This is a genomic window from Pseudomonas sp. B2021 (assembly GCF_018135665.1).
GTDB classification, from domain to species: Bacteria; Pseudomonadota; Gammaproteobacteria; order Pseudomonadales; family Pseudomonadaceae; genus Aquipseudomonas; species Aquipseudomonas lactis.
This window is the reverse complement of record NZ_SMOF01000001.1, coordinates 3102840-3198182: the sequence shown is the minus strand read 5'-3', so window position 1 is coordinate 3198182 and position 95343 is coordinate 3102840. Positions and strand designations below refer to the sequence as shown.

The window sequence follows — 95343 nt, the reverse complement described above, 5'->3', positions numbered from 1 at the left end:
CAGGGATGCCGGTTTAGCCGCCCCGCGCCATGGATGGCGCGTGGCGGCGGCCCCCCAAATCACTGACGAATTACGGGCACACCGAGCCTAAGCGAGGTGCCGAGTGGTGGGGCAAGAGCGTTTTGCTTACTTTGCCGCTTTTGCAAAGTGAGCCGCCGTCAGGGCGGAACCCTAAGTGGCCGTTACCGCAGCAATGGATATGTACACAATCCAACTGCGTTGACTGCTAGGCCGCCTTCGCGAGCAAGCCCGCTCCCACAAGTTTGACCGCAGGGGATCAGGTAGATAGGCGCCGGCTGGGAGGCCGCCATCGCAGGCAAGCCAGCTCCCACAGTTGGATCGTTGGGGTGTCAGGTAGGTGTCGGCTGGCAGGCCACACACCCATCAGGCTTACTTATCCTTGAATTCCGGCGCCCGCTTGGCCACAAACGCGGCCATGCCTTCCTTCTGGTCCTGGGTCGCAAACGCCGCATGAAACACCCGACGCTCAAAACGCACGCCTTCAGACAGGCTGACTTCAAACGCACGGTTCACACTTTCCTTGACCATCATGCTGATCGGCACAGATTTACCGGCGATCAGGGTAGCCACCTTCAGTGCTTCCTCCAGCAGTTCATCGGCGGGCACGATGCGCGCCACAACCCCGCAGCGCTCGGCCTCCACCGCGTCGATAAAACGCCCGGTCAGGCACATCTCCATGGCCTTGGCTTTGCCCACCGCACGGGTCAGGCGCTGGGTGCCGCCCATGCCCGGCAGCACGCCCAAGTTGATTTCCGGCTGGCCAAACTTGGCGGTGTCGCCGGCAAGGATAAAGTCACACATCAAGGCCAGTTCACAGCCGCCGCCCAGGGCGAAACCATTCACGGCGGCAATGATCGGCTTGCGACGGTTGGCCACGCGGTCGCTGTCGCTGAACAGATCGTCCATATAGATCTGCGGGTAGGTCAGCTCGGCCATTTCCTTGATATCGGCACCGGCCGCGAAGGCCTTTTTCGAGCCGGTCAGCACGATGCAGCCAATTTCAGGATTGGCTTCCAGGCTGTCCAGCGCCTGGTTCAGCTCGCTGACCAGTTGTGCATTCAGGGCGTTCAGCGCGTTGGGGCGGTTAAGCGTGATCAGCCCGACACGGCCCTGGACGTCAAGCAGGATGGTTTCGTAACTCATGTATCGGCTCCTTAAAGATTGCGTGAGATGACCATGCGTTGAATATCGCTGGTGCCTTCGTAAATCTGGCAGACCCGCACATCGCGGTAGATCCGCTCCAGGGGGAAGTCGTTCAGGTAACCGTAACCGCCCAGGGTTTGCAAGGCGGCTGAGCAGACTTTCTCGGCCATTTCCGAGGCAAACAGCTTGGCCATGGACGCTTCCACCAGCGCTGGCTTGCCGCTGTCACGCAGGGCGGCGGCGTAATGCACCATCTGCCGGGCGACGGCGATCTGGGTGGCCATGTCGGCCAGGCGAAAGGCGACGGCCTGGTGTTCGATCAACGGCTTGCCAAAGCTTTCACGCTCACGGGCATAGTCGCGGGCCGCTTCGAAGGCGGCGCGGGCCATGCCCACCGACTGGGAGGCAATGCCCACGCGGCCGCCTTCCAGGTTGGCCAGGGCGATTTTGTAGCCTTCGCCCTCCTCGCCCAGGCGGTTGGCCACCGGCACTTTCACGTCTTCAAACAGAATCTGGCAGGTGTCCGAGGCATGCTGCCCCAGCTTGTCTTCCACCCGCGCCACGGTATAACCCGGCGAATCGGTGGGCACGATAAACGCGCTGATCCCACGTTTACCCGCAGCGGGGTCGGTGACCGCAAACACAATCACAATCCCGGCGTTTTGCCCGGAGGTGATGAACTGTTTACAGCCATTGAGCACATAGTGGTCGCCTTCAAGGCGCGCACGGGTTTTCAGGCTGCTGGCATCGGAGCCGGCCTGGGGTTCGGTCAGCGCAAAAGCACCCAGCATGGCGCCGCTGGCCAGGGGCGTGAGGAACTGCTCTTTGTGCTGATCATTGCCAAACTTGAGGATCGGCACGCAACCCACCGAGTTGTGCACGCTCATGATCGTGGAGCAGGCACCGTCGCCCGCGGCGATCTCTTCCAGGGCCATGGCGTAGGCCAGGTAGCCGGTGTCGCAACCGCCCCACTGTTCTGGCACCAGCATGCCGAAAAAGCCCAGTTCGGCCATTTCCGCGATGGCTTCCTTGGGAAAGCGATGCTCGCGGTCCCACTCGGCGGCGAAGGGTTTCAAACGTTCCTGGGCAAATTGCCGGGCGGCGTCGCTGATCTGCAGTTGTTCGTCATTGGGCAACATAGGTCATCCTCAATACAGGCATTCAACGGCCATGGCCGTGGCTTCACCGCCGCCAATGCAAATGGCTGCGACGCCACGCTTGAGCCCCTTCTGGCGCAGGGCCGCGAGCAACGTCACCAGGATACGTGCGCCAGAGGCACCAATGGGGTGGCCCAATGCACAGGCGCCGCCGTGCACGTTGACCTTGTCGTGGGGAATCTCCAGCTTGCTCATCGTCACCAGGCTGACCACGGCGAAGGCCTCGTTGATTTCGAACAGGTCCACCTCGTCCAGGCTCCAGCCGGTCTTGCTCATCAGCTTGCGGATCGCTCCTACCGGCGCCACCGGAAACAGCCCCGGCTCATCGGCAAACGCGGCGTGCCCGTGAATGACTGCCAAGGGCTTGAGGCCACGCTTGAGCGCCTCGGACTCACGCATCAGCAACAACGCCGCGGCGCCATCGGAGATCGAGCTGGAGTTGGCCGCTGTCACCGTACCGCCGTCACGGAACGCCGGTTTCAGGCTGGCAATCTTGTCCAGCTTGGCTTTTGGCGGTTGCTCATCATGGAGGATGGTTTTTTGTTCCTTGCCCACGGTGACCTGCACCGGGACGATTTCACTGGCAAAGCTGCCGTGGGTGATGGCCTCTTGTGCGCGGGTCAGGGAAGCGATGGCAAACGCGTCCTGGGCCTCACGGGTAAAACCATTGTGCTCGGCGCAGTCCTCGGCAAAGGTGCCCATCAGGCGCCCCTTGTCGTAGGCATCTTCGAGGCCGTCGAGGAACATATGGTCCAGCACCTTGCCGTGGCCCATGCGGTAGCCGCTGCGCGCCCGGTCCAGCAGGTACGGGGCGTTGGACATGCTTTCCATGCCGCCGGCGATCACCACATCGACACTGCCAGCGCGCAGCGAATCGTGGGCCAGAATCGTCGCTTCCATGCCGGAGCCGCACATTTTGTTGAGGGTGGTGCAGCGCGTGCCCTTGCCCAACCCGGCGCCCAGGGCAGCCTGGCGGGCAGGTGCCTGCCCAAGCCCGGCGGGCAGCACACAGCCAAACAGCACTTCGTCGACGGCATCGGTGGCGATACCAGCACGCTCGACCGCCGCACGAATGGCGGCAGCGCCCAATTGCGGCGCGGTCAGGCTTTTAAGGTCGCCCTGGAACCCGCCCATGGGCGTACGCACAGCGCTGACAATAACAATAGGATCGTTCATAGCCATTGCTCCTTATTTGGCGGCCATGCGCAAGGCACCGTCGAGACGGATCACCTCGCCATTGAGCATGCTGTTTTCAATGATGTGGCGTACCAGCGCGGCATATTCGGCGGGTTTGCCCAGACGTGGCGGGAACGGCACGCCTGCAGCCAGGGAGTCGCGGACTTCGTCGGTCATGCCGGCCATCATCGGCGTTTCGAAAATGCCCGGTGCGATGGTCATCACCCGGATACCAAAGCGCGCCAGTTCCCGGGCGGCAGGCAAGGTGAGGCTGGCGATCGCGCCCTTGGAGGCGGCGTACGCAGCCTGACCGATCTGCCCATCGAATGCCGCCACCGAGGCGGTATTGATGATCACGCCGCGCTCGCCGTCGGCATTCGCCTCGGTTTCAGCGATCGCCGCAGCGGCCAGGCGCAGCAGGTTGAAGCTGCCGATCAGGTTGACGTTGATTACCTGGGCAAAGCTTGCCAGGCCGTGCGGGCCGTTCTTGCCGAGGATCTTCTCGCCGCGCACCACACCCGCACAGTTGACCAGGCCATGCAAGCCCCCAAAGGCCTCGACCGCTGCCTTCACCGCCGCTTCTGCAGCAGCTTCCTGGCTGATGTCTGCTACGGCACTGCGGGCGTTGTCGCCCAGTTGCTCGGCCTTGGCGGCCACGGCGTCGGCGTTCAAGTCCACCAGCATCACCTTGGCACCTGCGGCGACCAGCATTTCAGCGGTGGCCGCGCCGAGGCCCGACGCGCCGCCGCTGACCAGGAATACCTTGTTTTCAATCTGCATCGTTGTTTCCTTTTAAAGGGATCAAGCCACGGCCGCCTGGGCCTTGGCTATTTCCTGATTGCGCAAAATAAAGCGTTGCAGCTTGCCGCTCGGGGTCTTGGGCAAGTCGCTGACAAATTCGATTTCCCGTGGGTATGCATGGGCGGCCAGGCGCTGGCGCACGTGCAGGCGCAGTTCTTCAGCCAGCTCCGGGGTGGCACGGTATTGCTCGCTGATCACCACAAAGGCTTTGACCAATTCGGTGCGCTCCGGGCAAGGCTTGCCGACCACGGCAGCCTCGACCACCGCCGGGTGTTCGACCAGCGCGCTTTCCACATCAAAAGGGCCCACCCGATAGCCGGATGTAGTGATCACGTCGTCGCTGCGCCCGACAAAGCTGATGCTGCCGTCCGGGTTCAGCTCCACGGTGTCGCCGCTGAGGTAGTACTTGCCGACAAAGGCCTTGGTTTTCACGCCGTCGTACCCGGCAAACCAGCACATAGGCGATTGCTCGCGGTCGATGGCCAGGATGCCGGGCTGGCCGGCCGGCAGCTCCTGATGGTTGTCATCCAGCACCACGATGCGATGCCCCGGCGAGGCAAAACCCGCCGAGCCGACATGCACCGGATGCACCAGGCCGTGGTGGTTGCACAGCACCATGCCCAGCTCGGTCTGGCCGTAATGGTCGTGGATGGTCACGCCCAGGTTGTCGGCGAACCAGCGGATCACCTCCGGGTTCAACGGCTCGCCGGCGCTGCTGACGATGCGCAGCTTGCCCTTGATCGAACGCGCGAACTGTTCGCCACCGGCAATCAGCAGGCGATACGCCGTGGGCGAACCGGTCAGGTTGGTGATTGAGTATTTATTGATCACCCGGCAGGTGCTTTCCAGGGTGAACGGGCCATCGTAGAAGGTGATCGGGTGCCCCATGGACAACGGCCCGGTCACGCCGAAATAGATGCCATAGGCCCAGCCCGGGTCGGCAACGTTCCAGAACGCGTCCTCGGGGCGCAAGTCCACGGCGTCGCGCATGTAGCCCTGGAACGCGACGATGGCCTTGAGCGGTACCGACAGCGCCTTGGACGGGCCGGTGGTGCCGGAGGTGAACATCAGCAGGAACGGCTCCTCTGCGCCCAGCAGCACCGGCTCGCAGTGAGAAGAGTAGCTGGGCAGTTCGGCCCAGAAGCTGTAGTCGCCCCGCACGATACCTTCGCCCTTGGCCCCGGCGACCGTGACGATGGTCGGGCAGTCGGCGACTTCCGCCAGCTTGGGACGGTTCACTGCATCGGTGACCACCAGCGCTGCGCCCGAGCTGTTCAAGCGATGTTCAATTGCCTTGGGTCCGAACGCGGTAAACAGCGGCTGATAGACCGCGCCGATGCGCCACGTCGCCAGCACGACCACCAACAATTCGGCAGTACGGGGCAACAGGCCCGCCACCTTGTCACCGCGCTTGACGCCCTGGGCCAAGAGGAAGTTGGCGAAACGCGCGGCCTGCTCTTGCAGTTCGGTAAAGGTTGACGTGGCGCTGCGTCCGTCCTTGCCCTCCCAGAACAACGCGATGCGCCCCGGCAACGCGTGACGGTCACAGCATTCCACGCAGGCATTGAGCGCTTGCAGATTGCCGGCCAGTGCGGCGTCGACGGTGTGCTGGTAATCAAACTCGGTGGTGGCAGCCAAATACTCACGCATCGCTTCCTATCCTTCTGTGTTTTTATTTTCAGGACGTTTACAACTCGAAAAAAGCGCTGAAATAGTCGCTCCAGAGCGGCGTAGCAGCAATGGTCAAAGCCTTCAACTTGGCTGACTGGTTTGGCCATGGCTATCTGTAGGAGCGAGCTTGCTCGCGAAAAACTCACAGTCGCCGCGTTTAATCAGGATGCGCGCGTTATTGTTGACGTTTTTCGTGAGCAAGATCGCTCCTACAAAGAGTCATTGAGTCGACTGATCAGGCGGTCGATCCAAGTGATTGGACGCTCCGGGTGCCAGCTTCTACCCTGATGATCTGCACCGCCACAGAAGCCCGCCATGATCGTTCGCCCCAAACCCAACGTCCTGGGTATCCTGTTCTCCCTCAAAGGCTCCATTGCCAAGCGCATTGCCTGGCGCAGCCTGCTGGTCACGCTGCTGGCCTCGGTCATCGTGCTGGTGGAAACCCTGCACCCCGCCTATTTTTCCAAGGTCAACGCTACGCCCTTCACCTTGTTGGGCCTGTCACTGTCGATCTTCATGAGTTTTCGCAACAACGCCTGCTACGACCGTTGGTGGGAGGGCCGCAAGCAACTGGGGCAAATGGTCATTGACGTGCGCTCGCTGATTCGCGAGACCCAGGTGCTGGGGGACACCGCCGAGCGTGCTGGCCTGCTGCGCGGCCTGTGCGGTTTTGCCCATGGCTTGGTCGCGCATTTGCGCCATGAAGATCAAGCCCGGGCGATACACCCTTGGATCAGCATGCCAGTGGGCCACCCCAACTTGCCGGACAGCGTGCTGCAAACGGTCGGTGCGCGCTTTTCGGTCCTGGCACAACAGGGCGTGATCAGCGAATGGCGCTACACCCAACTGGAAGCCCGGCTAGTCAGCTTGAGCCAGGTGCAGGCGGCATGCGAGCGTATCAAGACCACGCCACTGCCCTTTCCCTACACCCTGCTGTTGCACCGCACCATTTACCTGTTCTGCATCTTGCTGCCATTCGCCATGGCCGAGCCACTTGGCTGGTTGACGCCAGTGTTCACCGCGATTGTCAGCTACACCTTCTTTGGCCTGGATGCGATTGGCGACGAATTGGAAGACCCCTTCGGCTTCGACGAAAACGACTTGCCGTGTGACGCTATCCTGCGGACATTGGAGCGCGAGATCCTCGCCGCCCTTGGCGAAGTCAACCTGCCGCCTGCGTTGGAGCCTGCGGACTACGTGCTGACCTGACGCGGGTTTGACACTCGCCTCGCACTGACCGAAGCTTGGAACTTTGCTGCCCAAGCTTTCGGACGCCTGCATGTCAAAGTCACGCCGTTACTCCATCATCGGCCTGTGCGCCCTGTTGCTGATCGTACTGATCACCTGGTTTTTCTCTCGCACCCCGGCAGTGGCCGTCCCCCCAGCCATCGCCCATGGCTATTCCAAGGCTTTGAAGCAGGCGCATAACGGCGAGCCCGGCGCCGCACGTGTGTTGTACCAACAGCTGGGCCGGCCGGACCTGTCGCCCGAGCGCCGCGCCGCCTTGCATGCTGAGCTGCCCAATTACCCCAGCCCCCAGGCGCTGAAGCTGGCCGATAAAGACCTCGCCAATGAGTCGGCGCTGGTGCGCGAAGCCGCTATTCACAGCATCGTCGGCCTGGTGCCCACTGGCCAGCGCACCTTACTGCTCGGCCCGGTGCTGGACGATCCGGAACAATCGGTGCGCTTTGCCGCCGCCAACGCCTTGCTGGGCCTGTCGCCCGATACACTGGGTTTGTACTTTGGCCCACTGCAGCAGGTGCTCGATGAATTCGTGACAACGCTCAAGGCCCAGCCCGAAACCGCTGAAGGCTGGATTCAATTGGCGCGTCTGTACATCCACAGCGCCCTGCTGCCGGAGGCGCAAAACGCCCTGGAGCAGGCAATGCGCTTGCAGCCGGACAACCTGCAAGCGGTGGTATCGCAAATCGAACTGCTGGACAAGCAAGGCAAGACCGACGAGTCGCGCCAACTGCTGGCCCGGCAACTGGCGGCGCATCCGGAGTCGGCCTACCTGCAACATGCCTTGGGCATCTGGCTGTTGCACCATGGCGAGCGCCCCTACGCCCTGCTCGGCCTGTCCAAGGCGGTGGAGCTTGCGCCAGACAACCCGGATTATCGCTATGACCTGGCCACCACCCTGCACGCCCAGGACGAAGTAGAGGCGGCCCAGCGCCAGCTGGAAGAAATCGTCCAGCGGCATCCCGCCAATCGCAAAGCCCGCGTGTTGCTGGTCAATTACTGGAAAGAGACCGGGCAGTTGCAGAACGTTCAGGTGCTGCTCGCCCAACTGGAGCAACAGAACCCGGATGATCCGGCGCTACAACAGGGCCTCTGATAGGCGATCAGCTCAGCACCGCAAAAACGTGTAAAGCGACCTCTCTTCGTACAATTCATCCAAAACGTTGAACCGCTAGTGGCCACTACGGTCAAGTGAATATGGCGCGTCCCAGTCGGCGTGCCCCTCTACTTGTACGTGACCTGAGGGCACTTCTTGAGTACATCCAAACAGCTGTTGAGTGAAAAGGCGGCCACCGGCGTCGAAGGTCTTGATGACATTCTTGCCGGGGGGCTATCGCGAAGCCACGTGTTTTTGCTCGAAGGCGAACCCGGCACCGGTAAAACCACCGTGGCCCTGCATTTTCTGCGGGCCGGTGCGCAGAACGGCGAACGTTGCTTATATATCACCCTGTCCGAAACCGAGCACGAACTGCGCCAGGGTGCCAAATCCCACGGCTGGGACTTGGATGAGCATATTCATATCTTCGAGCTGACCCCACCGGAAAGCCTGCTCAACGCCGATCACCAGCAAAGCCTGCTGTACTCCTCCGACCTGGAGCTGGGTGAAGCCACCCGCCAGATCTTTGAAGTGGTAGAGCGGGTCAAGCCGACCCGCGTGGTGGTCGACAGCCTGTCTGAGATCCGCCTTCTGGCGCAAAGCTCGTTGCGCTATCGCCGGCAGATCCTGGCGATCAAGCACTACTTCGTGCGTTATGACGCCACCGTGTTACTGCTGGATGACTTGACCACCGAATCCCTGGATAAGACCGTGCACAGCGTTGCGCACGGGGTGATTCGCCTGGAGGAGCTGACGCCCAACTATGGCGCCGAGCGTCGGCGTATCCGTGTGGTCAAGTACCGGGGCCAGAAATACCGTGGCGGCTTCCACGACTTCACCATCATGGGCGACGGCATTCACGTATTCCCGCGCCTGGTGGCGGCCGAACATCGCGGCGGTTACAACCGTCAAACCTTGAGCAGCGGTATCGAGGAGTTGGATTCTCTGCTCGGCGGGGGGATCGAGACCGGCTCCAGCAGCCTGATTCTCGGCCCGGCCGGTACCGGCAAGTCTTTGATCTCGATGATCTTCGCCGCCGCCGCCGTGGCCCGTGGCGAAAAGGCTGCGCTGTTCATCTTCGATGAAGAGCTGGGCCTGCTGTTCGAGCGCATGAAAAACATGGGCATCGACCTCGCTGCCTTACGGGACACCGGCAACCTGCTGATCGAGCAGGTCGACGCCGCCGAACTCTCCCCCGGCGAATTTTCGCACCGGGTTCGCCGCTGCGTGGATGAGCGCGGCATCAAGACCGTAGTCATCGACAGCATCAACGGCTACCAGGCCGCCATGCCCGAAGAGAACGCGCTGATCCTGCATATGCATGAGCTGCTGTTGTACCTCAACCGCCGTGGTGCGGCCACCTTCATGACGGTGGCCCAGCACGGCCTGGTCGGCGACATGCAGACGCCAGTCGACATCACCTACCTGGCTGACACCGTGATCCTGCTGCGTTATTTCGAGGCTCTGGGCAAAGTTCGCCGGGCCATTTCGATCATCAAGAAAAGAACCGGCTCCCATGAGTCCACCATTCGCGAATACCGCATCGGCAGCCGCGGCATGACGGTGGGTGTGCCTCTGGATAACTTCCAGGGTGTGCTGCGCGGCATTCCGACCTATATGGGCGCCGGTTCCCCCCTGCTCAAGGATGAGGGCTAGTGCCGGCCCTTTCTCCCGTCTCCGAGCGCGCCATCGTGCTGGCGCCCATGGGCCGCGATGGCTCATTGGCGTTGATGATGCTTAATGAAGCCGGCTATAGCGGGATCGTCGCCAATAGCCTGACCGCGCTGTGCGAAGAGCTGACGCAAGGCGCCGGCCTGCTCATCATTGCGGCTGAGGCCCTGCGTGGCGTCGACCTTGAGCCGTTACTTGAGCTGTTGCATCAGCAGCCGGCCTGGTCCGACCTGCCGATCGTGCTGATGACCCAGCATGGCGGCAAAGAGCAGAACGGCTCGACCCGCCTGAGCGGCTTGCTGGGTAACGTCACGTTTCTGGAGCGGCCATTCCATCCCATCACCCTGATCAGCCTGGTCAGCGCCGCCCTGCGCGGTCGGCGGCGCCAATACGAGGCGCGGGACCGGTTGATTGACTTGAGCGAGAGTGAGCTGCGGCTGCAGCGCACCCTGGAAACCCTCGAGCAGCAAGTGGAAGAACGCACCGCCCAATTGCGTCACAACGAAGAAGCCCTGCGCCAGTCGCAAAAAATGGAAGCCGTCGGCCAGTTGACCGGCGGTATCGCCCATGACTTCAACAATATGCTTACCGGCATTATCGGCAGCCTGGAACTGCTGCGCCGACGTGTGGCGCGAGGCAAACTGGATGACCTGGACGGCCTGATCGACCTGGGCGTGACCTCCGCCAACCGCGCGGCCAGCCTCACCCACCGACTGTTGGCGTTCTCCCGTCGACAATCGCTGGACTCCAAACCCGTGCAGATCAACCAGTTGGTCACGGCCATGGGCGAATTGTTGCAACGCAGCATCAACGAAAGCATCAGCTTGGACATGCGCTTGAGCGACGCTTTATGGACGGCCGAAGCCGACCCCAACCAGCTCGAAAGCGCCCTGCTCAACCTGGTGATCAACGCGCGCGATGCCATGCCCACCGGTGGCACGCTCAGAGTGGAAACCACCAACCGCCACCTCGACAGCGTCTTCACCGCCGCCTACGGCACCCTGATACCGGGCGATTACGTAGAGCTGAGTGTCAGTGACAACGGTTGCGGCATTCCCCAACACCTGATGGGCCGCGTATTCGATCCGTTTTTCACCACCAAACCCATCGGGCAGGGCACAGGGCTGGGGCTGTCAATGATCTACGGCTTCGCTCGCCAGTCTCGTGGGCATGTGACGATTCACAGTGAAGTCAACAAAGGCACCACGGTCAGCCTGTTCCTGCCACGTTTTATCGGCGAGCCCCAAACCCAGGCGCCGCTCAACCCCACATTGCTGCCGTTTGCCAATGCAGGAGAAACGGTGTTGATCGTCGAGGATGACCCTGCGGTAAGGGTGCTGGTCAGCGCCGTGCTCAAAGAGCTGGGGTATGGGTTTATCGAGGCTGGGGACGCGAACACGGCGGTGCCAATCATTGAGTCCGAACAGCGTATTGACTTGATGATCAGCGATGTGGGCTTACCGGGTATGAATGGTCGGCAGCTGGCAGAAATAGGCAGGCAGATTCGTCCTGAACTCAAGGTGTTGTTCATTACAGGCTATGCCGAGCACGCAGCGGTGCGCGGTGGTTTTCTCGACCCTGGCATGCAACTGATCACTAAGCCGTTTACTTTCGATTTATTGACCGCCACGGTCCGGGAGATGATCAAGGCATAGGGCGGCCGCGCTACGTAATTCGGCGTTACGGTTGAGCAGGAAATAGATGGAATCGTTGTGGTTGTTTTTCCACATATGTGGGCGAACAACATGTTGCCCACATCGATTAGGAATATTTCTGATGACTGCTATTTCCAACTCACGCGTGTCGGATTTGCATAGCCCTCAACTGGCAAAAGCCGATCCAACACCGTCACCTGCCCACCTCGAGATCGCCACAGAGCTTGCGGGACGGGGAGGAAGCCTCCAGCAAAGGGGGGATCGAAAGTTACTTGAGTTCTACACCCAGGACTTGAAGGAATTGTCGGCCGGCAATCAAGACTATCGACAGGCCACTGTTGAACGTATCCCGCCCCATTCATCCTTCGGGCAGTCGCGTGCGCTGTTGGATAGCATCCTTAAAAGCCCGGCGTTCCAAAACTGGGCCAAAGAGAATGACGTCGATCTCTCAAAAGAGATCACTATTAATCTCGCCAGCGGTACCATCGGCTTCACCACTATGGGTACCAAGCCCCGAAATCCCTTCGACTTTTCGCCGCCCAAGCCCTCCGCCGGATCCGCCGATATTCACAGCTTTATGGGTTGGCCGCTGCTCAAGAGCGCTGCCAACACGTTGGCAGGCTCCGGCAACGTCATAAAGTTTGACCCCGCGACCACCGCAACCAGTGCGAAGGTCGCTGAGATCGCCCAGTTTCATGGTCATACCCTGCCTTTTGACAGCACTCTTTCGCCTGCAGAGCAACAGGCAGCCATCACGCAGTACATCAACAAATGGGAGCATAAAGATGACCTGTTCCCTGAAAATGTCGAAACGCCCTCCCAGAAACATCTGGAGAGTCAAGCCTCGCAACTGGGCGATCTGAATAACCGGAGTTCTGTGATTGCGGCAATAACAAAGGTTGCAGACAGTGTCGTTGAGGGGCTGGAAGACCACGACTCCAAAAGTTCGCTCGCCAATGAAAAAGACCACGCAGAATACAATCTAATTATTAAGCAAAGGATTAACGCTATTCTGGATACGCCCATCCAGATAGATCCCGCGTCATCCTACTTCAAGAACCGCAATCTGAAACCGGGCGTGGCCGTGACGCTGCGCGACTACCTCGTAGGAAGCGGCATTTCACTTCCAGCTAATGAGACTGAGTTAAAGAGCATTGCGCAGTCGTTGGCAAGTCCACCAATTGAAACACCGATGCATGGCAATCTAGGGGGTGCGCTTTCATGGCCAACGCCAATGAGTAATGCTGATCAGCGCGCACTCATCTCCATGACAAATAAGTTTTTGGAAGGCCAACCAGAACGCAACTTGCTCGACTATCTGACACGCGGTCTTGATCTGGGAGATGACGTCTCGAACGATCGTAGCAGTGCCATCGACCGCATCCTCAAGTCACCCAATGCTGAAATCTTCGCCCGGGCGGCCGAACGCGAATTTGGCGAAATTGCATCGCCCGACGTCATCGCCGAATGGGTGTTGACAGCCCTCTACACGTCGATGGATGCCCTTGGCGTCAACACGACTGCGCCAGACTCGAGCCGGACCAAAGTTGCAGGGTTCGACCTGGCCCACGTTAACCTCTCAGGCAAGAACATCGCCGAAATACACAAAGAGCTGGCTCATCACTTACTCGTCAACAAAATCGCTTCAGTGGAAAACCTGGAGCTTGCCATGGAAATCCTGTTATCGCGCAAGGCACCGGAGCTTCTAGTCAAGGAGATACCTGACACATTGGTAAAGGGCACCCACTCCTGGGTCAGTTTTACGACCGCCGTCGCCCGTCTCGAAGCCGAGGCCCCTGGCTCGACCAACAAAATGACGTATGCGCAGGTCATGATGCGAAATGAGCTGGCGCCGATAACGTTGGCAGACAAACTGGTTGAGCAGCAGGCTCAAAGCGACGCATTGAAAGACTGGGGTGTTCAGAACGGCGTGCTGGATTGGAACAGCACAGATAGCTACTCAGAAGAAGATATGGCGAAGGTGCGTGCTGCATTCAAAGACCAGGTGGATCGCTTGAATGAGGCTTCCAATGCGTTTGCGAAGATGCCCCCTAATCTTCATGACATGACCATGGCCTACATAAAAGAGCTGAACCCGCATTTGTCGGAGGAGCAAATCAAACAAAAAGTGCTGACGCCAAAGGAATCCACCTTTTTCTCATTTCCAGGCCCCTACTCACTGCTGGATGTATTCATCCACACCGCGCAACTCCACAAGGAAGTGGATTTGCATACCTATACTTCCAGCGATAAAAATATCGACCTCAGCACCATTACCGCTCCGAAATTCGAAAAAAATTTTGTGAACTCTCATTTTGAAGGCGGGCTGAGAGTATATCTCGATGGCTTTGAACAAGGCACGCAATCGCAAGTCAAGCATTTGATTTCAAAGCTGCCACTTGAAGATCGGAAAATCATTGAACATGGGAAAATCTCGGTTTCTAAGGAAGTTGATGTAACGTACACTCCTTACTCTCAAATCCAAGAACAAAAAGACTCTTCCACCACCAGTGTATTTGTGCAAAGCGAAGTTGTGGATGCACGCGGCAATAAACGCACCCACACGTATGAGATAGACAGCGCCAAGAACACTATTCGAAAACGCCCCGATCTGGATGACACACGTCCAGGCCCCATTCCCGACGATAAAAGGAATGCAAAGCATCTCGTCCCCCTCGTCCCTGATGGCGACTACAAAGAAAATGTCCTCTCGCCCTGGCCTGATAACAGCACCCACGACGCGCCCAACAGTTTCTCCAGCGAAAAGACACAGTACATTGCTGATGCCATGGTGAAAAAAATTAACATCCGCGGTTACGCAGACGAGTTGCGGGGTACTACCACGTTCGATGGTGAAGTACCTTTTTATCAAAAATTAGAAGATTTCGTGTTGGGTCTGATTCCCGGTTACAACGCCATCACTAACTTTATCAAGGGCAACTGGCGAGAAGGCCTCATCGATTTGGCGTTCGATGCGTTCGGTTTTATCCTGGCCGGCGCCGGTGGGGCCGCACGGGCCGCGGGCGCTGGCGTCAGGACGGCCACATCTACGCTGGGGAGCACCGCGAAAAAGCTGTTGCGTGGCGCAATAGGCGCGCTCAACCCCATAGATGCCCAGGGCCTGCTACTGGCCGGGGTGCAGGAAGGTATCAGCTACTTGGCCAATCGCAGCCCCGAGGGAAATAACCAACCCCGGATAAAAATCAACTATGACCCCGTAAAGATATTCAGGAACGTTGAGAATGCCACCGTGGGCAGCGCCACGATGCAGGGCAGCATGACTAAGATTGCGGCCACCCAGAAAAATGGCAAATGGTATGCACTTGATCCTGTCAGCAAACAGCCCTATGGCCTGCCTTTAAAGGATTTCGTGCCTTCGGCATAAAGGCGGCAACAAGCTGAAAAGAAACGCCCTGCATTAAAAGGTTCTTCTCGGCGTTCGAGAAGAACCCTGTTTATTACGCCAATAACCTCTGGATATGCTCCTGCAGCGTATCCAGATCAAACGGCTTGGCCAAAATCGGCGCATTGCGCGTGATCGGGCTGTTGCAGTCAAGAATCTCCTGCGGGTAACCGCTGATAAAGATCACTTTCAGTTCCGGACGCAACTTGATTGCAGGCTCAGCAATCTGCACGCCGGAGATCCCACCCGGCAGGCGATAATCGGTGACCATCAAGTCCAGATGCGGCTTGGTCGCAAGGATTTCGAAGGCCTGCTCTCCGTCGACCGCCTTCAAGACCCGGTAGCCCAGGCCCGCCAGGTACTCACCCAGCACAAACATAATGGATTCGTCGTCCTCGACGATCAGTACGACATCTTGTGCATCTTCACTCATGGGAAGCCTTTGTCCGGTCAATTGCTGCAGTTACGACCATGGGGTCACGCAGAGGTTGCGTCGAAGTGACGATTGAATTCACTCGGCCGCCTCAAGGGGCAGGCACACGCGAAACAAGGCGCCCTCGCCTATCTGGCTCTCGACCTCAATGGTGCCGCCATGGGCCGCCACGATCTGCTCGGAAATAAACAAACCCAGGCCCAGGCCGGCTGCGGAATGATTGGCCGAAACCCGCTCGAACTGCTGGAAAATGCGCTTCTGGTTCTCCTCGCTGATACCAATGCCATGGTCGCGCACCTCTACTCGCGCTTCGCCATGTTCGGCATACACCCGCACCTGCACCGGGCTCTTAGCGCCATAACGCAGTGCGTTAGTCAGCAGGTTGGTGATCACCTGCTCGATGCGAAACTCGTCCCAATTACCCTCCACCGGGCTTTCGGCCTGCAATTGCATGGAGGATTCGGCGGCTGCCACTTGCGGCGCGAAGTTATCCACCAGGTTGCGTACCAGTTGCGCCAAGTCAACGGGTGCCGGACGAATCGACAGCTTGCCGGTACGAATGCGCGACACATCGAGCATGTCCTCGATCAGGCGGATCAGGCTCTGGATCTGGCGCTCATCGCGGTCAACCATGGCGTGCATCTTGTCCAGGGTAAACGCGGCCGCGTTGTCCCGGGCCAGGTGCATCTTGCGCAGTTGGGTCTCCAGGATCAGCCCGTTGAGGGGCGTGCGCACTTCGTGGGCGACGATCGACATGAAGTCGTCACGCATGCGCACCGCCTGCTCCAGCTCAGCCTGGGTGGCTTGCAGGCGCGTAAGCAACAGCTCCTGCTCGCGGCGGCTGCGCTCCAGTTCCTCGACTTGCAGTTTCATCGCCTTGCTTTGGCGGTACAGGTCAACGAACACATTGACCTTGCTCTTGACCGCGTGGATATCCAGGGGCTTGTGCAGGAAATCCACCGCACCGCTTTCATAGCCCTTGAAGGCGTAGTTGAGTTCGCGGCCAGCGGCGCTGACGAACACGATAGGGATGTTCTTGGTCTTTTCGGTGCCGCGCATCAGTTCGGCCAGCTCGAAACCGTTCATGCCGGGCATCTGCACGTCAAGGATCGCCATGGCGAATTCATGTTCCAGCAACAGGGACAACGCCTCGTCGGCACTCAATGCCTTGAAGACCTGGCGATCCTCACGCTTGATCAGCGCCTCGAGGGCCAGCAGGTTTTCTGGCAGATCGTCGACGATCAGCAGTTTGGCCTGGACAGTACTTAACATGGGAAGGGTTCCAGGGAAGCCAGCAATGAGCCGATTCGGCTCAAGGAAAGAATATGGTCAGGTGTGTGCAAGGCCAGGGCCGCCAGGGGCATGACGGCAATACGTGCCTCTTGTGGGTCCTGCACGATGGTAGTGCCACCCGATTGCTTGACGTGGGCCAGGCCGCTTGCGCCGTCCTGGTTGGCACCGGTCAATAAAATGGCGAGCAGGCGGCGCCCATACACATCGGCCGCCGAGGAGAACAGGTAGTCGATGGCGGGCCGGGAATGGTGCACCCGGTCTTCCTGGCTCAGTGACAGGCTGCGGTCCTGCTCGACCGAAAGGTGATAACCAGGCCCGGCAAAGTACAACGTGCCCGCCTCTACGGCTTCTTTGTCCCGGGCCTCCTTGACCGGGATGTTCAGGCGCCGCGCAAAGACTTCCGCCAGTTGGCTGCGGCGCTCATCCGGCAGGTGCAGCACGGCAATGATCGGCAGGCCGAAGGTGCTCGGCAATTGGCCAAAAATACTCAGCAACGCCTCAACGCCGCCGGCGGAAGCGCCGACGACGATGGCTTCGATCCCCGAAATCGGGGTGTCCTGCGCGTCACTCATGATTTTCGGTAGATCCGTTCTTGTTTGACCAAGGGCTCGAATTGCTTGCTGTAGGCAGAAAAATCCAGGGTTTCCTTGCTGCCCAGGACCAAAAAGCCGCGATGACACAGCGACTCATGAAACAAACCAAAAGCTCGATCTTGCAATTTTTTATTGAAATAAATCAATACGTTACGACACGAAATTAATTGAGTTTCTGAGAACACGCTGTCGGTCGCCAAGCTGTGGTCGGCAAAGGTCACGTTCTCGCGCAGTGTCTTGTCGAAGATCGCGTAATCGTAAGCCGCTGTGTAGTAGTCGGCAAATGAACGTTGCCCGCCGGCCTGTTGATAATTGGCGGTATAAGCGCGCACGTTCTCCAGGGAAAAGATGCCCTGCTTGGCTTTTTCCAGCGACGCCGGGTTGATGTCGGTGGCGTAGATGATGGTGCGTTCCAGCAGGCCCTCTTCACGCAGCAAGATGGCCATGGAATACACCTCCTCACCCGTGCTGCAGCCAGCGATCCAGATCTTGATCGACGGGTAGGTCTTGAGCAACGGCACCACTTCCTGGCGAATCGCCAGGAAGTGCGACGGGTCGCGAAACATTTCGCTCACCGGGATGGTCAAGAACTGCAGCAACTGCATGAACGCGGCCGGGTCGTGCAACACGCGCTCTTGCAGTGCGGAGATGGTCGCGCAGTCGAACTGACGCAAGGCATGGGCCACACGGCGTTTGACCGACGCGCCCGAGTAATCACGAAAGTCATAGCTGTACTTGAGGTAAATCGCCTCGATCAACAGGCGCAGCTCAATATCGCTGCTGGTATCCAAGAAACACTGCTCCACTTAAATGCGTTCCATCTTCGGTAGCCATACGCGAATCAGTGAGAACAGGCGGTCCAGGTCAATCGGCTTGGCCAGGTAATCGTTTGAGCCTGCTGCCAGGCAACGTTCCTGATCGTCCTTCATGGCCTTGGCCGTCACGGCAATGATTGGCAGTTTTTTCCAGCGTGGGTCCTGGCGGATCAAAGCGGTGGCTTCGTAACCGTCCATCTCCGGCATCATTACGTCCATCAGCACCAGGTCGATATCGTCCACTTCATTGAGTCTGTCGATGGCTTCCTGGCCGTTACGCCCGATCACCACCACGGCGCCTTTGTGCTCCAGGGCGCTGGTCAGAGCGAAGATATTGCGTACATCGTCGTCCACCAATAGGATTTTGCGCCCTTCAAAGACCTTGTCGCGGCTGCGGGCGGTCTTGAGCATCTTCTGACGGTCATGGGACAACTGCGATTCGACTTTGTGCAGAAATAGCGTGACTTCATCCAGCAGGCGCTCGGGCGAGCGCGCGCCCTTGATGATGATCGAGCGTGAATACTTGCGCAGTTCGGCCTCTTCGTCCCGGGTCAGGTTGCGCCCGGTATAGACGATCACCGGCGGGAACGAGCAGATATCCTCGGTGGCCATGCGCTTGAGCAGCTCGTTGCCGAGCATGTCCGGCAGCTTGAGGTCGATGATCATGCAGTCGTAGATAGTGGTGCGCAGCAGGTCGAGGGCCTCCTGGGCAAAGCCTACGGCGGTGATCTCGATGTCATCGTCGCCGATCAGGCGGGCAATACTGTCGCGCTGCAGGTCATCGTCTTCCACCAGCAGGATGCGCTTGACCTTCTGGGTCAACTTGGCTTCCAGGCGAGCGAACACGTCCTTGAGCTCTTCGCGGGTGGTGGGCTTGACTGCATAACCGATGGCGCCCATGTGCATGGCGGCTTCGACGCGGTCTTCCACGGAAATCACGTGCACCGGGATGTGGCGCGTGTTGGCGTGTTCCTTGAGGCGCTGCAGCACGGTCAGCCCTGAATGGTCGGGCAAGCGCATGTCCAGCAGGATGGCGTCGGGGATGTACTGCTCGGCAAGGCTGTAGCCCTCGTCGGCACCGTGGGCGACCAGGCAGTGGTAACCCAGCTCGTGGGCGAGGTCGAACAGAATGCGCGCAAAATTCGGCTCGTCTTCCACCACCAGGATGCAACGGGTGCTGAACGGCGCCTTTTCGCGGTCGTCGGCAAAGCGTGGGATCAGCTTGGCGTCGGCCACCGGCAGCGGCGACACCTTGACGGGCGCGGGCGCTGGCGCGACCACCACTTGGCGCGGGGCCTCGATGGGCGCCGCGTCCTCGTCGCGTTCAACATATTGTTCCGGCAACACCAGCGTGAAAATACTGCCTTTGCCCGGCTCGCTGGTCACGCTGATATAGCCGCCCAGCAAGGTGGCCAGGTCACGGGAGATCGACAAGCCCAGGCCCGTACCGCCGTAACGGCGATTGGTGGTGCCATCGGCCTGGCGGAAGGCTTCGAAGATGCTTTCTTGTTGATCCGGGGCGATACCAATGCCGGAATCGCGCACCGTAAAGGCAATGCCCTCCCCCGGCGCGCGCGACACCGACAGGCTGACCTCGCCCTGTTCAGTGAACTTGATGGCGTTGGACAACAGGTTCTTGAGAATCTGCTCCAGACGCTGGCGATCGGTAAACAGCAGGGTTGGCGAGCCTTGCTGCACGTCCACCTGGAAGCCCAGTTTGCGGTCCATTGCCAGCGGCTCGAACATGCCGCGCAGGCCATCCACCAGGCGCTCGACACTGGCATTTTCCGGGCGCACTTCCAACTTGCCGGCTTCGACCTTGGAAATATCCAGGATGTCGTTGATCAGGTTGAGCAAGTCATTGCCGGCTGAATAGATCGACTCGGCAAACTTGACTTGCTCGGCACTGAGGTTTTCCTGGGGGTTATCCGCCAGCAGTTTGGCCAGGATCAGCGAGCTGTTCAGCGGTGTGCGCAGCTCGTGGGACATGTTGGCGAGGAATTCGGACTTGTACTTGCTGGAACGCTGCAGCTCATCGGCGCGGTCTTCCAACTCCAGTTGGGCCTGGTTCAGCTCGATGTTCTTGCGGTCCATGGCGTCGCGCTGTTCGGCCAGGGTCTGGGTCTGTTCGGCCAGTTGCTCGTTGGTCTGCTCCAGCTCAGCCTGCTGGGTTTCCAGGTGGGCCTGGGATTCCTTGAGGATGCGCGACTGCTCTTCCAACTCTTCGTTGGCGGTCTTGAGTTCTTCCTGCTGCACTTGCAGTTCTTCGTTGAGCTGCTGGGTCTCGGCCAGCACTTCCTGCAAGCGCTGGCGATAGCGCGCGGCTTCGATGGAGGTGCCGATATTGCCGGCGATCAGTTCCAGCAGTTCAACATCACGCTCATCCAGCGGGCGCAGGAAACCCAGCTCGACCACGCCGTTGACGCGGTCGTCATCGCTGGTGGGTACCACCAATACGCTGCGGGTGGCGCCCTCGCCCAGTCCCGAGCTGACCTTGAAGTAATCCACCGGCACATCGTCCAGGCGAATCAGGCGATCGCGCTGGGCGGCCTGCCCGACAATGCCTTCGTCGCTGTAGATCGACTGTTCCTGTTGTTCCTGCTCGCGGGAGAAGCCATAGGTGGCCACGCGCTTGAGGCCGCCGTGTTCTTCGCGCACGTACAGCGCCGCGACGGCCGAGCCCATGTACTGGGCAAAGAACTGCAGGATATTACGCCCCAGCATGTTCAGGGTCAGTTGGCCCAGCACTTGCTCGGCCAGTTCGGTCTGGCCATTGCGCAGCCAAGCGGTTTGCTCAAGGCGCCTTGCAATCTTCTGCTGTGACGCGAGGTTTGCACTGTAACTCTTTGAAAGTGAAATTAAATTCTTCCTGCCGATGTAGGCCAGAAAACCACTCAACCCCAGTACAAACACCAAGTACAGCGTGACACTGATCACCGTCGTGCGGGTGACCTCTGCGTTACGGGTGATACGGAACTGCTGCTCCATCGCCACCGCGTCTTCGTATTCCTTGCGAATTTCATCAGTGAGCCGCTTGCCCCGGCCCGCCTTGACAGCGCCTCGGTAATCGCCGCTGTTGCGCTGCAGCTCAATCATCGACTGCGCGTAGTTGTTCCATTCGGTTTGCAAGGTTTCCAAGCGCTTGAGTCGGTCGACCTGCTGCGGGTTGTCGGCTACCAGGTCTTGCAGATTGCGCAGGTCTGCAATGATCCGCGGCTTGGCCACTTCGTACGGGTCAAGGAAATGCTCGTCACCGGTGATCAGGAAGCCGCGCATACCTGTTTCCAGGTCAACCGTCAGTTTGGACGTCTCATTGAGGTTGTTAATGACGCGGTCGGTGTGCTCCACCCACTGGATAACCGAAAGCAAATAGGTAATCAGGCAGACGAAAAACACCGCGCTGAGCACGCCCACGCCCAAGGGCAAGGCGACGTTTCGGCTCAGCAGGGTACGGAAGCTTTTTTCATCGACGGACGACGCGGGTGTCATGGGCATGCCTTGGCCAAATGCGGAAAAACCGCAAGTTTGCCCGAATAACCGGGCTAAAAGCTATGTTTGTGCGTTGATTGGCAAGCAAAACCTTCCGACCGCTTGGGCCTGTCGCGCTGACTCTGGACGGAGTTTGGCAGCCCCTCACTATCTTGAAACAGATCTCACCATCGCAAATCGGGGGCGTCGTCGCGTTGTGCGTAGTCAGACGCTCCCCCTTCTAAACACGCGCGTCCAGGCGGCCCTGGGTCGGTTCGCCTGCCTGTCGGGCCCGGGCGTCGAAGGTGAGTCTCATACAGTGTTACGAGTTGGGTTCGGAACCTCGCCAGAACCTCTTCCCACACATCGATACGTGTTTGGACCACGGAGCGGTCGCAGGCACACATAAATTCCTTTGCGAACCAGGTACTTTGTATGACGAAGATATTGCACAGTTTCCAGCCTGATATCCTTGCACATTTACCCAAGCCACCCCCCATCATCAAACTCCCACACACGCCGCTCACGCCCCCACAATCTCCCGAAGTCCCGGGCACTCCCGACGTCAGCAACCTTGATCTCAACGAGCAACTGGGCAACCGTCAGAATTTGAACACGCTCGGCGATGCCTTGGTCGGGATCGCCGAGCGCTTGGGCAAGGACGCGCCCGCCCATGACGTATTGGCAGCGCTCAAAGCACCTCGATGGAGGTTCATCCGGACTCAGCGGCTCGCGCCGTGATGGGGGCTCGCACCACGCTTGAATCTTTTATAAAAAGCCTGGGGCTGCCGCTACCCAACAGTCACTTCGGCATATCTGGCCTCTCGGTGGCGGTGCTCGACCGTGCGCAAATCCATCCGCTGGGCAACCTGGAGGGCGCATTGGGCTGGCCCGTGCCGATGAGTGCCGATGACCAGCAGCGCTTGCACAACCTGGCTCTCAATTACGCCACCGCGCCGGATCAGCCAACCGTCAAGCAAACCCCTGGTTCGTTGCTGGCGTATTTACGCGAGCAAACCACCCTGGCGCCCGACGTCTTGGGCGATCCGGTCAAAACCCTGAACGCACTGGTGAGTTCCCCCGCGGCGCAGCAACTGGGCAAGAGCCTGCAGGAAGGTATGCAGCACGTCGCCACGGATAGCAGCGCCATGGACCACCTCCTGGCTGCCATGACCCTGCAACTGGACCCCGAGTCCATCACTGAGGCCAATCGCAACCTGACAGCCGGCTTCGATCTGGCCCACGAAGATCACTGGAACCAAACCGCTGACAAGGTGGTGCAAGCGTTGGGCAAACATTTGGTAGCCAACGGCAAGACCAGCCCCGATCTGGCCGGCGTCGCCGCTTATTTATTGCTGGCATCCCGCGCACCGGTATTCCTGATCAAGGACATCCCCTCAACCGTGACCTATGGAAGCCCGGCGTGGGTCAACCTGGCCGTTGCCGCAACGACAATTGAAGCCCAGACTCCCGGCCGGGTCGCGAGCATGACCTTCGCAGAAGTCATGCTCGAGGCCGAGAGCGCCGGCCTGGCCGACCGCTCAGTCACTCACGATGCGCAACGTGAAGCCCTGATCGACTGGGGCGTTGTGCAGGGCGTACTAGTCAAAAAAGCCGATCACCTCTACAGCGCTGAAGAACTGGCTGCCCTGCTGAGTGAATTCGAGGCGCGCACGGCGTCGATGACCTCGGCGACTCAAGTTTTTGAAAAAGAACTGCCCTCCCGTGCGCTGAAAGCCGACACCGTACTCAAAGAGCGCTTTCCCGGCCTGGAAGCGCTCTACGATAAAAGATTGATTCACGTGTCGTATCAGAAGCGCAGGCCCTGGGGAGATGTCTTCTATGAACCCGGCCCGGTCGGGCCGCACTCGCTCAGGGACATCGTGATGATGGACTTGAAAGGGCCGGTTCGCTACAGCAGCAGTGATTCGCGTATTCCTTTGGATAAGTTGAATGCCATCTCCACGTTTGGCGTGCTTGAGTCGTTCAACCAGGAATTCAAGGCCGCCATCAATGAAAAGAAAGTCGCGATGAACACTGCCATAAGGCACTTGATCTCCCAACTGCCGCTGGAAGATAGAAAGAATTTCGAATTAGGCAAACTTTCATTTTTTTATAATCAATCCACGACCCTGAGCACAGAACTCATTCCGATCTGGGGTAACACGCTTCACCCCAAAGAAGAACCGTTGTTAGTACGCGTAGAACGCGGTGGCAAGGCGACTGATTATGAAATCAGCTTCAAAGAGGGGTCGATTCGAAGCTTTCTCCCCAATAGAGCAGAGCCCAAGACGACAAGAAATGGCAACGTAAAATGCGAAACCATAGCCTTCAGTCCTTCAAAAGGTGGCAGCTCGCTTCGCAAGGAACAGCCCCCGACGGACAAAGCCGTACCTGACAGCTTCAATGGCGCTCGTAGTCAACTCATCGCAGATGCGTTTGTGGAACATACCAATTTTGATGATGAGGCCATCCTGGAGCAGGCACGGGGCCTCACTTACCACGATAAGAATGAGAAACGGGCCAATGCGATCAGCAACTTCATTTTAGAACTGGTGCCGTTTTATTCGGCTATCAATTGTTTTCGCAAGGGCAAAGTCTTCGAGGGTCTGAGTCACTTGGACATGGACCTGTTCGGGTTCGTGACCGCAGGGATGTCCACTGCCGGGAAAATGATCAAGATTGCCGGCACCACGGCCTCCGCCGTCAGCAAAGGGGCGCGCGCGGCCAAGGTCATCGGCATGGCGACTTTCAGCGCACTTAACCCGTTGGGTGGGTTGGGTGATGCGGCTATCGGGGGGGCGCGGCTGGCTGGTAAGGGCCTTCAGTTTCTTCGAAACAAAGCCACCAAGGCGGCGAATGCAATTCGCGGTGCTACCGGCAGTTACGATGTGCTCAAGGCAGCGGGCAAGGGACACGGGACCGCAGTGATTGGTACTTATCCCTCTGGAAACGTCAGCTTGCAGACGGTCGCCGTATTCAAAAATAATCGGTGGTATCACTATGACCCGATCAAGAAGAACGTATTTGGGGCGCCGATCAAAAATTTTTCGCGCGTGGGCGCGTCGTCAATGATAGTCCGCGCCACAGGCTCTAATAACGCTGCTTTTCGGCATCTTCTGAACCTCTCCCAATCGCCAACGAATGCTGCCGCTTATCAACGAGGTCTAACTCAAGGCTCTCCTTTTGACCTGCCAGGCTTTCATGTCCATATGTCTTCCGAAGATTTAGTCAATATTGCGTTAAATAATCACTTGGCCCCTGAACAAATGGGCACGCTGGTGAGGGAAATCAAAGCGCTGAGAATCGAGGAGGCCAAACTGGTCGTATCGAACCTAAAACATGATGTGAGTGCTCCTAGTGTGATTTTCACCGATGTGTCGCAGATCGATTATCTGGCGCGTACTGACATAACATCTACGGGCCATTGCGCAGGTTTTTCCAACCTCATGGCCTTGGCGATCATGCTCGGTAAAGAAGACGAGCTGATAAAAAATATCAAACGCGCAGCGATGAATCCGGGGGACATACAAGCGGCTGAATTTATCCAGGAGCTGCATAACTTCCAGATGATCGTTGGGGACCGGTCGGCTGTTCACATGGGTAAATCTTTCAAGCAGCAAAATCACTTGGAGATCATCGACGAACTGACCAACTCCCCCACCTCGAAAACCATAAGAATCGTAACTGCGGACCATGCAATGGTAGCTGGGATAAAGGTCGAAGGTAGCAGCACAAGCTGGTTTTTCTACGACCCCGATGGCGCGCTGGTCAAATTCACAACCTTGCAGGCAATGCAGGAGGGCATGGAAAAAGTGCTCAACAGTGGCCGACATGGAAAGAATATGAACCCGTACGTCACGGATAAGGGCGATAAATTCTTTGAAACCAGTGAATTTGCCGCCAGCGATATGGACACGGTGAACGACGTTTACAAAGAGTTGTTGGACGCCGCACTGTAAAGGCATCATAGCGCGCCAATGAATGTTGGCGCGCTTGTGTTTCAGCAAACGCTCATAGGGTTTCGCCCGCGCGTGAGACTTTATCCCGCACAATGATCACAATAGGCACCTTTTGTGGGAACTTGCCAGGAAGCGCAACACTCACTAGTAAGCAGTCAGTCAATCCCATAGCTCCGTACGCTCTCCATTTTTCAGGAATATCCCTTATGCCCGCCGCCTCCACCATCCTTGTAGTCGAAGACGACGCTATCGTGCGCATGCTGATCGTCGATGTCCTCGAAGAGTTGGAGTTCCAGGTGCTCGAAGCCGCTGATGCTGGGGAAGCATTGACGGTGGTGCAAGATACCGCCCAGGTCATCGACCTGATGATGACCGACGTCGGCCTGCCCGATATGGACGGCAAACAACTGGCAACCAAAGTGCGCGAACTGCGCGCTACCCTGCCGATTCTGTTTGCTAGCGGCTATGCCGAAAACATTGACGTGCCTGCCGGCATGCAGGTGATTGCCAAGCCGTTCTCGATTGATCAATTGCGTGACAAAGTCAAATCCATGCTCTAACGCCCCTTCCCTATCGTCCTTTGCAGAGATTAACGTGACGTCCGCCCAATAAAACAGGAAACTCAGCGCCTTCACGCCACGCTCTCAGATAGCACTCAGGAAGGACGCAACAACATGATTGGAAAACCGACGCGCCTGCTGTTGGCGAGCCTCTCGATTTTCATGAGCTCCGGCGCCTGGGCTGACTTCACCGCAAGCCCCAGCGAAGCCCGGGCCATCGCCAAGGAAGCCTACCTGTACGGCTTCCCCGTGGTGCAGATGTACAAGACGCTCTACACCCAGGCCGTTGATAAAGGCGGCGCCCACTTCAAGGCGCCGTTCAACCATATCGACAACAGCGCCCAGGTGCTCACTCACAAGGACAATGCAGTTACTACCCCTAACGTCGACACGCCCTACTCGTTCGTGTGGATGGACCTGCGTAAAGAACCGCTGGTGCTGACGCTGCCCAAGGTCGAAGACAACCGCTACTACTCGGTGCAGTTGATCGACCTCTATACGCAGAATTTCGCCTACCTGGGCACCCGCAGTACTGGCAATAACGGCGGCCACTACATGATTGCCGGGCCAGACTGGAAAGGTCAGCAGCCGGTGGACATCGACCGTGTGATCTACAGCGAAAGCAACATCGCCTACGCTCTGTACCGCACGCAGCTGTTTGATGACAAAGACCTGGGCAAGGTCAAGCAGATCCAGAACGGCTACAAGGTGCAGGCGCTGAGCAGCTATGTGAAACAACCGGCCCCCCCCAACGTGCCGAAGATCCAATGGCCCAAGCCAATGGCAACCATGACCGAAGGCCCGCAGCTGTTTCGCTACCTGAACTTCATGCTGGCCTTCGCCGCGCCACAGGACAGCGAAAGAGACCTGCTGGCGCGCTTTGCCAAGATCGGTATCGCCCCAGGCGCGCCGTTCAAGGTGAACCAGTTGACCGCCGAGCAGCGCAAGGCCCTGGAAGACGGCATCACCGATGGCCGCGCCGAATTCGCCGCGTTCAAGAAGGCCAAGGTCGACACCCACCAAGTGACCAGCGCAGACCTGTACGGCAGCCGCGACCACCTGCAAAACAACTACCTGTACCGCTACGCCGGTGCCGAGCTGGGGATGTTCGGCAACTCCAGTGATGAAGCCGCGCACTTGAGCTACGTCACCGACAGCGAGGGCAAGCCGGCCAATGGTGCACGCCACAGCTACACCGTGCATTTTGCCAAGGACCAGTTGCCGCCGGCTGATGCGTTCTGGTCGCTGACGATGTACGACGCCAAGACCAGACTGCTGGTGCCAAACCACAAGAAGCGCTACCTGATCAACTCGCAGATGTTGCCGAGCCTCAAGCTCGACGCCGACGGTGGCCTGACCCTGGCATTGCAACACCACGAACCGCCCAAGGCTGAGCAGAGCAACTGGTTGCCAGCCCCGCCCGGCCCGTTCTACGCGGTATTGCGCATTTACCTGCCCAAGCCTGAAGTCGCTAGCGGCCAGTGGAAGCTGCCAGCGTTGACGCCGCTTAAATAATTTCGGCGAATAAAAAAAGCGCGGCGGGTGATTACCCGCCGCGCTTTTTTTGACTCAGTGTTTTTTCAGTTTCACGTAAGACTGGTGCAGGTCCGACGCCCAACCGTCAATGACGCTTTTCACATCGTCGGCCTTCATGACCTGAGAATCATTGGCCAGCGGCTTGCCGGTGCCTTTGCGCACCACTTGGGCCAGCACTTTATGAGTGCTGCCATCGAGAAACTGCGCCTCGGTGCCCAGGGTGGTTTCCTGATCGCGAATGCCGGTGCCGGTGCTCACTGCCGCGGCCACCAGGGCGACGGGAATAAATTCATAAGGCTTGAGGCTTTCGGTCTTGCTGCTCACCGCGGTAATCGCCGCTCTTACCACGATCACTCCAGGGCCTGGGGCATTGGCCACGGGCAGTGACTGGGCCAGCTCGCGCTTGAGCGCCTGGTTGTAATAGTCGTTGATGCCGCGCAGCGTACTCTCGGGAATCCGGGAGGTGGCCTGGGGCTTGGGGTAGAACTGGGTGGGCTCGATGTACACCGCCGTGTAGCGGCTCAGGTCCAGCTGTGGATCGACCCAGCGCATCACCTCGGCCCCCGACGGTGACTTGGCTTCCTTGAGTTGGCTGTAGTTGGAAAGAAACCCTGAATACTCATCCGGCTGCACCACCTTGCTGGCGCAACCGGCCATACCGAGCGAGGCGACGCATAGTGTGCCGATCATTAGCCTTAGCTTCATTAGTGAACTCCCTGGCGACCATCATCGTGAGAACGAGTGGTAGGTATAGCCAATGTTAGGACATTGCACCTTATTTAACATGGGGCATCACTCAGATTTGAACTGCTCCGGTGAATTGGCTGGCAACTGCGTATGACTCATCCGCCTTGAATGGGTAAGGTGAAGCCACACTTTTTGTCCGGAGCATCACATGCGCACCATCGGCCTTATCGGCGGCATGAGCTGGGAGTCCAGCGCCGAGTATTACCGTCTCATCAACCAGCGCGTGCGCGATCAGCTCGGCCCGCTGCGGTCGGCGCAAGTGTTGATGTACAGCGTGGATTTCGGCCCGGTGGAACAGGCCCAGCATGCCGCGCGTTGGGACGATGCCGCGCTGATCTTGGAAGATGCCGCGCGACGCTTGCAGGCCGGGGGGGCTGATTGTGTGGTGCTGTGTACCAACACCATGCATTTAGTGGCACCTCGCATTGAGGCGGCGGTGTCGATTCCCTTCCTGCATATTGCTGATGCCACGGCGACGGCGGCTCTGGAGGCTGGGACCTTGACGGTAGGCTTGCTGGGTACCGCGTTCACCATGGAGCAGGATTTCCTTAAATCGCGCCTCGCCGCCCAGGGGCTCACCGTGCTGGTGCCAGACGCGGATGAACGCAAGGCGGTGCACCGAATCATCTATGAAGAGTTGTGCGTGGGCGTCATCAGTGACGCCTCGCGCCAGGTGTATCAGCGGGTGATCCAGACACTCGCGGCACGCGGTGCTCAGGCGATTATTCTCGGCTGCACGGAAATTTGCCTGCTGATCCAGCCCGAACACAGCGCCCTGCCACTGCTGGACACCACCGCGCTGCATGCGCAGGCCGCGGTCGGGTTTGCCTTACAGGGCACAGGTATCGCCACAACTTTTTTAGCCGCTACCTGAACCCAATATCCTGGTTGGCTGTCAGGCCTTCTTCGCGAGCAAGCCCGCTCCCACAGGGGATCTGTGTCGGGCGCCGATTTTGTGGGCAATGCATGACCAGTGTGGGAGCTGGCTTGCCTGCGATAGCGGTGGTTCAGTTGAAGACTCAGTGGCTGACACAACGCCATCGCGGGCAAGCCCGCTCCCACAGGGAATCTGTGCCAAACGCCGATTTTGTGGGCAATGCATGACCAGTGTGGGAGCTGGCTTGCCTGCGAAGGCGGTGGTTCAGGCAAAGACTCAGTAGCTGACACACCGCTTTCATCGAAGTTGTATAGAGCCCTATGCTTACAGGATCAAGCCGATGTGCGCAGGCGCGCCATGCTGAAGGTGTCGACAAACACGCCATCACGCAGGGCATAGTCACGTAATCGCCCTTCCACTTCGAAGCCGAACTTGCGGTACAGGTTGTGCGCAGCTTCGTTGTCGGCGTAGACCGTCAGTTCCACACGGCGCAGGTTCATCCAGTTGTCGGCCACCTCCAGCGCGGCCGCCAACAGCCGCGAACCGACGCCCTTTCCCTGCCACGCGGGCGCCACGCCCATACCCCCTGAATCACGATAGACGGTTCAGGCACGTGCATTGCATTTCATCCTATGAAAGACAGGTGGCCGGCCAGTGTAGAGGCTAAGTCGCCCACCTGACGAGCCGGAGTTTTCCCACCGGCCAACCAGCACCATCCTGCATCTGAACGATAGCGATCCTTGCGCGCAACGCCGATACTCAGCCCAGGCCCTGCCCCGTCAACCCGACGCTTTGGCCTTCACCCTGTGACGAGAACAACAAAAAAAGTCCCACAGAGGAACACCCATGAACCGTCTCGATCCCGCGAGCCTGTTACAGGCTTTCAGCACTCTGACCCTGGACCTGCAACGCCTGGCCCAACACCAGGACATCGAACACTTTCAACACCATGCCCTGGCGCGCCTTAGCCAATTGCTGGCCTTCGACAGCGCCTGGTGGGGGCGCTCGGCGGTTATCAACGGTTTGCCGCACGAGCACAACAGCTACCTCTACCAGTTGCCCCCCGACTATCTGGCGGACTGGCAGTCGATCCGCCATCTGGACGTCACCGTTGCGCGGGTGCATGCGTCGCCCGGCGAGGCGGTGATCATCGATATGCGCGACTCCGCCAACGGCAGCGCCTTGAACTGGCTGGGGCAACGCCACGGCTTGGGTGAACTGCTGTGTGTGATCCATATCGACCCGCAAACCCACCTCAGCCACCACCTGACACTCTACCGCCAACCCGCTGCACCCAAGTTCAACGTGCAGGATTGCCAGATGATTAATAACTTGATGCTGCACCTGGTGGCAGCAGTCTCGGCAAACCAGATCCGCACCTTGGTGGCGATGCGGGAAACCCTGACCAGCCCGCGCAACCTCGCGCTGGCGGTGTGCGACCCACGGGGAGTGTTGCAATGTGCCGAGCGAGGGTTTGTCGACCTGCTGCTCAGCGAATGGCCGCAATGGCGCGGCCCCACCCTGCCGGTGCCTCTGGATGAACGCGGCCATGACGGCAAGCATATCCATATCCAGGCGTCCCCAGTGGGCGACCAGTTGCTGTTGGCCGCACGCATCAACCGCGCCCTGCCCCAGCTCAGCCCACGGGAAAACGATGTTGCCCAAGGCTTTGGCGAGGGCAAGACCTACAAGGAAGTGGCCCGCGACCTTGGCCTCTCGCCCAATACCGTGCGCCACCATATTCGCGCCATCTATACCAAGCTCGGCGTCAAGGACAAGGCACGCATAGCGCACCTGGTGCACGCCCCGCCCGACTGACCCTGCCCGTTTCTCCCAAGGTTTACCACGGTCGTTTTTCAACGGTCACGGGCTGCTGTTGCCCTTTTTTCGGCCTTCTCACACGAGACGCTTCTTCATGACTTCCACATGCTTACGTAACCTGACAGTGCTGTTCGCCACCCTGCTCAGCGTCGACAGCCAGGCGGCCGACCTCAACGCCCGCGACTTTTTCGCCGCCCCACCGGGTACCAGCCTGGGTGTGTTGTACCTGCCCGCCACACGCGCCGGGGATTTCCATGGCCCCGCCGACAGCACCGGCAAGGCCGACCTGCGGGTCAACGCCGTGGCTTACCGCCAGGTGTATTTCACCGACGCCTGCGGCACGTTGTGCACGCCACAATTCATCCTGCCCTTTGCCGACATCAACGCACGCCTGCCCGGCGCCAATCAGCGCAGCCGCGAGCGCGGCCTGGGCGACCCACAGGTGGGCGGCACGCTGTTTTTCGTCAACGACCCGGCCTCGCGCACTTACAGCGGCTTGTTGAGCCTGATCACCGTGCCGGTGGGTGAATATCACAGCCAAAACCCGGACGTGTCCCCCGGCGCCAATCGCTGGGGCGCCACCTTTGTCTACAACTACACCCACGGCATCGGCGAAAAATGGGTACTGGAAGCCAACCTGGAAGCCCAGCTCTATGGCCGCAACAACGATTACTTTGGCAGCGAACTAAAGCAAGCCCCGCTGTATCGCCTGCAGGCCTTCGCCTCCTATGACTTCAGCGCCGCCACTTCCGGCGCACTGCGCCTGATCCACGCCGACGGTGGCGCCCTGCGTCTGAACAACCGCAGCCTCGACGACACCCACAAGCGCTATACCCAAGTCGGCTTCGAATTCGGGCATTGGCTCGACCGGCAGAACCAACTGATGGTCAGCCTTTCGCAAAACGTTGCGGCTTCCAATGGCTACGCCGGCACCGAGGCGTTGTTACGCCTGGTGCATGTGTTCTGACCCCCTTTCCCTGGAGCTTGAAAATGCCCATTTCCACCGCTGCGACAACGGCACGGCTGGCGGCGATCGTGCTGTTTGCCGCCATCACCCCGACCATCCTGATGACCGCTCCGGCCGTGGCCGCGCAGTTAGCCAGCCAGTGGCAACTGAGCCCGGCGCGTATTGGTGACTTGTTTTCCGTGGAGCTTGGCGCGATGAGCCTGGCAACCTTGCCCGCCTGGTGGTGGCTCAAGCGGGTTGACTGGCGCACCGCCGCCCGGGTCGCCGCGCTGTTGTTCATTGCCGCTAACCTGCTGTCAATGCTCGCCGACACCTACGCCGTGCTGCTGGTGTTGCGCGGTGCCAGCGCCCTGGCCGGCGGTTCGTTGATGATCCTCTGCCTGGCCAGTGCCGCCACCACCGCCAATCCCAGCCGAGTCTATGGTTTGTGGGTTATGGGGCAGTTGATCGTCGGTGCCGTCGGCCTGGTGGTGCTGCCTGGTTTGTTCGAACGGTTTGGCTTGAATGCCTGCTACCTGATCCTGGCAGGGTTGATGACCCTGCTGCTGCCATTGGCGCGGGCCTTTCCTGCCGGTAGCCCTGCGTTGCCCGCCAGCCGCACCCCGGTCTTGCCCGGTTCACGCTGGAAAGCCGCCCTGGGGGTTGGCGCGGTCCTCGCCTTTTACATCAGCCTGGGGGGCGTATGGACCTTTATCGGTGCCTTGGGCGCCAGTGCCGGGATTTCTGCGCAGCACAGCGGCGAGATTCTCGCCATCGCCACCGTAATGGGTATTGCTGGCGCTGCGAGCGCCTCACTGATCGGCGCTCGTCTGCCGCGTGGTGCGCTGTTGTTGCTGGGCTACACGTTAATGGCAACAGCGGTGCTCCTGTTGCTCGGCCAGCCCGCCTTGCTGCGATTCGCCCTGGCCGCGCTGCTGTTCAAATTTACCTGGACCTTCATCCTGCCGCTGATCCTGGCCTGCCTGGCCGACCTCGATCACAGCGGCAAGCTGATGAACGCCTCCAACTTGGTCATCGGTGGCGGCCTGGCCATCGGCCCGGCGCTCGCCGGCCGCCTGATCGAAGCCAGCGGCGGGTTCAGCCTGTTGCTGCTCGGTGCAGCCGCTATCACCTTGCTGTCCCTGGTGATGATCGTCGCCAGCCGTCCCCACTCCTCCACTGAATTGGAACTGGTATGAACCTAACCACCGCATTTTTTTTCGACGAAATGAGCCTGTGGCACAGCGCCGGCGCCCATGCGCTGACCCTGCCCGTGGGCGGCTGGGTGCAGCCGCCGGCCGGCAGCGGGCATGCCGAGTCACCGGAGACCAAGCGGCGCTTGAAAAGCCTGTTGGATGTCTCCGGACTCAGCCGCCACCTGCACCTGCATAGCGCGCCGCCCGCCAGTGAAGAGGACCTGCTGCGCGTCCACAGCCGTGCTTACCTGCAACGTTTCAAAGCCTTGAGCGATGCCGGCGGCGGTGAGCTTGGCCCCCAGGCACCCATAGGGCCTGGCAGCTATGAGATCGCGCAACTGTCCGCAGGTTTGACCCTGGCCGCCGTGGACGCGGTGCTCAAGGGCCAGGCGCACAACGCCTATTCGCTGTCGCGGCCACCGGGGCATCACTGCCTGGCAGACAGCGCCATGGGCTTTTGCTTTCTCGCCAATATCGCCATTGCCATCGAGGCCGCCAAGGCGCGCCACGGGCTGGGCAAAGTCGCCGTGATCGACTGGGATGTGCACCACGGCAACGGCACGCAGTCGATCTTCGAAGAACGGGCCGATGTGTTGACGATTTCCCTGCACCAGGACGGCTGCTACCCGCCCGGTTACAGCGGCGAGCAGGATCGCGGCCGGGGCGTCGGCCTGGGCGCCAACATCAATATCCCGTTGCCGCCAGGCAGTGGTCACGCCACCTACCTACAGGCCATGGAGCGCATCGTGCTGCCCGCCCTTGAGCGCTTCGAACCGGAGTTGATCATCGTTGCCTGCGGTTATGACGCTAACGCCGTCGACCCGCTAGCGCGCATGTTGCTGCACAGCGAATCGTTCCGGTTAATGACCCGCGCCCTGCGCCTGGCCGCCGAACGTTTGTGCCAGGGCCGCCTGGTGCTGGTGCACGAGGGTGGCTATAGCGAAGCCTATGTGCCGTTCTGCGGCTTGGCGACCCTGGAGGAATTGAGCGGCGTGCGCACGGCGGTGCAGGACCCGATGCTTGAGCTTGTGCACTTGCAGCAGCCGGGTGCGGCGCTGCAGGGGTTTCAAGAGCAGTGGGTGGAACGATTGGCGCACGGGGTCAGCGAGTAGCTGCCAGGCGCCATACCCGCGCAATGTCCGAGGCCCGCTCGCGTAACAGACGCGGGGCCTCGTGGCAGGCCTGCTCAAGTGACATCGGCCCCGACGGCAAGGCGAACGCTGCGTCCACACCATGAGCGTACATCTGCTCGTAGCCGTCGCCCAAGGTGCCCGCGATCACGATCACCGGCACGCCATGTCGCTGGGCAATGCGCGCCACGCCAAACGGGGTTTTGCCACGTAGGGTCTGGGCGTCGAAACGGCCTTCGCCGGTGATGACCAGATCGGCGCCACGCACCGCTTCATCCAGGCTAACCAATTCAGCGACCACCTCAACCCCCGGACGAAACTGGGCAGCGAGGAACGCCTTGGCGGCAAAGCCCAGACCACCGGCGGCGCCGCTACCGGGTTCGTCGCGCACATCCCGGCGCAGCACCTGGGCGCAATGGTCGGCGAAGTGGCCAAGGGCAGCGTCCAGTTGTGCCACTTGTTCGGGGTTCGCGCCTTTTTGCGGGCCAAAAATCGACGAGGCACCGTGAGGGCCGCACAGGGGATTGTTGACGTCGGCGGCGATTTCAAAACGCACCTGCGCCAGTCGCGGGTCGAGTTGTTCAAGGCTGATATGGGCCAGACGTGCCAACGCCAACCCACCCGCCGGCAGTGGCTGGCGTTCGCTATCCAAGAGCTGCACGCCAAGGGCCTGCATCGCCCCCGCTCCGCCATCGTTGGTAGCACTGCCGCCAATCGCCAGGATGATGCGCAGCGCCCCGGCATCCAGCGCGGCGCGGATCAACTCGCCGGTGCCATAGGTGGTACTGGAGCATGCGTCGCGCTGCCCCGGCGCAACGAGTTGCAAGCCGCTGGCCTCGGCCATCTCGATCATTGCGGTATGGCTGTCGGCCAGCCAGCCCCAACGCGCCTCGACGCTGTCGCCCAGCGGGCCTCGGACCGTTTGCCTGCGCAGCTCACCCTTACACGCCGCGAGCACCGCATCCACCGTTCCTTCCCCGCCATCAGCCATCGGGCATTGAAGCACGTGCGCATCCGGCCAGACCTGGGCCCACCCACCGGCAATCGCCTGGGCGACGCCTGCGGCACTCAGGCTGTCTTTGAACGAGTCGGGGGCGATCACGATTTTCATGGGCTTTCTCCGGTTTTTATAACGCCCATGCTGCCAGTTGGCTGGGGGAATGACGCGGGGCCGATGCACAAGTGTGGATGGGGTTTTGTTGTTCATTCCTACAAAGTGACACGCCGCGATGAATAAACGCCAAACCTACGGGCCGGCTTGTTTGATCTATCTGTCAGCAACGACTTTCAGCAGTGTAGGACGCCTCTTTAATGCGCACGCTCCCTTGAGGCTCGCAATTGCACGCTAATAGAGTGTGGCCCAGAAGATTCCAGACAATATCAATCCGGGGGGCTCCACGCCGAACGGCAGCAGCGCCCTCGATTCAGGGAGAATTTCATGGCCGATACCTCTCAAATGCCACGCATAGCGCCGCTCTCTTATAACGCCCGGGGCAACCCTGTGCATACCTGGACCCTCACGCCCAGCCATATCACCGACCCGGTGCACTGCATATTGCCGCCGGACGGGGTGCTGCCGGTGATTTTTGTGCCGGGGATTATGGGGTCGAATTTGAAGAGCAAACCGGAGAAAGGAAAGGGAAAGAATAAGGCGGCTCCCGTCTGGCGGTTGGATGCGGGGTTCATGGGTAAGAATATGTGGTTGGCCCTGAACTGGATAAACAAAAAGGCGGGTATACGACAGCAACTGTTGCACCCCGCCAGGGTAGAGGTTGATAACAAAGGCGCGGTGCCGGAGCGCTCTGTCGGCACGGTCATAGTGCCGCCAGAACCGGACAGGAAAAAAACCATCCTGGCTCTGACCAAGCGCTACGAAGAGCGCGGATGGGGCGAAGTCAGCGAAACCAGCTACCACGCGTTTCTTCTGTGGCTTGAAGACACCCTTAACAGCGAATTCATGCCGCACAAATGGCCGCAATTCGACATTCGGCCTGAGCATCTGCACACCCGCAGTGTCGAGCCCGGCCCAGTTCAAGTCACCGAGTTGAAACCTGAAATGCCCATCGCCATGCCCGGGTTGGGCGCTAACCTGGCGGCGCAGTTGCCGTCGATTATTTCGGACGAGTTGGCGGCGCGTGGTGGCTACCGTATGCCGGTGCATGCCTGTGGTTACAACTGGCTGGACTCCAACGAGGAGGCCGCTTCAAGGCTGGCTGTGCGTATTGATGAACTCATGCAGCAGTACGGTCGCAACTGCCAACAGGTGATTCTGGTTACCCACTCCATGGGCGGGCTGGTGGCACGTCGATGCGGGCAGCTACCGGGTATGGCCGACAAAATTGCCGGCGTCGTGCACGGCGTGATGCCCGCCATCGGGGCGCCGGTCGCTTACCGTCGATGCAAGGTCGGCATGCGCGACGAAGATCCCATTGCCGGCGCGGTCATTGGCCCCACCGGTCAGGAGGTCACCGCTGTATTCGCGCAGGCACCCGGTGCCTTGCAATTGCTGCCCACCCAGGATTACGCCCCGGGCTGGCTGCGGCTGATTGACGAACGTGGAGCCCCGGCTATGCCGCGTCAACCGGTAAAGGATCCTTACGAAGAGATTTATCTACGCCGTGACCGCTGGTGGGGATTGTTGCGTGAAGAGTGGTTGGCACCGAAGGATGGGGATCCGATCACTTGGGAGACATTTGCGATAAACATAAAGAAAGCGAGCAGCTTCCATCAACGCATTGCAGGGTCATACCACCCTCAAACCTATGTTTACTATGGCAACGACGATAAATATCCCAGCTTCGAAACCATCACCTGGGAGATGCGCCGAGGGTCTCGCCTCAACGGCCCCTATGCATCAAGCCCCGACGCCTTCACGGTGTCCAGCTTGCAAATGCCCGAGGTGCGTGACGACGGGCGAAGCCCCCTGTACGTAGGCGGGCAAGCCGAAAGTGTAATGCCCCCACGCGGTGACCCCAATGCGCCAGTAAAGACCGTACAGACCAGCTATTGGGAACTGCATTGCCGTATGCAGGACGGCGCTGGCGACGGCACCGTACCGGTGAGCTCCGGCCGCGCGCCGATCAGGCAGATCCGCCAGGGTTCTGTCCGCCAGCAAGTGCAAGCCCCAGGGTTCGATCATGAAGCGTCCTACGCCAACCCGCTCACTCAGCAATTCACCCTCTACTCCCTGATCAAGATTGCGGCGAAAGCCAAGAGGCCTCTATGCGCAGGCTGACCGTATTTTTTACATGCCTGCTACTTGGATCGGTTGCAGGGTGCACCACCTTCAAACAACCCAGTGAACAGGAGAAACAAACCGTGCACGAATTGACCAGCAACATGCGCACCTGGGCGCTGGGCCGTGGGCTGATAGATTTGCCCGCCAGCTGGACGGGGGGCGGGGATGTGAAGTTGTACTACGGGCTGGGGGCCGATCATGCATCCGTTGAAGTGCGGGTGTTAGGAGAGGGAGTGACGCGAGAGCGGTTTGATGCGGCTGTGTACGAGCGAGCGAGTCGGATTGCTTCCGTAAAAAACTACAATCATTCCGATGTGTCGATGCTGGTATCGGCGAAAGTCGTAACGGCACAACATAGGTTATTGCAGTACTACGAGAGCGTTGAAATTGCAGACTGGTTCGTGCATGAGTCCCATCTGTTGATTGGTGACGTTTACGTCATGCTCCGCGCTGACTCCTTCAATGGTAATACCGCCCCTGTTGAAGATCGTCTGTTAAAACTTTCAAAAGAGATCTTCAAAGTCACCCCTGAAACCGCAGGCGCAGGCTTTGCACTGGACTCCATTGTCATTCGCAGTCATCACGATCAGGAGATCGCTAGTTTCGACTTTAGCCCACCAGCCTCAGATGTCTCGCTGAGTATCTATATCAACGCTTTGTCGCCTGATGATGAAGAACGCTTGCACGTGCGCACCCCCAAAGACGGGCAAATTTTTCTCGCAGGGGATTACGAAAATTTGCGGGCAAGGAAAATTACGTTGGCCGGCATGCAAGCCGAAGAGTCCCTGATCGGCTTCAGCGATGACACTCACCGTCAAATACTCTTTGTGAGCGAAAACTACCGGGACAATCCTTCGCTGGCTCGGCCTGGCATGAGCATCCGTTTGTCGGCGGGTGGCATGAAAGGAGAGCCAGTTGATCCCAACGAACCGGAAGATCTAGTGCGCTGGACCCTTCCCCAATTCGCCAACAAAGGCTACGAACTGCCTCTCTGGCAACAACCCGCGTCACCAGAACCCGTCAACCCTTCCCTCACCGACTACGAAGCCATGGCCGTGTGGGACGCAATCCTCAAATCCGTACGCATCCGCTACGGCTCGGTCGCGCCCAAGCCGGACCCCTGGGCCAACATTCGCGGGCCCAGTGCCGAAGAAGCTGCCGAAAGCAAGCGCATCCTCGATGAGTTCATTGCCAGCTTGGAAAAACGTAAGCCGTGACAGGGAGAACAGCTAATAACATCGTGCGAATTTTAGCGTTCGCTCTGGGGCAGCAATTGGACGCCCAGGTACAAGGCAAGCATCCCATCGAGCGTCAGCGGGTCCACGCCGCTGAGTTCAGCGATTCGCTCCATGCGGTAGCGCAGGCTGTTGCGGTGAATGCCCAAGGCGTCGGCACACGCCTGGCTTTGCCCGTCGTGTTCACACCAACTGCGCAACGTGGCGAGCAGTTGCCCGTTGCTGTCCTTGGCCAACACTTTGCGCAACGGATTGAGCAGTTCGTCCAGGGCGTCGTCGTTGCGATGACGCCACAGCATCACCGGCAGGCGATAACGGTTGAGGGTCAACAGCCGTGATTGCGGCAGGATATCGCGGCCATAAGCGAGCAGATCACCGACCCGGCGGTAACAGCGGCGCAGCCCCGCCAAACCTTCCGCTTGCCCGCCGATGGCCACGCGCAGGACGTTCCAGCCCAGGCCGTCGAGCTTTTCCAACAAGCGGGGATTATCGACCTGCACCGCGGCGGGTCGGCACCACAGCAAGGAAAACTGCGCAGAACTGACGCACCAACTGTCCGGGTAACGGCTGGCGAGCCAGGCGCTCAAAGCCTCCGCCGTTTGGCCGGGGCCCAGTTCAAACAGGTACGGCGTGCGCGCCAGTTGTGGCTTGAGCCCCAGTTGCTGGGCTTCGTCCACCAAACGTGGGGAGTCGCCGCTGTCGGCCAACAGCAGGGCCAGCAGATCATCGCAGCGCTGGCGCCGCCATTGTTGCTCGGCTTGCTGGTGGCGTTGGCTGACCAGCATTTCAGCGGTCATGCGCACCAGTTCGGCATAGGTGCGCAGCCCATCCGGCTCGCCGGTGATACCCAGCACGCCGATCAGGCGTTGATCATGCAGCAGCGGCAGGTTAATGCCCGGCTGCACGCCCTTGAGATGCTTGGCGGTCTGCCCGTCGATTTCCACCACCCGCCCATTGGCCAATACCAGTTGCGCCCCTTCGTGACGGGTATTGATCCGCTCCGGTTCACCGCTGCCCAGGATCAAGCCCTGGCTGTCCATGACATTGACGTTATACGGCAGGATCGCCATGGTGCGATCGACAATCTCCTGCGCCAGGGCATGATCCAGCTCGAACATGGGGCTAATTTCCTGAAAAAGGTTGTTCACCGGCACAGCGCAAAGATGGCTTGACTGTGCGCCAGCACAAAGACAGTTGCCCATCACGTCATCGAGACTGTTGGGGCGGTCAACGTTACCCTCGCACCGCGTAAAATCATAATAAAGAGAGAATCCCATGTCACAGAGCGCCACTGCCGCACTGGCCAGCGATGACGATAAAAACGCCATCTACAAGCGCGTTACCCTGCGCCTGATCCCCTTCATCTTTATCTGCTACCTGTTCAATTACCTTGACCGGGTAAATGTTGGCTTTGCCAAGTTGCAGATGCTCGATGCATTGAAATTCAGTGAAACCGTGTACGGCCTCGGGGCCGGGATTTTCTTTATCGGCTATGTGCTGTGCGGCGTACCGAGCAACCTGGCGCTGACCCGGTTTGGCCCGCGGCGCTGGATCGCGTTGATGATGATCGTGTGGGGGACGCTCTCCACATGCCTGCTGTTTGTAACCACGCCCACGCATTTCTACACCCTGCGCCTGCTCACCGGTGCCGCTGAAGCCGGCTTCTTCCCCGGTGTGGTGTTGTACCTTTCGCAGTGGTTTCCGACCTTCCGCCGTGGGCGGATCATGGCGCTGTTCATGTCGGCGATCCCGGTTTCAGGTTTGCTCGGCAGCCCGTTTTCCGGCTGGATTCTCAATCACTTCGCTGCCGGCCAAGGTGGCCTGGCAGGCTGGCAGTGGATGTTCTTGCTGCAAGGCATCCCCACCGTAATCCTCGGCGCCCTCGCCTACTTCCTGCTCAGTGACAGCTTCGCCAATGCCAAATGGCTCAAGCCCCATGAGCGCGCGGTGCTGGAAGCCGACCAGGCCACTGACCTGGCGAACAAGCCGAAAACCACCAGCGACTCCCTGGCCGAAGTGTTCAAGAACCCGGCGATCTGGGCATTCGGCCTGATCTACTTCTGCATCCAGAGTGGCGTGTATGCGATCAACTTCTGGCTGCCGTCGATCATCAAGAACATGGGCTTCAGCGACAACCTGGTGATTGGCTGGCTCAGCGCGATCCCGTATCTGTTGGCAGCGGTGTTCATGCTGCTGGTGGGCCGCTCCGCCGATTTGCGCAAGGAGCGCCGCTGGCATTTGGTGGTACCGATGTTGATGGGCGCCATTGGCCTGGTGATCGCCGTTAACTTCGCCACTACGCCCGCTATCGCCATTCTCGGCCTGACCATCGCCACCATGGGCGCCCTGACCGGCCTGCCGATGTTCTGGCCGGTGCCCACCGCGATGCTCAGCGCGGGCGCGGCGGCGGGTGGCTTGGCGCTGATCAACTCCATGGGCCAGATGGCGGGTTTTCTCAGCCCGTATATCGTGGGTTTTGTGAAGGATGCCACCGGGTCCACGGATATGGCGTTGTACCTGCTGGCGGCGGTGATTGTGGGTGGGAGTGTGCTGGCGTTGCGGATGACGCGTACGTTGAAAGCATGAGGACTATTTTGCGGTCATAAGGCTTGCCCTCGCCCGCAATCGGCAAGGCGCTCATCCTGATAACCAAGGATGGGCGCCTAAAGGGTCAAGCGCGCAGGCATAGCCGACTACGAATGATGGACATCGAAGGAGCCAACAGCGGAAAACTTATTGAGTTCATCGTTGAATTCGCACTCGAAGTTCCCCTTGGCATACCCCGTTTCAGGTACATGCTCTAAAACCACCTGACCACTGCGTGCCTCTAACAAGGCACGTTTTACGAACTGCGTGAACAACACTATTACCGCCGGATCGTCACCCCCCAACTGATAGGTGCCTGGCGGCGTTCCCTTGTTAACCACAATAGACAAAAGATCGTCTTGAGTCGGAATGGGGTCATAGTTATGAATGCGCCCTTTTATAGAATCGGCATCCTTGGGCAGCGGAAACAGGTCCAGATGATTTATCTCGACCGTTGTTGCTTCAAATGTCGGATACGGACGCGCTTCACCCCTAAAGTCCGCGTTGATAAAGCCAGTCCCGTTGCTGACCTCAAACGTGCCACTGGAGACCTCGATTTCATGAGAGGTACCGATTGCTTGTGCTTTGAAATTGAACGTTGCCGCCATCCGGTTATCTTTAAGCGATACCGTGATCTCCCCCGTCTGGGCAACGAAATTAAGCTGCTGCGTATAGAGCGAAATGACGGTGTTATGGCTGCCTATCAAGAAGGTTTGAGGTTTTCCGTCGTCACACAAGTTGCTAGGGACGTTGACGGTGAACACAATCAAACTACCGCCGGTTGAGGGGCGCCCGTAACTGATGAGTGTCCACACATCTTGATCCAGACGTAGTTCTTGGGTGGGATCGCCAACATAATCAAGCGCCAAGTAGCCGTTCAATGTGGCGGTGAAAGTGCCTTTCGACAACGGTAAAATAGGGACATGCAGTGACTGTTTCATGTTAACCAGCCTCGCCAATAAATAAGTTGATAAAAGAGTTTGTGGGAATGTTAGTACCCTGCTGGCTCGGGCGACACTGTCAACTTTGACAGGTATAAAAAATGATTCTCTTATAACAGAGTCCTATAGAAGGGTGCACCATCAGTAAGAGAGGTGCTCCTAGCGACTCTAGTAATCAATAAACGTTTTCTAGCCTGTAATTTCTAACAGTATCCAAACCTTATCCGTGCGCCTAGGCTGAGGGCTCAGTCACGCTTGGAGGGCTATCGAAATGAAAGGCAAAACAGCAGCTACTGAAGGTACTTTTAACGTTACGGTGACAGGCCAACATAACGTCGTTTTCATCGGCGACGCCGACAAGATGGAGCTATACCGTGAGACGAGTGGGTTATGGCATTTGGCTGCGACCCAGCGCTTATCGGACGTACCGAGTGATTTTCTAGGTATCGATATTTTGCTTCCTTCCGATTTACCTACGGACGGAAGTAAACACACCTACTCGTTTGCAGAAGGCGCAACCAGGCTTCATTTCTCTACGTATGAAAACCAGGGAAATCCAACCTATGCCGCCACTGCAGGGAAAATAGAGGTGTCATTCGACGGTACGAATCTAAAGGCCTCTTTTGGGGCGAGCGCCGAATTTGGCAGCCAAAAAATAGAGCTGGTTGACGGCACGGCGGAACTGAGAGGCCTTTCAACTGGCCTGACTGCACAATACCCGGCAACGGGCGAACTGAAAGCGGTGTTCCAGGGTGGCCCATTACCGGATCCAAAGTTTGTCGCAACCGAATTCAGAATTGATAGCTCAGATTTCGGCGGCCACCGCCCTGATCACCGAATGTTTATCGGCGACCATTACGATGACGACCTATCGCGAACTCGAAATATTCTATCCATCGTGATCAATAAGGACACGAAAGGACTGACCCATGTTTTGGCCGGCAACAACAATGTCCGGGTTCAGTTTATGCGCCTAGACACGTACGGTGGGGTGACAGCCCATGCGGGTACGCTGAAACTGAACGAAGAAGTCACCGACGATCATGGCTCGGGGGAGTTTTCCTGCTCCTTTCGAAAAAATGACGGACCTGAGTTTACTGTCGAAGAGACGTTTCGACTGACCAGAGTCCGTCACTGAGCCAATCACCTTGCGGGCGGGGCGTTTACAGCAGTCCCCCGCCATCAATGTCGATGATGCTGCCAGTCAAGAAGCCATTTTCCATTGCCAACACATACCCCGCCGCCACCTCCTGAGCCTGCCCCACCCGCCCAACCGGCAATGCGCCGCCCGCCTTGGCAAACATCGCCATACGCTGCTCTTCTCCAAGCCCTGCATAGGCCGGCGTGTCAATTACCCCGGGGCTGATGACATTGACCCGACGCGGTGCCAGTTCCTTGGCCAACTGTTTGCCCAATGCCTCGGTCGCGGCGTTAATGCCCGTCTTGATGAACTGCCCTGCCGCCAACTTGCGCCCCAGTTGGCCCGAGGTCAGGCTGATGCTGCCCTGTTCATGCAAAAAGGGCAGTGCCTGCTGAATGGCACGTAGTGAGCCCCAGAGCTTCACATCGAAGTTGTCCTGAGCTTCATCCAGGTTGGTTTCACTCAAGGGTTTGGCCTGCACCGAAGGGCCCGAGGTGTAGACCAGATGGTCAAAGCGCCCTACGGTCTCGAACAGCCGCTGCAAGGAGGCGCTATCAGTGACGTCCACCGGCTCACTGCGCAGGCCGTTGGCGGAGCTTGACGCCAAGCGGCGCCCGGCCACGACAACGTGCGCGCCGCGTGCCAAGGCTGCCTGGGCCACTGCCGCGCCGATACCGCTGCTGCCGCCGATGACGATGATGGTTTTACCGCTCAGAGAAGAGGTCATGAGAAAACTACCTGGGTCAGAAAGTGAGCGTTCATCTTCCCAGCTTGGTAATCGATGAAAAATCCGGGTAAAACGACAAGATCTTTAAAGGATTTTTATCAATGAGCTCGATTCTCGACCTTGAAGTCTTCGTGCGCAGCGCCGACACCGGCAGCCTCACGGCCGCCGCCCGTGGCCTGGGCCTCACGCCAGCAGCGGCGAGTATTGCGCTCAAGCGCCTTGAGACCCGCCTCGGCATCCGCTTGCTCGCCCGCTCCACCCGCAGCATGCGCCTGACCGAAGAAGGCCGGCGTTACCTGGACAGTGTGCGGGTGGCGCTGGAGGCGCTGTCGGAAGGCGAGCACGCCATCAAGCAACAGGGCCAGAGCCTCAGTGGTTTATTGCAGTTGGCCGCGCCCTCGGACTTTGGCCGCAATGTGCTGCTGGGCTGGCTGGATGAGTTCAAGCTGGAGCACCCTGATATCCGCTTGCAACTGTTGCTCAACGACAGCAATGCCGACTTGTTTCGCGACACCGTCGACATTGCCTTGCGCTTTGGCGTGCCGAGGGACTCCAGCCTCGTGGCCCTGCCGGTGGTACCCGATCACCATCGCATTGCCTGCGCCAGCCCCGACTACCTCGCGCGCCACGGCACCCCGCATACACCCGAAGATTTGTCCCACCACAGCACGCTGCGCTATATGCGCCGGGGCCAGGCCAATAGCACCTGGTATTTCCGCCAGGGGGCGTTGCTTCAAGAGGTTGAGGTGAGCGGTGACTACCTCAGCGATGACGGCGAGATTGTCCGTCGCTGGGCGTTGGCGGGGCATGGCATTGCTTATAAAGCTAACCTGGACGTGGCCCGTGATATTCAGGCCGGACGGCTGGTGCCCCTGCTACCCGACTGGCAAGGCGAACCCACGCCGTTCAACCTGATGTGCCCGAACCGCCTGCAAGTGTCGGAACGCGTGAAAGTGCTGCATCGTTTTTTACAGGCGCGCTGCGTGACTTTGCTACGCACATGAAGAAATGCGCTCAGGGCTTGTTCCAGAGCGCTCGGGTCTGGTATTGCATCACTTACATTTTGCCTGCCATGAGGAGCTTTGCATGATTTACCGCACATTGGGCCACTCCGGGTTGAAGGTCAGCGCTCTGACCCTCGGCACCATGATGTTTGGCGAACAGACCAGCACCGAAGATTCGCTGCGCATCATCGACAAGGCCTGGGACCAGGGCATCAATTTCATCGACACCGCTGACGTGTACACAGGCGGGCGCTCCGAGGAAATCGTCGGTGAGGCGATTGCACGCAACCGCCACGATTGGGTGGTGGCCTCCAAAGTCGGCTTCGGCCCTGCCGATGGCGTGCCCAACCGCAGCGGTTTGAGCCGCAAGCGTATGTTCACTGCGCTGGACGCCAGCCTGGCACGGCTGGACACCGACTACCTGGACATCTACTACCTGCACCGCGAAGACCACGACACGCCGTTGGAGGTCACCGTGTCCGCCATCGGTGACTTGATCCGCGAAGGCAAGGTTCGCTATTGGGGCCTGTCCAATTACCGGGGTTGGCGCATCGCTGAAGTGATTCGCGTGGCTGAACGCCTGGGGGTTGATAAACCCATCATCAGCCAACCGTTGTACAACATCGTCAATCGCCAGGCCGAGGTGGAACAGATCACCGCTGCAGCGGCTTATGGGCTGGGCGTGGTGCCTTACAGCCCGCTGGCCCGAGGGGTGCTCAGCGGCAAGTACGCACCGGACGTCACGCCTGAACCCGGCAGCCGTGCCGCGCGCCAGGACAAGCGCATCCTGGAAACCGAGTGGCGGGTTGAATCACTGCGCATTGCCCAGCAGATCCAGCAATACACCCAAGGGCGTGGCGTAGGGATCGTCGAGTTCGCAATCGCCTGGGTGCTGAACAATGCGGCGGTGAGCTCGGCGATCGTCGGGCCACGGACCGAGGCGCAGTGGGACGCCTACACCGGGGCGCTGGCGGTGCAGATCAGCGCCGAAGACGAGGCGTTCATTGATTCGTTGGTCACGCCGGGGCATTCGTCCTCGCCGGGGTTCAACGATGTCGGGCATTTTGTATCCGGTCGATTGGTACGCCTGTAGACTGCCGACGAAATAATCGGCTTTCGCGAGGACAGCGTGTCTAAAGGTGTGGTGTTATCGGTCTTGGCCTCGGTGTTGTTTGCGGTGATGTATTACTTCACATCGCTGCTTACCCCCCTGAGTGGCCTGGAAATTTTCGGCTGGCGCATGTTGCTCACCGTACCCTGCATGACGGTGTTCATGATTGTCAGCGGTGAGTGGCGCAGGGTGTTGGAACTGCTGCGCAGGCTGGCGGCTAAGCCACGGCTGATTGGCGGCGTGCTGGTGTCTTCTGCCCTGCTCGGCGTGCAGTTGTGGCTGTTCATGTGGGCGCCGCTCAATGGGCGTAGCCTGGACGTGTCGGTGGGGTATTTCCTGCTGCCGTTGACCATGGTGCTCACCGGGCGCCTGGTCTACGGCGAGCGTCTGTCACGGCTGCAACAGATCGCCGTGGTGTTGGCGGCGCTTGGCGTGTTGAACGAGCTGTATCAGGCCGGAGGTTTTTCCTGGGCAACACTGGTGGTGATCATCGGCTACCCGGTGTACTTCGTGGTGCGTAAGTACCTGAGCACCGACCATCTGGGTGGGCTGTGGCTGGATATGGCGTTGATGCTGCCGGTGGCCTGGTGGTTTGTACAAAACGGCGAACAAGGCTTTGCCGTACTGGATGGGCATCCAAAGCTCTATGCATTGATTCCCATGCTGGGCCTTATCAGTGCCTCAGCGCTGGTGAGTTACATCATTGCCAGTCGCTTGTTGGCTTTCAGCCTGTTCGGGCTGCTGAGCTATGTGGAGCCGGTATTGCTGCTCGGAGTGGCGCTGCTGTTGGGCGAAGGGATCGAGGGCGGACAGTGGCTGACCTATATTCCGATCTGGCTGGCGGTAATGGTGCTGGTGTATGAGGGGTTCAAGCATTTGGTGCGCCAGCGTCGCGCTTGAATGGGAAGCTGGGAATGAACGGGTATTGCGAGGGTATCCGTACCCCTCTGTATGACAGCGAAGATTGATTCAGACCTTCACTTCGGGTGTCGCCTCTTCTGGGGTGCCCACCTTCCTTTCGATGACGTCAGCCACTGTGTTCAACCTATCCCGCCACTTGCCGTACTGGGGAATATTACTCTGGGCTTCATTGCCAAATTTCTCCAGCTGGGCATCCATCACTTCCTGGCTGACGCCAAATATCTTACCGAGCCGATTATCGTGGTTCAACTGAAGCAGCGTGCCCTTTACGGGGTTTTTCAGCACCTCTTCGATGGAGGCCGCCACGTCGTCAGGAACTCCGAACTGTTGCAATGCAGTCCCAAGACCGTCGCCCGGGTTTCTGAGCTGCTTGATGAGATAACCCCAAAAGTCGCTCAGATCATTAGGCCCCGTCTTGCTATAGGCTTGGGCTGCAACTTTCTGTTTGGTGAACTCAGCGATTGTGATGGGTTCGCCAAGCGGGTCCTTATTGTTCAGCCCGTTTCTGACGAAGTAATAACCGTCCTGACTGCCACCCCTGAAATTCCCATAAGCGTCGTAATCAAATAGGACGTTTTTTCCATCTTCCCGGGTACCGATATAGGTCGCTTGGCCATTGGACTCCAGCTTGTATAGCTTCACGTTGGATAGGCCATTGACCTCAACTGGCGGGACGGTCACGTCCTTGTTCAAACGCTCGAAAATATCGCCTCGCTCTCGACCAAAACTTCCCACCACCACGCTGGAGTCTTTTTCTGAGCCAAACTCGCTTAGTCGTGTCCTGACCCGTTCCTCCTGCTTGGGTGCTTCAGAATGAGAAAAGTGCCGCGCAAATCGATCCAGCTCGGCAGGGTTTTTGGCTACAGCCTTAACCCATTCAGTTAGCTCTTCAACGGTGTTGAACTCATGAAACGACGTCACTTCATCTTCCGGCATATACACGATGAAGTTAGGGCCTTCGGCCGTCGCGGGCACACGTTTGATTACCATCATGTCTTTGGATTGGACGCCATCGACGGCAAAAGTCGAAACGCTTACGTATGGCGCGCCGGGTTTGTCAGGTTTCACTGCCGCCTTCGTCATCTGATACCCCCCGGCGGTGAGTGTGCCGCCCAAGTATTCGGTTTCACCGTCATCGAGAAACTTTTTACGCGCCTGATCGACCGGGTCTGCATTGCCGGTTGAACGGACATTGCGCACAGGCCCTGCCTGCTCCGTTGATACAGATGGGCCGATCGGGCGTTGAGGGGTAGGAGAATTTACATTCATAAGAGAGCCTCTTCATGGTTCAGACGCAGGCTTTTCCTGCGTCCTGCCCTCTATGTGATATGTGAAGAAACATCTGTTCCTATTTCACCGCCGTTCAATTGCGACAGAACGCAACGCACACGAAAAAGCCCGGTAAAAACCGGGCTTTTTCGTTATCCAGTCAATCAGTCGGCGGTCAAGACACCACGACGCACCTGGTCACGTTCGATCGACTCGAACAGCGCCTTGAAGTTGCCCTCGCCAAACCCATCGTCGCCTTTGCGCTGGATGAATTCGAAGAACACTGGGCCCATCAGGGTTTCCGAGAAGATCTGCAGCAGTAGACGCTTGTCACCGGCAACCGACGAGCCATCCAGCAGAATGCCGCGCGATTGCAACTGGTCCACCGGCTCACCGTGGTTCGGCAGGCGGCCTTCAAGCATTTCGTAGTAAGTGTCGGGCGGCGCGGTCATGAAGCGCATGCCGATCTTCTTCAGCGCGTCCCAGGTCTGGATCAGGTCGTCGGTGAGGAACGCGACGTGCTGGATGCCCTCGCCGTTGAATTGCATCAGGAACTCTTCGATCTGCCCGGCGCCCTTGGACGACTCTTCGTTCAAGGGAATACGGATCTTGCCATCCGGCGCGCTCATGGCCTTGGAGGTCAAGCCGGTGTATTCGCCCTTGATATCGAAGTACCGCGCTTCGCGGAAGTTGAATAGCTTCTCGTAGAAGTTGGCCCAATAAATCATGCGCCCGCGATAGACGTTGTGGGTCAGGTGGTCGATGACCTTGAGGCCCGCGCCTACCGGGTTGCGATCAACGCCTTCGAGGTACACGAAGTCGATGTCGTAGATCGAGTTGCCTTCGCCGAAACGGTCAATCAGGTACAACGGCGAACCGCCAATGCCTTTGATTGCCGGCAGGTTCAATTCCATCGGGCCGGTGTCGATGTGGATCGGCTGGGCCCCCAGCTCCAGGGCACGTTTGTAGGCCTGTTGCGAGTCCTTGACGCGGAACGCCATGCCGCACACCGACGGGCCGTGCTCGGCCGCGAAATAGGAAGCGAGGCTGTCGGGTTCGTTGTTGAGGATCAGGTTGATCTCGCCCTGGCGATACAGGTGCACGTTCTTGGAGCGATGGGTCGCCACTTTGGTGAAGCCCATGATCTCGAAGATCGGCTCCAGGGTGCCTGGGGTGGGCGCGGCAAATTCGATGAATTCAAAGCCCATCAGGCCCATTGGGTTTGCGAGTTGGTCGGTCATGTTCGGTGCCTCATCATTCTTGTAGGTAGCAATTGATTAGTTGCGAGCAAGGATGAGGCTGGAGGGTGGCGCACAAGAGAGGCCTCGCACGCTACGGGCGAGGAAGTCACCAAAGATGAGGGGGGAGCCAAGTAGCTTCATGGTGTCATCAGTCTCTGACGGCCGAGGCTTGCGTGAGCGCAAGTCCATATTCTTGTATGCGTAAACTGATTCTACACAGCGTAACCAGGTTTGTCCGTACTCTTATCAAATCCCCATTGCCCTGCCCGGCGCAAGGGGTTTGTTGCACAGGTAGATACCCAGCAGGATGATTGCGCCGCCCAGTAACATCGGCATGCATATCGGTTCTGTGATGCTGGATCGGCGTCAGTCTTCCCCGGCTGCCCTGGCATTCATCGCGCTGGCACAAGGGCTGTACCCCTCGCCTACTTAGTTACCGGCCTATGCGCTGCGTGCTCTCATGCGTCGCGCCATAGTCATCCAATGTGGTGAAGCGCAGCGTCGGCGTACCTCGCCACGGTACAACCCAACCCGGCATGATCAACTCGGCCGTTGAGCGCGGTGCCAGCATCGGTGGGTTTTCATGGCGGTATTCGACGCCCTCAAGGTTGAGTGCCACGCTGGACAAGGTCACATGAAAGGCACTCGGGTTGCGCACCCGCAGCACCGGGCGGTCGTCTGCCAGTTGCCATTGCAGCGCCGCCACGGCATCTTCCGCCCTGCCAGGCAACGCATTGGGGCGCAGGAACAGTTTGATGCGCGTGCGAAACGCCAGTTGCAGTTGATGGCTTGCCGCGTCAGTAGGCCGTATCCCTAGCACATTCAGCCAATACACCACTTCCTGAGGATCGGTCATGGCTTGTCTGGGTACCGGGTGATAAATCACCCGCAACGCTTGAGCCTTGCCGGGGTCCATTCGCAGAATCGGTGGTGTGACAGTAAAGGGTACGTCACTCAATTCCGGCGCCATCTGGGGGTCGCCTTCATCGATCCATACCTGTACCAGCCGTGGGCTGTCCGCCTCGTTGCGCAGGGTGAGGGTTACCACCCGTGCCGCGGCCGGGTAAATAAGCCGGGTGCGATCAATGACGATTTCCGCTTGCACCATCGCCATAGATGCCGCCAGTGCCAGACCGGACACGCAGTTCAATAAGACTCGGATCATCACGCCGACTACCGATAGGCCAAAGTGAAGGTCGCCAGCCCGTTGGCCGTGCCCGGGCGGACGGTGGCGCCGGTTTGTATGTAGCGCGCGGTCAAGGGAATCTGGAAGGTGCCGTTGCCGGTGCTGCCTGCCAACCATTGATTCGGCGTGCCGATAGCGGCGGCGTCGGGGCCGTAGCTGATCAGGCGGTTGCCAAACAGCAGTTGCAGCGCCACGCCCTTGGCGGTGGAGTTGGCGGTCAATGTCAGTTGGTCACTGCGATTGGCCGGTTGGGTCTGGTCGGTCAAGGTCAACAGCACATCGCTCTCAGCGCCCCCGCCACCAGCGCACTGCAAGGTGATGGTGCGGGTGGCATTGCCGGCCACGCTGCCAATGCCCTTGAACGCCCTGCTCTCCACCGCCCCCAGCGGGATCGCCACGGAGGGCGTCGAGACCGTGCAGGTGGGTTTACTCGGCGGGCCGACTTCGACACTGCCGAAGTTGAACGCGTGGTGCGTGTCGCTGGTGTACAGGTACAAGCCCGCGAAGGTACGCGGCGTAATGGTGCCGCCCTGGATCGGGCCGGTTACCACGAAGAACAAGCGGCCGCGCAAGCCCCACGTAGGCAAACCGGGATGGATCGGTCCGCGCAGCACCGTGACTCCGGTGGTTACGGTTTGCATCGGCCCCACGTCACGGTCCTGCGCCATAAACGCAAACCCGACGCCTTGCACGCCGGTCAGATGAACCGGCATGACGACCCCTGAGTGGAAGAAGTTACGTCCTGTCCAGGGAATCTCCCGTGCAATCCGCGTGGACGACCAATAGCGAACAATAAGGTTGGGCGGATATGTGCACCTCAACCCGTGCGCTACCTCAACGGGGTAGCCACCCGGGTTGCCCAGGGCCTGGCCGACCACAGGGTTGGCGGGCACCGTAATACGCGGCACCGACAGCACCGTCGGCGGCGCGGGCGTACACGTCGCCTTGGCTTGGGCATGGGGCGCGCTGGCGAGGGCGATGCAGGTCACCATTACAAGCCCTGCCAAACGTTGCGTACCGGGGCTGATCATCGGCTGCTGACCTCATTGTTGGCGGTGTTGGCGTGGCACCGGCTGACCAGTTGGTCGGCATTTTCCTGGCGGTGCCCCGGTGGCCGCGGTGGCAGACGGTATGGGATATAGCAGCGGTCACTTGCCGCCTCGGTCCAACGCACGGTCAGCGTGCCCTGGTCGGCCACGCCGCGCACAAACGCCTTGCCGGCTTGCCCAATCACCCCGACTTCCCTGCCCTGCTCGTCGAACACCTGAGCGGCAAAAGGCAGCGGCTGACCGTTGCGATGGGTCGCCTTGATCACCACCGCACGGCCACTGACGGTCTCGAACTTGACCAGCGACACTGCGCCCCCTGTCGGTACCACCGAGTGATTCGATTCCTTGAGCTCCACATCCATGGGCATGCCTTCTGGGTCGATATCCACGTCATTGGGATGGTAGGCCCGCAAGCTCGGCAACACGCCATAGCCGTGTGAGTCGATGCGTACACCCCCACCGATCTGCGCGCCCTGGGCATCCGGTGCATACACCAGTGCCGACGCTTCACCGAGGCTTTGCGAGAGGGTCACGCCACCGCTATGGGCAATCAGCCCGCCGTCGGCGCCCATGGACACTTGTGCGTTGTTGCCACTCTGGCCGTAACCTGCGCGCAGGTTGGCCGTGCTGCTGCGATACCCGGCGTAGGCATTGAAGCTGGAACCGGCCTGGCTCCCCGTGCCCTGGCTGCCGGCCAGGCCGTAGTGCCCCTCTGACGCCTCGCCGAGCAAGCCATTGATGCCCACTTGCTGTTGACTGCCCTTTGATTCGCCGGTGTCGCGCGACAAAGCGCTGCTCAGGGTCGGCGCCGACGTGCCCTGGCCCAGCGGCATCGACAGGGTCAGCGCCAGACGATTATCGACGCGACCGGGTTGCAACGCGCGGCCGAAAAAGATCGCGTCACTGTGGTCACGATCGCTGGGTGGGTCGGCGTCGCTGACCCTTGAGCGCTGCGCCGAAATGTTCCAGTTGAGCTGCTTCCAGCGTGATCCATAGCTGAGGGTGAAGGATGTCTGGCGACCTTGCCGGCTCGCCCAGTAGTCAACAGAACTGCCGTACAGGCTCAAGGTGCCTTCCCCCAGGTGCTGGCTGATCGTCAGGTCGAGACGGCTTTTCTGGCGGGCATAGCCCTCGATGTTCCCATGCTGGCGGGCCAGCTCCTGCACATTCAAAGCATCCGGCAGGCTCAGATAGCCGGCCGTGGAGAAGCGGTAGGCGCCCAGCGCAAAATGGGCTCCGGAAAATGGCAGGTTTTTGTTGTAGGCCAGGCCCCAACTGTGTCCGCCAACCACCCCGTTGCCCTCAACGCGGGTGCGCGAGTGCGTGGTGTCCAGGGCAAACGCGCCGATGGGCGTACTCATCGCCAGCCCGGCTTTGCCCTGCAAGTATCCCCGGGAGACCGCGCTGCCGCCGTACAGGCTCAAGCCATCGGTAAGGCCATGCTGCAAGGTGCCCTGAAACACCATGGGGCTGGTCTTGCTGACCCCGCGTTGCTGCACTTGGCCCAACGTGGTGCTGTAGTGAGTGGCGCCCTGGCGCAATAATTGTGGGGCCACGGAATACGGCACGACAAAGGTGGTGCGGCGCCCGTCCACCTCGGTGACGCTGACATTAAGGTCACCACCGTAGCCCGTGGGATAGAGGTCGTCGATGACAAAAGGCCCCGGGGCAACCTGGGTTTCGTAGATCGTGTAGCCGTTCTGGCGCACCGTTACCGTGGCGTTGCTGTCGGCGATGCCGTGTATCTGCGGTGCATAGCCTTGTTGCGACGGCGCCAGCATGCGGTCATCGGTCGACAGAGTGATGCCCCGCACCCGCACGCCGTCGAGGACCTGGCCGTTACTGAAGCTGTCGCCAAGGGTCAGTTGCGAACGCCAGGCCGACAAGGGCCGTTGCAGGTACGTGGCGGTGTGTTGATAAGGCAACAGACCGCCACGGGAAGTCCAGGCCTGGCCGCCTTGGTGGCGCAGGCGCCAGTCGCCGAGGTTGACGCCGCCGTTGAGGCCCAGGTAACCCCGACCTTCCCCCGCCCCCGAAGTCACCGCTGCGGCGCTGAAGGTGTAATTGAGCAGCGCAACGTCGAGCCCCTTGTCCCAACGGGCCGGGTCAACGTAACCGCGCGCGGCTCGGCTGAGGTAAGCCTGCGGGATATTGACGTCGAGCGTCAGGGTCTCAATGTCGAGCTGGCTGCTGGCCAGGGGGATCCATTGGGTAAATTCACGGCACTGCGTGTCGGCGCTGCGTTCGTCAGGTGGCAGCACGACTCCGAGTTGGGCAAGTTCCAGGGCGCTCACGCAAGGCTGGACGTTGTCCTGGTCATCACGCGAGACAAAGCTGATTTCACGGCGCCCCGCGGATTGCCCATTGAGGAATACATCCACACGATAGACACCAGGCGCCAATGCATTGCCCGTATTGAAACGCGAAATATCCACCGCCGTGGACAAGCCGGTGGTAAACGCCTCGATATCAAACAATAGCGCCGCGGCTTCGGCCGGCAGGCATAAGGTCGTGAACACACCCAGCGACACCATCAGCCGCGAGTTGCACAACAGCCAGGCAAACACGGGATGCCCCGTAAATGGCAGGTAAACAGACATAATCAAAACTTCAGGGGGGCTCGCTGCGGCGCGGAGAATGCGCCGTAATCATTGATGTATTTGAAATGCACCTGGGCGTCCGCGGGGATCGTCGGCAGGGTGCCGCGTACAGGCAGTTCAAGGCTGGCACCTGGCGGCACCATGCCTTCTTGTACCGGTATCAGGTGGGCGTCAGGCCGAGGGCCCAGCGCCAGTGCCACCTCGTTGAAGGTCACGTGAAAGGCCGTAGGGTTGTGTACGCGCAGTACGGCTGCGCGCTCGGTGCGCCTCAGACTCCAGCGCAGTTGCGCGGGGGCCTGGTCTGCACTGCCAGGCAAATGACGGGGGCGAAAAAACACTTTGGTGCGGATACGAAAAGCAAACTGCAGATGATTCCCTTCAGGGGCTTGTTCACCGAGTTCGGCCGCACTGATTTTCGGGGGGACCTCCAAGGCATTAAGCCAGAACAAGGACTCTCGATCTGGCGGCAACGGATCCTGGGTGTAGACCAGCCGCACACCCTGGCTTCTCCCTGGATCCAGGCGAAACACTGGGGGCGAGAGGCTGAACGGCACGTCGCTATGGGAGGGATCTGGAGTGGCATCGCCTTGATCCAGCCACACCTGGACCAGGCGCGGTGCCCGTTTATCGTCGTTGCTCAGGCGCAGGGTGATTTCACGGCGCTGCTGGGGGTAGATGTGCCGTGTGCCATCGATCACCACTCCCGCGTGGGCCGTGGACGGTAAGCCGGCGATGACAGCAAAGGTAAGGCTCGCCAGTAATGTGCGAAAAAGCATGCGTCCTTCCTTCAAGGCAGGGCCTGGCAGGTCGCCAGGCCCACTGGCCTTGATCAGGGGAATGTCACGGAATACAGCACTTGCGTGCTGATCGGGCCGGCGGTCGCTGCCCCCGTGGCGAAGTACTGAGCTGCAAATGGCAGCGTCACCGCGCCGCCGTCAGGCACTGTCGAGGTACTCGAAGTCAGGCCCAGCCGCAGATCCAGGGGCTGGTTGGTGACGCCGTCTACAATCTGTACTTCCACGAACTTTGCCGGTTCGGGTGTGGCTGGCGCCTGATTGACCAGGTTACCGGTCGCCGGGTTGATGGCCGGGCTGCTGCTCTCGAATAACACCGCGACCACCGTATCCTTCGGGCAACTGCCGACTTGGATAAAGAACGGCTTTACCCCCGCCGTCTGCCCGGCAGCCTTGAGTGCGCTGGCCTGGACCTTGTGCAGCGCAATGGCAAAGTCCGGCCCGGCGCCAGGCGCAGCGCCTGCCCCGCCACTGATGCTGCAGGTGGTGCCAGTGATCTCACCGGTCAGGGTGATAGTGCCGTCCGCCGCGAACGCCGGTAGAGCGACAACGCTGTTAGCCATCAACAAGGCAACGGCCAGTGCGATTTTTTTCATTGCTGCAAATTCCTGTGGAGTCGTTAAAAGGCTGCAAGGCGGCTTCCGACATTCGAAAGACACGCGCCGACCGGCCCGCCAAAATTGGGCTAGCACGGCACTGAGAGAGGCTGGAGGGGTACGGTCCTGAGTCTCTTACTTCTTGCAACGATGTTTATGTTGCCTAGATGAAATCCCCGCCACAACTGACCGAACGGCTAGGTCAACCCGCTCAAAACAACTGAGCAGGCCTGCGTATTGCCATCTATCATCGGCTTATCTCACTCTTTTTCTCACGACTGACCGCCCCTATGCCCCTGACCGTCAAAGGCCCACGAAGCCGAGCCGCACGCTATTTCATCAGTGCAACCAGCGGCGTGTTGCCCATCTTGCTGGGGGTTGTGATTCTGTATTGGCAAGCCGAGCGCACCCTTGAACAAAGCACGGCGCAAACCGCTCAAGAAGCGGTGCGCCAGTTCGACCTGATGCTCGACAACACCGCCATCGCTGCCCAGGCTTTGCTGCCGCTGGCCGGTAAACCTTGTGACAGCGCCGCCAAGTTGGCGCTACGTGAACAAGTCACGCGTCGGCCGTTTGTGCGGGCCACCACACTGTCCTGGCAGAAAAACATCTATTGCAGCTCGTTGTTTGGCGGTCGCTACCAATCGCCCGTCAACCCCGACGACTACGTGGATGGGCGCCTGTGGTTGATGAAAGGCAACCCCGTCACACCCGATACCGCCCTGCTGGTGTACCGCCTGGTCCAAGGCGATCAAGGCGCGTTTGCCTCGGTTGACGGTTACCACCTCACCAACGCCTTGCGCTTGATCAGCCGTTACGCGTATTTGGTATTGCACGTCGGCCCGAACTGGCTGGGTGCCGACGGCAAAGTGCATCAAGGCGCGTTGCCGACATTTGCCGTGGCGCCACAGCGCCTGGCTTCCGAGCGCTATCAATACAGTGTCGAGGCCGGAATGCCCGAGGGTGAAGTCTGGCGCTATATGCAGGCGCGGTATCCGGCCCTGTTCAGCCTGGTGGTGTTCTTCGGGATATTGGCGGGGCTGCTCGCTCACTGGCTGCAAAAACGTTCGTCAGCGCCAACCCACGAGTTACAACGCGCCTTGGGGGCCAATGAATTCATCCCCTATTTCCAACCGGTGGTACGCGGTGACACCCGCCAATGGGCCGGGTGTGAGGTGCTGATGCGTTGGAAGCATCCCAAAGAAGGGCTGGTGCGCCCGGACCTGTTTATTCCCCTGGCCGAAGACTCCGGCCTGATCGTGCCGATGACCCGTGCCCTGCTGCGCCAGACTGCCGCGCAACTGGCGCCTCATGCCGCGCGCTTCAGCCCAGGCTTTCATATCGGCGTGAATATCACTGCGCGCCATTGCCAGGACATGGCGCTGGTGCAGGACTGCCGGGAATTCCTCGCCGCGTTCCCACCCGGCCAGGTCACCCTGGTGCTGGAGTTGACCGAGCGGGAGTTGATCGAACCCACCGAGACCACCCGCCGCCTGTTCGAGGCGCTGCATCAAATGGGGGTCATGATTGCCATTGATGATTTTGGCACCGGCCACTCCAGCTTGGGCTATTTGCGCAATTTCAACGTCGACTACTTGAAGATCGATCAAAGCTTTGTCGCCATGATCGGTGCGGATGCGCTGTCGCGGCATATTCTGGACAGCATCATAGAGTTATCAGTCAAGCTGGATCTAGGCATTGTTGCCGAAGGCGTAGAAACAGCCCAACAGTGTGAGTACCTCGTGGCCCAGGGCGTGGATTTCCTACAGGGTTACCTGTTTGGCCGACCATTACCCTGCGATGAATTCATTAAATCGTTGGGCATCGTGGAATAGCCTTGCGCGGCCTATGATGAAAGATTGGTCTTTCTTTAAAAGACATGATTTACTCAGGATGAATTAACTACTACAATTTTTTCTGCCTGTGCAGAACTCGCAGAAGGGTCTTTTTCGTTGACGTGGCTTAACGTTCTTGGCTTATAGCTTTGTCTGCAGTTGATATCAGCAACTACATTATTGGAGTACAGATTTTGTCCAGACTCGCCGAATTTCGCGCAGCAGAAAAAGCCCTTCAAGAGCAGCTTGCACAGCTGGAATCCTTGAAGAACGACGCTGGCCTGAAGAAAGAAATCGAATTCGAAGAAAAGCTCAAGACGCTGATGGGCAAATACGACAAGAGCCTGCGTGATGTGATCGCTATCCTCGATCCCGCGCCACGCAAAGGCGGTGCACCGGCCGCCGCCGCGCCTAAACAGCGCCGCGCACGGGTGATCAAGGTTTACCACAACCCGCACACCGGCGAACTGATCGAGACCAAAGGTGGCAACCACCGCGGCCTCAAAGCCTGGAAAGAAGAGTACGGCGCTGCCACTGTAGACTCCTGGCTTCGCGGCTGAAACATGTACTAAAAAATAGCCCCGCATACGCGGGGCTTTTTTTGCTCTAACGGTTCGGAATCGAACTTAACTCAGCGTTCATATTGTTCAAATTCGCTCAGCTTGAGCGGGTCAAAGTTTCAGACTGTTACGCACCAAACTGACTTCCTCCTTGCTCGCCTCGTACGCTTGCGCCTGGCCGGCGTATGAAAAAACATAGGCTTTGTCGACATCCAGCGCACCGACTAATGTTTGCGACAATACGTGTCGACCGTTCTCGGTAATCACGCAGGTAGTTTCCAGCGCGTCAAGCCGACTCAATGTCGTGGGGTGCATTTTGCTGCACACGCTTTGATAACCGCCACGGGCAAAGTCTTTCTGGATGGACTTGCGCATCTCCAGCAACACGCCAGCAAGATTAACTTTATGGCCGGCCTCAATTGGCGTTCCGGTCAACTCCATGACCATCAACGTGGCGCCATTTTCATCATTCTTGATCGCTCGCTGCCGGGACACTGCTAGGGGTTTGGCAGGCGGCTCGCCGTCAGGCACGACTTCTTCGACCTGCCAACCGCTGGGCCAATGGACCTGCGGCTCGGCGGCCAGCACAAACGGGCTGCCCAACAACACGCACATAGCACTCAACAGCGGCCTACGAAACTCGATCATTGCGAAAAACACCCAAGGTTCCAGCGGCAAAGTGTGCGGCCCGGCGCGCGCTGACCGCAAGGGCCTGGCGCGCTTTTTCATTTGGCGCAGCCGGTGCGCCTTGCGTATCATGGCCCGTCTGCATGGAGGCAGACCGCAAGCCAATGGACCGCTCATCTCACATTTTTTCTGGAGGGCCCATGAGCCTGCACGAATTGAACACCTTCCCGGGCGTCACCGCCCAACCCGACAACGCCACGGCGAACTTCGTGTTCAACCACACCATGTTGCGGGTCAAGGACATCACCAAGTCGCTGGACTTCTACACGCGCATCCTGGGTTTCTCCCTGGTCGAGAAACGTGACTTCCCGGAAGCCGAATTCAGCCTGTACTTCCTGGCCCTAGTGGACAAGGCCCAGATCCCGGCCGACGCCGCCGAGCGTACCCAGTGGATGAAGTCGATTCCGGGCATCCTCGAACTGACCCACAACCACGGCACCGAAAACGATGCCGACTTTGCCTACCACAACGGCAACACCGACCCACGTGGCTTTGGCCATATCTGTATCTCGGTGCCGGACATTGTCGCGGCGTGCGAACGCTTCGAAGCCTTGGGCTGTGATTTCCAGAAGCGCCTGACGGATGGCCGCATGAAGAGCCTCGCGTTCATCAAGGACCCGGATGCTTATTGGGTCGAGATCATTCAGCCGGCGCCGATGTAATAAGCACTGCGTGACGCGGAGCGTCACCGGATGCATTCCCACGCGGAGCGTGGGAACGAGAAAAACCCCATGATCGCTCATGGGGTTTTTCATTTTCAGCTCAGGATGATTTACGCCGGAGCAGAGGTACGGATCAGGTGATCGAACGCGCTCAACGAAGCCTTGGCGCCCTCGCCTACTGCAATCACGATCTGCTTGTACGGCACGGTGGTGACGTCACCGGCGGCGAACACGCCAGGCAGTGAAGTCTCGCCACGGGCATCGACAATGATCTCGCCGCGCGGCGACAGCTCTACGGTGCCTTTGAGCCAGTCAGTGTTGGGCAGCAAGCCAATCTGCACAAAGATGCCTTCCAGGTCGATGGTCTTGAACTCACCAGTGTCGCGGTCCTTGTAGGCAAGGCCGGTGACTTTCTGGCCATCGCCTTTGACTTCACTGGTCAATGCGCTGGTGATCACATCCACGTTCGGCAGGCTGTAGAGCTTGCGTTGCAACACGGCATCGGCGCGCAGCTTGCTGTCGAACTCAAGCAAGGTGACATGGCTGACGATACCGGCCAGGTCAATGGCCGCTTCCACGCCGGAGTTACCGCCGCCGATCACCGCCACACGCTTGCCCTTGAACAACGGGCCATCGCAGTGCGGGCAGAAGCACACGCCACGGGCTTTGTATTCCTGCTCGCCGGGCACTCCCATTTCTCTCCAGCGGGCGCCAGTGGCCAGGATCACGGTCTTGGACTTGAGTGTGGCACCGCTTTCGAAGCGAATTTCGTGCAGCTCACCGGCATTTTTTGCCGGTACCAGGCGGCTGGCGCGTTGCAGGTTCATGATGTCCACGTCGTACTGACGCACATGGGCTTCCAGTGCGCTGGCCAGTTTCGGCCCTTCGGTTTCCTGTACCGAGATAAAGTTCTCAATGGACATGGTGTCCAGCACCTGGCCACCAAAGCGTTCAGCCGCCACACCAGTACGAATACCTTTACGTGCTGCGTAGATGGCAGCCGAAGACCCGGCCGGGCCACCGCCCACCACCAGGACGTCGAAGGCGTCCTTGGCGCTGATTTTCTCTGCGGCTTTCTCGATACCGCTAGTGTCGAGCTTGGCGAGGATCTCTTCGAGGCCCATGCGGCCCTGGCCAAAGTTGACCCCGTTCAAGTAGACGCTCGGCACCGCCATGATCTGGCGCTCATCGACTTCGGCCTGGAACAACGCACCGTCAATCGCGACGTGGCGGATGTTCGGGTTGAGCACGGCCATCAGGTTCAACGCCTGGACTACGTCCGGGCAGTTCTGGCAGGACAGCGAGAAGTAAGTCTCGAAGCTGAACTCGCCTTTGAGGGCACGGATCTGTTCAATCACCTCGACACTGGCCTTCGACGGGTGCCCACCGACTTGCAGCAGGGCCAGCACCAGCGAAGTGAATTCATGGCCCATGGGGATGCCGGCGAAACGCAGGTTGATATCGGCACCCGGGCGGTTGATGGAGAACGATGGCTTGCGCGCATCATTGCCATCGGTGTTCAGGGTAATCAGCGTGGAGAGGCTGGTTACGTCCTGCAAAAGAGCAAGCATTTCCTGGGATTTCGCACCGTCGTCGAGGGAGGCGACGATCTCGATCGGCTGGGTGACCCGTTCCAGGTATGACTTCAACTGAGCTTTAAGATTGGCGTCCAACATACGGGCGATTTCCTGTTCATTCGGTTTATTGCAGACAAAAAAACGCCCGAGCGAATCTCGCCCGGGCGTTTTGAGGGCGGATGCAGCTTACTTAAGTGCGGATACCCGCCCTTGATACGCGTTCACAGACTTAGATCTTGCCGACCAGGTCCAGAGACGGCGCCAGAGTGGCCTCGCCTTCTTTCCATTTGGCTGGGCAGACTTCACCTGGGTGGGCAGCAACGTACTGAGCGGCCTTGATCTTGCGCAGCAGCTCGGAAGCGTCACGGCCTACACCACCGTCGTTCAGCTCAACGATCTTGATTTGACCTTCTGGGTTGATCACGAAGGTGCCGCGGTCTGCCAGGCCAGCTTCTTCGATCAGCACGTCGAAGTTGCGGGAGATGGTCAGGGTTGGGTCGCCGATCATGGTGTACTGGATTTTGCCAATGGCTGGCGAAGTGTTGTGCCAGGCAGCGTGGGCAAAGTGGGTGTCGGTGGAAACGCTGTAGATTTCGACGCCCAGCTTCTGGAATTCGGCGTAGTTGTCAGCCAGGTCTTCCAGTTCGGTTGGGCAAACGAAGGTGAAGTCGGCTGGGTAGAAGAATACAACCGACCACTTGCCTTTCAGGTCAGCGTCGGTCACATCGACGAAGCTGCCGTTTTTGAAAGCGGTAGCTTTAAACGGTTTTACTTGGCTGTTGATGATAGGCATCGTTGACTCTCCGTCAGGGGTTAAGAAGTTGATGAGATGAATCCTACCGGCTCTTTCGGTCGATGGCTCATTGGCAAACCTGATGCTGGCGATTGGTTTTCTCTATCAGGTAACTGTATTAATAGAAGAAATCTCAAATCAGTGGTTGGGTTGCCAGGGTCATGCCTAGAAACGGCGTCGCTTCAACATAGCGCATCGCAGATTTCATGTCGTTCCAACCGACGTAACTCATCAGCGACTTCAAATCCCAGCCACTGCGATGCGCCCAAGTGGCAAAGCCCCGCCGCAGCGAGTGGCTGGTGTATTGCTCGGCGGGGATGCCTGCGCGCTCAAGGGCCTGGCGCAGTAGCGGGATCACACTGTTGGGGTGCAAGCCCTCCTCGCCCAGGTTGCCCCAGCGGTCAATGCCACGGAATACCGGCCCGCGCACCAAAGCCGAGGCGCTGAGCCACTCGCTATAAGCCTGCACCGGGCACAGCCGCAACAGCGCCGGGGTCTGGTAGGTCTTGCCGAGGTTATCGCGGTCACTTTTGCTGCGCGGCAAGTACAGACTGATGCCTGCGCCGGGCACGGCTTGCACATGCTCGATGCTTAACCGGCACAGTTCATCACTGCGAAAGCCGCGCCAGAAGCCCAGCAGAATCAGCGCAGCATCGCGCTTGGCCCGCAGCAAGCGCGGTTGGTCGTGATGCTCGCTGGCCTGTTTGGCTTCAATGTCCAGGGCGGCGATCACCTGTTCCAAATGCTGGAGCTGCAAAGGCTCGGCCTGTCGCTCTCGCGCCGGGTGCACGGCGCGGATGCCCTTGAGCACTTTGCGTACCACTGGCGCCTTCGTCGGGTCGGCAAACCCTTGGCTGGTATGCCATTGCGCAAGTGCCGAGAGCCGCAGCTTCAAGGTATTGACCGCCAACACTCCGGCATGCGCCACCAAGTAACGCGCCACGCTGTCACTGGTGGCCGGCAGGAACCCTCCCCAACTGACTTCGAAATGCTCGATGGCTGCGCGGTAGCTGCGGCGCGTGTTGTCACGGGTGGCGGCGTTGAGATATCGGTCCAGGTCGCTCATAGGCGTCTTTTCGTACTGCTGACAGATGGATGGCGGAGGAAAACACAGATGACACGGGATAATACGCCAATATCCCATCTGTTAAATCATGAATTTAAACGAGTTTTTAATCATGATATGGTATGTATCTACATACCATGTACCACAGTACTAAATCGACGGAGACCCCATGGCTCGTGGCGGCATAAACAAAGCAGTAGTGCAGACGGCACGCCTGGCGATCCTCGCCCGCGGCGAAAACCCCAGCATCGATGCAGTGCGTATCGAAATGGGGAATACCGGCTCGAAAACCACGATTCATCGCTATTTGAAAGAGCTGGACGAAAGCGAATCACGACAAACCATCACTCAGGCGCCAATTGACGATGAGCTTGGCGAACTGGTCGCACGCCTGGCGCAACGCCTGAAAGAGAAGGCCCAAGAGCCGATCGACCTGGCCCTGGCGCAATTCGAGCAACGCAAAGCCGCCCTGCTCGCCCAGGTAGAAACCCTGGAAGAGGCGCACACCCAGCTCAAACAGCAATTTGATATCCAGGCCGCGGCCCTGGCCGAAGAAAGCGCGGCGCTGCAAACCGCCAGCACCAGCTTGCAGACCGAGCAAACCCGTAACGCCGGGCTGAGCCAGGCATGCAGCGACTACGAGCTAAGGCTCAACGACAAGGACGAGCAGATTCGCTCACTGGAAGAAAAACACCTGCACGCCCGTGATGCGCTTGAGCATTACCGCACTGCCATCAAGGAGCAGCGCGAGCAGGAACAGCGTCGCCATGAAGGCCAGTTGCAGCAGGTTCAGGCCGAATTGCGCCAGGCACAGCAAAGCGCGCTGGTGCGCCAGGATGAGATCACCCAGTTGCATCGCGATAACGAGCGTCTGCTGAGTGAGCAGCGAGCGACCGCCAAGGAATTGAATGCGCTGCAGGAGCAAACTCGTCAGGACCAGGCGCTACAGCTGAAACTCAAGGAACAACTCAGCCAGATCGACAGCGAACGCGCCCTGCTCCAGGAACGCCTGCGCGTGGCCGTGCAGGACAGCCAATCACGCCAAGCTGCGCTACTGGAACATCAGCAGCACAACAAAGCGCTTGAGCTGGACCTGATCAAGGCCCAGGCAAGCATCGAAGCGCTGCGCCTGGCGGCCGTCGTTGCAACGGCGCCAGAAGCAGCAGAGCCAACCTGATCAGTCCGCCACGGGCGTGCGCATGGTGACGAATTCTTCCGCCGCCGTAGGATGCACGCCGATGGTTTCGTCGAAATGCTGCTTAGTCGCGCCCGCCTTGAGCGCGATCGCCAGCCCTTGCACGATTTCACCCGCATCCGGGCCGACCATGTGGCAACCCAGCACTTTGTCGGTGTCGGCGTCGACCACCAGCTTCATCAGGGTCTTTTCCTGGCAATCGGTGAGGGTCAGCTTCATCGGCCGGAAACGGCTTTCAAAGATCTGCACGTTGTGGCCGTGCTTGCGTGCATCCTCTTCCGTCAGACCGACTGTGCCGATATTTGGCAGGCTGAACACCGCCGTCGCGATATTGGCGTAATCCACCGGGCGGTATTGCTCGGGCTTGAACAACCGCCGCGCCACGGCCATGCCTTCAGCCAGGGCCACCGGCGTCAGCTGCACACGACCAATCACATCGCCAATCGCCAGGATCGACGGCTCGGCGGTCTGGTAGAGATCATCCACCGCGACGAAACCGCGCTCGTCCAGTTTGACCCCGGTGTTTTCCAGGCCCAGGTTATCCAGCATTGGGCGGCGGCCGGTGGCGTAGAACACACAATCGGCTTCCAGCACGCGACCATCCTTCAACGTGGCCTTGAGGCTGCCGTCGGCTTGCTTATCGATGCGCTCGATGTCGGCATTGAACTGCAAGTCCAGGCCGCGCTTGGTCAGCTCTTCTTGCAGATGCTTGCGCACCGAGCCATCAAAGCCGCGCAAGAACAAGTCGCCGCGATACAGCAATGAAGTTTGTGCACCCAAGCCGTGGAAGATGCCGGCGAACTCGACGGCGATATAGCCACCGCCCACTACCAGCACGCGCTTAGGTAGCTCTTTGAGGAAGAATGCCTCATTGGAACCAATGGCGTGCTCGCGCCCTGGAATCTCAGGGATCTGCGGCCAGCCGCCGGTGGCGATCAGGATGTGCTTGGCAGTGAAGCGCTCACCGTTAATCTCCACCTGGTGGGCATCAACCAGGCGTGCATGCCCTTCATGCAGGGTCACGCCGCTGTTGACCAACAGGTTGCGATAGATGCCATTGAGGCGGTTGATCTCGCGATCCTTGTTGGCGATCAAGGTCGCCCAATCAAAGTTCGCCTCGCCCAGGGACCAGCCAAAGCCACTGGCCTGCTCAAAATCCTCGGCAAAATGCGCGCCATACACCAACAGCTTCTTTGGCACACAGCCGACGTTCACGCAGGTGCCACCCAGGTAGCGGCTCTCCGCCACGGCCACCTTGGCGCCAAAGCCAGCGGCAAAGCGCGCCGCGCGAACACCGCCAGAACCGGCGCCAATTACATACAGGTCAAAATCGTAGGCCATTTCACTCTCCTCGGCAGGACACCAGCATACCGACTTACATGGGGCTGAAAAACGAAAAAGCCACCCGAGGGTGGCTTTCGCTTAAAACGTACCGGCAAGCGTGAATCAGTAAGCCTTGCCCGTCTTGTAGAAATGCTCGTAGCAGAAGTTGGTCGCTTCGATGTAACCCTCAGCACCGCCGCAGTCGAAACGTTGGCCCTTGAACTTGTAGGCAATCACGCAACCGTCTTTGGCTTGCTTGAGCAGAGCGTCGGTGATCTGGATCTCGCCGCCCTTGCCTGGCTCGGTCTCTTCGATCAGCTTGAAGATGTCCGGGGTAAGGATGTAACGACCGATGATCGCCAGGTTCGACGGTGCATCTTCCGGTGCTGGCTTCTCGACCATGTCGCGTACACGGATCAGGCCATCGCCAATATCATCACCGGCGATAACACCGTACTTATTGGTTTCGGTTGGGTTGACTTCCATCACCGCAACGATGGTGCAACGGTATTTCTGGTAGAGCTTGACCATCTGGGTCAGTACACCGTCGCCTTCCAGGTTGACGCACAAGTCATCCGCCAGGACCACGGCGAACGGTTCGTCACCGATCAGCGGGCGGCCGGTAAGGATGGCGTGGCCAAGGCCTTTCATTTGAGTCTGACGGGTGTAGGAGAACGAGCACTCGTCGAGCAATTTACGGATACCGACCAGGTATTTTTCCTTGTCGGTGCCCTTGATCTGGTTTTCCAGCTCATAGCTGATGTCGAAGTGGTCTTCCAGCGCGCGCTTACCACGACCCGTGACGATGGAGATCTCGTTCAAACCGGCATCCAGAGCCTCTTCCACACCGTACTGAATCAGTGGCTTGTTCACCACTGGCAGCATTTCTTTGGGCATGGCTTTGGTCGCTGGCAAGAAGCGAGTGCCGTAACCGGCTGCTGGGAACAAGCATTTCTTGATCATATGAGTCCTTACAAAGGGCTGTGCGTACGGAATTCGGCGCAGTCTAATCAGGCCGCAGTCACCTTACAATGGGTCCTGCTGGCGTTGCGATGTCATCATAGAGAAAAAATGTCGGCGTAAGTTCCGCTGATCCTGCAAAGGGTGTCACCAACGGTCAGTCAGCCCCCGACTTGGCCCCTTGTTTAAAAGGGCTGCAATGGTTTTAGCACGCTTTTGCCCCTCTGGCACTGACCCGCAACAACTTGCGCCCTGCCCCGGCATTTGGCGCTATCATGGGCGCCTTGAACCAAGACCACGAGATTGCCAACAGATGTCAGAACCCAAAGGTGTAAACGGCTACCTGATCACGAAGCGAGCAGATGGCTGGCACTTGATCAATTTTCACGGCGACAGCGTTGCCGGTGTATTCGAAACCGAGAGCATGGCGATTGCCGTCGCTGAAGTGTTTGTGGATGAGGCGGGCCATGCATCGAGCAAGCGGCCGAAAACCAAGTAAGCCTCATGTGTTGCGCAAGAAGCCCCGTGAAAGGGGCTTTTTTGTTTGTCTGTACCTAGATGGCCGTTCGCTATAACCTTCGACAACGCCACGACAGTGTCAGCGCGCCCTTCCAATACCTCGATGACGAACCTCTATGAAAAAGATCCTGGCACTGACCGCAGTACTGGCACTCGCCGGCTGCACTACCGCTTCCGACACCTTGCTGAAAAATGGCGAACAAGGCTTGACCATCGACTGCTCGGGCGAGGCCAATTCATGGGCCAGTTGCTACGAGAAAGCGGACGCATCCTGCGCGGGCACCGGTTACCGCATCGTCGGCACTAACGGAACGCCGGCGCTCAAGGAGAGCGACAAGACCTTGGGCCAGGACGTGGGCAACTTCAAAGGCCGCAGCGTGGTGGTGGTCTGCAAGTAAGCCTGCTACAGGTGCACTTCAGCAAACTTGATCCCCAGGCCACGCAGGGTTTCGATCAGGTCATCCAGGCGCGCAAATGATTCGACCTCATCCTGCTCGTCCACCAGGAAGTAGCTGCGCCCGCCGCTCTTCTTGAAAAAAACGATCCACTCGCCCAAGTCGGCGGGGTTCTGGATGACATGGGTGGCTGAAATCTGGCCTTCAGCATGGCGGGCTTTGACGTGTTCTCGTTTCATAACGGGCTTTCCAGAAAAACAAATGCCGCTCAAACCCAGGGTTTGAGCGGCATCTTTGTAGTGAATGCCCGACAGTTTAACGGATGCAGGCCGTCCCTGCAGGGTGATGGCTTTTTTTATCGGGTTTGAGGGATGAGCCTGTGGCTCAACCGGAAATGCACTCTTCCCCTGCCTTCTTCACGTCGCCCGGGCGGATGGGCACATTGGACATGCTTTCATAAAGCTTGATGCTGCTACCGCTGGAGCGGTCTTCAATTTCAAAGATTGCCGAGGGGTCTGCCGAGAATTTCTGCGGCACGATCACCTGAATACCGTCTTTATGGGGCTCGATCTGCGGCGGCCGACGGGTCGCCTCCAATTTGCGCACCACACACGCCGCATATTCCTGCGGTTTCTTCCCTGAGATGACCACCAATGTTGGCGGGGTCTGCTTGATATCTGCAACCGAAGCACACCCACCTATTGCCAAGGCCAGCACCAACACACTCCACTTCATACAAAAACCTCCGATAAAGACCCTACGACAGCGGGGATGGTAATTTTCTCCCACCAACGTAGGATTTATCTGTGATAACTCGGTAAATAACTGTTTTAAATTGTCGAAGTCGTCGACGACGGCCCGATAATAAACGCGCTGGGGCTGATAAACTCCATCTTAACCTACGTATCGTTCTGATTTTTCAGAAAAAGCCCTTCTGGAGACACCTCATGAAATTCATCCACCAGCGTGAGCACCTCAACGAGGGAGACATTGTCGTCATCGAATGCTCGCAGACCTGCAATATTCGCCTGATGAGTGATGCGAACTTTCGCAGTTTCAAAAACGGCGGCCGCCATACCTACCACGGCGGCGCATTTGATAAATTCCCGGCCAAGATCACCGCACCGAGCACCGGCTTCTGGAACATCACCCTGGATGTGGTGACCCGTCGCGCCATCAGCGTGACCCGCAAGCCTGCGTTGTCCCACAAGATCCGTATCGTTCGTCGTACCAGCAGCAAGCTGAGCTGACCCGAACACCTGACAGGAAAAAAGCTGTGACCACCACAACCAAATACGTCATCAAGTACAAGCTCAACGGCGAACGCCGCTTTGAATTCGCCCAGTTGCATAGCAACAGCGTCGATGAAGCCAAGCAAGCCTTGGCGAAAATTCATGATGCCAGCGACGAAATCACCGACATCAATGTGAGCAAGGCGCTGTAAGCCATGCCGGGCCCTACCGCCGATTTGTTTGCCGATGATGCCTTGCAACAGCCTGCCGGGCGCGAGCAAATTGGCGAAGAATCCTACGTACTGAAGGGCTATGCCCTGCCCTGGATCGAGCGGTTATTGCCTGAACTGCGGCGTGTCCTGGCTCAATCACCGTTTCGGCAGATGGTCACCCCCGGCGGCTTTACCATGTCGGCGGCGCTGAGCAGTTGCGGCGAGCTGGGCTGGACCACCGACGCCCGTGGCTATCGCTACAGCCCACTCGACCCGCGCAGCCAGCAACCCTGGCCCGTCATGCCCGCCACATTGCGCCAGCTGGCGGTGGCAGCGGCTACCGAGGCCGGTTTCAGCGGTTTTCAACCCGATGCCTGCCTGATCAACCGTTACGTACCGGGGGCGAAAATGTCCCTGCACCAGGACAAGAATGAGCGCAGCTACAGCGCGCCCGTGGTCTCGGTGTCCCTGGGGTTGCCGGCGGTTTTCCTGTTCGGTGGCCATTCGCGCAGCGACAAAACCCAAAAGGTTTCGCTGTTTCATGGTGATGTGGTGGTGTGGGGCGGCGTTGATCGCCTGCGCTTTCATGGCGTGATGCCAATCAAGGACGGCGTACATCCGGTCATGGGCCCGCAGCGCATCAACCTGACCTTTCGCACCGCTGGGTAATTTGACCGCAAGCTTCGGAGTGTCGGGCGCGAGCGGCGGGCTTAATCTGCTCCGGAACCGTCAAGAGTGCAGGCCATGAACAACGAACACGATCCGCGCTGGGCTGCGATTATTGCCCGTGATGCCAAGGCTGACGCGCTATTTGTCTACGGCGTGAAAACCACCGGCGTGTATTGCCGCCCCAGCAGCGCCTCGCGCTTACCGCGCCCGGAAAATATCGAGTTCTTCGACACGCCGGCGCAGGCCGAGGCCGCCGGTTATCGCCCGAGTAAACGCGCTGCCGGCGACCAGACCCAGTTGGCCGCTCACCATGGGCAACTGGTGGCCGAGGCCTGCCGGCAAATCGAACAAGCCCAAACCCCGCCTAGCCTGGACATGCTCGCCCAATGCGCCGGGTTGAGTCCGTTTCACTTCCACCGCGTATTCAAAGCCAACACCGGGTTGACCCCAAAGGGTTACGCCAGCGCCCTGCGTTCGCGCAGAGTGCGCGACGGCCTCAAGGGCCAGCATTCGGTGACGGACACCCTGTACAACGCGGGCTTTAATTCCAATAGCCGCTTTTATGAAGCCGCCGACCAAGTGCTCGGCATGAAACCCCGAGACTACAAAGGCGGCGGCGCCAATAACACCATCCGCTTTGCCGTTGGCCAATGCTCGCTGGGGGCGATTCTGGTGGCGCAAAGCCAACGTGGCGTGTGTGCGATTTTACTGGGCGATGATCCGGACAAACTGGTGCGCGACCTGCAAGACCAGTTTCCCAAGGCTGAGTTGATCGGCGCGGATCAGGGTTTCGAACAACTGGTGGCCCACGTCGTCGGCTTTGTCGAAGCCCCTGCCGTGGGCCTGGATTTGCCCTTGGACCTGCGCGGCACGGCCTTTCAGGAGCGGGTGTGGCAGGCGTTGCGCGAAATCCCTGCGGGCAGCACCGCCAGCTATGCGCAGATTGCCGAGCGTATCGGTGCACCCTCCTCCTTTCGCGCCGTGGCCCAGGCTTGCGGTGCCAACCACCTGGCGGTGGCGATTCCCTGTCATCGCGTGGTGCGCAGCAATGGCGAGCTGTCGGGCTACCGCTGGGGCGTAGAGCGCAAGCGCCAGTTACTCGAGCGTGAAACCCAGCCCCACAAAACGCCGCTTCCGTCCAGTGAATAAAACAGACTGGCCGGGTGCTGATTGCCCTGCTAAAACAGCGAAAAGCCCTACTAACGCTGGAGAAGCACCCCATGAGCACCTGGCCAGACACCCGCATCCTTGACCTGTTGGGCATTGAGGTGCCGATTATCCAGGCGCCGATGGCTGGCGCGACGACCACCGCCATGGTCATCGCCGCCCAGCAAGCCGGTGCCCTGGGCTCCATGCCTGCGGCGGCGCTGAGCCAGGAGCAACTGCGCGAGGCCTTGGCCCTCATTCGCCAGGCCAGTCATGCGCCGCTAAACGTCAACTTCTTCTGCCATCAACCGCCCGATGTCGATGACGCGCGGGACCAGGCTTGGAAGGCCTTGCTGCAACCTTACTACCATGAACTGGGCGCCGACTTCGATGCGCCAACGCCGGTATCCAACCGCGCGCCGTTCAACGACGCAGCCTGCCAAGTGGTAGAAGAGTTTCGGCCAGAAGTAGTGAGTTTTCACTTTGGCTTGCCAGAGAAGTCCTTACTCGACCGGGTAAAAGCCACCGGTGCCAAGGTGCTGTCATCGGCCACCACCGTCGAGGAAGCCGTGTGGCTGGAACAGCACGGCTGCGACGCGATTATTGCCATGGGTATTGAAGCCGGAGGGCATCGTGGCCTGTTCCTCAGCGATGACCTCAACAGCCAGATCGGCTTGATGGCGCTGCTACCGCAGATTGTCGACGCGGTCAGCGTGCCGGTGATTGCTGCGGGCGGAATCGGCGATGCGCGTGGCATCGTTGCGGCCTTTGCCCTCGGCGCTTCGGCCGTGCAGATCGGCACGGCCTACCTGTTCACGCCCGAAGCCACTGTAAGCGCCTCCCATCACCATGCGCTGCGCCATGCCCAGGCCAGCGAAACCGCGCTGACCAACCTGTTTACCGGCCGCCCGGCGCGGGGCATCGTCAACCGGGTGATGCGTGAACTCGGCGCCATCAACCCGGCGGCCCCGGCGTTCCCCAAAGCCGGAGGCGCATTGATGCCGCTCAAGGCCAAGGATGAGGCCGGTTTCAGCAACCTGTGGGCAGGCCAGGCCCTGGGGCTGGGCAAAGACCTGTCCACCTACGACCTGACCCGCCAATTAGCCGAGCACAGCTTGAGCAAACTCACCCGCGGCTGATTTGAGCAGCAACTTGGCACTGTACCGGCAATGGCCAACCGCTATATATTCCCATACATAGCGGTAAGCCCTCTTTCCTACACCCTGCCGTACACCTTCAAGGAGTTGCCTCATGATGACCCGCGTTTCGCGCCTGGCCCCCCTGCTTGCCGCCTTTGCCTTGGGTACGGCCCATGCCGATGAAGTTCAGGTGGCCGTGGCCGCCAACTTCACCGCCCCGATCCAGGCGATTGCCGCCGACTTCGAGAAAGACACCGGCCATAAACTGGTCGCGGCTTACGGTGCCACGGGGCAGTTCTACACCCAGATCAAAAATGGCGCGCCTTTTGAAGTGTTCCTCAGCGCCGATGACACCACCGCGCAAAAACTCGAAAGCGAAGGCGCTACCGTCAAGGGCTCACGCTTTACCTACGCGGTCGGTACCCTGGCGCTGTGGTCGGCCAAAGAAGGCTATGTGGATGCCAAGGGCGAGGTGCTGAAGAAAAATGAGTTCAAGCATTTGTCCATCGCCAATCCCAAGGCTGCACCCTACGGCTTAGCCGCCACCCAGGTGCTGGCCAGAGAAGGCTTGACTGACAAGGTCAAGGACAGGCTCGTCGAAGGCCAGAACATCACCCAGGCTTATCAGTTTGTTTCCACCGGCAACGCCGAGTTGGGTTTTGTCGCTTTGTCGCAGATCTACAAGGACGGCAAAGTCACCAGCGGTTCGGCGTGGATTGTTCCGGCCTCCCTGCATGACCCGATCAAACAGGACGCCGTGATCCTCAACAAGGGCAAGGACAGCGCCGCCGCCAAGGCCCTGGTGGACTACCTCAAAGGCCCGAAAGCCGCTGCCGTTATCAAATCCTACGGTTACGAGCTGTAAATGCCCCTGTCGAGTGCTGATTTTTCTGCGATCTGGTTGACCCTCAAACTGGCCTCGCTGACCACTCTGATCCTGTTGATCATCGGCACACCGATCGCCCTGTGGCTGTCGCGCACCCGTTCCAAGTGGCGCGGCCCCATTGGAGCAGTGGTCGCACTGCCGTTGGTGTTGCCGCCAACGGTCATCGGTTTTTACTTGCTGTTGGCCATGGGGCCCAACGGCTACGTCGGCCAGTTCACCCAGTGGCTGGGCCTGGGCACCCTCACCTTCAGCTTCGCCGGGCTGGTGATCGGCTCGGTGATCTACTCCATGCCCTTCGTGGTGCAGCCGTTGCAGAACGCGTTTTCTGCCATCGGTACGCGCCCGCTGGAAGTGGCCGCGACCTTGCGCGCCAACCCGTGGGACACGTTTTTCACGGTGATCCTGCCGCTGGCACGCCCTGGGTTTATCACCGCCTCGATCCTGGGCTTTGCCCATACCGTCGGTGAGTTCGGCGTGGTACTGATGATCGGCGGCAATATCCCGGACAAGACCCGTGTCGTCTCGGTGCAGATCTACGACCACGTCGAAGCCATGGAATATGCCCAGGCCCATTGGCTGGCCGGGGCCATGGTGGTGTTCGCCTTCCTCGTGTTGCTGGCGCTCTATTCCAGCCGTAAAACCAAGATGGGCTGGAGCTGATCGCCATGATGGATATACGCCTGCAGCTGAAGTACTCCGCCTTTGCATTGGATGTGGACCTGCAATTGCCCGGCCGTGGCGTGAGCGCGCTGTACGGGCATTCTGGCTCCGGCAAGACCACCTGCCTGCGCTGCATCGCAGGTTTAGAACGCGCCGAACACGGCTTTGTGCAAATCAACGACGAGGTCTGGCAAGACAGTCGCAAAGGGCTGTTTGTGCCGCCACATAAACGCGCTTTGGGCTATGTGTTCCAGGAGGCGAGCCTGTTTCCTCACCTGTCGGTGCGCGCCAATCTGGAGTTCGGCCTCAAGCGTATTCCACGCCCGCAGCGGCGCGTGGGCATGGCCCAGGCCACCGAACTATTGGGCATCGGGCATTTGCTTGAGCGTCACCCGCAACACTTGTCCGGCGGCGAGCGTCAGCGCATCGGCATCGCCCGTGCCTTACTCACCAGCCCCAGGCTGTTATTGATGGATGAACCGCTGGCGGCCCTGGACAGCCCGCGCAAAAGCGAGATATTGCCTTACCTGGAACGCCTGCACGACGAGCTGGATATCCCGGTGCTCTACGTCAGCCACGCCCAGGACGAAGTGGCGCGGCTGGCTGACCATATCGTCTTGCTCAGCGACGGCAAAGCCCTGGCCAGCGGCCCTATCGGCGAAACCCTGGCGCGCCTCGACCTGCCCCTGGCGCTGGGCGACGATGCCGGCGTGGTGATCGCTGGCAGCGTCGTCGCCTACGACGCGCACTATCAGTTGCTCACCCTGCAGTTGCCCGATTGCCCGTTGCAGATGCGCGTGGCCCATGCCCCGCTGGCGGTGGGCAACCCACTGCGGGTCAAGGTCCAGGCGCGGGATGTGAGCCTGAGCCTGCAGGCCGAAGAACACAGCAGCATCCTCAACCGCTTGCCGGTGACCGTCACCCAGACTGTCGGCGCGGACAACAGCGCCCATGTGCTGGTGCGCCTGGACGCCGGCGGCACGCCCTTGCTGGCGCGCATCACGCGCTTCTCCCACGACCAGTTGCAACTGCATCCGGGCCAGACACTGTGGGCGCAAATCAAGGCGGTGGCAGTGCTAGCTTAACCATTTGGCACGACCGCAGGGTGCTGCGGTCAATCAGACATACCGGCCTGATTTGTTGCCAAGGAACCCGTCCCATGCCTGACTCTTCGTTACCCGCCGACCTGCCCCGCGACCTGCATTATGTGGATGACACCCAGCCCGGCATCCGCCGTAAAAAAGTGCGAGGCACGTTCCAGTATCTGAACGCCAAGGGCGAGCGCATTACCGACGCGGACGAAATCAAACGCCTGAACGCCTTGGCGGTGCCACCCGCCTACACCGACGTTTGGATCTGCGCCGACCCTCGCGGCCACCTGCAAGCCACCGGCCGCGACGCCCGTGGCCGCAAGCAATACCGCTACCACCCACGCTGGCGCGAGGTGCGTGACAGCGACAAGTATGCGCGCTTGCAGGCCTTTGGCGCCGCCTTGCCCAAATTGCGCAAACAGCTCGAAGCGCAAATCGCCGAACCCGGGTTTACCCGCGAAAAAGTGCTGGCCACGGTGGTGATGTTGCTGGACGCCACGCTGATCCGCGTCGGCAATACCCAATATGCCCGCGAGAACAAGTCCTACGGCCTGACCACCCTGCGCAACCGCCATGTGGACATCAAGGGCAGCGAGATCCAGTTCCAGTTTCGTGGCAAAAGTGGCGTGGAGCATCAAGTCAGCGTAAAGGATCGGCGCCTGGCGCGGGTGGTCAAGCGCTGCATGGAATTGCCGGGGCAAAACCTGTTCCAGTACCTGGACGAAGACGGTGAGCGGCATACCGTCAGCTCCCAGGACGTCAATGACTACCTGCACAGCCTGACCGGCGAAGATTTTACCGCCAAGGACTACCGCACCTGGGCCGGCACGGCGATGGCGCTGGCGGTGTTGCGCGAGTTGGCGTGGCAGCCCGAATCCGACGCCAAGCGGCATGTGGTGGCGATGGTCAAGGATGTCGCCCGGCAGTTGGGCAACACGCCGGCGGTGTGTCGCAAGTGCTATATCCACCCGGCGGTGCTTGAGCATTTCAGCCTCGGCCAATTGTCGAAGTTGCCCAAGCCGCGGGTGCGCAAAGGCCTGAAAGCCGAAGAGGTCGCACTGGCGATGTTCTTGGAAAAACTGGCCGAAGACTTGCCGCACAAAGTTAACGTGGGTTAGGCTCTGCCTCCCTTCTGACTCACGGGATGACCGCCGACGTGAACATCTAAGCCTTCCAGAATGTATCTGCAACGAGCCGCCTGGCGCGCTTGTTGGCCTGTTCGACATTTTTTGGAGGTGCTGATGACTGACGTCAAACGGCTGCCCGCGCTTGTTTCCCTGCAACACCTGTCTTTCCAGTTCGCCAATGGCGAAACCTTGCTGGCGGACGTAAACCTGTCCGTTGATCAAACGCCTACCGGTATCGTGGGGCGCAATGGACGGGGCAAAAGTATCCTGGCGAAATTGATGGCCGGCGTGCTACTGCCCTCCTCCGGCACCCTGAAAAAACCCGCCAATGTTGCCTATGTGCCCCAGGCCATCGCGGTTCAAGCAGGGCAAACCATCGCCGATATCACCGCAACTGCCGCGGCCTTGGCTGCCCTTGAGCGCATGGCCCGGGGCGATGCACGCCTCGGTGACCTGGAGCTGATCGACGACCGCTGGGACCTGGCCGAACGCCTGCGTCACGCGCTGGATGCAGCGGGTTTGCCAACCCTCAGCGCCAGTACCCCGGCCGATCAACTCAGTGGCGGCCAACTGGCCAGGGTCGCGCTGATCGGGGCGTTGTTGGCGGCGCCGCAGTTGCTGATTCTGGATGAACCCAGCAATCACCTTGACGCTGCCGGACGCGATTGGCTGTTGCATGTGTTGCGCGATTGGCGCGGCGGGCTGGTAGTGGTCAGCCATGATAGACAGTTGCTCAACGTCATGGGTCGCATCATTGAGCTGTCGCCCCTGGGCATTCAGGTCTATGGCGGCAACTACGATGCCTATCGCCAGCAACGCGACACCCACCAGCAGGCCGCGATTGCTGCGTGGGAACAGGCGCGTCTGGCCCGCAGCCGCGAGCGTCGGCGCCTGCAAAAAGATCACGACGACCTGCAGCGCCACGCCGCACGCGCACGTAAACAGGCCGAGACCGCCAACGTCGACCGTTTTACCAGGGCACGCTGGAAAAGCGCGGCAAAGGAAGTCGTCAGCAACGTGCGCAGTGCCCATCATGCGTGCAAAAACCAACTCGACGCCCAGGTACGTCAAGCTTACGAGCGCGTGGTGGATGAGACGCCCACACTGCTCGCATTACCAGGCTCGAGCGTCCCCAATGGTCGCCAGGTACTGGTGCTGGAACAGGCGCAGTTGCCTTGGCTCGATCCGCTGGCACCCGCCAGCTACCTGACGCTCAACCTGACAGGCCCGGCTCGCGTTGCCGTACGTGGGCCAAACGGTTGCGGCAAATCGACCTTGCTCAAACTGCTTGCAGGCCTTTGGCGGGCGGTCAGTGGCGAATGCACCGTGGCGGTGCCGAGTGCCTATATCGATCAACACCTGGCGCTGCTGGATGACCGGCGCAGCCTTGTCGAGCAACTTAACCTGCTCGACACGCCCCTGGCCGAAGCCGAACTGCGCACACGCCTGGCGTTATTGCAGCTGGACGCGCTGCGGGTTACGCAGCCCGCAGGGCAACTCAGCGGCGGCGAGCGCTTGAAAGCCGCGATGGCCGTTGCCCTCTGGCGTGAGACACCGGCGCAATTGCTGTTATTGGATGAACCCACCAATCACCTGGACCTGGAATCGGTGCTGGCGTTTGAGCAGGCATTGAAGGGGTTTACCGGCGCGCTGCTGGCCGTGTCCCATGACGAGGCATTCTTGCAGGCGATCGAGCCGACTCACCATCTGACGTGGCACGCCACCGGCTGGCAACTGGAGCGTGTCTGAGGTCATTGCGCGGACAGGCAAAGCATCCTACGGTAGTGGCCGGATAATCTCACCGAGGAAACCGGCCCCATGCTGCCTTCGTCCCGCAAGCCTTACGCCAATGCCACGCTCGCCCATCGACAGCGCTGGCGTGGGCGCGTGGGCTTGATGCTGGTGGCCTGCCTGTCAGTGCTGGCGGGCATGACCGATGCCATCGGTTTTATGGCCAGCGGCGATTTCGTCTCGTTCATGAGCGGTAACACCACGCGCCTGGCGGTGGCTATCAGCGTGGGCGACCTGGGGCTCACCGGACGGCTGGTGTTGTTGGTCGTCACCTTCGTGGTCGGCAATGCCTTGGGTGTGCTGGTCAGCCGTTTCAGCAAGCGCCATGCGTTGCCCTTACTGCTGTGCATCGGCGCCTTGCTCTGCGCTGCGGCGTTGTGGCCTGCCACCGACACCTTGCCCGCGTTGCTCGCGGCGATCATTGCCATGGGCATGCTCAACGCGGCCGTCGAAGAGGTGAACGGGCTGCCGGTGGGGCTGACCTACGTCACTGGGGCGCTGTCACGTTTTGGTCGCGGGCTGGGCCGCTGGTTATTGGGCGAGCGCCGCAATGGCTGGCGCGTGCAATTGATTCCGTGGGGTGGGATGTTCATTGGCGCTGTGATCGGTGCGCTGCTGGAACAGCAGATGGGCCTGCGCGCATTGTGGGTCAGTGGTGCGTTGGCTGGGGCCTTGGGGGTGGCGACACTGTTGATTCCGCGACGCTGGCACTTGGGTTTCATGCCCCGTTGAGGTGGGGTGGAGGAGCTCGTTCGACGTTTAAGCCTCGACATCCGTGTACCGGTAAAGAGCCATCACGTCGAACGAGCGAGTGAATCATAAGCCAATGCCCGGCGGCTGTCCCGCCAGGCGTTTCGGAATATGACTAAGGCAACCGACTTACAGACAAGTGGCCAGTGCTGCCAGGCGACGTTTGGCCGGCATATTGTCCTGAGCAGCATAATAGTTGACCGTAGAACCCGCGCCGGTGCTGAGTACATCGACAAAGTAATCGCCACCGGTGGTGTACACCGTGAAACCACCCGCCTCGGTCGCTTCCTTGAAGCCGCCGGCATCGACGCCGAACACGCTTTCATCCTGCCAGCCGAACTGGATGCACTGGGCAACGACCAGGGTGGCCTTGTCTGACGCCAGGGTCTTGTAGGGGCTGCCTGCGCGCGCCTCTTTCATCTTCGAACCTGCGCAACCGGCCAGTGCCGCCATTATCAATACGCCCATTACCACTTTGTGCATGCCATTGCTTCCTTGGAAAAACCGTGACTCTACCACTGTGCCGAGGCCAACTGACGCGCCCATGAACTTTGTTTCACTGTGAAGAGCCAACACGCCGCCTATAGTGGCCAGGCTCATTTTTTAGAAGTCTCCCTTCTGCCCGCCACCCCGCGGGCTTTTTTTTGCCCGGGTATCAGAGCCACCAACGCAGCAGATAGAACAGCGCCATGCTCAATAACACGGTGGTCAATACGCTGCGTGTCCAGTACATCAACGCCACGGCGCAGATACCGGCCAGCAGGTAAGGGTTGGTCGGGCTCAGGTTGAGCTGATGGTCCGCCAGGAAAATAATCGGCCCGCAGATCGCCGTGAGCATGCCCGGCACGGCGAAGCCCAAGAATTCACGCGCGCCGCGATTGAGCCGTACCGGCAAGCGTGGCTCGATAAACAGGTAACGGTTGAAGAACACCACCAAGCCCATGGCCACAATCATCAGGTAAATCATCGTTGCCCCACTCCCAGCCGCTTGCAGGCAAACCCCGCGCTCATCCCCAACACACCAGAGACCACCACCGCCGATTCCCAGTGCAAATAACTCAGCCAGACTGAGCACAGCAGTGCCACCGCCACGCATACCACCGTGGGTACATCGCGCACCACGGGGGTGATCAAGGCGATAAAGGTGGCGGCAATCGAGAACTCCAGCCCCAATTGATCAAGGCCGGGAATGCTCTTGCCCAGCACAATGCCGGCAAGGGTGAAGAGGTTCCAGATGATATAAAACGTCAGGCCGACGCCCAGGGCATACCAGCGATTGAAGGTCTGGCGGTCATAGTGGTTGACCAGGGCGAAGAACTCATCGGTCAACAAAAACCCCAGGCTCATGCGCCAGCGGGTGTTGAGCGAAGAAAGGGTAGGACGCATGTGCATGCCATAAAGCAGATGCTGGGAGGTCAGCAGCAAGGTGGTCAACACAATGGAAATCAGGCTGGCACCGCTCTTGACCATGCCAATGGCGACCAGTTGTGCGGCGCCGGCAAACACAATGGCAGACAAGCCTTGGGCTTGCAGCGGGGTAAATTGCGCGTCGATAGCCATCGAGCCGGCCAGCAAACCCCAGGGTGCGCAGGCCAGGGACAAGGGAATGACGGCGATGGCGCCGCGGGTGAAGGCGTAATGAGGTAATGCAGTGGACATGGAAACGGCTCATCGACAGACAGTCGACAAGCATGCCAGCACGAACGAGGGCGTGTCTTGAACGATCTTGCTCAGGCGAGCTTGACCGACACCTGCTCCACCGAATCCCGGGCCTCGCGCAATTCGTAGGCATCCTGGTTCAGTCGGTGGATGGTATTGAGCAGGCGTTGGCGCAGCACTTCATCGCCGAGTTTTTCCACGGCGCGCATCAGGTCAAACGCCGCGGTTTCGTTATTTTCCGCGACGGAATCCAAGGTCTTGCGCAGGTTGCGGGTGGCTCGGGTCACGCGGGGTCTTCCTTCATCAGCAATGGGCAGGCACGTTAGGACATTTGTGTTTCATTTTAATTTCAAACAGTTGTGGCGGTTTCAAAGGCATTTGATCCATATCAATTGAAACAAGATTTGACCGATATATATGGAAATACGTATATTCGAATGTACCTACTTGAAAAGTCCTTGATCATGTCAGACCTCCTCATCCCGACCGCCCTGTTCAAATGCCTGGCCGATGGCACCCGTGCACGGGTGACCTTACTGATCCTGCGCGAGGGCGAACTTTGTGTGTGTGAGTTGATCCATGCCTTGGACGACAGCCAGCCAAAAATCTCCCGCCATCTCGCGCAATTGCGCAGTTGCGGCCTGCTGGTGGACCGTCGTCAAGGGCAATGGATCTACTACCGCATCAATCCGGCACTGCCCGCTTGGGTCACTCAGGTGCTGGACATCACTCTGCAAGCCAACCAGCCATGGTTGCAGGACGACGCACTGCGTCTGAATGCAATGGGCGACCGACCACAACGGGCCAGCACCTGCTGCTGAGCCATCGGAGCTTTTATTCATGCTTGTCGCAATTGCGATTTTCCTCGTCACCATCGTGCTGGTCATCTGGCAACCCAAGGGCCTGGGCGTCGGCTGGAGTGCCACGTTGGGCGCCATCCTCGCGCTGGCCTGCGGAGTGATCAGCCTGGCGGACATTCCGGTGGTGTGGCACATCATCTGGAACGCCACCGGTACCTTTGTCGCGTTGATCATCATCAGCTTGTTGCTGGACGAGGCAGGCTTCTTCGCCTGGACAGCCCTGCATGTGGCGCGTTGGGGCCGTGGTCGCGGGCGGCGGTTGTTTGCTTATATGGTGCTGCTGGGTGCGCTGGTATCGGCGCTGTTTGCCAATGACGGTGCGGCGTTGATCCTGACGCCTATCGTGATGTCGATGCTGTTGGCCTTGCGATTTTCGCCGACGGCGACCCTGGCCTTCGTCATGGGCGCCGGGTTTATCGCCGATACGGCGAGCCTGCCATTGGTGGTGTCGAACCTGGTGAATATCGTTTCGGCGGACTATTTCAAGATCGGCTTCAACGAATATGCTGCCGTGATGGTGCCGGTGAACCTGGTCAGCGTGGCTGCGACCCTGGCAGTGCTGCTGTGGTTTTTTCGCCGGGACATTCCCCAAACCTACGACCCGGCTGACCTGGAAGACCCCAGCAGTGCCATCCATGACCCTGCGACGTTCCGCGCTGGTTGGTGGGTACTGGGTATTCTGCTCATCGGCTGTTTCGCCCTGGAACCTCTGGGTATTCCCATCAGTGCGATTTCCGCCGTCTGCGCCGTGCTGCTGCTGGTGATTGCCGCCAAGGGCCATAAGATTTCAACGCGCAAAGTCCTCAAGGAAGCGCCTTGGCAGATCGTGATTTTTTCCCTGGGCATGTACCTGGTGGTGTATGGCCTGCGCAACGCCGGCCTGACCGACTACCTGGCCACCTGGCTCGACTCCTTCGCCACCTACGGCGTGTGGGGCGCGGCCATGGGCACCGGGGTACTGACGGCGCTGCTCTCCTCGGCCATGAACAACCTGCCGACGGTACTGATTGGCGCGTTGTCCATCGAGTCCAGCCATGCCGTGGGCGTGGTCAAGGACGCGATGATCTACGCCAATGTGATCGGCAGCGACCTGGGCCCGAAAATCACGCCTATCGGCAGCCTGGCCACCTTGCTGTGGCTGCACATCCTGGCGCGCAAAGGCATCACCATCACCTGGGGTTACTACTTCAAGGTCGGGATCGTGCTGACCTTGCCCGTGCTGCTGATCACCCTCGCCGCCCTCGCCTTGCGCCTGAGCCTCTAAAGGAACGCCCCATGAAAGTCCTGTTCATGTGTACCGCCAACAGCTGCCGCAGCATCTTGTCCGAGGCGATGTTCAACCACCTGGCACCGTCGGGCTTCGAGGCGATCAGCTCTGGCAGCTTCCCCAAGGGGCAGGTGCTGCCACGCAGTCTGACCACGTTGCAGGCGGCGGGCATCAGCACTGACGGCCTGTACAGCAAAGGCAATGACGCCTTTGAAGACAGCCCGCCGGATGTAGTCATCACCGTATGCGATAAAGCGGCCGGTGAAGCGTGCCCGGTGTATTTCGGCCCAGCGGTGAAGACGCATTGGGGCTTGGAAGACCCTTCCGAGGTGCAGGGTAACGAGGCGCAGGTAGAGGCGGCATTCACGGCCACCCTCGACATTATCGCTGCACGCTGCAAGGCGTTTTTTGCACTGCCGTTTGCGAGTTTATCGTCGGATGAATTGAAGGCTGAAATCGACCGCATTGCCTCAACACCGCAGCCTTTGTAGGAGCGAGCTTGCTCGCGAAAAACTCATAAGCACCGCGTTCATTCAGGAAACGCGCGTTATCGTTGACGCTTCTCGCGAGCTCGCTCCTACAGGGACCTGTGACAGACGCTGATTCTGTGGGCAATGCATGGCTAGTGTGGGAGCTGGCTTGCCTGCGAAGGCGGTGGTTCAGTTGAAGATTGAGTGGCTGACATACCGCCATCGCGAACGTTCCTACAGAGGACGTGGTATCCCCTTCCCGGACTGACGTATGCTCTGGCACTTTCTCGAAAGGAACTGAGCATGCTGTCGATCTTTGTTTATGCGCTGGTATTCGGCTTCGTATTTTGCCTTTCCCCCGGCGCCGTACTGGCAGAGACCCTGCGCCGCGGCTTGCTCCATGGCTTCACACCGGCCCTGCTGGTGCAGTTCGGCTCGCTGCTGGGCGACGCCGTCTGGGCCGTGATTGGCCTCACCGGTATCGCACTGCTGATCCAGCATGATGCAGTGCGGGTACCACTCACAATCATCTGCGCGCTGTACCTGGCTTGGTTGGGCATCCGCAGCCTGATCGATGCCTGGCAGCTACCCGCAACCGGCAACGCCCCTGCCAGCTCAGGCAAAAATGCGTTGGCGGTGGGCGCGGCGATTTCCCTGGCCAACCCGAAGAACATCGTCTACTGGGGCGCCCTGGGCAGCGCCCTGTCGGGGATTGTCGGCACCACCCCCAGCCACGGGCAAACGCTGATGTTTTTTGCCGGCTTCATGCTGGCGTCGGTGCTCTCGTGTTTTCTCACTGCCGCCTTGGTAAACCTGCTGCGCAAAAACGCATCACCGACTTGGCAACGCGTGAGTTATGCGGCCTGCGGTTTAGTATTGATCTATCTGGCACTCCTCGCCGCGCAAGGTATATGAAGTTATTCAACCTACAACTTACGCGCGCCTCTTATCTGAACGAACTCTGAACACCGGATAATTTAATTAATCATACGTTGACATTCACTGACGCCCTGAGTAGATTGCCCGTGCCCGCAACTGGGGCCTTTTTTAAACCTCACAAAAGAAGCCAATGGACACAGTATCTAGTCGCTGTCCGAGCACCGCCTCTGCGGGCGTCGGGCGCCAAACCCAGAATATGACAGGACTCGCGTTCCAGGTCCGGTAAGCTGCGCTAGAGCTTGATGCTCCACCGTAACTGCCTCACCGGTCGCCCGTCCGGTCCCGAGGTGTGTTATGACCTTCCAACTCCTTGTTTTGCCCGATACACGCACACTGGTCGCCGCCCTGCGCGCCAAGCTGTGCCGCGAGCCCGTGGGCTTTTCGTCAACCCGCTCGACCTTTGCCATACCCTCCCCTCAAGTGCGTCCGGCACCGCCGCTGGCCCACTGGCGTATCTGCCCTGAAAGCGGCCACCTGGTGCAGCACTGGGATCACGCCGACCCTCAAGACCCACAGAGACCCCAGGTTTCCAGCCTGGCGCAAGCCCGCTTGCTGTTCGGTCTTTACCTGAGCGCTCGCGCCGCCTGACCTGGCTGCAAACTACAACTTTCTTATTGATACCCCTGGAGTTCTTTATGAACAAGTCCAGTAGTAGCCCGCTGCACGTTAGTTAATTAACGCACTGTTAGCGGGCCCTTCAGAAGTTACGTGAACACTTTATCTAAACCGATCGCGAAGTCCGCGACTCGGCATGCTTTCGCTCGCCTGTCTACAGGTAAGTACCGGGTATGTTTTGTCGAGAATTGGCGACAGGAGTACAGACAATGAGCGCCGTAAAAAACACGCCTCTGCACAAAAAAAATGGCACCGCCACCGACACCAAGCTGTCGATGCGTGCCGCCCGTGAAGCCCACAATGGCCTAGCAGCCACCCTCGCCAATGTACGGGCCACCCAGGACGGCCTGACCGAACTGGACGCCTCGGCGCGCCTGCAACGGGAAGGCTATAACGAAGTCGCCCATGACAAGCCGCCACACGCGATCATCCAGTTCCTGCAGGCCCTGAACAACCCGTTCATCTACGTGCTGTTGACCCTGGGCGGCATCAGCTTTGTGACTGACTGCTGGCTACCGATGCAGGAAGGCGAAGAGGCTGACCCGACCAAGGTCGTCATTATCATGACCATGGTGTTGCTCAGCAGCCTGCTGCGTTTCTGGCAGGAACACCGTTCGGCCAAATCCGCCGAGGCCCTCAAGGCTATGGTGCGCACCACCGCCACCGTGCTGCGCCGCGAGCAGGTTGGCGCCCAGCCCACCTTGCGCGAAGTGCCGATGCGCGACCTGGTGGCCGGCGATATCGTGCAGTTGTCTGCCGGCGACATGATCCCTGCCGACATCCGCCTGATCGAATCCCGTGACCTGTTTATCAGCCAGGCCGTGCTGACCGGTGAAGCCTTGCCGGTGGAGAAGTACGACACCCTGGGCGATGTCACGCAAAAATCCGCCTCCACCCTCGCCGCCGACCAGGGCAACCTGCTGGACCTGCCGAACATCTGCTTCATGGGCACCAACGTGGTCAGCGGCCGCGCCAAAGCGGTGGTAGTGGCAACGGGGCCGCGCACTTACTTTGGTTCCCTGGCCAAGGCGATTGTCGGCTCGCGGGTGCAAACCGCCTTCGACCGCGGCGTGAACAGTGTCAGCTGGCTGCTGATCCGCTTCATGCTGGTGATGGTGCCCATCGTGTTCTTCCTCAATGGCTTCTCCAAGGGCGATTGGGGCGATGCCTTCCTGTTTGCCCTGGCAGTAGCCGTCGGCCTTACCCCGGAAATGCTGCCGATGATCGTCAGCGCCAACCTGGCCAAGGGTGCTACGGCCATGGCCAAGCGCAAGGTGGTGGTCAAGCGCCTCAATGCGATCCAGAACTTCGGTTCGATGGACGTGCTGTGCACCGACAAGACCGGCACCCTCACCCAGGACAAGATCATCCTCGAGCATCACGTCAATGCCTTCGGCCAGCGCGATGACGCCGTGCTGTCCCTGGCCTGGCTCAACAGCTTTCACCAGAGCGGCATGAAAAACCTGATGGACCAGGCGGTGGTGCAGTTCTCGGAACAGAACCCCAAGTTCCAGGTGCCGTTTGCCTACAGCAAGGTCGATGAATTGCCGTTCGACTTTGTTCGTCGTCGCCTGTCGATCGTGGTCAAGGATGCCGCCGGTGACCATCTGCTGGTGTGCAAAGGCGCGGTGGAAGAGATGCTGAGCATTGCCACGCACGTCATGGAGGCCGGCGAAGCCTTGCCCCTGGATGAGCGCCGTCGTGACGCCCTGCTGACACTCGCCAATGACTACAACGAAGACGGTTTCCGCGTACTCGTAGTGGCGACCCGCAATATCCCCAAAGCACTGGCACGCCAGCAGTACACCACCAGCGACGAACGCAACCTGGTGATCCAGGGCTTCCTGACCTTCCTGGACCCACCGAAGGAAACCGCAGGCCCAGCCATTGCGGCGCTGCAACAGATTGGCGTGGCGATCAAAGTGTTGACCGGTGACAACGCCGTGGTCACCAGCAAGATCTGCCGCCAGGTTGGACTGGAACCCGGCCAGCCGCTGCTAGGCGTGGAAATCGAAGCCATGGACGACGCCACTTTGCTGCGCCGTGTGGAAGAACGCACGGTGTTCGCCAAGCTCACGCCGCTGCAAAAATCCCGCGTGCTCAAGGCCCTGCAAGCTAACGGGCACACCGTCGGCTTCCTCGGCGACGGTATCAACGATGCACCGGCGCTGCGCGATGCCGATGTGGGCATTTCGGTGGACAGCGGTACCGACATCGCCAAGGAATCGGCGGACATCATCCTGTTGGAAAAGAGCCTGATGGTGCTCGAAGAGGGCGTGCTCAAGGGCCGCGAAACCTTCGGCAATATCATGAAGTACCTGAACATGACCGCCAGCTCCAACTTCGGCAACGTATTCTCGGTGCTGGTGGCCAGCGCGTTCATTCCGTTCATGCCGATGCTGGCGATCCATCTGCTGCTGCAGAACCTGATGTATGACATCTCCCAACTGGCCCTGCCGTGGGACAAGATGGACAAGGAATACCTGGCCAAGCCACGCAAGTGGGATGCGAAAAACATCGGCCGCTTCATGATCTGGATCGGCCCTACCTCGTCGATCTTCGACATCACCACCTTTGCGCTGATGTGGTACGTGTTCTCGGCCAACAGTGTGGAAATGCAGACCCTGTTCCAGTCCGGCTGGTTTATCGAGGGGCTGCTTTCGCAAACCCTGGTGGTGCATATGCTGCGCACCCGCAAGATCCCGTTCTTCCAGAGCACAGCCGCCTGGCCGGTGTTGATGATGACCTGCATCGTGATTGCCTTGGGCATCTACGTGCCGTTCTCGCCGCTGGGCACCCTGGTGGGCCTGCAACCGCTGCCGATGGCGTACTTCCCATGGCTGGTAGGCACGTTGCTGGCTTACTGCTGCGTCGCCCAACTGATGAAGACCATCTACATCCGCCGCTTCAAGCAGTGGTACTGACCCTCCCCGCCGTTCCAACGCTGGTGGCCGCCCGGTCGCCAGCGTGCAATACAAGGATTTGCTCATGCGCGTGTTGATCTGTGCAGGTCGTCATTACGCCGACACCAAAAAGTCCCGCCACGTGCTGGACGCTTACCACCGCCTGCACCCGGTGCAGGTATTGATCCACGGCGGCAACCAGTTTCTCGGCAGCGAGATCGAGGAATGGGCACGGGAAATCGGTATCGACGTGGTGCGCTACCCACCCAATTGGCAGCGCCACGGCAAACAGGCCGAACGCCAGCGCAACCACTTCATGCTGGCCGACAGCCGCCCCGACCTGATCATCGCCCTGCCGGGCGGTGACGATACCTCGGAGCTGGTTTGCCAGGCCAAAGCCAGCGGCATTTCGGTGCTGACCGTAGAAAGCTGAATTCAAGCGAGGTGCATCATGCACAAAAAACACACGCCGGCACGCCGCGACGGGTTTGCCAAATATCGCGCACGCCACTCTCGCGGTGCTCGCCCAACTTTGCTGTTACTGCCACCGGCCAAGCGCCGTGCATTGCAGCGCAACTTGATCTTTATCGGCATGACGCTGGGCCTGGTCTTTGTCGTCGCGTTGATTTCAAAAGCCCAAGCCGCAGGCGGCGCTTATGTGGTTGATGACGGCGCGATCAACGCGCCGGGGGAATGCAACGTCGACGCCTGGTACAGCGCCCAGCGGCACGCGGGGAGTACCCACAACAGCAACGTGTCGCCCGCCTGCACGTTCAGCGCCATGCCTGCCGTGCAATGGGGCGCCGCGTTGTCACGGGCCACGGATGCAGGCAAAGGCGAGACGCAGATCAGCCCGCAAGCCAAGGTGCAGGTGCTGTCACGGCAAGACTTGGGCTTGGAACTGGCGGTTGCTGTCGGGGCGCATGTCGCGCTGGATCGCCATCACGGGTTTGATGGCGCAGACCTGAACATCCCACTCACATGGCAACCCCTGGCGCCCCTGCGGCTGAACCTGAACGCCGGCTGGAGCCACGCCTACAACGAGGGTGATCAACAGCATCGCCTGACGTGGGGCACGGGGTTCGAATATCAGTTGGCAGACGCGCTCACATTGATTGGCGAGCGCTATGGCCAGGAAGGCGGCGAACAGGCCTGGCAGGCTGGGCCGCGTTTGCACATCGGCGAATTTGTCGACGTGGACGTGCTGGTCGGGCGCAGCCTGATTGGCGATCGCGCCCAGTGGCTGACCACTGGGGCGACGCTGAGGTTCTAGGCTTTGGCCTGCTGCTCCAGATGCACCTGCAATTGCGGATCGATTTGCAACTGACCGGCCAGGTCGTCGAGGTAATTACGCTCGGCGTCCTGTTGGTCATCGACCAGCATCACGCTCGCCAGATAAATCTCCGCTGCGATTGCCGGGTCATTGGCATACTCGGCAAAATCGGCGGCATCCAGGGGCTTGGCAACTTCGGCGTCGAGCCACTGCTGCAATTGTGGGTCGTCGGTATGACGGCCGATCTCGGCGGAAATCATCTGCTGCTCTTGTGCATCGATTTCGCCATCGGCCTTGGCCGCCGCGATCAACGCACGCAGTACGCCGTGGCTATGGGCTTCGGCTTCAGGCCCGTCAAGCTGGTCAACGGTCTGGATAGCTTGCTGCGGTGCCGAAGCCTGTTGGCGTTGCCAGGCTTGGTACGCCTGGAACGCCGCCATGCCCAGGGACGCCAGCGCCGCGTAGTTCATCCCACCGCCGCTACGCGTCTGGGTGGTCCCACCTGCCGGCGCGCCACCCAACAAGCCACCCAGGCCACCTAACAAACCACCCAAACCGCCGCCCGCCGATGACGCATTGCCGGTGCCGGCGCCCTTCAACAACCCTCCGAGCAACCCGCCCAGGCCGCCGCCCGAAGCCCCGCCGCCTTGCTGCCCTGCACGCAACAGTTGTTCCAGTAGATCGCTGGTATTCATGGTGTCGCCCTCCGGGGCGCAATAGTGGCGTTGATCAAACATAGTCCTCCCCTGATGGAACACCATGACCGTCGGGCGGGCAAGCTTTATGATGACGCCATCACGCCGACAAGGGAGAACAGCGGTGAACCGCATCGAGCATATTGCGTTGATGGCCACTTACAACCAATGGATGAACCGCAAGGTCTACGACGCCGCCAGCACCCTGACGCACGCACAATTGACCCAGGACCGCCAGGCGTTTTTCGGCTCGATCCTCGGCACCTTGAACCACCTGATGCTGGGTGACACCGTCTGGCTCAAGCGCTTTGCCGAACACCCGGCCAACTTTGCGGCCTTGGCGCCGCTGAACGGGGTGGCCACGCCCAGCGACCTCGAGCAAGTAGCCTTCCCCAGCCTTTCCGAACTAGCGGCCCATCGCGCCTGGCTGGATCAACTCATCATCGATTGGGCCCACAGCCTGCAAGAGCCCCACCTCGACCAACGCCTGCGCTATCACAACATGCGCGGCGTGGCCGCCGAGAAACCCTTCTTCGGTTTGCTGGTGCACTTTTTCAACCACCAGACTCACCACCGCGGCCAGGTGACGACACTGCTGAGCCAGGCGGGTGTGGACGTAGGGGTCACCGACTTGCTGGCGCTGATTGACTGAAGGCCGACACGGTCAATGTGGGAGCTGGCTTGCCTGCGATGGCGGTGTAACAGGTTCTATACCGGTACTGACACATCGCTATCGCAGGCAAGCCAGCTCCCACAGTTGCCCTATATTGCTCACAGCATCAGTGCCGTCACTTCACCTTGCTGCTCAAGGTCTCCACACTGCGCTTCACATCATCCAGGCTGCGCTTGAGCCCGTCGATCTCGCTTTTCTGCCGCTCTATCGTGCTCTTCTGCTCATCCACCGTACGCTTGAGACTCGACAGCTGGCTGTCACTGCTACTGGTACTCGAACCGTCCTTGCGCTTGAACTCATCAAACGCACGCTCCTGCCCTTCCACCTTACTTTTCAAGCTTTGCAGTTCGCTTTGACTCTGTTTTTGCCCAGCCTGCAGCGCCTCGACATCCCCCACGGAAACACCCGACGGCTTCAACACATAGACACCGCCCACGTCCATCGAGCCGGCCGTTAACTTATCTGAAGACGACGCACTAAACTCACCCCACTGCACCGCACTCCCCGCCTGCGCCGAGCTGAACACGGCAGTGCCCAACAAACCCGCCACACCCACGGCCATGATCCAAGCCTGCTTACGGACACTGAGCATCAAACGACTCCTGGCGAAATGCCGAAATGGCATATCGCTATGACTGTCATTTATGGGGCTTGTTCCTGGGTTGCTTGCGTTCATCAGCACTTGGCACAAAGGCCCTGTAGATCACTGATCTGCCAAGCTTTTTCCTGCGCATCTTTATGCGGGAAAACCGGCCTGGAGGTTGCGCTGAAGCGGCTAGATCTATATATTCCCAACCCTGTTACACCGCGCTACCGCCCGAATGGCGAAACTGGTAGACGCATGGGACTTAAAATCCCCCGCTCGTAAGGGCGTCCCGGTTCGATTCCGGGTTCGGGCACCATAGATATCAAGGGCTTGCCGGGGAAACCTGGGCAGGCCCTTATCTTTTCTGTTCCGCAATTCCCTCGCCTGGCGTCCTGCCGAACGAATTCCCCACCTCTTTATTCAGACCGAACTACCGTCTTGTACTAACGTTCTATCGAGATAGGCTTGGGCGCTTCCAAGTCATCCCGCATGGAGCTAAATATGTCTGACGATTTGAAAAACCGTGGCCCGCAAGATCGCGCTCGAGTAAACACCTCGGAAGCTTGGGAGGTGAAGTACTGGACCAAAGAGTTCGGTGTAACCGAGCAACAGCTCAAGGATGCAGTGAGAGCTGTTGGTCCGATGGCTGACGACGTACGCAAGAAACTCGGTAAGTGAAGAGTGGTGACGCCCCGCGCGCAAGCGGGGCTGTTTACTGAACCTCATTGTGGTTATTACGCCGCTAGACTACGGTAAAAATGAGTGAATCCGTCAGGCTGAAAAGCGTAATTGGCGATTACTTATTTGGCTCGAATTTCGCAAACATCAGGCCGAAGAAAAAACCTCCGACCATGGCCAGATAGACCGACTTGTAGCCTGCGACGTTATAGGCCAGCCAGTAGTTGACCGCAGTGATGACGGCGAACGCCACGAAGAACTGTTTACGAGAAAATCGGCTGAAAAAGCGCTCTACCGCCGCATTCATCGCCTTGAGCTTGTTCATTGCGCCTCGTCCTTGAAAAAAGTAGAAATCCTAGCTCAACCCTCTATTGCCCGCCATGCTGCATCCGTTAGCGGAGGGCACCGCCGGGACTGGAACGGCCGTAAATACGAAGTAGCGGCATGATCAGGTCAGTTGCTCGATCGATAAATGAACGCCGGCCATCCACTGGCTTTGATTACTGAGCGCCAACACTTGGAACCCATAAAGTGCATGCAGTCGCTGCCTGAGCAATGAGCCAATCATGCTCACGCTTTGCGAAGGGTCGAGGCATCTCATAAGAGATCCGAAGCGCAAAGTTATAGGCGCCAATGACTTCGTTTCCAGTCGGTGTCGCTTCTTTCAATTTTGTGTTGGTTTTTAGCCCTTCTACGGCTCCGTGTAGGGCCAGTGCTTGTTTGGACGTGTCTGCACTTTCTTCCAAGATTTTTACCACGATAAAGGCTGCATTAGAGCAGCGATCCATCTTTTCCCACTGCTTCAGCTGTGCCTCATCACCCAGCGCTACAGCGGAGGTGAGCAGCATCAGTGAGCCAATCCAAATACGCATAGTTTTGATCCTTCAAAAATTTCGGCATTAATACCCCAACCCTGACCAAATTGCCACCACCATTCACGTAGGACGGCACCTACCTGAGGTAAAAGAAAAAGAAAAAGAAAAAAGGGACAGATATATTTTCCAGAGACTCATTCGCTATATCTAAAAGGGCTCGTCAACCCTATAAATAAATCTGTCCCGTTTTTTGAAAGAACGCATGGGCATTGCTATCTTTGGCGTGCTGCTGAATGCGCTGCTGTTGATGCCTGACGATTTGATGTCTCCGATTCACGCGGGCTCTCCTTGTTCTAGCGGTGTGTGTTCGCAACTATCACCGTAGACCAAGGGCGGCCTTTTTTCTTTTTTTCTAATCAGATCAGCCGGTTAGCTGTTGAGTAAGTGCCATTCAAATCTGCCCCCTTTTTTGCGAATCTATCCGCTTGTCAATGGTTTGCACTATGATTTTTTATGCGCTCTAAGAACTCAGCCATAGCTAGTGGATCCCGCTCCACTAGCTCTTCAATTAAATCTTCTGCTGCCCAGTGCAAAATCATGTCTCCTTCATCTCGATCTTTGCAGAGAATGAGATCACTTGACAAAGAGGAGTCAAGAACATTGACCTCACTTTCACTGAGTGCCATCAACCCACCGTAACCATCATAGGGAATGACCCAGTAAAAGCGCTCGTTCCTTATCCAGTAAATCCCAAAAACCTGCACAGGCTCTTCTCGGCCAATTTCTCGAACAATCATGTCCACATCACTCAATAGTTCTTCCGGGCTGCAGCACAGGCGGCAGCTGCTGGGGCGTCGTGATTTTCATATCATATGCTTTATCGGTAACGGAGTTGTACTGATAGTAAACGGTTATATTTTCTCCGTTAAGCAGCCGCTGACTGGCTTCCATTTTTTTCCATCCTTCACTTCGCGGAAAATCTTTGTCGCCTGCTAATTTCGTATCACGACCAGCCGAGGGATTATCAATCACTCTATTCCACAACGTTTGCTCATTCAAATCTCGCGGCACAGTAGACTGATAGCTCTTTGCTGTTGAATGAGTTGCATAGTTAAGAAGGCCAGCTGAAAATTCATCGGCCGAGTTTCCCTTCCATAGCTATCTCGACTTACTTTAGACCTTTCAGTAACAGCGCTTGGGCTATATGGATCATCCACCACAGCTGGTTTACCGCCACTGAACTCACCCGCATTTCCATCTTTTGTACCGACTAATTATCGACTATGGGCAATACTCAACCATATAACTGCTCCCTAGTTCTTGCTGCATCGATTTGGCCAGTTCCTCTCCCTCTGCTTTATGCCGAAGCTCTGCCTCAGGCGTGGCAAAACAAGAATCGGGCGGGTAGTCGTTGTTGAACGTCGACTGATACTCACCGTCCCACTCACTGATTTTGACCATCAGCTCTGGACAAAGGGGTAAATCTTCAATATCAACGTGCCCCATTCTATCCGGATCTGGGCAGAATATCGGCCCAGCCAAATACTCACTCGTTAGTCTTAACCTGATCATGGCAATGGTTTCCAAGAACTGACCGGATTAGCTCGAACCACGAAGCCGTTTGAGCTAACCCCAACTGCGGTATTTTGCTCAACACCATTGTGCGTGATGCGATAAACATTAGCCGAACCATTGGTCCCGACAACTTTCCCACGCTCAAGAGCACTCATTACAACATTTGGAATGTCATCACGTGAGATGCCTTTGTTGACAAAGTCGGCTTCGTGTCGTTTGTAGATATGTTGCAATCCGGCAGCATCAGTACCCTTTTCCAGCCAGACTGTTCGGCCATCTGGCAACCTACGGATATCAACCACACTTCCTGGGGTGATTTTAGTGCCTACAGGCAATCCCGAAATCAACTCGTCCCTCGTCAGAGCGGACCCCGACACTCCTTTTGCACCAACTTACAAACTACTTAAACGCCAAGCGCCCTCAACAAAGTCGAAGCATCCTTTAATAGTTTGGGATCTTGGCTTAAATTCTTCACTTCGGCCAAAGCGCAAACGGCCTTTTGCGCCGCACTTGTATTTCTCTGCCAACACTCTGCACTCACACTCGCCAGAGCTGCAAGCAGCTCGCCGTCGTATCTCTCTCCTGCCAACACATCATCATGTAGTAATATCACAGCAAAGGGTAATAGCTCATTAACAAAAAGATTTTGCCTAATTGCGCGACATACATCTCCTACACTTAAGTGATCTAGTGGAGTATCGCATACCAAAAGATACCATTCGCTCAACGACGACGGGCTGTCTTCTGGTAACCAACTGATTTGAGTAAGTCTTTCCAATTCACGAAACGTCATATCCCGGCACCATTTAAAGCTGACTCAATACGATTGATAGTATCGACCGCTCGCTGACGTGCAGCTTGCGCTGACGGTTCATTCACCCCTTCAAGGTGTCCGCATGGTTCCGTAAACCTCGAAGAGTGTCGTTCATCTCTTTTAGGTGATCCCGATAACCACCGCCAGGCTTCGGAACAGGATTACCAGCCATATCCTTTAAGGTACCCGTAATATCACTATCCTTGAAATCATGAGAATATTGTCAATTTTTCCGACAACTCTTTTTTGGCCTTGACTCAGCGTAGCCAGAGTGTCTCCAGCCCCTTTTGCACCAACTAATCTTCGACAATTATATCTACAGCTTGCCCCTTGATAGCTACTCGCCCCCAGTCTCCGGTCAGTTCATAGCCATCATCACAACCAACAAAACTGTCTATATTCCCATAATCGAACTCGCCCGAAGCATCTGCATATGCCATAAACCTCCTATCAAGCCATTCGAAAGAATCTACATTTAGAAAGCGCAAAAAAATCTTTCTATAGCAATGTTTCTCTCCTTCTTGTGGCTTTTTATATTTTGGATGACTTTCAGTAAGAACTGCTTCTAACTCAAAGATTAGAGAGTCCTCCGCCTCACGAACAGATAAAACATAGCTATCTTCGAGATAGATATTTGAAAGCGAGGGAATTTCATAATAGTTCATATTTATCCTCACAAATCAAAGTCAATTGACGTGTGATTATCCGGACTTTTTCTTGTTACCGGATTACCAAAGGCGTCTGTTCTTTGACCTGTCGCGCTTTTAAACTCAACATGTGGATCAGCACTTCCTGGCGCCCGCGAACTGCCTTGTTTGATTGTCACACGAGGAATGCCATTCGCGTCAAGATATTTGAGAGTGCCACCACCAGTCTGTACAGGCTTCCAACCTTGAGCTTCCGCATATTGCTTCAACTCGCTAGCTTTTGGCGTTCGACCGGGTTCAAAAATCTTATTAATGCCTTTTGCACCATTAGCAAAAACCGTGCTCCCCGCCTTCACGCCTAAGGACTTAACTTCCCCAAGCACAGCATCCATCAAAAACTCAGTCGCTACAACATACTCATTTCCATGCAAAAGGTTATCAGGGTCGACTTTAGCCTCCTCATGAACCCCCTTCATAGTTTCAACAGTACGATCTGTCAGCTTTGCAGCGAGCTCGATAGCTTTAGATTCTTTGAACTCTCTGTACT

At 58.9% G+C, this 95343-nt stretch carries 93 protein-coding genes, 1 tRNA gene and 1 pseudogene; 49 read left to right on the top strand and 46 right to left on the bottom strand.

The window, feature by feature from the left end:
• Window positions 1-390: 390 nt before the first annotated feature.
• The 5 genes from E1K68_RS14275 to E1K68_RS14255 are packed head-to-tail and all read right to left on the bottom strand — an operon-like array spanning window position 391 to window position 5948.
• Window positions 391-1164, bottom strand: coding sequence for an enoyl-CoA hydratase (locus E1K68_RS14275; RefSeq protein ID WP_003191236.1), 774 nt, complete (start codon window positions 1162-1164; stop codon window positions 391-393).
• Window positions 1165-1175: 11 nt separating this feature from the next.
• Window positions 1176-2303 (bottom strand): acyl-CoA dehydrogenase, encoded by a 1128-nt coding sequence (locus E1K68_RS14270; RefSeq protein ID WP_003191237.1) that lies wholly within the window; start codon window positions 2301-2303, stop codon window positions 1176-1178.
• Window positions 2304-2312: 9 nt separating this feature from the next.
• On the bottom strand, window positions 2313-3497 hold the full coding sequence (locus tag E1K68_RS14265; protein ID WP_212614278.1) for an acetyl-CoA C-acyltransferase: 1185 nt from the start codon (window positions 3495-3497) through the stop codon (window positions 2313-2315).
• A 12-nt stretch (window positions 3498-3509) separates the two neighbouring features.
• Window positions 3510-4277 (bottom strand): SDR family NAD(P)-dependent oxidoreductase, encoded by a 768-nt coding sequence (locus E1K68_RS14260; protein WP_212614277.1) that lies wholly within the window; start codon window positions 4275-4277, stop codon window positions 3510-3512.
• Between the two features lie 21 nt (window positions 4278-4298).
• On the bottom strand, window positions 4299-5948 hold the full coding sequence (locus tag E1K68_RS14255) for an AMP-binding protein (RefSeq protein ID WP_212614276.1): 1650 nt from the start codon (window positions 5946-5948) through the stop codon (window positions 4299-4301).
• A 336-nt stretch (window positions 5949-6284) separates the two neighbouring features.
• Here E1K68_RS14255 and E1K68_RS14250 point away from each other — a divergent pair, with 336 nt between their 5' ends.
• The 5 genes from E1K68_RS14250 to E1K68_RS14230 all read left to right on the top strand — a co-directional run bounded on the left by E1K68_RS14250 (window position 6285) and on the right by E1K68_RS14230 (window position 15018).
• Complete coding sequence (locus E1K68_RS14250; RefSeq protein ID WP_014718479.1) at window positions 6285-7178, top strand: bestrophin family protein; 894 nt, start codon at window positions 6285-6287, stop codon at window positions 7176-7178.
• A gap of 70 nt (window positions 7179-7248) precedes the next feature.
• Window positions 7249-8307, top strand: a complete 1059-nt coding sequence (locus tag E1K68_RS14245) for a tetratricopeptide repeat protein (protein WP_212614275.1) — start codon at window positions 7249-7251, stop codon at window positions 8305-8307.
• Window positions 8308-8463: 156 nt separating this feature from the next.
• A complete protein-coding gene (locus E1K68_RS14240; protein ID WP_003191247.1) occupies window positions 8464-9963 on the top strand; it encodes an ATPase domain-containing protein in 1500 nt (499 codons plus the stop codon).
• On the top strand, window positions 9963-11633 hold the full coding sequence (locus E1K68_RS14235) for an ATP-binding protein (protein WP_003191248.1): 1671 nt from the start codon (window positions 9963-9965) through the stop codon (window positions 11631-11633). The genes E1K68_RS14240 and E1K68_RS14235 overlap by 1 nt, the downstream gene beginning before the upstream one ends.
• Window positions 11634-11754: 121 nt before the next feature.
• On the top strand, window positions 11755-15018 hold the full coding sequence (locus tag E1K68_RS14230; RefSeq protein WP_212614274.1) for a hypothetical protein: 3264 nt from the start codon (window positions 11755-11757) through the stop codon (window positions 15016-15018).
• Window positions 15019-15091: 73 nt separating this feature from the next.
• Here the strand turns inward: E1K68_RS14230 and E1K68_RS14225 are convergent, their stop codons facing one another.
• The 5 genes from E1K68_RS14225 to E1K68_RS14205 all read right to left on the bottom strand — a co-directional run bounded on the left by E1K68_RS14225 (window position 15092) and on the right by E1K68_RS14205 (window position 21659).
• A complete protein-coding gene (locus E1K68_RS14225; RefSeq protein WP_003191252.1) occupies window positions 15092-15469 on the bottom strand; it encodes a response regulator in 378 nt (125 codons plus the stop codon).
• Between the two features lie 78 nt (window positions 15470-15547).
• Window positions 15548-16741: a hybrid sensor histidine kinase/response regulator gene (locus E1K68_RS14220; protein WP_003191254.1), complete on the bottom strand. Its 1194-nt coding sequence runs from the start codon at window positions 16739-16741 to the stop codon at window positions 15548-15550.
• Window positions 16735-17334 carry a chemotaxis protein CheB gene (locus tag E1K68_RS14215; RefSeq protein WP_003191255.1) on the bottom strand — a complete coding sequence of 200 codons (600 nt, stop codon included), beginning with the start codon at window positions 17332-17334 and terminating at the stop codon, window positions 16735-16737. Before E1K68_RS14215 ends, E1K68_RS14220 begins: the two co-directional genes overlap by 7 nt.
• Window positions 17331-18161: a protein-glutamate O-methyltransferase CheR gene (locus tag E1K68_RS14210; protein WP_169856910.1), complete on the bottom strand. Its 831-nt coding sequence runs from the start codon at window positions 18159-18161 to the stop codon at window positions 17331-17333. The genes E1K68_RS14215 and E1K68_RS14210 overlap by 4 nt, the downstream gene beginning before the upstream one ends.
• The gene (locus E1K68_RS14205; RefSeq protein ID WP_003191257.1) at window positions 18162-21659 is read right to left on the bottom strand and encodes a response regulator; all 3498 of its coding nucleotides are present in this window, start codon (window positions 21657-21659) and stop codon (window positions 18162-18164) included. It abuts the gene before it with no gap.
• A gap of 414 nt (window positions 21660-22073) precedes the next feature.
• On the opposite strand from E1K68_RS14205, the gene E1K68_RS14200 reads away from it, so the two are divergent.
• From E1K68_RS14200 to E1K68_RS14185, 4 genes are all read left to right on the top strand, one after another.
• Complete coding sequence (locus tag E1K68_RS14200; protein WP_212614273.1) at window positions 22074-22379, top strand: hypothetical protein; 306 nt, start codon at window positions 22074-22076, stop codon at window positions 22377-22379.
• Window positions 22379-25600 (top strand): hypothetical protein, encoded by a 3222-nt coding sequence (locus tag E1K68_RS14195; protein WP_212614272.1) that lies wholly within the window; start codon window positions 22379-22381, stop codon window positions 25598-25600. The genes E1K68_RS14200 and E1K68_RS14195 overlap by 1 nt, the downstream gene beginning before the upstream one ends.
• A gap of 206 nt (window positions 25601-25806) precedes the next feature.
• Complete coding sequence (locus tag E1K68_RS14190; RefSeq protein ID WP_003191259.1) at window positions 25807-26160, top strand: response regulator; 354 nt, start codon at window positions 25807-25809, stop codon at window positions 26158-26160.
• Window positions 26161-26274: 114 nt separating this feature from the next.
• Window positions 26275-27675: a DUF1254 domain-containing protein gene (locus E1K68_RS14185; protein WP_212614271.1), complete on the top strand. Its 1401-nt coding sequence runs from the start codon at window positions 26275-26277 to the stop codon at window positions 27673-27675.
• A gap of 54 nt (window positions 27676-27729) precedes the next feature.
• On the opposite strand, the gene E1K68_RS14180 is transcribed toward E1K68_RS14185, so the two are convergent.
• Window positions 27730-28401 (bottom strand): DUF3313 domain-containing protein, encoded by a 672-nt coding sequence (locus tag E1K68_RS14180; RefSeq protein ID WP_003191261.1) that lies wholly within the window; start codon window positions 28399-28401, stop codon window positions 27730-27732.
• Window positions 28402-28591: 190 nt separating this feature from the next.
• On the opposite strand from E1K68_RS14180, the gene E1K68_RS14175 reads away from it, so the two are divergent.
• Window positions 28592-29317 (top strand): aspartate/glutamate racemase family protein, encoded by a 726-nt coding sequence (locus E1K68_RS14175; protein WP_212614270.1) that lies wholly within the window; start codon window positions 28592-28594, stop codon window positions 29315-29317.
• Between the two features lie 335 nt (window positions 29318-29652).
• Here E1K68_RS14175 and E1K68_RS14170 read toward each other — a convergent pair.
• Window positions 29653-29910, bottom strand: a pseudogene (locus tag E1K68_RS14170) (GNAT family N-acetyltransferase); the annotation flags it as partial.
• A gap of 256 nt (window positions 29911-30166) precedes the next feature.
• Here E1K68_RS14170 and E1K68_RS14165 point away from each other — a divergent pair.
• The 4 genes from E1K68_RS14165 to E1K68_RS14150 all read left to right on the top strand — a co-directional run bounded on the left by E1K68_RS14165 (window position 30167) and on the right by E1K68_RS14150 (window position 34395).
• Complete coding sequence (locus E1K68_RS14165; RefSeq protein WP_003191264.1) at window positions 30167-31138, top strand: helix-turn-helix transcriptional regulator; 972 nt, start codon at window positions 30167-30169, stop codon at window positions 31136-31138.
• Between the two features lie 97 nt (window positions 31139-31235).
• Window positions 31236-32108 (top strand): transporter, encoded by an 873-nt coding sequence (locus E1K68_RS14160; protein ID WP_034135016.1) that lies wholly within the window; start codon window positions 31236-31238, stop codon window positions 32106-32108.
• Between the two features lie 23 nt (window positions 32109-32131).
• Window positions 32132-33286, top strand: coding sequence for an MFS transporter (locus tag E1K68_RS14155; protein WP_120248066.1), 1155 nt, complete (start codon window positions 32132-32134; stop codon window positions 33284-33286).
• On the top strand, window positions 33283-34395 hold the full coding sequence (locus tag E1K68_RS14150) for a class II histone deacetylase (RefSeq protein ID WP_003191270.1): 1113 nt from the start codon (window positions 33283-33285) through the stop codon (window positions 34393-34395). The genes E1K68_RS14155 and E1K68_RS14150 overlap by 4 nt, the downstream gene beginning before the upstream one ends.
• Here the strand turns inward: E1K68_RS14150 and E1K68_RS14145 are convergent.
• Window positions 34385-35524 carry a glycerate kinase gene (locus E1K68_RS14145; RefSeq protein ID WP_212614269.1) on the bottom strand — a complete coding sequence of 380 codons (1140 nt, stop codon included), beginning with the start codon at window positions 35522-35524 and terminating at the stop codon, window positions 34385-34387. The two genes, E1K68_RS14150 and E1K68_RS14145, sit on opposite strands and share 11 nt — an antisense overlap.
• A gap of 327 nt (window positions 35525-35851) precedes the next feature.
• On the opposite strand from E1K68_RS14145, the gene E1K68_RS14140 reads away from it, so the two are divergent.
• The gene (locus tag E1K68_RS14140) at window positions 35852-37648 is read left to right on the top strand and encodes an alpha/beta fold hydrolase (protein WP_003191272.1); all 1797 of its coding nucleotides are present in this window, start codon (window positions 35852-35854) and stop codon (window positions 37646-37648) included.
• Window positions 37636-38868, top strand: coding sequence for a T6SS immunity protein Tli4 family protein (locus E1K68_RS14135; RefSeq protein ID WP_003191274.1), 1233 nt, complete (start codon window positions 37636-37638; stop codon window positions 38866-38868). The genes E1K68_RS14140 and E1K68_RS14135 overlap by 13 nt, the downstream gene beginning before the upstream one ends.
• 32 nt (window positions 38869-38900) lie before the next feature.
• Here the strand turns inward: E1K68_RS14135 and E1K68_RS14130 are convergent, their stop codons facing one another.
• On the bottom strand, window positions 38901-40004 hold the full coding sequence (locus E1K68_RS14130) for a sugar diacid recognition domain-containing protein (protein WP_034135022.1): 1104 nt from the start codon (window positions 40002-40004) through the stop codon (window positions 38901-38903).
• 157 nt (window positions 40005-40161) lie between these two features.
• Between E1K68_RS14130 and E1K68_RS14125 the strand changes: the two genes are divergently transcribed.
• Window positions 40162-41472, top strand: coding sequence for an MFS transporter (locus tag E1K68_RS14125; protein WP_057711319.1), 1311 nt, complete (start codon window positions 40162-40164; stop codon window positions 41470-41472).
• A 107-nt stretch (window positions 41473-41579) separates the two neighbouring features.
• Here E1K68_RS14125 and E1K68_RS14120 read toward each other — a convergent pair whose 3' ends face one another.
• Window positions 41580-42413, bottom strand: a complete 834-nt coding sequence (locus E1K68_RS14120) for a hypothetical protein (protein ID WP_034135024.1) — start codon at window positions 42411-42413, stop codon at window positions 41580-41582.
• Window positions 42414-42684: 271 nt separating this feature from the next.
• Between E1K68_RS14120 and E1K68_RS14115 the strand changes: the two genes are divergently transcribed.
• Window positions 42685-43551: a hypothetical protein gene (locus E1K68_RS14115; protein WP_212614268.1), complete on the top strand. Its 867-nt coding sequence runs from the start codon at window positions 42685-42687 to the stop codon at window positions 43549-43551.
• 25 nt (window positions 43552-43576) lie between these two features.
• Here the strand turns inward: E1K68_RS14115 and E1K68_RS14110 are convergent, their stop codons facing one another.
• Window positions 43577-44281 (bottom strand): SDR family oxidoreductase, encoded by a 705-nt coding sequence (locus E1K68_RS14110; protein WP_003191279.1) that lies wholly within the window; start codon window positions 44279-44281, stop codon window positions 43577-43579.
• A 101-nt stretch (window positions 44282-44382) separates the two neighbouring features.
• On the opposite strand from E1K68_RS14110, the gene E1K68_RS14105 reads away from it, so the two are divergent.
• The 3 genes from E1K68_RS14105 (at window position 44383) to rarD (ending at window position 47296) form a co-directional block, all read left to right on the top strand.
• Window positions 44383-45285, top strand: coding sequence for a LysR family transcriptional regulator (locus E1K68_RS14105; protein ID WP_212614267.1), 903 nt, complete (start codon window positions 44383-44385; stop codon window positions 45283-45285).
• A gap of 82 nt (window positions 45286-45367) precedes the next feature.
• The gene (locus tag E1K68_RS14100) at window positions 45368-46378 is read left to right on the top strand and encodes an aldo/keto reductase (RefSeq protein ID WP_212614266.1); all 1011 of its coding nucleotides are present in this window, start codon (window positions 45368-45370) and stop codon (window positions 46376-46378) included.
• 36 nt (window positions 46379-46414) lie between these two features.
• Window positions 46415-47296 (top strand): EamA family transporter RarD, encoded by an 882-nt coding sequence (rarD, locus tag E1K68_RS14095; RefSeq protein WP_212614265.1) that lies wholly within the window; start codon window positions 46415-46417, stop codon window positions 47294-47296.
• Between the two features lie 69 nt (window positions 47297-47365).
• Here the strand turns inward: rarD and E1K68_RS14090 are convergent, their stop codons facing one another.
• The 7 genes from E1K68_RS14090 to E1K68_RS14060 form a co-directional block, all read right to left on the bottom strand.
• Window positions 47366-48586 carry a DUF6543 domain-containing protein gene (locus E1K68_RS14090; protein ID WP_212614264.1) on the bottom strand — a complete coding sequence of 407 codons (1221 nt, stop codon included), beginning with the start codon at window positions 48584-48586 and terminating at the stop codon, window positions 47366-47368.
• Window positions 48587-48750: 164 nt separating this feature from the next.
• The gene (gene hppD, locus E1K68_RS14085) at window positions 48751-49827 is read right to left on the bottom strand and encodes a 4-hydroxyphenylpyruvate dioxygenase (protein WP_003191286.1); all 1077 of its coding nucleotides are present in this window, start codon (window positions 49825-49827) and stop codon (window positions 48751-48753) included.
• 433 nt (window positions 49828-50260) lie between these two features.
• Window positions 50261-50992, bottom strand: coding sequence for a molecular chaperone (locus E1K68_RS14080; protein WP_094774761.1), 732 nt, complete (start codon window positions 50990-50992; stop codon window positions 50261-50263).
• Window positions 50993-51000: 8 nt separating this feature from the next.
• Entirely contained in the window at window positions 51001-52044 is a 1044-nt protein-coding gene (locus E1K68_RS14075; RefSeq protein WP_082628863.1) for a fimbrial protein, read from the bottom strand.
• A complete protein-coding gene (locus E1K68_RS14070) occupies window positions 52041-54662 on the bottom strand; it encodes a fimbria/pilus outer membrane usher protein (protein WP_212614263.1) in 2622 nt (873 codons plus the stop codon). The genes E1K68_RS14075 and E1K68_RS14070 overlap by 4 nt, the downstream gene beginning before the upstream one ends.
• A gap of 2 nt (window positions 54663-54664) precedes the next feature.
• Window positions 54665-55438 (bottom strand): fimbria/pilus periplasmic chaperone, encoded by a 774-nt coding sequence (locus tag E1K68_RS14065; RefSeq protein ID WP_120248076.1) that lies wholly within the window; start codon window positions 55436-55438, stop codon window positions 54665-54667.
• A gap of 53 nt (window positions 55439-55491) precedes the next feature.
• The gene (locus E1K68_RS14060) at window positions 55492-56052 is read right to left on the bottom strand and encodes a fimbrial protein (RefSeq protein WP_003191294.1); all 561 of its coding nucleotides are present in this window, start codon (window positions 56050-56052) and stop codon (window positions 55492-55494) included.
• Between the two features lie 290 nt (window positions 56053-56342).
• Here E1K68_RS14060 and E1K68_RS14055 point away from each other — a divergent pair, with 290 nt between their 5' ends.
• Window positions 56343-57887 carry an EAL domain-containing protein gene (locus E1K68_RS14055; protein ID WP_003191295.1) on the top strand — a complete coding sequence of 515 codons (1545 nt, stop codon included), beginning with the start codon at window positions 56343-56345 and terminating at the stop codon, window positions 57885-57887.
• 194 nt (window positions 57888-58081) lie between these two features.
• Entirely contained in the window at window positions 58082-58447 is a 366-nt protein-coding gene (locus E1K68_RS14050) for a histone-like nucleoid-structuring protein, MvaT/MvaU family (protein ID WP_212614262.1), read from the top strand.
• A 111-nt stretch (window positions 58448-58558) separates the two neighbouring features.
• Here the strand turns inward: E1K68_RS14050 and E1K68_RS14045 are convergent, their stop codons facing one another.
• On the bottom strand, window positions 58559-59095 hold the full coding sequence (locus E1K68_RS14045; RefSeq protein ID WP_003191300.1) for a DUF4946 domain-containing protein: 537 nt from the start codon (window positions 59093-59095) through the stop codon (window positions 58559-58561).
• Between the two features lie 179 nt (window positions 59096-59274).
• Between E1K68_RS14045 and gloA the strand changes: the two genes are divergently transcribed.
• On the top strand, window positions 59275-59796 hold the full coding sequence (gene gloA / locus E1K68_RS14040) for a lactoylglutathione lyase (protein WP_003191301.1): 522 nt from the start codon (window positions 59275-59277) through the stop codon (window positions 59794-59796).
• 110 nt (window positions 59797-59906) lie between these two features.
• Here the strand turns inward: gloA and ahpF are convergent, their stop codons facing one another.
• From ahpF to E1K68_RS14025, 3 genes are all read right to left on the bottom strand, one after another.
• Window positions 59907-61472, bottom strand: a complete 1566-nt coding sequence (gene ahpF, locus E1K68_RS14035) for an alkyl hydroperoxide reductase subunit F (protein WP_034135034.1) — start codon at window positions 61470-61472, stop codon at window positions 59907-59909.
• Window positions 61473-61602: 130 nt separating this feature from the next.
• Window positions 61603-62166, bottom strand: a complete 564-nt coding sequence (gene ahpC / locus E1K68_RS14030) for an alkyl hydroperoxide reductase subunit C (RefSeq protein WP_003191303.1) — start codon at window positions 62164-62166, stop codon at window positions 61603-61605.
• 133 nt (window positions 62167-62299) lie between these two features.
• A complete protein-coding gene (locus E1K68_RS14025; protein ID WP_003191304.1) occupies window positions 62300-63232 on the bottom strand; it encodes a site-specific integrase in 933 nt (310 codons plus the stop codon).
• Window positions 63233-63401: 169 nt separating this feature from the next.
• Here E1K68_RS14025 and E1K68_RS14020 point away from each other — a divergent pair, with 169 nt between their 5' ends.
• Window positions 63402-64409: a DNA-binding protein gene (locus E1K68_RS14020; protein WP_003191306.1), complete on the top strand. Its 1008-nt coding sequence runs from the start codon at window positions 63402-63404 to the stop codon at window positions 64407-64409.
• On the opposite strand, the gene gorA is transcribed toward E1K68_RS14020, so the two are convergent.
• The gene (gene gorA / locus E1K68_RS14015) at window positions 64410-65768 is read right to left on the bottom strand and encodes a glutathione-disulfide reductase (protein WP_003191308.1); all 1359 of its coding nucleotides are present in this window, start codon (window positions 65766-65768) and stop codon (window positions 64410-64412) included.
• Between the two features lie 105 nt (window positions 65769-65873).
• Entirely contained in the window at window positions 65874-66713 is an 840-nt protein-coding gene (gene galU, locus E1K68_RS14010) for a UTP--glucose-1-phosphate uridylyltransferase GalU (protein ID WP_003173830.1), read from the bottom strand.
• Window positions 66714-67023: 310 nt separating this feature from the next.
• On the opposite strand from galU, the gene E1K68_RS14005 reads away from it, so the two are divergent.
• Window positions 67024-67209: a hypothetical protein gene (locus E1K68_RS14005; protein ID WP_003191311.1), complete on the top strand. Its 186-nt coding sequence runs from the start codon at window positions 67024-67026 to the stop codon at window positions 67207-67209.
• Between the two features lie 136 nt (window positions 67210-67345).
• The gene (locus E1K68_RS14000; protein WP_003191312.1) at window positions 67346-67627 is read left to right on the top strand and encodes a hypothetical protein; all 282 of its coding nucleotides are present in this window, start codon (window positions 67346-67348) and stop codon (window positions 67625-67627) included.
• A 5-nt stretch (window positions 67628-67632) separates the two neighbouring features.
• Here E1K68_RS14000 and E1K68_RS13995 read toward each other — a convergent pair whose 3' ends face one another.
• Together E1K68_RS13995 and E1K68_RS13990 are read right to left on the bottom strand one after the other, a co-directional pair.
• Entirely contained in the window at window positions 67633-67863 is a 231-nt protein-coding gene (locus tag E1K68_RS13995; protein WP_003191314.1) for a hypothetical protein, read from the bottom strand.
• A 145-nt stretch (window positions 67864-68008) separates the two neighbouring features.
• Window positions 68009-68359 (bottom strand): hypothetical protein, encoded by a 351-nt coding sequence (locus E1K68_RS13990; RefSeq protein ID WP_003191317.1) that lies wholly within the window; start codon window positions 68357-68359, stop codon window positions 68009-68011.
• A gap of 212 nt (window positions 68360-68571) precedes the next feature.
• On the opposite strand from E1K68_RS13990, the gene E1K68_RS13985 reads away from it, so the two are divergent.
• The 11 genes from E1K68_RS13985 to E1K68_RS13935 all read left to right on the top strand — a co-directional run bounded on the left by E1K68_RS13985 (window position 68572) and on the right by E1K68_RS13935 (window position 78309).
• On the top strand, window positions 68572-68874 hold the full coding sequence (locus E1K68_RS13985) for a DUF1883 domain-containing protein (protein WP_003191319.1): 303 nt from the start codon (window positions 68572-68574) through the stop codon (window positions 68872-68874).
• A gap of 26 nt (window positions 68875-68900) precedes the next feature.
• Window positions 68901-69068 (top strand): hypothetical protein, encoded by a 168-nt coding sequence (locus E1K68_RS13980; protein ID WP_003191320.1) that lies wholly within the window; start codon window positions 68901-68903, stop codon window positions 69066-69068.
• A gap of 3 nt (window positions 69069-69071) precedes the next feature.
• Window positions 69072-69737 (top strand): DNA oxidative demethylase AlkB, encoded by a 666-nt coding sequence (alkB, locus tag E1K68_RS13975; protein ID WP_003191321.1) that lies wholly within the window; start codon window positions 69072-69074, stop codon window positions 69735-69737.
• A gap of 75 nt (window positions 69738-69812) precedes the next feature.
• Complete coding sequence (gene ada, locus E1K68_RS13970; protein WP_212614261.1) at window positions 69813-70886, top strand: bifunctional DNA-binding transcriptional regulator/O6-methylguanine-DNA methyltransferase Ada; 1074 nt, start codon at window positions 69813-69815, stop codon at window positions 70884-70886.
• Between the two features lie 71 nt (window positions 70887-70957).
• Window positions 70958-72022: a nitronate monooxygenase gene (locus tag E1K68_RS13965; protein WP_057711339.1), complete on the top strand. Its 1065-nt coding sequence runs from the start codon at window positions 70958-70960 to the stop codon at window positions 72020-72022.
• 112 nt (window positions 72023-72134) lie between these two features.
• Complete coding sequence (gene modA / locus E1K68_RS13960; RefSeq protein ID WP_003191327.1) at window positions 72135-72887, top strand: molybdate ABC transporter substrate-binding protein; 753 nt, start codon at window positions 72135-72137, stop codon at window positions 72885-72887.
• Window positions 72888-73568, top strand: a complete 681-nt coding sequence (gene modB / locus E1K68_RS13955) for a molybdate ABC transporter permease subunit (RefSeq protein ID WP_003191329.1) — start codon at window positions 72888-72890, stop codon at window positions 73566-73568.
• 5 nt (window positions 73569-73573) lie between these two features.
• A complete protein-coding gene (gene modC, locus E1K68_RS13950) occupies window positions 73574-74653 on the top strand; it encodes a molybdenum ABC transporter ATP-binding protein (protein WP_120248080.1) in 1080 nt (359 codons plus the stop codon).
• 74 nt (window positions 74654-74727) lie between these two features.
• Window positions 74728-75777, top strand: a complete 1050-nt coding sequence (locus E1K68_RS13945) for a DNA topoisomerase IB (RefSeq protein ID WP_094774771.1) — start codon at window positions 74728-74730, stop codon at window positions 75775-75777.
• Between the two features lie 123 nt (window positions 75778-75900).
• The gene (locus tag E1K68_RS13940) at window positions 75901-77535 is read left to right on the top strand and encodes an ABC-F family ATP-binding cassette domain-containing protein (protein ID WP_212614260.1); all 1635 of its coding nucleotides are present in this window, start codon (window positions 75901-75903) and stop codon (window positions 77533-77535) included.
• Between the two features lie 69 nt (window positions 77536-77604).
• Entirely contained in the window at window positions 77605-78309 is a 705-nt protein-coding gene (locus E1K68_RS13935; RefSeq protein ID WP_057711347.1) for a YoaK family protein, read from the top strand.
• Window positions 78310-78456: 147 nt separating this feature from the next.
• Here the strand turns inward: E1K68_RS13935 and E1K68_RS13930 are convergent, their stop codons facing one another.
• From E1K68_RS13930 to E1K68_RS13915, 4 genes are all read right to left on the bottom strand, one after another.
• Complete coding sequence (locus E1K68_RS13930; RefSeq protein ID WP_212614259.1) at window positions 78457-78810, bottom strand: hypothetical protein; 354 nt, start codon at window positions 78808-78810, stop codon at window positions 78457-78459.
• Between the two features lie 172 nt (window positions 78811-78982).
• A complete protein-coding gene (locus E1K68_RS13925) occupies window positions 78983-79294 on the bottom strand; it encodes an AzlD domain-containing protein (protein WP_003191337.1) in 312 nt (103 codons plus the stop codon).
• On the bottom strand, window positions 79291-79986 hold the full coding sequence (locus tag E1K68_RS13920; protein ID WP_003191338.1) for an AzlC family ABC transporter permease: 696 nt from the start codon (window positions 79984-79986) through the stop codon (window positions 79291-79293). Before E1K68_RS13920 ends, E1K68_RS13925 begins: the two co-directional genes overlap by 4 nt.
• A 71-nt stretch (window positions 79987-80057) precedes the next feature.
• Window positions 80058-80273 carry a hypothetical protein gene (locus tag E1K68_RS13915; RefSeq protein ID WP_003191339.1) on the bottom strand — a complete coding sequence of 72 codons (216 nt, stop codon included), beginning with the start codon at window positions 80271-80273 and terminating at the stop codon, window positions 80058-80060.
• A 177-nt stretch (window positions 80274-80450) separates the two neighbouring features.
• Here E1K68_RS13915 and E1K68_RS13910 point away from each other — a divergent pair, with 177 nt between their 5' ends.
• The 8 genes from E1K68_RS13910 (at window position 80451) to E1K68_RS13875 (ending at window position 88313) form a co-directional block, all read left to right on the top strand.
• Entirely contained in the window at window positions 80451-80807 is a 357-nt protein-coding gene (locus tag E1K68_RS13910; protein WP_003191341.1) for a metalloregulator ArsR/SmtB family transcription factor, read from the top strand.
• Between the two features lie 19 nt (window positions 80808-80826).
• Window positions 80827-82110 carry an arsenic transporter gene (locus E1K68_RS13905; protein ID WP_034135045.1) on the top strand — a complete coding sequence of 428 codons (1284 nt, stop codon included), beginning with the start codon at window positions 80827-80829 and terminating at the stop codon, window positions 82108-82110.
• 11 nt (window positions 82111-82121) lie between these two features.
• The gene (locus E1K68_RS13900; protein ID WP_003191344.1) at window positions 82122-82604 is read left to right on the top strand and encodes an arsenate reductase ArsC; all 483 of its coding nucleotides are present in this window, start codon (window positions 82122-82124) and stop codon (window positions 82602-82604) included.
• A 282-nt stretch (window positions 82605-82886) separates the two neighbouring features.
• A complete protein-coding gene (locus E1K68_RS13895) occupies window positions 82887-83498 on the top strand; it encodes a LysE family transporter (RefSeq protein ID WP_212614258.1) in 612 nt (203 codons plus the stop codon).
• A 318-nt stretch (window positions 83499-83816) separates the two neighbouring features.
• Window positions 83817-84110 (top strand): hypothetical protein, encoded by a 294-nt coding sequence (locus tag E1K68_RS13890; RefSeq protein ID WP_003191347.1) that lies wholly within the window; start codon window positions 83817-83819, stop codon window positions 84108-84110.
• A gap of 236 nt (window positions 84111-84346) precedes the next feature.
• A complete protein-coding gene (mgtA, locus tag E1K68_RS13885; protein ID WP_003191349.1) occupies window positions 84347-87061 on the top strand; it encodes a magnesium-translocating P-type ATPase in 2715 nt (904 codons plus the stop codon).
• Between the two features lie 64 nt (window positions 87062-87125).
• Window positions 87126-87473: a DUF2493 domain-containing protein gene (locus E1K68_RS13880; protein ID WP_005788155.1), complete on the top strand. Its 348-nt coding sequence runs from the start codon at window positions 87126-87128 to the stop codon at window positions 87471-87473.
• A gap of 18 nt (window positions 87474-87491) precedes the next feature.
• Window positions 87492-88313 carry a hypothetical protein gene (locus E1K68_RS13875; RefSeq protein ID WP_057711353.1) on the top strand — a complete coding sequence of 274 codons (822 nt, stop codon included), beginning with the start codon at window positions 87492-87494 and terminating at the stop codon, window positions 88311-88313.
• Here the strand turns inward: E1K68_RS13875 and E1K68_RS13870 are convergent.
• Window positions 88310-89008 carry a tellurite resistance TerB family protein gene (locus E1K68_RS13870; RefSeq protein WP_212614896.1) on the bottom strand — a complete coding sequence of 233 codons (699 nt, stop codon included), beginning with the start codon at window positions 89006-89008 and terminating at the stop codon, window positions 88310-88312. The genes E1K68_RS13875 and E1K68_RS13870 overlap by 4 nt on opposite strands.
• Before the next feature lie 124 nt (window positions 89009-89132).
• Between E1K68_RS13870 and E1K68_RS13865 the strand changes: the two genes are divergently transcribed.
• Window positions 89133-89660 carry a DinB family protein gene (locus E1K68_RS13865; RefSeq protein WP_003191355.1) on the top strand — a complete coding sequence of 176 codons (528 nt, stop codon included), beginning with the start codon at window positions 89133-89135 and terminating at the stop codon, window positions 89658-89660.
• Window positions 89661-89796: 136 nt separating this feature from the next.
• Here the strand turns inward: E1K68_RS13865 and E1K68_RS13860 are convergent, their stop codons facing one another.
• On the bottom strand, window positions 89797-90273 hold the full coding sequence (locus E1K68_RS13860) for a hypothetical protein (RefSeq protein WP_212614257.1): 477 nt from the start codon (window positions 90271-90273) through the stop codon (window positions 89797-89799).
• A gap of 223 nt (window positions 90274-90496) precedes the next feature.
• Here E1K68_RS13860 and E1K68_RS13855 point away from each other — a divergent pair.
• Window positions 90497-90583, top strand: a tRNA-Leu gene (locus E1K68_RS13855).
• Window positions 90584-90768: 185 nt separating this feature from the next.
• Window positions 90769-90945 carry a DUF3606 domain-containing protein gene (locus tag E1K68_RS13850; protein ID WP_003191493.1) on the top strand — a complete coding sequence of 59 codons (177 nt, stop codon included), beginning with the start codon at window positions 90769-90771 and terminating at the stop codon, window positions 90943-90945.
• Window positions 90946-91063: 118 nt separating this feature from the next.
• On the opposite strand, the gene E1K68_RS13845 is transcribed toward E1K68_RS13850, so the two are convergent.
• The 9 genes from E1K68_RS13845 to E1K68_RS13800 form a co-directional block, all read right to left on the bottom strand.
• Window positions 91064-91270 carry a hypothetical protein gene (locus tag E1K68_RS13845; RefSeq protein WP_003191494.1) on the bottom strand — a complete coding sequence of 69 codons (207 nt, stop codon included), beginning with the start codon at window positions 91268-91270 and terminating at the stop codon, window positions 91064-91066.
• 175 nt (window positions 91271-91445) lie between these two features.
• Window positions 91446-91817 carry a hypothetical protein gene (locus tag E1K68_RS13840; RefSeq protein WP_244858810.1) on the bottom strand — a complete coding sequence of 124 codons (372 nt, stop codon included), beginning with the start codon at window positions 91815-91817 and terminating at the stop codon, window positions 91446-91448.
• A 431-nt stretch (window positions 91818-92248) separates the two neighbouring features.
• On the bottom strand, window positions 92249-92563 hold the full coding sequence (locus tag E1K68_RS13835; RefSeq protein WP_240520848.1) for a hypothetical protein: 315 nt from the start codon (window positions 92561-92563) through the stop codon (window positions 92249-92251).
• A gap of 1 nt (window position 92564) precedes the next feature.
• Window positions 92565-92792, bottom strand: a complete 228-nt coding sequence (locus tag E1K68_RS27835) for a hypothetical protein (RefSeq protein WP_244858809.1) — start codon at window positions 92790-92792, stop codon at window positions 92565-92567.
• A gap of 249 nt (window positions 92793-93041) precedes the next feature.
• Window positions 93042-93347 carry a hypothetical protein gene (locus E1K68_RS13825; protein ID WP_137203694.1) on the bottom strand — a complete coding sequence of 102 codons (306 nt, stop codon included), beginning with the start codon at window positions 93345-93347 and terminating at the stop codon, window positions 93042-93044.
• Window positions 93329-93682, bottom strand: coding sequence for a hypothetical protein (locus E1K68_RS13820; RefSeq protein ID WP_133633692.1), 354 nt, complete (start codon window positions 93680-93682; stop codon window positions 93329-93331). The genes E1K68_RS13825 and E1K68_RS13820 overlap by 19 nt, the downstream gene beginning before the upstream one ends.
• Before the next feature lie 56 nt (window positions 93683-93738).
• The gene (locus tag E1K68_RS13815) at window positions 93739-94128 is read right to left on the bottom strand and encodes a contact-dependent growth inhibition system immunity protein (RefSeq protein WP_137203693.1); all 390 of its coding nucleotides are present in this window, start codon (window positions 94126-94128) and stop codon (window positions 93739-93741) included.
• 317 nt (window positions 94129-94445) lie between these two features.
• Window positions 94446-94814 (bottom strand): hypothetical protein, encoded by a 369-nt coding sequence (locus E1K68_RS13805; RefSeq protein WP_003191502.1) that lies wholly within the window; start codon window positions 94812-94814, stop codon window positions 94446-94448.
• A gap of 8 nt (window positions 94815-94822) precedes the next feature.
• Window positions 94823-95343 (bottom strand): hypothetical protein (locus E1K68_RS13800; RefSeq protein WP_212614255.1); only part of this gene is annotated, 521 nt, incomplete at its 5' end.

Coding starts and splice junctions, on each gene's coding strand:
- E1K68_RS14115 (WP_212614268.1), top strand. CDS start 42,685: ATGAAAGGCAAAACAGCAGCTACTGAAGGTACTTTTAACGTTACGGTG.
- E1K68_RS13945 (WP_094774771.1), top strand. CDS start 74,728: ATGCCTGACTCTTCGTTACCCGCCGACCTGCCCCGCGACCTGCATTAT.
- mgtA (WP_003191349.1), top strand. CDS start 84,347: ATGAGCGCCGTAAAAAACACGCCTCTGCACAAAAAAAATGGCACCGCC.
- E1K68_RS13900 (WP_003191344.1), top strand. CDS start 82,122: ATGAAAGTCCTGTTCATGTGTACCGCCAACAGCTGCCGCAGCATCTTG.
- E1K68_RS14020 (WP_003191306.1), top strand. CDS start 63,402: ATGGCTCGTGGCGGCATAAACAAAGCAGTAGTGCAGACGGCACGCCTG.
- ada (WP_212614261.1), top strand. CDS start 69,813: ATGAACAACGAACACGATCCGCGCTGGGCTGCGATTATTGCCCGTGAT.
- E1K68_RS13815 (WP_137203693.1), bottom strand. CDS start 94,128: ATGACGTTTCGTGAATTGGAAAGACTTACTCAAATCAGTTGGTTACCA.
- E1K68_RS14055 (WP_003191295.1), top strand. CDS start 56,343: ATGCCCCTGACCGTCAAAGGCCCACGAAGCCGAGCCGCACGCTATTTC.
- alkB (WP_003191321.1), top strand. CDS start 69,072: ATGCCGGGCCCTACCGCCGATTTGTTTGCCGATGATGCCTTGCAACAG.
- E1K68_RS13860 (WP_212614257.1), bottom strand. CDS start 90,273: ATGCTCAGTGTCCGTAAGCAGGCTTGGATCATGGCCGTGGGTGTGGCG.
- E1K68_RS13890 (WP_003191347.1), top strand. CDS start 83,817: ATGACCTTCCAACTCCTTGTTTTGCCCGATACACGCACACTGGTCGCC.
- E1K68_RS14140 (WP_003191272.1), top strand. CDS start 35,852: ATGGCCGATACCTCTCAAATGCCACGCATAGCGCCGCTCTCTTATAAC.
- E1K68_RS14130 (WP_034135022.1), bottom strand. CDS start 40,004: ATGTTCGAGCTGGATCATGCCCTGGCGCAGGAGATTGTCGATCGCACC.
- E1K68_RS14275 (WP_003191236.1), bottom strand. CDS start 1,164: ATGAGTTACGAAACCATCCTGCTTGACGTCCAGGGCCGTGTCGGGCTG.
- modA (WP_003191327.1), top strand. CDS start 72,135: ATGATGACCCGCGTTTCGCGCCTGGCCCCCCTGCTTGCCGCCTTTGCC.
- E1K68_RS14270 (WP_003191237.1), bottom strand. CDS start 2,303: ATGTTGCCCAATGACGAACAACTGCAGATCAGCGACGCCGCCCGGCAA.
- E1K68_RS14215 (WP_003191255.1), bottom strand. CDS start 17,334: ATGAGTGACGCGCAGGACACCCCGATTTCGGGGATCGAAGCCATCGTC.
- E1K68_RS13895 (WP_212614258.1), top strand. CDS start 82,887: ATGCTGTCGATCTTTGTTTATGCGCTGGTATTCGGCTTCGTATTTTGC.
- E1K68_RS13965 (WP_057711339.1), top strand. CDS start 70,958: ATGAGCACCTGGCCAGACACCCGCATCCTTGACCTGTTGGGCATTGAG.
- E1K68_RS14110 (WP_003191279.1), bottom strand. CDS start 44,281: ATGACCTCTTCTCTGAGCGGTAAAACCATCATCGTCATCGGCGGCAGC.
- E1K68_RS13850 (WP_003191493.1), top strand. CDS start 90,769: ATGTCTGACGATTTGAAAAACCGTGGCCCGCAAGATCGCGCTCGAGTA.
- E1K68_RS13985 (WP_003191319.1), top strand. CDS start 68,572: ATGAAATTCATCCACCAGCGTGAGCACCTCAACGAGGGAGACATTGTC.
- E1K68_RS14265 (WP_212614278.1), bottom strand. CDS start 3,497: ATGAACGATCCTATTGTTATTGTCAGCGCTGTGCGTACGCCCATGGGC.
- E1K68_RS14135 (WP_003191274.1), top strand. CDS start 37,636: ATGCGCAGGCTGACCGTATTTTTTACATGCCTGCTACTTGGATCGGTT.
- E1K68_RS14000 (WP_003191312.1), top strand. CDS start 67,346: ATGAAAAAGATCCTGGCACTGACCGCAGTACTGGCACTCGCCGGCTGC.
- E1K68_RS14005 (WP_003191311.1), top strand. CDS start 67,024: ATGTCAGAACCCAAAGGTGTAAACGGCTACCTGATCACGAAGCGAGCA.
- E1K68_RS13930 (WP_212614259.1), bottom strand. CDS start 78,810: ATGCACAAAGTGGTAATGGGCGTATTGATAATGGCGGCACTGGCCGGT.
- E1K68_RS13845 (WP_003191494.1), bottom strand. CDS start 91,270: ATGAACAAGCTCAAGGCGATGAATGCGGCGGTAGAGCGCTTTTTCAGC.
- galU (WP_003173830.1), bottom strand. CDS start 66,713: ATGATCAAGAAATGCTTGTTCCCAGCAGCCGGTTACGGCACTCGCTTC.
- E1K68_RS14185 (WP_212614271.1), top strand. CDS start 26,275: ATGATTGGAAAACCGACGCGCCTGCTGTTGGCGAGCCTCTCGATTTTC.
- E1K68_RS14165 (WP_003191264.1), top strand. CDS start 30,167: ATGAACCGTCTCGATCCCGCGAGCCTGTTACAGGCTTTCAGCACTCTG.
- E1K68_RS14245 (WP_212614275.1), top strand. CDS start 7,249: ATGTCAAAGTCACGCCGTTACTCCATCATCGGCCTGTGCGCCCTGTTG.
- E1K68_RS14220 (WP_003191254.1), bottom strand. CDS start 16,741: ATGTTAAGTACTGTCCAGGCCAAACTGCTGATCGTCGACGATCTGCCA.
- E1K68_RS14150 (WP_003191270.1), top strand. CDS start 33,283: ATGAACCTAACCACCGCATTTTTTTTCGACGAAATGAGCCTGTGGCAC.
- E1K68_RS14255 (WP_212614276.1), bottom strand. CDS start 5,948: ATGCGTGAGTATTTGGCTGCCACCACCGAGTTTGATTACCAGCACACC.
- E1K68_RS14205 (WP_003191257.1), bottom strand. CDS start 21,659: ATGACACCCGCGTCGTCCGTCGATGAAAAAAGCTTCCGTACCCTGCTG.
- E1K68_RS14090 (WP_212614264.1), bottom strand. CDS start 48,586: ATGAATGTAAATTCTCCTACCCCTCAACGCCCGATCGGCCCATCTGTA.
- modC (WP_120248080.1), top strand. CDS start 73,574: ATGATGGATATACGCCTGCAGCTGAAGTACTCCGCCTTTGCATTGGAT.
- E1K68_RS13910 (WP_003191341.1), top strand. CDS start 80,451: ATGTCAGACCTCCTCATCCCGACCGCCCTGTTCAAATGCCTGGCCGAT.
- E1K68_RS14190 (WP_003191259.1), top strand. CDS start 25,807: ATGCCCGCCGCCTCCACCATCCTTGTAGTCGAAGACGACGCTATCGTG.
- E1K68_RS14155 (WP_120248066.1), top strand. CDS start 32,132: ATGCCCATTTCCACCGCTGCGACAACGGCACGGCTGGCGGCGATCGTG.
- E1K68_RS13925 (WP_003191337.1), bottom strand. CDS start 79,294: ATGATTTACCTGATGATTGTGGCCATGGGCTTGGTGGTGTTCTTCAAC.
- E1K68_RS14250 (WP_014718479.1), top strand. CDS start 6,285: ATGATCGTTCGCCCCAAACCCAACGTCCTGGGTATCCTGTTCTCCCTC.
- E1K68_RS13870 (WP_212614896.1), bottom strand. CDS start 89,008: ATGAATACCAGCGATCTACTGGAACAACTGTTGCGTGCAGGGCAGCAA.
- E1K68_RS13920 (WP_003191338.1), bottom strand. CDS start 79,986: ATGTCCACTGCATTACCTCATTACGCCTTCACCCGCGGCGCCATCGCC.
- gorA (WP_003191308.1), bottom strand. CDS start 65,768: ATGGCCTACGATTTTGACCTGTATGTAATTGGCGCCGGTTCTGGCGGT.
- ahpC (WP_003191303.1), bottom strand. CDS start 62,166: ATGCCTATCATCAACAGCCAAGTAAAACCGTTTAAAGCTACCGCTTTC.
- E1K68_RS14065 (WP_120248076.1), bottom strand. CDS start 55,438: ATGCTTTTTCGCACATTACTGGCGAGCCTTACCTTTGCTGTCATCGCC.
- E1K68_RS13940 (WP_212614260.1), top strand. CDS start 75,901: ATGACTGACGTCAAACGGCTGCCCGCGCTTGTTTCCCTGCAACACCTG.
- E1K68_RS14225 (WP_003191252.1), bottom strand. CDS start 15,469: ATGAGTGAAGATGCACAAGATGTCGTACTGATCGTCGAGGACGACGAA.
- E1K68_RS14195 (WP_212614272.1), top strand. CDS start 22,379: ATGGGGGCTCGCACCACGCTTGAATCTTTTATAAAAAGCCTGGGGCTG.
- modB (WP_003191329.1), top strand. CDS start 72,888: ATGCCCCTGTCGAGTGCTGATTTTTCTGCGATCTGGTTGACCCTCAAA.
- E1K68_RS13905 (WP_034135045.1), top strand. CDS start 80,827: ATGCTTGTCGCAATTGCGATTTTCCTCGTCACCATCGTGCTGGTCATC.
- E1K68_RS14200 (WP_212614273.1), top strand. CDS start 22,074: ATGACGAAGATATTGCACAGTTTCCAGCCTGATATCCTTGCACATTTA.
- E1K68_RS14060 (WP_003191294.1), bottom strand. CDS start 56,052: ATGAAAAAAATCGCACTGGCCGTTGCCTTGTTGATGGCTAACAGCGTT.
- E1K68_RS13935 (WP_057711347.1), top strand. CDS start 77,605: ATGCTGCCTTCGTCCCGCAAGCCTTACGCCAATGCCACGCTCGCCCAT.
- E1K68_RS14120 (WP_034135024.1), bottom strand. CDS start 42,413: ATGAAACAGTCACTGCATGTCCCTATTTTACCGTTGTCGAAAGGCACT.
- E1K68_RS14025 (WP_003191304.1), bottom strand. CDS start 63,232: ATGAGCGACCTGGACCGATATCTCAACGCCGCCACCCGTGACAACACG.
- E1K68_RS14075 (WP_082628863.1), bottom strand. CDS start 52,044: ATGATCAGCCCCGGTACGCAACGTTTGGCAGGGCTTGTAATGGTGACC.
- E1K68_RS14070 (WP_212614263.1), bottom strand. CDS start 54,662: ATGTCTGTTTACCTGCCATTTACGGGGCATCCCGTGTTTGCCTGGCTG.
- hppD (WP_003191286.1), bottom strand. CDS start 49,827: ATGACCGACCAACTCGCAAACCCAATGGGCCTGATGGGCTTTGAATTC.
- E1K68_RS13840 (WP_244858810.1), bottom strand. CDS start 91,817: ATGCGTATTTGGATTGGCTCACTGATGCTGCTCACCTCCGCTGTAGCG.
- E1K68_RS14125 (WP_057711319.1), top strand. CDS start 40,162: ATGTCACAGAGCGCCACTGCCGCACTGGCCAGCGATGACGATAAAAAC.
- E1K68_RS14175 (WP_212614270.1), top strand. CDS start 28,592: ATGCGCACCATCGGCCTTATCGGCGGCATGAGCTGGGAGTCCAGCGCC.
- E1K68_RS14045 (WP_003191300.1), bottom strand. CDS start 59,095: ATGATCGAGTTTCGTAGGCCGCTGTTGAGTGCTATGTGCGTGTTGTTG.
- E1K68_RS14100 (WP_212614266.1), top strand. CDS start 45,368: ATGATTTACCGCACATTGGGCCACTCCGGGTTGAAGGTCAGCGCTCTG.
- E1K68_RS13880 (WP_005788155.1), top strand. CDS start 87,126: ATGCGCGTGTTGATCTGTGCAGGTCGTCATTACGCCGACACCAAAAAG.
- ahpF (WP_034135034.1), bottom strand. CDS start 61,472: ATGTTGGACGCCAATCTTAAAGCTCAGTTGAAGTCATACCTGGAACGG.
- E1K68_RS14230 (WP_212614274.1), top strand. CDS start 11,755: ATGACTGCTATTTCCAACTCACGCGTGTCGGATTTGCATAGCCCTCAA.
- E1K68_RS13990 (WP_003191317.1), bottom strand. CDS start 68,359: ATGAAGTGGAGTGTGTTGGTGCTGGCCTTGGCAATAGGTGGGTGTGCT.
- E1K68_RS14105 (WP_212614267.1), top strand. CDS start 44,383: ATGAGCTCGATTCTCGACCTTGAAGTCTTCGTGCGCAGCGCCGACACC.
- E1K68_RS14180 (WP_003191261.1), bottom strand. CDS start 28,401: ATGAAGCTAAGGCTAATGATCGGCACACTATGCGTCGCCTCGCTCGGT.
- E1K68_RS14160 (WP_034135016.1), top strand. CDS start 31,236: ATGACTTCCACATGCTTACGTAACCTGACAGTGCTGTTCGCCACCCTG.
- E1K68_RS13805 (WP_003191502.1), bottom strand. CDS start 94,814: ATGAACTATTATGAAATTCCCTCGCTTTCAAATATCTATCTCGAAGAT.
- gloA (WP_003191301.1), top strand. CDS start 59,275: ATGAGCCTGCACGAATTGAACACCTTCCCGGGCGTCACCGCCCAACCC.
- E1K68_RS14260 (WP_212614277.1), bottom strand. CDS start 4,277: ATGCAGATTGAAAACAAGGTATTCCTGGTCAGCGGCGGCGCGTCGGGC.
- E1K68_RS13995 (WP_003191314.1), bottom strand. CDS start 67,863: ATGAAACGAGAACACGTCAAAGCCCGCCATGCTGAAGGCCAGATTTCA.
- E1K68_RS14145 (WP_212614269.1), bottom strand. CDS start 35,524: ATGAAAATCGTGATCGCCCCCGACTCGTTCAAAGACAGCCTGAGTGCC.
- E1K68_RS14080 (WP_094774761.1), bottom strand. CDS start 50,992: ATGATCCGAGTCTTATTGAACTGCGTGTCCGGTCTGGCACTGGCGGCA.
- E1K68_RS13875 (WP_057711353.1), top strand. CDS start 87,492: ATGCACAAAAAACACACGCCGGCACGCCGCGACGGGTTTGCCAAATAT.